131 protein-coding genes, 2 tRNA genes and 2 riboswitches (2 of these 135 running past the window's edge) are annotated in these 110,415 nt (G+C 55.1%); of the genes, 23 read left to right on the forward strand and 110 right to left on the reverse strand.

All coding sequences use genetic code 11. The features are described 5' to 3' along the window. The 6 genes from AV656_RS12080 to AV656_RS12105 form a co-directional block, all read right to left on the reverse strand. A protein-coding gene (locus tag AV656_RS12080; RefSeq protein ID WP_063182293.1) for a MetQ/NlpA family ABC transporter substrate-binding protein crosses the window boundary here: on the reverse strand, window positions 1-55 show its start. Its footprint begins 761 nt before the window's first position; only the first 55 of its 816 coding nucleotides appear in the window; its start codon is at window positions 53-55; its stop codon lies off the left edge, out of view. Between the two features lie 133 nt (window positions 56-188). After that, entirely contained in the window at window positions 189-1,883 is a 1,695-nt protein-coding gene (acsA, locus tag AV656_RS12085) for an acetate--CoA ligase (RefSeq protein ID WP_063182294.1), read from the reverse strand. Between the two features lie 15 nt (window positions 1,884-1,898). Next, window positions 1,899-2,627: an ABC transporter ATP-binding protein gene (locus AV656_RS12090; protein WP_063182297.1), complete on the reverse strand. Its 729-nt coding sequence runs from the start codon at window positions 2,625-2,627 to the stop codon at window positions 1,899-1,901. 25 nt (window positions 2,628-2,652) lie between these two features. Continuing rightward, on the reverse strand, window positions 2,653-3,486 hold the full coding sequence (locus AV656_RS12095) for an ABC transporter permease (RefSeq protein ID WP_063182299.1): 834 nt from the start codon (window positions 3,484-3,486) through the stop codon (window positions 2,653-2,655). Window positions 3,487-3,492: 6 nt separating this feature from the next. Next, window positions 3,493-4,485, reverse strand: a complete 993-nt coding sequence (locus tag AV656_RS12100; RefSeq protein ID WP_063182301.1) for an aliphatic sulfonate ABC transporter substrate-binding protein — start codon at window positions 4,483-4,485, stop codon at window positions 3,493-3,495. A gap of 95 nt (window positions 4,486-4,580) precedes the next feature. Further along, window positions 4,581-4,689: riboswitch (SAM riboswitch) on the reverse strand. 70 nt (window positions 4,690-4,759) lie between these two features. After that, window positions 4,760-4,871, reverse strand: a riboswitch (SAM riboswitch). A 98-nt stretch (window positions 4,872-4,969) separates the two neighbouring features. After that, complete coding sequence (locus AV656_RS12105) at window positions 4,970-6,076, reverse strand: D-TA family PLP-dependent enzyme (RefSeq protein ID WP_063182303.1); 1,107 nt, start codon at window positions 6,074-6,076, stop codon at window positions 4,970-4,972. A gap of 131 nt (window positions 6,077-6,207) precedes the next feature. Here AV656_RS12105 and AV656_RS12110 point away from each other — a divergent pair, with 131 nt between their 5' ends. Together AV656_RS12110 and AV656_RS12115 are read left to right on the forward strand one after the other, a co-directional pair. Next, window positions 6,208-6,618: an FAS1-like dehydratase domain-containing protein gene (locus tag AV656_RS12110; RefSeq protein ID WP_419865558.1), complete on the forward strand. Its 411-nt coding sequence runs from the start codon at window positions 6,208-6,210 to the stop codon at window positions 6,616-6,618. Between the two features lie 161 nt (window positions 6,619-6,779). Beyond that, complete coding sequence (locus AV656_RS12115) at window positions 6,780-7,619, forward strand: restriction endonuclease (RefSeq protein ID WP_063182305.1); 840 nt, start codon at window positions 6,780-6,782, stop codon at window positions 7,617-7,619. Between the two features lie 185 nt (window positions 7,620-7,804). Here the strand turns inward: AV656_RS12115 and AV656_RS12120 are convergent, their stop codons facing one another. The 3 genes from AV656_RS12120 to AV656_RS12130 all read right to left on the reverse strand — a co-directional run bounded on the left by AV656_RS12120 (window position 7,805) and on the right by AV656_RS12130 (window position 10,896). Next, window positions 7,805-8,239 carry a YugN family protein gene (locus AV656_RS12120; RefSeq protein WP_063182307.1) on the reverse strand — a complete coding sequence of 145 codons (435 nt, stop codon included), beginning with the start codon at window positions 8,237-8,239 and terminating at the stop codon, window positions 7,805-7,807. A gap of 81 nt (window positions 8,240-8,320) precedes the next feature. Beyond that, a complete protein-coding gene (locus AV656_RS12125) occupies window positions 8,321-9,727 on the reverse strand; it encodes a VWA domain-containing protein (protein WP_063182309.1) in 1,407 nt (468 codons plus the stop codon). An 11-nt stretch (window positions 9,728-9,738) separates the two neighbouring features. Beyond that, complete coding sequence (locus tag AV656_RS12130) at window positions 9,739-10,896, reverse strand: AAA family ATPase (RefSeq protein ID WP_063182311.1); 1,158 nt, start codon at window positions 10,894-10,896, stop codon at window positions 9,739-9,741. Window positions 10,897-11,099: 203 nt separating this feature from the next. On the opposite strand from AV656_RS12130, the gene AV656_RS12135 reads away from it, so the two are divergent. Then, window positions 11,100-11,501, forward strand: a complete 402-nt coding sequence (locus AV656_RS12135; protein WP_063182313.1) for a hypothetical protein — start codon at window positions 11,100-11,102, stop codon at window positions 11,499-11,501. A 56-nt stretch (window positions 11,502-11,557) separates the two neighbouring features. Here the strand turns inward: AV656_RS12135 and AV656_RS12140 are convergent, their stop codons facing one another. The 4 genes from AV656_RS12140 to AV656_RS12160 all read right to left on the reverse strand — a co-directional run bounded on the left by AV656_RS12140 (window position 11,558) and on the right by AV656_RS12160 (window position 13,036). Continuing rightward, entirely contained in the window at window positions 11,558-12,031 is a 474-nt protein-coding gene (locus tag AV656_RS12140) for a RidA family protein (RefSeq protein ID WP_063182315.1), read from the reverse strand. A 47-nt stretch (window positions 12,032-12,078) separates the two neighbouring features. After that, window positions 12,079-12,432 carry a VOC family protein gene (locus tag AV656_RS12145; RefSeq protein ID WP_063182318.1) on the reverse strand — a complete coding sequence of 118 codons (354 nt, stop codon included), beginning with the start codon at window positions 12,430-12,432 and terminating at the stop codon, window positions 12,079-12,081. 434 nt (window positions 12,433-12,866) lie between these two features. Continuing rightward, window positions 12,867-12,939 (reverse strand) — tRNA-Thr (locus AV656_RS12155). 22 nt (window positions 12,940-12,961) lie between these two features. Further along, window positions 12,962-13,036 (reverse strand) — tRNA-Asn (locus AV656_RS12160). 207 nt (window positions 13,037-13,243) lie between these two features. Between AV656_RS12160 and AV656_RS12165 the strand changes: the two genes are divergently transcribed. Beyond that, on the forward strand, window positions 13,244-13,900 hold the full coding sequence (locus AV656_RS12165; protein ID WP_063182322.1) for a hypothetical protein: 657 nt from the start codon (window positions 13,244-13,246) through the stop codon (window positions 13,898-13,900). Window positions 13,901-13,945: 45 nt separating this feature from the next. On the opposite strand, the gene AV656_RS12170 is transcribed toward AV656_RS12165, so the two are convergent. Continuing rightward, window positions 13,946-14,659, reverse strand: coding sequence for a KinB-signaling pathway activation protein (locus AV656_RS12170; protein WP_063182324.1), 714 nt, complete (start codon window positions 14,657-14,659; stop codon window positions 13,946-13,948). A 137-nt stretch (window positions 14,660-14,796) separates the two neighbouring features. On the opposite strand from AV656_RS12170, the gene gerD reads away from it, so the two are divergent. Next, window positions 14,797-15,414, forward strand: coding sequence for a spore germination lipoprotein GerD (gerD, locus tag AV656_RS12175; RefSeq protein ID WP_063182999.1), 618 nt, complete (start codon window positions 14,797-14,799; stop codon window positions 15,412-15,414). Window positions 15,415-15,499: 85 nt separating this feature from the next. After that, on the forward strand, window positions 15,500-15,961 hold the full coding sequence (locus AV656_RS12180; protein WP_063182326.1) for a DinB family protein: 462 nt from the start codon (window positions 15,500-15,502) through the stop codon (window positions 15,959-15,961). A gap of 35 nt (window positions 15,962-15,996) precedes the next feature. On the opposite strand, the gene AV656_RS12185 is transcribed toward AV656_RS12180, so the two are convergent. From AV656_RS12185 to AV656_RS12330, 29 genes are all read right to left on the reverse strand, one after another. Then, a complete protein-coding gene (locus AV656_RS12185; RefSeq protein ID WP_063182328.1) occupies window positions 15,997-16,458 on the reverse strand; it encodes a GNAT family N-acetyltransferase in 462 nt (153 codons plus the stop codon). Window positions 16,459-16,676: 218 nt separating this feature from the next. Next, the gene (locus AV656_RS12190; RefSeq protein WP_063182330.1) at window positions 16,677-17,789 is read right to left on the reverse strand and encodes a P-loop NTPase; all 1,113 of its coding nucleotides are present in this window, start codon (window positions 17,787-17,789) and stop codon (window positions 16,677-16,679) included. A gap of 72 nt (window positions 17,790-17,861) precedes the next feature. Beyond that, the gene (locus AV656_RS12195; RefSeq protein WP_063182332.1) at window positions 17,862-18,587 is read right to left on the reverse strand and encodes an N-acetylmuramoyl-L-alanine amidase; all 726 of its coding nucleotides are present in this window, start codon (window positions 18,585-18,587) and stop codon (window positions 17,862-17,864) included. A gap of 27 nt (window positions 18,588-18,614) precedes the next feature. After that, a complete protein-coding gene (locus tag AV656_RS12200) occupies window positions 18,615-18,842 on the reverse strand; it encodes a hypothetical protein (RefSeq protein WP_063182334.1) in 228 nt (75 codons plus the stop codon). A gap of 58 nt (window positions 18,843-18,900) precedes the next feature. Further along, a complete protein-coding gene (locus AV656_RS12205; protein WP_063182336.1) occupies window positions 18,901-19,200 on the reverse strand; it encodes a rhodanese-like domain-containing protein in 300 nt (99 codons plus the stop codon). 31 nt (window positions 19,201-19,231) lie between these two features. After that, complete coding sequence (gene glnA / locus AV656_RS12210) at window positions 19,232-20,566, reverse strand: type I glutamate--ammonia ligase (protein ID WP_063182338.1); 1,335 nt, start codon at window positions 20,564-20,566, stop codon at window positions 19,232-19,234. A 395-nt stretch (window positions 20,567-20,961) separates the two neighbouring features. Then, complete coding sequence (locus AV656_RS12215; protein ID WP_063182340.1) at window positions 20,962-21,465, reverse strand: methylated-DNA--[protein]-cysteine S-methyltransferase; 504 nt, start codon at window positions 21,463-21,465, stop codon at window positions 20,962-20,964. A 145-nt stretch (window positions 21,466-21,610) separates the two neighbouring features. Next, entirely contained in the window at window positions 21,611-22,462 is an 852-nt protein-coding gene (locus AV656_RS12220) for an ABC transporter permease subunit (protein ID WP_063182342.1), read from the reverse strand. After that, window positions 22,463-23,248, reverse strand: coding sequence for a phosphate/phosphonate ABC transporter permease (locus AV656_RS12225; protein WP_063182344.1), 786 nt, complete (start codon window positions 23,246-23,248; stop codon window positions 22,463-22,465). Between the two features lie 14 nt (window positions 23,249-23,262). After that, on the reverse strand, window positions 23,263-24,039 hold the full coding sequence (phnC, locus tag AV656_RS12230; RefSeq protein ID WP_063182346.1) for a phosphonate ABC transporter ATP-binding protein: 777 nt from the start codon (window positions 24,037-24,039) through the stop codon (window positions 23,263-23,265). Window positions 24,040-24,130: 91 nt separating this feature from the next. Next, window positions 24,131-25,156, reverse strand: a complete 1,026-nt coding sequence (locus AV656_RS12235) for a PhnD/SsuA/transferrin family substrate-binding protein (protein ID WP_063182348.1) — start codon at window positions 25,154-25,156, stop codon at window positions 24,131-24,133. A gap of 122 nt (window positions 25,157-25,278) precedes the next feature. After that, window positions 25,279-26,100: a PHP domain-containing protein gene (locus AV656_RS12240; RefSeq protein WP_063182350.1), complete on the reverse strand. Its 822-nt coding sequence runs from the start codon at window positions 26,098-26,100 to the stop codon at window positions 25,279-25,281. After that, window positions 26,097-26,810: a phosphonate C-P lyase system protein PhnL gene (locus AV656_RS12245; protein ID WP_063182352.1), complete on the reverse strand. Its 714-nt coding sequence runs from the start codon at window positions 26,808-26,810 to the stop codon at window positions 26,097-26,099. The genes AV656_RS12240 and AV656_RS12245 overlap by 4 nt, the downstream gene beginning before the upstream one ends. 15 nt (window positions 26,811-26,825) lie before the next feature. Next, window positions 26,826-28,007 carry a phosphonate metabolism protein PhnM gene (gene phnM, locus AV656_RS12250; protein ID WP_063182354.1) on the reverse strand — a complete coding sequence of 394 codons (1,182 nt, stop codon included), beginning with the start codon at window positions 28,005-28,007 and terminating at the stop codon, window positions 26,826-26,828. A 14-nt stretch (window positions 28,008-28,021) separates the two neighbouring features. Further along, a complete protein-coding gene (locus AV656_RS12255) occupies window positions 28,022-28,870 on the reverse strand; it encodes an ATP-binding cassette domain-containing protein (RefSeq protein WP_063182356.1) in 849 nt (282 codons plus the stop codon). After that, window positions 28,857-29,723, reverse strand: coding sequence for an alpha-D-ribose 1-methylphosphonate 5-phosphate C-P-lyase PhnJ (locus AV656_RS12260; protein ID WP_063182359.1), 867 nt, complete (start codon window positions 29,721-29,723; stop codon window positions 28,857-28,859). Before AV656_RS12260 ends, AV656_RS12255 begins: the two co-directional genes overlap by 14 nt. Next, on the reverse strand, window positions 29,713-30,822 hold the full coding sequence (locus AV656_RS12265; RefSeq protein ID WP_063182361.1) for a carbon-phosphorus lyase complex subunit PhnI: 1,110 nt from the start codon (window positions 30,820-30,822) through the stop codon (window positions 29,713-29,715). The genes AV656_RS12260 and AV656_RS12265 overlap by 11 nt, the downstream gene beginning before the upstream one ends. Next, on the reverse strand, window positions 30,810-31,418 hold the full coding sequence (gene phnH / locus AV656_RS12270; RefSeq protein WP_063182363.1) for a phosphonate C-P lyase system protein PhnH: 609 nt from the start codon (window positions 31,416-31,418) through the stop codon (window positions 30,810-30,812). Before phnH ends, AV656_RS12265 begins: the two co-directional genes overlap by 13 nt. A gap of 12 nt (window positions 31,419-31,430) precedes the next feature. Continuing rightward, window positions 31,431-31,853: a phosphonate C-P lyase system protein PhnG gene (gene phnG, locus AV656_RS12275; protein WP_063182365.1), complete on the reverse strand. Its 423-nt coding sequence runs from the start codon at window positions 31,851-31,853 to the stop codon at window positions 31,431-31,433. Between the two features lie 145 nt (window positions 31,854-31,998). Then, window positions 31,999-32,553 carry a dihydrofolate reductase family protein gene (locus AV656_RS12280; RefSeq protein WP_063182367.1) on the reverse strand — a complete coding sequence of 185 codons (555 nt, stop codon included), beginning with the start codon at window positions 32,551-32,553 and terminating at the stop codon, window positions 31,999-32,001. Window positions 32,554-32,581: 28 nt separating this feature from the next. After that, the gene (locus AV656_RS12285; RefSeq protein ID WP_063182369.1) at window positions 32,582-33,301 is read right to left on the reverse strand and encodes a GntR family transcriptional regulator; all 720 of its coding nucleotides are present in this window, start codon (window positions 33,299-33,301) and stop codon (window positions 32,582-32,584) included. 219 nt (window positions 33,302-33,520) lie between these two features. Next, window positions 33,521-34,321, reverse strand: coding sequence for an alpha/beta fold hydrolase (locus AV656_RS12295; RefSeq protein WP_063182373.1), 801 nt, complete (start codon window positions 34,319-34,321; stop codon window positions 33,521-33,523). 26 nt (window positions 34,322-34,347) lie between these two features. Next, window positions 34,348-34,719, reverse strand: coding sequence for a PaaI family thioesterase (locus AV656_RS12300; RefSeq protein ID WP_063182375.1), 372 nt, complete (start codon window positions 34,717-34,719; stop codon window positions 34,348-34,350). 105 nt (window positions 34,720-34,824) lie between these two features. Then, complete coding sequence (locus AV656_RS12305) at window positions 34,825-35,097, reverse strand: HPr family phosphocarrier protein (RefSeq protein ID WP_063182377.1); 273 nt, start codon at window positions 35,095-35,097, stop codon at window positions 34,825-34,827. A 27-nt stretch (window positions 35,098-35,124) separates the two neighbouring features. Beyond that, window positions 35,125-36,576 (reverse strand): N-acetylglucosamine-specific PTS transporter subunit IIBC, encoded by a 1,452-nt coding sequence (gene nagE, locus AV656_RS12310; RefSeq protein ID WP_063182379.1) that lies wholly within the window; start codon window positions 36,574-36,576, stop codon window positions 35,125-35,127. A gap of 19 nt (window positions 36,577-36,595) precedes the next feature. Beyond that, the gene (locus AV656_RS12315) at window positions 36,596-37,429 is read right to left on the reverse strand and encodes a PRD domain-containing protein (RefSeq protein WP_063182381.1); all 834 of its coding nucleotides are present in this window, start codon (window positions 37,427-37,429) and stop codon (window positions 36,596-36,598) included. 29 nt (window positions 37,430-37,458) lie between these two features. After that, window positions 37,459-37,947, reverse strand: coding sequence for a PTS sugar transporter subunit IIA (locus AV656_RS12320; RefSeq protein ID WP_063182384.1), 489 nt, complete (start codon window positions 37,945-37,947; stop codon window positions 37,459-37,461). Window positions 37,948-38,301: 354 nt separating this feature from the next. After that, window positions 38,302-39,336 (reverse strand): type 2 isopentenyl-diphosphate Delta-isomerase, encoded by a 1,035-nt coding sequence (gene fni / locus AV656_RS12325; RefSeq protein ID WP_063182386.1) that lies wholly within the window; start codon window positions 39,334-39,336, stop codon window positions 38,302-38,304. A gap of 44 nt (window positions 39,337-39,380) precedes the next feature. Beyond that, a complete protein-coding gene (locus tag AV656_RS12330) occupies window positions 39,381-40,193 on the reverse strand; it encodes a squalene/phytoene synthase family protein (RefSeq protein WP_063182388.1) in 813 nt (270 codons plus the stop codon). Window positions 40,194-40,347: 154 nt separating this feature from the next. Here AV656_RS12330 and AV656_RS12335 point away from each other — a divergent pair, with 154 nt between their 5' ends. Together AV656_RS12335 and AV656_RS12340 are read left to right on the forward strand one after the other, a co-directional pair. Further along, window positions 40,348-41,367, forward strand: coding sequence for an LLM class flavin-dependent oxidoreductase (locus AV656_RS12335; protein ID WP_063182390.1), 1,020 nt, complete (start codon window positions 40,348-40,350; stop codon window positions 41,365-41,367). A gap of 151 nt (window positions 41,368-41,518) precedes the next feature. Then, the gene (locus AV656_RS12340) at window positions 41,519-41,953 is read left to right on the forward strand and encodes a YugN family protein (protein ID WP_063182392.1); all 435 of its coding nucleotides are present in this window, start codon (window positions 41,519-41,521) and stop codon (window positions 41,951-41,953) included. Window positions 41,954-42,029: 76 nt separating this feature from the next. On the opposite strand, the gene AV656_RS12345 is transcribed toward AV656_RS12340, so the two are convergent. Further along, window positions 42,030-42,929, reverse strand: a complete 900-nt coding sequence (locus AV656_RS12345; protein ID WP_063182394.1) for a MerR family transcriptional regulator — start codon at window positions 42,927-42,929, stop codon at window positions 42,030-42,032. Between the two features lie 216 nt (window positions 42,930-43,145). Here AV656_RS12345 and AV656_RS12350 point away from each other — a divergent pair, with 216 nt between their 5' ends. From AV656_RS12350 to AV656_RS12375, 6 genes are read left to right on the forward strand one after another with little or no spacing between them, the layout of a single operon-like run. Beyond that, complete coding sequence (locus AV656_RS12350) at window positions 43,146-44,714, forward strand: phytoene desaturase family protein (protein WP_082818738.1); 1,569 nt, start codon at window positions 43,146-43,148, stop codon at window positions 44,712-44,714. 23 nt (window positions 44,715-44,737) lie between these two features. After that, window positions 44,738-45,655: a phytoene/squalene synthase family protein gene (locus tag AV656_RS12355; protein WP_063182396.1), complete on the forward strand. Its 918-nt coding sequence runs from the start codon at window positions 44,738-44,740 to the stop codon at window positions 45,653-45,655. Between the two features lie 32 nt (window positions 45,656-45,687). Next, the gene (locus tag AV656_RS12360; RefSeq protein ID WP_063182398.1) at window positions 45,688-47,193 is read left to right on the forward strand and encodes a phytoene desaturase family protein; all 1,506 of its coding nucleotides are present in this window, start codon (window positions 45,688-45,690) and stop codon (window positions 47,191-47,193) included. Between the two features lie 28 nt (window positions 47,194-47,221). Next, complete coding sequence (locus tag AV656_RS12365; RefSeq protein WP_063182400.1) at window positions 47,222-48,340, forward strand: glycosyltransferase; 1,119 nt, start codon at window positions 47,222-47,224, stop codon at window positions 48,338-48,340. Window positions 48,341-48,352: 12 nt separating this feature from the next. Continuing rightward, complete coding sequence (locus AV656_RS12370) at window positions 48,353-48,856, forward strand: hypothetical protein (RefSeq protein ID WP_063182402.1); 504 nt, start codon at window positions 48,353-48,355, stop codon at window positions 48,854-48,856. After that, complete coding sequence (locus AV656_RS12375) at window positions 48,853-49,233, forward strand: YbgA family protein (RefSeq protein WP_063182404.1); 381 nt, start codon at window positions 48,853-48,855, stop codon at window positions 49,231-49,233. The genes AV656_RS12370 and AV656_RS12375 overlap by 4 nt, the downstream gene beginning before the upstream one ends. Before the next feature lie 69 nt (window positions 49,234-49,302). Here AV656_RS12375 and AV656_RS12380 read toward each other — a convergent pair whose 3' ends face one another. From AV656_RS12380 to AV656_RS12390, 3 genes are read right to left on the reverse strand one after another with little or no spacing between them, the layout of a single operon-like run. Next, on the reverse strand, window positions 49,303-51,246 hold the full coding sequence (locus AV656_RS12380; protein WP_063182406.1) for a PTS fructose transporter subunit IIABC: 1,944 nt from the start codon (window positions 51,244-51,246) through the stop codon (window positions 49,303-49,305). Then, window positions 51,243-52,172, reverse strand: a complete 930-nt coding sequence (pfkB, locus tag AV656_RS12385; protein WP_063182408.1) for a 1-phosphofructokinase — start codon at window positions 52,170-52,172, stop codon at window positions 51,243-51,245. The genes AV656_RS12380 and pfkB overlap by 4 nt, the downstream gene beginning before the upstream one ends. Then, entirely contained in the window at window positions 52,169-52,921 is a 753-nt protein-coding gene (locus tag AV656_RS12390; RefSeq protein WP_063182410.1) for a DeoR/GlpR family DNA-binding transcription regulator, read from the reverse strand. The genes pfkB and AV656_RS12390 overlap by 4 nt, the downstream gene beginning before the upstream one ends. Window positions 52,922-53,052: 131 nt before the next feature. Here AV656_RS12390 and AV656_RS12395 point away from each other — a divergent pair, with 131 nt between their 5' ends. From AV656_RS12395 to AV656_RS12405, 3 genes are all read left to right on the forward strand, one after another. Continuing rightward, entirely contained in the window at window positions 53,053-53,319 is a 267-nt protein-coding gene (locus AV656_RS12395) for a phosphocarrier protein HPr (RefSeq protein ID WP_063182412.1), read from the forward strand. After that, window positions 53,320-55,032 carry a phosphoenolpyruvate--protein phosphotransferase gene (ptsP, locus tag AV656_RS12400; protein WP_063182414.1) on the forward strand — a complete coding sequence of 571 codons (1,713 nt, stop codon included), beginning with the start codon at window positions 53,320-53,322 and terminating at the stop codon, window positions 55,030-55,032. Window positions 55,033-55,177: 145 nt separating this feature from the next. Further along, window positions 55,178-55,711 carry a YceI family protein gene (locus AV656_RS12405; protein WP_063182416.1) on the forward strand — a complete coding sequence of 178 codons (534 nt, stop codon included), beginning with the start codon at window positions 55,178-55,180 and terminating at the stop codon, window positions 55,709-55,711. Between the two features lie 68 nt (window positions 55,712-55,779). Here AV656_RS12405 and AV656_RS12410 read toward each other — a convergent pair whose 3' ends face one another. Beyond that, window positions 55,780-56,976, reverse strand: a complete 1,197-nt coding sequence (locus AV656_RS12410; protein ID WP_063182417.1) for an MFS transporter — start codon at window positions 56,974-56,976, stop codon at window positions 55,780-55,782. Further along, window positions 56,966-57,400: a MarR family winged helix-turn-helix transcriptional regulator gene (locus tag AV656_RS12415; RefSeq protein ID WP_063182418.1), complete on the reverse strand. Its 435-nt coding sequence runs from the start codon at window positions 57,398-57,400 to the stop codon at window positions 56,966-56,968. The genes AV656_RS12410 and AV656_RS12415 overlap by 11 nt, the downstream gene beginning before the upstream one ends. A 241-nt stretch (window positions 57,401-57,641) precedes the next feature. On the opposite strand from AV656_RS12415, the gene AV656_RS12420 reads away from it, so the two are divergent. Both AV656_RS12420 and AV656_RS12425 read left to right on the forward strand, forming a co-directional pair. Then, complete coding sequence (locus AV656_RS12420; protein ID WP_063182419.1) at window positions 57,642-58,850, forward strand: Bcr/CflA family efflux MFS transporter; 1,209 nt, start codon at window positions 57,642-57,644, stop codon at window positions 58,848-58,850. 208 nt (window positions 58,851-59,058) lie between these two features. Continuing rightward, window positions 59,059-59,451 (forward strand): SET domain-containing protein, encoded by a 393-nt coding sequence (locus tag AV656_RS12425; protein ID WP_063182420.1) that lies wholly within the window; start codon window positions 59,059-59,061, stop codon window positions 59,449-59,451. 118 nt (window positions 59,452-59,569) lie between these two features. On the opposite strand, the gene AV656_RS12430 is transcribed toward AV656_RS12425, so the two are convergent. The 3 genes from AV656_RS12430 to AV656_RS12440 form a co-directional block, all read right to left on the reverse strand. After that, complete coding sequence (locus tag AV656_RS12430) at window positions 59,570-60,886, reverse strand: CitMHS family transporter (protein ID WP_063182421.1); 1,317 nt, start codon at window positions 60,884-60,886, stop codon at window positions 59,570-59,572. A 223-nt stretch (window positions 60,887-61,109) separates the two neighbouring features. After that, window positions 61,110-61,814 (reverse strand): response regulator, encoded by a 705-nt coding sequence (locus AV656_RS12435; protein ID WP_063182423.1) that lies wholly within the window; start codon window positions 61,812-61,814, stop codon window positions 61,110-61,112. Between the two features lie 15 nt (window positions 61,815-61,829). Continuing rightward, window positions 61,830-63,425 (reverse strand): ATP-binding protein, encoded by a 1,596-nt coding sequence (locus AV656_RS12440; protein ID WP_063182431.1) that lies wholly within the window; start codon window positions 63,423-63,425, stop codon window positions 61,830-61,832. A gap of 212 nt (window positions 63,426-63,637) precedes the next feature. Here AV656_RS12440 and AV656_RS12445 point away from each other — a divergent pair, with 212 nt between their 5' ends. The 4 genes from AV656_RS12445 to AV656_RS12460 all read left to right on the forward strand — a co-directional run bounded on the left by AV656_RS12445 (window position 63,638) and on the right by AV656_RS12460 (window position 66,217). Continuing rightward, a complete protein-coding gene (locus tag AV656_RS12445) occupies window positions 63,638-64,738 on the forward strand; it encodes a nitric oxide synthase oxygenase (protein WP_063182433.1) in 1,101 nt (366 codons plus the stop codon). Between the two features lie 257 nt (window positions 64,739-64,995). Then, window positions 64,996-65,343, forward strand: a complete 348-nt coding sequence (locus AV656_RS12450) for a hypothetical protein (protein WP_156484860.1) — start codon at window positions 64,996-64,998, stop codon at window positions 65,341-65,343. 17 nt (window positions 65,344-65,360) lie between these two features. Next, window positions 65,361-65,663 carry a hypothetical protein gene (locus tag AV656_RS16405; RefSeq protein WP_156484861.1) on the forward strand — a complete coding sequence of 101 codons (303 nt, stop codon included), beginning with the start codon at window positions 65,361-65,363 and terminating at the stop codon, window positions 65,661-65,663. Between the two features lie 77 nt (window positions 65,664-65,740). Continuing rightward, window positions 65,741-66,217, forward strand: a complete 477-nt coding sequence (locus AV656_RS12460; protein WP_063182439.1) for a hypothetical protein — start codon at window positions 65,741-65,743, stop codon at window positions 66,215-66,217. Between the two features lie 116 nt (window positions 66,218-66,333). Here AV656_RS12460 and AV656_RS12465 read toward each other — a convergent pair whose 3' ends face one another. From AV656_RS12465 to fusA, 58 genes are all read right to left on the reverse strand, one after another. Continuing rightward, entirely contained in the window at window positions 66,334-67,050 is a 717-nt protein-coding gene (locus tag AV656_RS12465) for a hypothetical protein (protein WP_063182441.1), read from the reverse strand. A gap of 79 nt (window positions 67,051-67,129) precedes the next feature. Then, window positions 67,130-70,768, reverse strand: a complete 3,639-nt coding sequence (locus AV656_RS12470) for a multicopper oxidase domain-containing protein (protein WP_063182443.1) — start codon at window positions 70,766-70,768, stop codon at window positions 67,130-67,132. Between the two features lie 3 nt (window positions 70,769-70,771). After that, complete coding sequence (locus tag AV656_RS12475; RefSeq protein ID WP_063182445.1) at window positions 70,772-71,071, reverse strand: hypothetical protein; 300 nt, start codon at window positions 71,069-71,071, stop codon at window positions 70,772-70,774. A gap of 36 nt (window positions 71,072-71,107) precedes the next feature. Next, the gene (locus AV656_RS12480) at window positions 71,108-71,422 is read right to left on the reverse strand and encodes a hypothetical protein (RefSeq protein WP_063182447.1); all 315 of its coding nucleotides are present in this window, start codon (window positions 71,420-71,422) and stop codon (window positions 71,108-71,110) included. A 55-nt stretch (window positions 71,423-71,477) separates the two neighbouring features. Next, entirely contained in the window at window positions 71,478-72,155 is a 678-nt protein-coding gene (locus AV656_RS12485) for a hypothetical protein (protein ID WP_063182449.1), read from the reverse strand. A gap of 172 nt (window positions 72,156-72,327) precedes the next feature. Further along, the gene (locus tag AV656_RS16515) at window positions 72,328-72,912 is read right to left on the reverse strand and encodes an SCO family protein (protein WP_197462253.1); all 585 of its coding nucleotides are present in this window, start codon (window positions 72,910-72,912) and stop codon (window positions 72,328-72,330) included. Between the two features lie 11 nt (window positions 72,913-72,923). Then, a complete protein-coding gene (locus tag AV656_RS16520) occupies window positions 72,924-73,385 on the reverse strand; it encodes a hypothetical protein (RefSeq protein ID WP_063182453.1) in 462 nt (153 codons plus the stop codon). A gap of 10 nt (window positions 73,386-73,395) precedes the next feature. Beyond that, window positions 73,396-73,815: a hypothetical protein gene (locus AV656_RS12500; RefSeq protein ID WP_063182455.1), complete on the reverse strand. Its 420-nt coding sequence runs from the start codon at window positions 73,813-73,815 to the stop codon at window positions 73,396-73,398. A gap of 177 nt (window positions 73,816-73,992) precedes the next feature. Continuing rightward, complete coding sequence (locus AV656_RS12505) at window positions 73,993-74,397, reverse strand: hypothetical protein (RefSeq protein ID WP_063182457.1); 405 nt, start codon at window positions 74,395-74,397, stop codon at window positions 73,993-73,995. 77 nt (window positions 74,398-74,474) lie between these two features. Beyond that, complete coding sequence (locus AV656_RS12510) at window positions 74,475-74,912, reverse strand: DMT family transporter (protein ID WP_063182460.1); 438 nt, start codon at window positions 74,910-74,912, stop codon at window positions 74,475-74,477. Window positions 74,913-75,040: 128 nt separating this feature from the next. After that, window positions 75,041-75,661, reverse strand: a complete 621-nt coding sequence (locus AV656_RS12515) for an NAD(P)-dependent oxidoreductase (protein ID WP_063182462.1) — start codon at window positions 75,659-75,661, stop codon at window positions 75,041-75,043. 134 nt (window positions 75,662-75,795) lie between these two features. After that, entirely contained in the window at window positions 75,796-76,419 is a 624-nt protein-coding gene (locus AV656_RS12520; RefSeq protein WP_063182464.1) for a flavodoxin family protein, read from the reverse strand. 475 nt (window positions 76,420-76,894) lie between these two features. Further along, window positions 76,895-77,287: a 30S ribosomal protein S9 gene (gene rpsI / locus AV656_RS12525; protein WP_063182465.1), complete on the reverse strand. Its 393-nt coding sequence runs from the start codon at window positions 77,285-77,287 to the stop codon at window positions 76,895-76,897. Between the two features lie 19 nt (window positions 77,288-77,306). Next, a complete protein-coding gene (rplM, locus tag AV656_RS12530; protein WP_063182467.1) occupies window positions 77,307-77,744 on the reverse strand; it encodes a 50S ribosomal protein L13 in 438 nt (145 codons plus the stop codon). A 184-nt stretch (window positions 77,745-77,928) separates the two neighbouring features. Beyond that, window positions 77,929-78,675: a tRNA pseudouridine(38-40) synthase TruA gene (gene truA / locus AV656_RS12535; RefSeq protein WP_063182469.1), complete on the reverse strand. Its 747-nt coding sequence runs from the start codon at window positions 78,673-78,675 to the stop codon at window positions 77,929-77,931. 198 nt (window positions 78,676-78,873) lie between these two features. Beyond that, on the reverse strand, window positions 78,874-79,671 hold the full coding sequence (locus AV656_RS12540) for an energy-coupling factor transporter transmembrane component T family protein (RefSeq protein WP_063182471.1): 798 nt from the start codon (window positions 79,669-79,671) through the stop codon (window positions 78,874-78,876). Then, on the reverse strand, window positions 79,668-80,540 hold the full coding sequence (locus AV656_RS12545; RefSeq protein WP_063182473.1) for an energy-coupling factor ABC transporter ATP-binding protein: 873 nt from the start codon (window positions 80,538-80,540) through the stop codon (window positions 79,668-79,670). The genes AV656_RS12540 and AV656_RS12545 overlap by 4 nt, the downstream gene beginning before the upstream one ends. Then, window positions 80,516-81,361 (reverse strand): energy-coupling factor ABC transporter ATP-binding protein, encoded by an 846-nt coding sequence (locus AV656_RS12550; RefSeq protein ID WP_063182475.1) that lies wholly within the window; start codon window positions 81,359-81,361, stop codon window positions 80,516-80,518. Before AV656_RS12550 ends, AV656_RS12545 begins: the two co-directional genes overlap by 25 nt. A 387-nt stretch (window positions 81,362-81,748) precedes the next feature. Beyond that, complete coding sequence (rplQ, locus tag AV656_RS12555) at window positions 81,749-82,129, reverse strand: 50S ribosomal protein L17 (RefSeq protein WP_008298846.1); 381 nt, start codon at window positions 82,127-82,129, stop codon at window positions 81,749-81,751. Window positions 82,130-82,176: 47 nt separating this feature from the next. Beyond that, window positions 82,177-83,118: a DNA-directed RNA polymerase subunit alpha gene (locus tag AV656_RS12560; protein ID WP_063182477.1), complete on the reverse strand. Its 942-nt coding sequence runs from the start codon at window positions 83,116-83,118 to the stop codon at window positions 82,177-82,179. A 132-nt stretch (window positions 83,119-83,250) separates the two neighbouring features. Beyond that, window positions 83,251-83,640: a 30S ribosomal protein S11 gene (gene rpsK, locus AV656_RS12565; protein WP_008298848.1), complete on the reverse strand. Its 390-nt coding sequence runs from the start codon at window positions 83,638-83,640 to the stop codon at window positions 83,251-83,253. A gap of 25 nt (window positions 83,641-83,665) precedes the next feature. Further along, entirely contained in the window at window positions 83,666-84,031 is a 366-nt protein-coding gene (rpsM, locus tag AV656_RS12570) for a 30S ribosomal protein S13 (RefSeq protein ID WP_063182479.1), read from the reverse strand. A gap of 23 nt (window positions 84,032-84,054) precedes the next feature. After that, a complete protein-coding gene (gene rpmJ / locus AV656_RS16175) occupies window positions 84,055-84,168 on the reverse strand; it encodes a 50S ribosomal protein L36 (RefSeq protein WP_076758849.1) in 114 nt (37 codons plus the stop codon). A 35-nt stretch (window positions 84,169-84,203) separates the two neighbouring features. Further along, window positions 84,204-84,422, reverse strand: coding sequence for a translation initiation factor IF-1 (gene infA / locus AV656_RS12575; protein ID WP_008298852.1), 219 nt, complete (start codon window positions 84,420-84,422; stop codon window positions 84,204-84,206). 298 nt (window positions 84,423-84,720) lie between these two features. Continuing rightward, window positions 84,721-85,368: an adenylate kinase gene (locus AV656_RS12580; protein ID WP_063182481.1), complete on the reverse strand. Its 648-nt coding sequence runs from the start codon at window positions 85,366-85,368 to the stop codon at window positions 84,721-84,723. Between the two features lie 52 nt (window positions 85,369-85,420). After that, window positions 85,421-86,716, reverse strand: a complete 1,296-nt coding sequence (gene secY / locus AV656_RS12585) for a preprotein translocase subunit SecY (RefSeq protein WP_063182483.1) — start codon at window positions 86,714-86,716, stop codon at window positions 85,421-85,423. Further along, the gene (gene rplO / locus AV656_RS12590) at window positions 86,716-87,156 is read right to left on the reverse strand and encodes a 50S ribosomal protein L15 (protein WP_063182485.1); all 441 of its coding nucleotides are present in this window, start codon (window positions 87,154-87,156) and stop codon (window positions 86,716-86,718) included. The genes secY and rplO overlap by 1 nt, the downstream gene beginning before the upstream one ends. A 33-nt stretch (window positions 87,157-87,189) precedes the next feature. Continuing rightward, window positions 87,190-87,369, reverse strand: a complete 180-nt coding sequence (gene rpmD / locus AV656_RS12595; protein ID WP_063182487.1) for a 50S ribosomal protein L30 — start codon at window positions 87,367-87,369, stop codon at window positions 87,190-87,192. Between the two features lie 13 nt (window positions 87,370-87,382). Beyond that, window positions 87,383-87,880, reverse strand: coding sequence for a 30S ribosomal protein S5 (gene rpsE / locus AV656_RS12600; RefSeq protein WP_063182488.1), 498 nt, complete (start codon window positions 87,878-87,880; stop codon window positions 87,383-87,385). 22 nt (window positions 87,881-87,902) lie between these two features. Continuing rightward, entirely contained in the window at window positions 87,903-88,262 is a 360-nt protein-coding gene (rplR, locus tag AV656_RS12605) for a 50S ribosomal protein L18 (RefSeq protein ID WP_063182490.1), read from the reverse strand. A 31-nt stretch (window positions 88,263-88,293) separates the two neighbouring features. Continuing rightward, a complete protein-coding gene (gene rplF, locus AV656_RS12610) occupies window positions 88,294-88,833 on the reverse strand; it encodes a 50S ribosomal protein L6 (protein ID WP_063182492.1) in 540 nt (179 codons plus the stop codon). A 30-nt stretch (window positions 88,834-88,863) separates the two neighbouring features. Continuing rightward, a complete protein-coding gene (gene rpsH, locus AV656_RS12615; RefSeq protein WP_063182494.1) occupies window positions 88,864-89,262 on the reverse strand; it encodes a 30S ribosomal protein S8 in 399 nt (132 codons plus the stop codon). 30 nt (window positions 89,263-89,292) lie between these two features. After that, window positions 89,293-89,478, reverse strand: a complete 186-nt coding sequence (locus AV656_RS16180) for a type Z 30S ribosomal protein S14 (protein ID WP_076758835.1) — start codon at window positions 89,476-89,478, stop codon at window positions 89,293-89,295. A 19-nt stretch (window positions 89,479-89,497) separates the two neighbouring features. Further along, entirely contained in the window at window positions 89,498-90,037 is a 540-nt protein-coding gene (gene rplE, locus AV656_RS12620; protein ID WP_063182496.1) for a 50S ribosomal protein L5, read from the reverse strand. 27 nt (window positions 90,038-90,064) lie between these two features. After that, entirely contained in the window at window positions 90,065-90,400 is a 336-nt protein-coding gene (gene rplX / locus AV656_RS12625; RefSeq protein ID WP_063182498.1) for a 50S ribosomal protein L24, read from the reverse strand. A gap of 36 nt (window positions 90,401-90,436) precedes the next feature. Further along, window positions 90,437-90,805 carry a 50S ribosomal protein L14 gene (rplN, locus tag AV656_RS12630; protein WP_063182500.1) on the reverse strand — a complete coding sequence of 123 codons (369 nt, stop codon included), beginning with the start codon at window positions 90,803-90,805 and terminating at the stop codon, window positions 90,437-90,439. 31 nt (window positions 90,806-90,836) lie between these two features. After that, complete coding sequence (gene rpsQ / locus AV656_RS12635) at window positions 90,837-91,100, reverse strand: 30S ribosomal protein S17 (RefSeq protein ID WP_063182502.1); 264 nt, start codon at window positions 91,098-91,100, stop codon at window positions 90,837-90,839. An 18-nt stretch (window positions 91,101-91,118) separates the two neighbouring features. Next, window positions 91,119-91,319, reverse strand: coding sequence for a 50S ribosomal protein L29 (rpmC, locus tag AV656_RS12640; RefSeq protein ID WP_063182504.1), 201 nt, complete (start codon window positions 91,317-91,319; stop codon window positions 91,119-91,121). Beyond that, on the reverse strand, window positions 91,309-91,743 hold the full coding sequence (rplP, locus tag AV656_RS12645) for a 50S ribosomal protein L16 (protein ID WP_063182506.1): 435 nt from the start codon (window positions 91,741-91,743) through the stop codon (window positions 91,309-91,311). Before rplP ends, rpmC begins: the two co-directional genes overlap by 11 nt. Before the next feature lie 2 nt (window positions 91,744-91,745). Beyond that, entirely contained in the window at window positions 91,746-92,402 is a 657-nt protein-coding gene (gene rpsC, locus AV656_RS12650; RefSeq protein ID WP_063182508.1) for a 30S ribosomal protein S3, read from the reverse strand. A 3-nt stretch (window positions 92,403-92,405) separates the two neighbouring features. Then, window positions 92,406-92,750 (reverse strand): 50S ribosomal protein L22, encoded by a 345-nt coding sequence (gene rplV, locus AV656_RS12655; protein WP_063182510.1) that lies wholly within the window; start codon window positions 92,748-92,750, stop codon window positions 92,406-92,408. Between the two features lie 19 nt (window positions 92,751-92,769). Next, window positions 92,770-93,048, reverse strand: a complete 279-nt coding sequence (rpsS, locus tag AV656_RS12660) for a 30S ribosomal protein S19 (protein ID WP_063182512.1) — start codon at window positions 93,046-93,048, stop codon at window positions 92,770-92,772. Window positions 93,049-93,108: 60 nt separating this feature from the next. After that, complete coding sequence (gene rplB / locus AV656_RS12665; protein ID WP_063182514.1) at window positions 93,109-93,939, reverse strand: 50S ribosomal protein L2; 831 nt, start codon at window positions 93,937-93,939, stop codon at window positions 93,109-93,111. Window positions 93,940-93,980: 41 nt separating this feature from the next. Next, a complete protein-coding gene (gene rplW / locus AV656_RS12670) occupies window positions 93,981-94,265 on the reverse strand; it encodes a 50S ribosomal protein L23 (protein ID WP_063182516.1) in 285 nt (94 codons plus the stop codon). After that, window positions 94,265-94,888, reverse strand: coding sequence for a 50S ribosomal protein L4 (gene rplD, locus AV656_RS12675; RefSeq protein WP_063182518.1), 624 nt, complete (start codon window positions 94,886-94,888; stop codon window positions 94,265-94,267). Before rplD ends, rplW begins: the two co-directional genes overlap by 1 nt. An 18-nt stretch (window positions 94,889-94,906) precedes the next feature. Beyond that, complete coding sequence (rplC, locus tag AV656_RS12680; protein WP_008298887.1) at window positions 94,907-95,533, reverse strand: 50S ribosomal protein L3; 627 nt, start codon at window positions 95,531-95,533, stop codon at window positions 94,907-94,909. A gap of 45 nt (window positions 95,534-95,578) precedes the next feature. Further along, on the reverse strand, window positions 95,579-95,887 hold the full coding sequence (gene rpsJ, locus AV656_RS12685) for a 30S ribosomal protein S10 (protein WP_008298888.1): 309 nt from the start codon (window positions 95,885-95,887) through the stop codon (window positions 95,579-95,581). Window positions 95,888-96,478: 591 nt separating this feature from the next. Beyond that, window positions 96,479-97,795 carry a Na+/H+ antiporter family protein gene (locus AV656_RS12690; RefSeq protein ID WP_063182520.1) on the reverse strand — a complete coding sequence of 439 codons (1,317 nt, stop codon included), beginning with the start codon at window positions 97,793-97,795 and terminating at the stop codon, window positions 96,479-96,481. Window positions 97,796-98,153: 358 nt separating this feature from the next. After that, on the reverse strand, window positions 98,154-98,744 hold the full coding sequence (gene leuD, locus AV656_RS12695) for a 3-isopropylmalate dehydratase small subunit (RefSeq protein ID WP_063182522.1): 591 nt from the start codon (window positions 98,742-98,744) through the stop codon (window positions 98,154-98,156). A gap of 28 nt (window positions 98,745-98,772) precedes the next feature. Next, window positions 98,773-100,182, reverse strand: a complete 1,410-nt coding sequence (gene leuC, locus AV656_RS12700; RefSeq protein WP_063182524.1) for a 3-isopropylmalate dehydratase large subunit — start codon at window positions 100,180-100,182, stop codon at window positions 98,773-98,775. A gap of 18 nt (window positions 100,183-100,200) precedes the next feature. Beyond that, window positions 100,201-101,298: a 3-isopropylmalate dehydrogenase gene (leuB, locus tag AV656_RS12705; protein WP_063182526.1), complete on the reverse strand. Its 1,098-nt coding sequence runs from the start codon at window positions 101,296-101,298 to the stop codon at window positions 100,201-100,203. A gap of 52 nt (window positions 101,299-101,350) precedes the next feature. Continuing rightward, the gene (locus tag AV656_RS12710; RefSeq protein WP_063182532.1) at window positions 101,351-102,895 is read right to left on the reverse strand and encodes a 2-isopropylmalate synthase; all 1,545 of its coding nucleotides are present in this window, start codon (window positions 102,893-102,895) and stop codon (window positions 101,351-101,353) included. Next, window positions 102,882-103,913: a ketol-acid reductoisomerase gene (gene ilvC, locus AV656_RS12715; protein WP_063182533.1), complete on the reverse strand. Its 1,032-nt coding sequence runs from the start codon at window positions 103,911-103,913 to the stop codon at window positions 102,882-102,884. The genes AV656_RS12710 and ilvC overlap by 14 nt, the downstream gene beginning before the upstream one ends. 93 nt (window positions 103,914-104,006) lie before the next feature. Next, on the reverse strand, window positions 104,007-104,522 hold the full coding sequence (gene ilvN, locus AV656_RS12720; protein WP_063182534.1) for an acetolactate synthase small subunit: 516 nt from the start codon (window positions 104,520-104,522) through the stop codon (window positions 104,007-104,009). Continuing rightward, window positions 104,519-106,258 (reverse strand): biosynthetic-type acetolactate synthase large subunit, encoded by a 1,740-nt coding sequence (gene ilvB / locus AV656_RS12725; protein WP_063182535.1) that lies wholly within the window; start codon window positions 106,256-106,258, stop codon window positions 104,519-104,521. The genes ilvN and ilvB overlap by 4 nt, the downstream gene beginning before the upstream one ends. A 357-nt stretch (window positions 106,259-106,615) precedes the next feature. After that, complete coding sequence (ilvD, locus tag AV656_RS12730) at window positions 106,616-108,283, reverse strand: dihydroxy-acid dehydratase (protein ID WP_063182536.1); 1,668 nt, start codon at window positions 108,281-108,283, stop codon at window positions 106,616-106,618. A 460-nt stretch (window positions 108,284-108,743) separates the two neighbouring features. After that, window positions 108,744-109,931, reverse strand: coding sequence for an elongation factor Tu (gene tuf, locus AV656_RS12735; RefSeq protein WP_063182538.1), 1,188 nt, complete (start codon window positions 109,929-109,931; stop codon window positions 108,744-108,746). Between the two features lie 115 nt (window positions 109,932-110,046). Continuing rightward, window positions 110,047-110,415, reverse strand: the 3' end of a protein-coding gene (fusA, locus tag AV656_RS12740) for an elongation factor G (protein ID WP_063182540.1). The gene runs 1,710 nt beyond the window's last position; the window shows 369 of its 2,079 coding nt (coding positions 1,711-2,079); its start codon lies off the right edge, out of view; its stop codon occupies window positions 110,047-110,049.

Genomic DNA, 110,415 nt, shown 5'->3' on the forward strand with positions numbered 1-110,415 from the left:
AACATCCGGCAAGGAATAGTGAAACTGCAAGAACTGCCCACCATTTTTTACTCATGATCTGTCCCCCCTCTTTTCCAGTCGCCCATCGTGAACCTTCAATATTGTTCCTTCATCTTTCCTTCTGAACTATCCCTGTCTAAGAAATAGTGGCATCTACAGTACCCCATCCAGGCACTTAGATTGGCCCTTCAGTTCCCAGTCGGAACCGACGCTTCCTCCGCCCTCTTCACTTCCAGCGCCTTCAGCTCCCGGCGGAGGATCTTGCCTGAGATCACCGTTTTCGGCAGGTCGTCCATGACCTCAATCTCGCGCGGAGCGGCGTGGGCGGCGAGGCCCCGCTTCACAAACTGCCGGATGTCCTCCAACAGCTCAGCTGACTCTTTAAAGCCAGGGCGGAGCGTAATGAAAGCCTTGACGATTTCTCCGCGGACCGGGTCGGGCTTGCCGATGACGCCGGCTTCAGCTACAGCCGGGTGCTCGATTAGCTTGCTTTCAACTTCGAACGGTCCGATGCGCTCACCCGAAGAGTTGATCATGTCGTCGTCCCGGCTCTGGAAGAAGACGTAGTCGTCTTCGTCCTGGTAGGCCAGGTCACCGGACAGGTACCAGCCTTCGTATTTGAAGTAGGCATCGAAGCGGTCTTTGTTCCCCCAGATTTCTTTCATGAGGCCGGCCCACGGGGTCTTGATCGCCAGCTGGCCGACTTCGCCGCGCGGCAGTTCCTGCCCGTTTTCATCAAGGATGCCGACGGTGATGCCCGGGAACGGGCGGCCCATCGAGCCGGGCTTGATCGGCTCGGCCGGCAGGTTCACGATCAGATGGCCGCCGGTTTCGGTCATCCACCACGTGTCATGGATGCGGACGCCGAGTTCGTTCCATGCCCAGTGGATGACTTCCGGATTGAGCGGCTCACCGACACTCAGGATGTGGCGGAGCGAGGACAGGTCGAATTGTTTGAGCGCATCGCCTTTTGACAGCAGCATCCGGAAGGCGGTCGGCGCGCTGTACCAGATCGTCACACCAAACTCTTCGATGAGACGGTACCAGTCTTCAGCCTTGAAGCGGCCGCCCTGGATGATGACCGTCGCGCGGTTGAGCCACGGCGCGAACAGGCCGTAGACGCTGCCGGTTACCCAGCCCGGGTGGGATGTGCACCAGTAGACGTCGTCGTCTTTCACATCAAGCACCCATTTGCCCGAGACATAGTGATGGGACACGGCGCGGTGCGCATGAAGGACGCCCTTCGGCTTGCCGGTCGATCCGCTCGTGTAGTGGATCAGCATGCCGTCTTCCGGCCCGACCCACTCGGTCAACTCCTCGCCCGGAGCGGCGTCCACTTTCTCCGCTTCGATTTCATCTTCGTATAGGACTGTCTTGAGAGATGGGATCTCTTCACGCGGGACGCGCTTGCCGAGCTCCCGGTCCGTAATGAGGAGGGTCCCGCTGCAGTCGTTGATCCGGTCCTTGACCGCTTCTTCCATGAAGGCCTCGAACAGAGGACCGGCGATGGCGCCAATCTTGATGACCGACAAAATGGCGATGTAGCATTCCGGTGTTTTCGGCAGGAAGACGAAGACCCGGTCGCCTTTTTTCACGCCGTGCTTTTTCAGCACCCGTGCATAGTGGTCCGTCTTCTCTTTCACTTCACGGAATGTCAGCGACCGGCGTTCGTCCCCGTTCGCATAGTGAAGAGCAATCTTGTCACCGTAGCCCTCATCGACATGGCGGTCGACCGTGGCATACGCCGCGTTCACTTTTCCGGCTTTCCAGAACAGCTCGCCCGATGCGTCCTCCCAGATGAATGTGTTCCGGATCTCGTCATAGTTTCCCAGGTTATAGTTGCCCGGCAGCGGTGCCAGGACTTTTTCTTTTACGATGGTCATGCTATCTCCTCCTCATCAGGACCGGCTCAGGTCCAGGTTTTCCAGTATGTCAGTCTTCAGTTCTGCAAGACGGGTGCTGCCGCGGGGTCTCGGCCGCGGCTCCCCGACGTTGATTTCGCTCACGACTTCACCCGGCCGTCCGCGCAGGATGACAATCCTGTCGCACAGATACAACGCTTCGTCGATGTCGTGGGTGACGAGCACCATCGTTGTGCCCGCCTCTTTCCAGATGTCGAGCAGGAGGTCCTGCAGCTGCATCTTCGTGAAGGCGTCCAGCGCACTGAACGGTTCATCCAGAAGCAGGACCTCTGGAGAAGTGACGAGTGCCCGGGCAATTGCGACGCGCTGCGCCATGCCGCCGGACAGCTCCTTCGGATACAGGTTTTCGCTGTCTCCAAGCCCGACCTTCCTGAGGATCTCGCGGCCTTTTTTCTCCTTGTCTCCGGCCTTGCTGGACAATCCGAATGTGACGTTTTCCAAGACGGTCAGCCACGGGAATAGCCTCGGCTCCTGGAAGATGAACCCCGCGGACTCCTGCACGCCGTCCACCATTTTGCCGTTCAGACGGATCTCTCCGTCATAGTTTCCGTCCAGTCCCGAAATCGCCCGGAGCAGCGTGCTTTTCCCGCAGCCGCTCGTGCCGAGAAGGCCGATGATCTCGCCCTCCCCCGCGGACAGATTGACGTTCCGGACCGCTGTCTGGCCGTCGAATGTGCGGCCGACGTTTTTCAGTTCAAGTGCCATGGCCGAGGCCCCCTTTACCTAACTTTTATGATTGAACCGCGCGGTCCTGATAATGCAGGGCGCGCTCTTCGATGATTTTCAGAATCCAGTCGGACAGTTTGCCGATGACGGCGAACAGAATGATGCTCGCAATGATCGTTTCCGGCGACAGCGTGTTTTGGCCGACGACCAGCAGATAGCCCAGTCCCTGGCTCGCGCCCATCAGTTCTGCTGCGACGACGAACATCCAGCCGAGGCCGAGGCCGCTGCGAAGCCCGGTCAAGAACGACGGGAGCGCCGCCGGCAAGATGACGCGCGTGACCAGCTGGTAGGCGTTCAGGCCGTACATGCGGCCAACCTCGATCAGCTTTCGGTCAACACCGGCGATACCGCTCACCGTGTTCAGGTAAACCGGGAAAAACACGCCGACCGCGATCATCGTCACCTTGGACGGTTCGCCGATCCCCATCCAGAGGATGAAGAGCGGAACCCATGCAAGGGACGGGATTGAGCGGAAAGCCTGGATCGTCGGATCAAGCACATGCTCTGCCTTTTTGTAAAACCCGACGACGGAACCGAGGACGACCGCAACAAGCGACCCGATCAGGAACCCTGCGAACACCCGGTAGACCGTGATGCCGACATGGCTCCAAAGGGAACCGTCCTGCGCCATCCCGGTGATGGTCGACAAAATCACGCTCGGTGCCGGCAGCTGGTAAGCCGGGAAAACCTCCGCCCGGCTGAGCGCCTCCCATATGATGATGAGGGCCAGCGGCAGGATGCCGCCGAGCAACACTTTCTGGGTGCCGCCCGATTTGGAATTCACTTTATCCTTTGCCTGCCGGCTTGCGCCGGGAATCGATATTGCCTGTTTTACCATTTAGGGTTACTCCTCTCCGATCGCCTTCTCCGCGAAGGCCGGGTCGATCAGTTCATCCGTCAGTTTCTCCACGTCTGCATCCGGCTTGATGACTTCACCTTCCTGCAAAATCCGTCCGGCTTCGATCAGCGCTTCTCGCTGCGCATCTCCCGGAACCGGTTGGGAGAAGTCGTTGCGCTCCATCTGGATTTCCGCGACTTCAAGCGGGATCTCCGCCTCTTCCGCAAGCAGCTCTGCTGCTTCTTCCGGGTTGTCGAGCACCCACTGGCGTGCCTTTTCGTAAGCTTCGATCACCCGTTCGACATGCTCTGGATACTTTTCTGCGAACTCTTCGCGGACGTTCAGGAAGCTGTAAGTGTTGAAGTCTTCGTTCCGGTAGAACAGGTTGGCTCCGGATTCCACTTCAAGCCGCGCCATATGTGGGTCAAGGCCCGCCCAGGCATCGACCGCGCCTGTCGTGAGGGAGCTTGCGCCATCGCCATGCTGCAGGTTCACAATTTCCACATCATCCGCTGACAGGCCGGCCTCATTCAACGCGCGCAGCAGAAAGATGTACGGGTCTGTACCGAGCGTCGCTGCAATCTTCTTGCCCTTCAAGTCTTCCACGCTCCCGATCCCGGAATCGGAATCTGTCACAAGTGCCGTCCATTCCGGCTTCGAGGCGATGTAGACGTTTTGGATCGGTGCGCCGTTCGCCTTTGACATGAGTGAAGCCGCCCCGGCTGCCGAGCCGAAGTCGACACTGTTGCTGTTCAGGAATTCCAGTGCCTTGTTGCTCCCCTGGCTGAACGTCCACTCTACCTTGATGCCATCCTCTTCAAATTCCTCTTCCAGCCAGCCGAATTTCTTCAGTACGAGACTGGTCGGCGAATAGTGCGCGTAGTCCACCCGGATCTTCTCCGGGTTACCGTCTTCTTCCGCGTTGGATGATGAGCATCCCGCCAAAGCCAATAGTGCCGCCGCTGCCAGTCCGAGCAGTTTGATTTTCGAGTTTTTCATGTTTTTTCTCCCCTTCATCTGTATGTAGTCCGCTCCGGGCCCTTTGCAATAAAAAACGCCCTCTTCTAAGAAGAGAGCGCGGGTTTCCCGTCCTCTTCTTATCTCTTGGGAATTGCTTCCCACAGGAATTAGCACCTTTCCAGACATCTGTCTGGTGGTTGCCGGGCATCGTCGGGCCAGTCCCTCCGCCGCTCTTGATAAGAATTTGGTTATTCAGTTTGATGGGATACGAAAAGCCTCCCTGAATGATCAGAGAGGCCGACTTTCCCGTTCTCTCTTATCTTCCCGGACAGATGGATGTCCGGCTGGATGTGGCACCTTTCAGGCATCGCCTGAAGGTTGCCGGGCTTCATCGGGCCAGTTCCCTCCGCCGCTCTGGATAAGATTATTTTGATTTGATTGCCATCTTACAGGAAGAATTTTCTTTGGTCAACACTAATTTTTCAAAATGGGTCAATAGTCGGAAACTTGGGTCTTTAGATGGTCAGCTCAGCTTTCCCCTAGCCTCGACCGGAATCTCGTCCACGACCTCGCCTCCGGAGACGAGCCAGGCCCGCTCGTGCAGGTTGCAGACCGGACAGATGTGGTTAGGGATAATTTGGACCTTGTCGCCGATCTCCACCTGTCGGCTGAAGGACTCGTTGTAGATGATCGCATGCTCATCGAACACGCCGTCAAGGTAGACCTCGTCGAACGCCTTGATCTTGCCGAGACCCTTGGTGGATGTGATGCCGACGTTCCGGGTCTGGGCAGTGATGCCCTTCGCCCCGACGTCTGTGATCACGCGCTCACGGGTCGGCTTGCTGATGACGGTCGTCAGGATCGTGGCGGCACAGCGGCCGTAGTCACCGAGCACATTCGACTGCGAGGCATCCATGAATACATACGTGCCGGGCCGGATCTCCGTGATGCCATCAGGGATGTCAAAGCCGAGCAGGAACGGCGGCGTCGAGCCAATGCTCACGGTTTCCGGCTCCATTCCTTCATCCCGGGCGATTTGTGCGAACTGCAGCGTCCGAGCCGATGCTTCCTCAAACAGTTCACGGCATTGTTCTCTGTTTTCCGCCTTGTACGTATGTCCGTCATGGGAGAAAACTCCGCGGAAATGCACGTGTTCACTTTTGCGGATTTCTTCAAGCAGCTCACGAAAATCACTTTCCTCAATGATCCCCGAACGCTTTTCACCGACTTCAATCTCGACTAGCACCTGCGCAGGCTTCTGTGCTTCTTGGAACACCTCTTCGATCTGTCTGATTTGGACGGGACTGTCCACCCCGAATGAGACATCAACGGATTCAGCCAGTTTTCGGACCCGCTCCAGCTTCGTCTTCCCGACGACTTGGTTGGCGATAAAAATATCTTTGAGGCCTCGCGCCGCCATCACCTCTGCTTCGCCGGTTTTGGCGACGGTGATGCCTGATGCACCGGCTTCCTTCTGCAGGTTGGCCACAACCGGCATCTTGTGCGTCTTCGTGTGTGGCCTCAGCTTTACGCCGTTCGCATCGGCATACTCTTGCATCGAGCGGATGTTTTCAAGAAGAATCTCCCGGTCGACCAGCAATGCGGGCGTGTCCAGCTCATTAATGTTCATATCCCCTTCCCCCTCTATGTTTGAATAGTCTATTAATATTGTCTCCCAAACATGTAGCTCTTGGCAATGGAACGGCCCGGACTGTTACAATTCCTGTAAGGTCGGCTCAGTAGATGAAGGGGGAATTACGAATGAGGAAAATTGGGGGAACCACTTTGGCTATCAAATCAGGAGATGTCATCCGCTTCGAGCGGACATTCACCAAGGAAGACGTACAGATGTTCACAAAACTCTCCAAGGACGAGGGCGATCATCACGTGCAGCCCGATGAACTCGACCGGCTTATCGTGCAGGGGCTACTGACGGCGACGCTGCCCACGAAAGTCGGCGGCGACAACAACGTGCTCGCCCGCACGATGAACTTCGAATTCTTCCGTCCCGTATTCACCGGAGACACCATCACCTGCGACGTCACCATCGAACAGCTGGAAAAGAAAGACGAACGGAAAACCGCCATCTACGCCACATTCCACTGTGACAACCAGCACGGGAAGCAGGTACTCGGTGGGAGTTTTGGTGGAGTGATTTTGACGATGGATTAAATTTTGGTATACGATATTATATCGACTCCGGAAATGTACCGGAGTTTTTTGATTTGCAATCGAGCACCTATCTCACCTGTTCATTTACCATAAATTCACTTGTAAAGTCGGCATTTCATTTTGGACACCCTATTTCCAACAGAGCCAAAAGGAGTCCACACATGAAAAAGAAATCCGGAAGAAGAAAGAGGACAGATACTTTTACATTACAAATACCTCCGAAACTCTATATTGCAGCTTTTGCTTTTTATATAGGAATGGAACTAGCATTAAAAATCCAACATAAAGAACTTGATTCCCCGGCTTCCTGGTTGATCCTATTATTTATAATTATTCTGTTGTTTTTTCTGCTGGGACTGTACAGACCCTTTTTCCAAACTAATCGTATCCGTCAATGGAAATTCAAGCAGAAATTATTGCTTGGTTTGCACCACATCTTAACGATAGCCCTCCTCGTGAGAACCGGTCTGTTTTTGACATTGGGATTTTTTATCTTTTCATGTGTATTGCTTTTGGTAGGTGTGTTTTGGATTTGCTTTAGGTTAAAGTCTGTAAATCAGCTGCCGATAAATGAGGGTAGTACGAAGATTGATCATGTTTCCCTTGAGGATATTGATCAAATGACGGGAAAAGAATTTGAAACATTTCTTTATAAACTCTACATCGCTAGGGGATACGACGCCAAAATCACCCCACACACGGATTATGGAATTGATTTAGTTGCTGTAAAAGATGGGATTAGAACAGGAATTCAAGCAAAGTGCTATGGCGAAGGCCGAACTGTGGGTGTTGCAGCTGTAAATGAGGTTTGTGGAGGGGCAGGTTATTGGAACGTTCAAAATAAAGTAGTCATCACAAATCGTGTTTTTACTAAGAAGGCGATGATCACTGCACGCTCAAATAACGTTATAATGATTGACCGTAATGACTTACAAAAGATGATTGACAACTACAACAAGACGTTGAACTCAAAAGAATATATTCCTCCTCCTTCAGCTTAGATTGGGTTATGAATGAGTGTTTGCATTGAAATCGTGAAAGTATTCAATGAGCACGTGAGAGTACACCATCGCTACACGAAAGTACACTATGGCTGCTTGAAAGTACACCATTCTCCCCCGAAAGTACACAACCGCGGTGCCAACAAGAAAAAACGCCTGTCCTCTCGGGACAGGCGTTTTCAGTATCAGCTCGTTTTCAGCAATCCCTGCGAATGCATGCAGTCCAGGAGATCTTCCACGGCCAGTTCTCCCGCATGGATCCATCTGTTTTTATTGATAATGTTTCCGTCTTTGTCCACCGGTTTCTGGAACTGGCTAAAGCCGGTTGCATCCAAAAGTGAGTCACCGCCATGATCCAGGCCGATATGCACGACGTGCTTGATCACGTATGGCGTGCCGAATCGGATCGTTGCAAAAGGATGGTCAAGCTGGCCGTCGACGACGACGAAAGGAAGCCGGACATAGATGGTTTCGCCGCCTTCCTGGCACAGGATGTGATCAAAGCAGCCGTGGTCATAGTCCCAGTTTCCGCCCATATGATAACCGAGATCCCGAATGCAGTCGCTCACAATCCCGTAAGATGCCATTTGTCCCTCAAGCTGTGTCTGAAGCTTCAGCATGCTGTCTCCTCCTCTAAGTTGGTCCTTTTCAGCATTTACCAAAGGAGGGGAGAGCATACCCGAGCGCACGACTCGTTCTGCTTACAATTCAAAGGCGACAAAGCTGCCTTCTTCATTGAAGTCGCTGATCCGGACCATCCGGTCGGTGAACGGTTCGACCGATTCCGGGTTGGTGCCGATCAGAAGAGAAAGCACCTGGAAGGCTTTCTCGCGTTTTAATTGATTGAACCGCTCCAGGAATTCATCCGTTACTTCATCTTCGCCGTCGGTGACAAACACGAGGTCGGCCTCTTTAAAGCGGCTTTCACCGATCACTTGCAGGGCTTCCTCAAGGGCGAGTTCGAACTTCGTCCCGCCTCCCAGAAAGGCCTCGGCAAGCCTGACGATCTGGGAAGCCCCTATGTCCCCTTTGCTGAATTCAAACTGCCGGACCTGAGAAGAAAACAAAATCAGGCACAGGTCCCGTTTCTGTTTTTTCGCGATCGACATCAGGGCGAGCACAAAGCCTTTTGACTGGGTATCCAGCTCCCTCATGCTGTCAGACTGGTCCAGGCAAAGGACGATCGGGCCCTTGTTCAGATGTTCGGGGCCTTTCAGTTCAAATTGCATCGTCTGCCTTTCTGAGAAGCGCCGGAGAAAGTCCATTTTGGTCATCGGATGCGTATACAGGCTGAGCTCGACCGGCAGCAGATTCTCGACGTCAATTCCGGTCGTGACACCCTGCCTGGCCACCGACTCGGTCTGCTTCGCCTTTTGCTTTTTCCGTGCGGTCTGTTTGAACCGTCCCGCCCAATCCGCGATTTCCTTCATCTTGCGGTCCGTGGAGATTTTTTCTGCAAGGTAAATCTTGTCTCGCAAAGGGACTTTTCTCAGTTCCGCATCGCCGCTTCCTGCACGGCTTCCGCCCAGGAGTGATTTCAGCCCTTCTCCCGCCTGCTGGGCTTCCTCCCGCGCCTGTCCCATCGACTGCCGGAAACTTTCAAGATTGAATTCGATGGTCTGCTGCAGCTTCTTATTGAATTCATCCAGGCTTTCCTCAAGGGCTTTCGGATCCGGCTGATTTTGCTGCTGGCTTAGTTGTTCCCGTACATTCCGCAACTGATCCCGCAGGCTTCGGTCTTTTTCGGTCTGCCTTGCCAGCCACTGATGCGTCTTCTCACCGGCTTTGACCGTGCCGATCGCGGAGGCCCAGTCATTTAACCTGGTAAAATGCCGGAACGTTTCAAAGGACGGATCCGCCATGATGGCTGTCATGATCTGTTTGTTGGCCACAAGGGATCCGTCTACTTCCCCTTCCGTGACCGACGGTTTCATCTTGTACAAGGATGCCCAGATGTCTCCGAGAAGCGGTTCAAAAGTCGGCATGACGGCCCCGTCCCTGAGCTCCCGGAGTCCTTTAGACATTTCCAGGATTTCTTTAAACCGCCTTTTGTCGAACGCGTCTGTGTTCAGGACTGAGGTATTCTCTTCCGGTTCAATCTTCCTCATCCGGCATCGCCTCACATTCTGTAGTAGATCCCGGACGTATCCTGGCCAGATTCCGCGTCATACATCGAGTTCACGGCAAGTTCCTGCTGCATCGATTTGACTTTAAGGAGGACGGCATCAATTTCTTCGCCGCGGCCTTCATGGCGCGCTTTCAGCCCATCCAAGTCAGCCGCCAGCTTTTTCAGCTTTTGGGACGCTTCCGCTCCATATTCCGCCGATGGGTCTTTTCTGACTCGCTCAAAAATGTCCTTGGCCTCATGTTTGAGAGAATCCAGCGTCCTGACCAGTGCGTCCTGGGCATGTCTGCGTACGATCACACAAACGGCCTCTTTCTGGTCAGTCGTTTCCCAGAGGGAATGCTCCAGGATGATCAGGTCTTCCGGCAGCACCGTTTGCCGTTTGTTGATGAGCGCCCTCGCCTGCAGCAGATGCAATGACTGCTTGAACCGGCGGTCGGAAGGGCGGATCCCTTCATCCTTCAGCTCGTTCCGTATTTTCAACAGCGCCGTATACACGTCATCCTGGATGTTAACCTGATCCGTCAGGTGCTGAAGATCGATCAGTTCCTCCATGGTCATCGTCGGCATCTGCTGATGCTGCCCCGAGTCTTTCATCATCGCAATGAAATTCTCTTCATGTGCAATATAATCCACTTCAAACCGAAGGAGGAAACGGTCAAAAAGTGCTTCAAGTCCTTCCCCGTCTTCCGGAAATTCATTGGACGCCCCGATGACGGACATCAGCGGCACCTGCACCGGCATGCCGTCATTGTAAAAGACCCGCTCATTCAGCAGGGTCAGCAGACTGTTCAGGATCGCGCTGTTCGCTTTGAAAATCTCATCCAGAAACGCCACATGCGCCTCGGGCATCTTGTTTTTCGTATTCCGCTTGTAGACACCCTGCTCCAGGTCCTTAAGCGACAAAGGGCCAAACAATTCCTCCGGCGTACTGAACCTTGTTAGCAGCCACTGGAAGTATTTCGTGCCCTTGATCATCTTGGAAAGTTCCATGACCAGCGCGGATTTCGCCGTGCCGGCAGGACCGATCATGAGGATATGCTGCCGGGACAACGCCGCGACCAGAATCGCTTCAATCTCGGCTTCGCGTTCCTGGAACCTCGCATTCAACGCATCTTTGATTTCATCTATTCTTGTAAGGTTGTTCTCCATCTCACCACTGCTCCCGTCTCATGCTGTCTATGTGCAATCAGCGTTTCCACCTTTTTCATTCCCTAATCGTGGAAACCGTAAGCCCATGGACGCTTCCCCACACTAGTTACAAATAAAAGGAAATCAGGTAAAATAAATCACACGACATCGCAACACCCTGTAGGAACTTAGCCAAACAGTTGGGATAGAGGGGAAGTTTATATGTGGGGATTTCACAGAAAGAGTCACTGAAGGATTGGTTGAAATATTGGATGAAATTCTTATTAGTAGTTTTCTTAATCCTTGGCTATGCAACCTACTACATGGTATTCCATACACCTAAAAATTCATTGGAACTCTATCAATCAATAGCAACAGCAGACGATTTTGAAGAGGCAACAAAGTTAATGTCAGAGGGGTTTGAAGGTAATTTTAAAGAAGAAGACTTTGAGTTTATATCGAAATCGAATGCGTCACCAAATCGGGTAGGACAATTTGCGATCTTTGAATATGACGAAAAAACTTTTGTGGTTATGACTACCGCCGGTACAAATAAGCTAGAAATCCTTGCGGTAGATGATTTGCCAAAAGATCTTAGGGATTACTTTCTGCAATTGGGACCGTAATGAAGCCAAAGAAAAACGCTTCATCCCTTATGGGACAAGCGTTTTTTAGCCTTAAATTACTCTGCCGGCAGATCCACCGCAAAAATAAACTCAATCTCAACCGGCGTATTGTCAGGCAACTCAGCCGCTCCAATGGCAGAGCGGGCATGACGCCCTTTCTCGCCGAAAATCTTCTCCAGCAGCTCGGAAGCCGCATCGATGACTTTCGACGGCTCATAAAATCCGGGGGCCGTCTGGACAAAGCCGGTCACCTTCAATACCTGCTCCATCCGGTCCAGGCTTCCGATTTTTGCTTTCAGTGCACTGAGCCCTTTCAGCACGCAGTACTCAGCCAGCTCACGGGCCTGTTCAACAGTCACATCTTTTCCGACCTTTCCCCGATACGGCACACTCCCATTGATCCGCGGAACCTGGCCGCTCACGTATGCCGTCCCCCGGTGGATCGTGACCGGCACATAACTGTACAAAGGCGCCACCGCCTCCGGAAGCTCCAGGTCCAGTTCCTTCAGGCGACGTTCAATCGTATCCATGTCCGACACTCCTTTTGACCAAACAATCCTACTATCCATCGCTCATTTTAACACTTGCATACCATCAAAACATTTCCGTCCGGATCTTTGAAATTAAAGTAATGACCATGTTCGATCGGCGTGACCATTTCCACGTTTTTGTTGCTCATATAGCTGAATGCTTCTTCAATGTCTTCAGTAAGGATATGAAAGGGAGGTGTCTGAAACACCCGATCCTCCGCAAAGATTTTGCTGTCCAGCACCATCCCTGTACCTTCCATCGGAATAACGTAGATGTGCCCAAACTGAATCTCATCGTCAGCTTGCAGGCCTAAAATGTCGCAGTACCAATCTCTCGCTTTCTCGATGTTGCTCACCGGGATAAATACAGTTCCGATTCGTTTTAAAATGGGGCTCTCCATTAAGACCTCCGCTAAAATAGGATATTTAATCTATTTCGTTGTTGGGATGGAAATCCCTTGTAAGCTTCCGCCCAGGCTCATTTCTTCTCGATGCTTCTGACAAGCCTCACCAGCCAATATAAGATGATCCAAGGCAAAATGTATTTTGTGGCCCATTCAACCAATAAAGGAAATACAGCCATCACATTGAGATTAAACAGGTCAGAAACAATCGCGAGTAATAGGATGATCGCGATAATGTAGAATGTTATAGAAAATCGTGACTTCTCCATGAATGCCCCCCTCCCCATTACTGTAAGGCAAAACCCAGTTTAATATCAATAATATTCCAAAAACATTACCGGAGATGAATCGCCTTTCAATTGAACAGCAGCGGCCAACCAAAATAGCAATAACAAAAAACGCCTGCCCCCATGGGACAAGCGTTTCGCGTAAGCTTCCAGCCGGGCTCGAACCGGCGACCTCTTCCTTACCATGGAAGCACTCTGCCTACTGAGCTATGGAAGCGTAATATGGGTGAAAATAAAAATGGCTCCGCAGGTAGGACTCGAACCTACGACCGATCGGTTAACAGCCGATTGCTCTACCACTGAGCTACTGCGGAATATTGAAATATCGTACCGACAGATTTCATTATACACAGGACGCCGATACGTTTCAACCCTATTTTGTTGTTTTGAGGAACCTGTTTCAGTCTGTCCGGATGACCCGGTTTCCATTCACTTTTTTCTGATCCTGCCCTCTTCTCATGCCCGTCCCCTGCCCCGCATAAGCTGATAAGAGCGAGTTTCACGGAAAGGGGCGCCCCCGATTGAAGAAGTTGCTGCTGTTTACGCTGTTTTTCCTGTTTACCGCATTTGTGCTCGTCCGGTCTTCGGGCGGCGGGCCGCTCATTCCCGTCTTCAACATCACCCAGGAGCCGGACGTGATCGTGCAGGGGAGCCAAGGTACCGCGCTTACGGTTGACCTGTCGTTCGGCGATTCGGAAGTGAAGGCTTGGCTTGAGGGACTGCAGGCCCCGTATCCGCTCATCTTCACCGATTCTGCCTGGATGGAGCGCTCCCCGGAGCTGGTCAAACTGATGATTGACCGGAACATCCCCGTCGGTCTGCTCGGGACGGAAGGCAAACGCTATGAAGAGGAGCCGAAGCTGCTTGATGAGCAGATTGGCGTGTATGAGGCCCACTTCGGCCGGAAGCCGCTTTATTTCCGGACGTCCGACGAGGAGTTCCCAAAAGCGCTCCAAAAACAACTGTTTGAGGCCGAGGTGAACGCGCTCGGGTCAACATTGCGGTGGGACGGCGGCAAGCTGCCGAAAAAGCGGGAAGGTCTGATTTTGTCCGTCCAGCATCACCAGGAAGAACGGACTGACCTCAAAAAGGTTTCGGAACTTCTGTCCTCCAATGAATTCCTGGCGATTGAAGACGTGCTTTTCGGTGTGGAGACAAAGGAAAGGAAGTTCCCTTAAACGGAAAACACCCGGCTCAGGCCGGGTGTCTGATGCGGTCCCCCATTACTGGGCGGTCCGTTTTTTCTTTTGTTTCGGATTGCCGGTTGCACCTTCCGCACGTTTGCGGGCTTCACGGCGCTCCTGGCGTTTCTTTATGTCTTCTTCCGATTTGGCATTGTACTTCGGCAGCACAAGCAACTGGTACATATTCACGGCCAGAAGCGGGAACAACAGGATCGTGACCCACTGGTCGATATTGCCGCTGCGAACCATCAGTGCCGGAAGCCATTCCAGCGTTGTAATGACGATCATAAAGAAAAGCGCCGAGATGAGGACGTGCTTTTTGCCGGTCATCTTCACTTTCAGCCATGCGGTCAGGGCAGGCACCGCGATGAGGAAGAAGAGAAGGGTCAGGTAAAGGGCAGTCCTTTTTCCATCACCTTGCGTCAGATCAAACCGGAAGTATACAAGATCGAACAGGACGATCGCGATGATGAGCATCTGCACCCAATTCCACAGTGTGAGCGAGCGGAAGATGTTTACGCCGAACTGGTGGACTGTCAGATAAGCGAAAAAGCCCATCTGCGCCACGACGCTCATCGTAAATCCGAGAAAGACCATCCAGAGGAAAGCCGCAAAGAACTCACCAAACTCTCCTGCCTGGATAAATGGCGAAAACGTATCGTTCCAGCGCACGATCAGACCGACGAGGCCGGTGATGCCGCCCCCGATCAAAAGTGCGTTGAGGAAAAATTTAAACCAATTGCGTATTGTCACGTCAGATTAAGCCTCCGTTTTTCATTTCCATTCATCAGTGTATCAACGATGGGCCGAAAAATCTATTTTGCGCGTGCATAGTCTGCACCAAAATGTGAACAATAATTGAAACAATGGCGGGAAAGGATTTGATGCGTGTGAAGCGGTTCCTCCCGGCCGGACTCGCTCTTCTCCTGCTTGCGGGATGCGGAGGCGGGCAGGCCGCCCCGAACTATGAAGAGACGAAAAAAATGGTGACCGATGCACTCCAGACCGAGGACGGCAAAAAAGCGATCCGCGACCTTCTCTCCGACCCGGAGTTCAAGGACATGGTCGCCCTTGAGCAAAAGGAAGTGAAAACTTCAATCGAAGAGACGATGCTGTCAGACAAGGGGAAAGAGTTCTGGAAAAAGCAGTTCGAGGACCCGAAGTTCAAGGAAACCATCGCCAAATCGATGCAGGAACAGCAGCAGGAAGTCATGAAACAGCTCATGAAGGATCCGGAATTCCAGAAGGACCTGGAGTCTCTGTTTGGTCAGGCGGAGATGCAGAAGACGCTCGGTGAAGTCATGAAATCCTCCGACATGCGCAAAGAGATGCAGAAAGTTGCCGAGGAAACGATCAATTCCCCGCTCCTCGCCTCGAAATGGAAGAAGCTCATCGAGGAGGCCGGCAAGCAAGAAGGCGGCGGGGGCGGAGGAAGCAGTGGCAGTGGCGGCGGCAGTTCAGGCGGCGACAAAAAAGATAAAGGTAGCGGCATGGGAGGCGGCGGCTGACCGTGAAGAAAAGGACGTTCCGGAGAATTTCGGAATCGTCCTTTTTTGGCGTTTTATTTATAATTAAGGCAAAGGGGGAAGCATCATGCAGGCATCAGAAATCGTGTGGCATAACGAAGAATCCGTCCGCTTTATGCAGTCTCTCAGCCAATTAAACGAGGAAGAATGGCGGCTGCCGATTGGTCCTGACAAGTGGACCATTGCGGAAGTCGCCGGCCACTTTGCGTCCTGGGACCGGTTTATCCTGGAGCACCGGCTTCCGTATTTTCTCGGTGATGCGCCGTTTCCTGCGGGACCGGATGCGGACGAACTGAATGCACATTCAGCGCGGGAAAGCCGGAGGCGGAGCCGGGATGAAACGATTGATGAGTTCGTCTCGGTCCGCCGGCAGCTGATCGGCGCACTCCGCGATTTACCGGCCGGCGATTGGAGCCGCGAGTTCCAAATCGGGGATTCCCGGATAACGCTCGGGCAGTATTTCGGGGGAATGATTGAACACGACCTGCACCACTTCCGGCAGATCCGGCAGGTGCTGCAGGCCAATTAAAGAAGGAGTTCCGGCCGTTCCGGAACTCCCCATTTTTATGTTTCTTCCTTTGCCATCACGAGAAAGCGTGTCCCTTCCCGCCTGAAGGAACCGGTCTCCCGGAAACCCGCTTTCCGGTAAAGACGGATAGCGCGCTTATTAAAGTCCGCCACGGTGAGCCGAAAGGCCAAGGGTGACCGGGTCAACCTCAGATGGTCGAGGATGAGCTTGAAAAACTCTGGCCCTTTCCCTTGCCCCGTCCGCTCAGGCTTCATCCCCAGGCCGATATCGATGATCTCGTCTCCTTCCGGATAGGCGCCTGCGCCGTATCCTGCCGGCACCCGCGCCTCCGCTCCCGTGCAGAAAAAGCCGATCAGACGATTGTCCTCAAAGACGGCTTGATACCCCATGAGCTCATCTGCCCCTTCACCATTTAGGTTATATAAATCATACGGCGGCGGATACGCCCATTCTGTGATCTCCTGCGCTTCCCGTTCACTCATTGGCCGGATTTCCATGTCAGTCACCCTTTCATGACGATTCATTCGACGATGGGCGTCTCCGCTCCTCTTTCAGTAAGGGCCTCAGCAGTCGAAAGTGACGAATCGGGCCGTGAAAGTGACGAAAGAGCTCCCGAAAGTGACGAAACGCTCCCTGAATGTGACGATTCGGGCGAGAGTCGCTCCAAATGAGAAAACCGCCGTACCCGGGTGGGTGCAGCGGCTGCTGAATTCGATCAGTTATTCCTTGGGTCAAATGGGCTGACCGGGCCTTCGTTTTGCGCTGGCTTGTCGCCCTTGTCGAGTTTCGCCACGATCTTCGAGGCCATTTCGCCGTAGAGCTTTCCTGTCGGATGGTCTTCGGCATAGACGGACGGGGCGAAGTCGTTTTCGTCCCAGTCCGGCTGACCAAGCGGAATCTGGCCGAGCAGTTCGGTACGGAGCTCTTCGGCCAGTTTCGGGCCGCCGCCCTTGCCGAAGACGTATTCCTTCTCGCCCGACTTGGACTCGAACCACGACATGTTCTCGACGACGCCAAGAATTTCGTGTTCCGTCTTCAGCGCCATCGCGCCCGCACGCGCAGCGACAAATGCAGCCGTCGGGTGAGGCGTTGTGACGATCAGTTCCTTCGACGTCGGAAGCATCTGGTGAACGTCGAGTGCAACGTCGCCCGTGCCAGGAGGCAGGTCGAGGAGGAGGAAGTCCAGGTCGCCCCACTCCACATCGCGGAAGAACTGGTCAAGCACCTTGCCGAGCATCGGACCACGCCAAACGACGGGCGCGTTCTGGTCGACGAAGAAGTCCATCGAGATGACCTTTACACCGAAGCGCTCTACAGGGATGATCGAGTTGCCGCGGACGACAGGGTTCTGTTCGATGCCCATCATGTTCGGTACGCTGAAGCCGTAGATATCAGCATCAACCAGGCCGACTTTCTTGCCCTGGCGTGCGAGCGCGACGGCGAGGTTGACGGAAACCGTCGACTTGCCGACGCCGCCCTTGCCCGATGCGACCGAGATGATCTGAACTTTGTTCAGCGGGGACAGGATGTCCTGTGCCTCGGAAACGTCCGCAGTGCCGCGGAACTGCTCGAGCTTCTCAGGCGACAGTTCCTCGAAGCGGATGCCGACTGTCTTTACACCCGCTTTCTTCAGTGTGTCGACGACTTTCATCTGAAGCTGCATTTGCTCGGCGTTATTGATTTTTGCAATCGCCAGCTTTACGCTCACGTGTTCTTTTTCCTCTTTGATCGAGACTTCGACGATGCCGCCGGTCTCGTCCAATGTACGGTGAAGGAACGGGTCCTGAAGCGCTCCGACCAGTTCCCGGATTTGTTGTTCATTGATCAATTTCAGACACTCCCAATCCGGTCATTTCTCCCTACAGTATACCACAGGGAAATGCCGAATCGAGCAGACCGCTCACTGGACGTCCTGCGACAGATAGTCCGATACGCCGTCCGCGATTGCAGAGGCCATTTTCTTCTGGTAGCCCGTGTCTGTCAGCAGGTCGCGCTCCTCCGGGTTGCTCAGGAAACCGGTCTCGATCAGCACGGCCGGCGTCGGTACTTTTTTCAGCAAATACACCTGACGGACGGCGAGTGCCTCCCGCTCCGTGTTCTTCACGTTCTCGACAATCGAGCCCTGCACAGCCTTTGCCAGCAGTTCGCTTCTCGGATGCCCTTCATGATGATAAAACACCTGTGCTCCGCGCCACTTTGCCTCCGGAACCGCATTCCCGTGGATACTCAGGAACATATCCGGCTCCTCATCAAGCGCAATCTGTTCCCTCAGCTTCAGGTCTGCCATCTTTCGTGCGCGGATGGACGGGAAATCCTTCCCCGGCTCCCGCTCTGCGAGTGCATCCCCGCTCTTCGTGCGAGTCATGATGACTGTAGCGCCCTTTTTCTTCAGCTGTTTCTCCAGTTCCTTTGCGATCGCCAGGTTGATGTCGCCCTCGATGACGTCTCCCGAAGACGCGCCTCCGTCCGGTCCGCCGTGCCCCGGATCGATCACGACCTTCACCCCGCCCATCGGCTCCGGCAGGAAAAAGTCGCGATCCGACGCCAATGTCTCATACGCCAGGAACGCCGCTGACGCGATCAGGATAAATGCAAGAACCACTACCCGCTTTTTAAACTTCCCCATGCGTAACGGTCACCGCCTTTTTCACCATCATACGCCCGTGGTGGACCGGCTATGCTTGGACCTGGAGACAAGGTTGCGAACCACTGGGGTGCCGGCGCGGATTGTTTGGTTGCCGGCGTGAAATTTCAGGTTGCGGTCGCGAATCTCCAAGGTGCCGGCGCGAATCCCACTGTTGCGGTCGCGAAACTCCGGCTTGCCGACGCGAATCTTATTGTTGCTGTCGCGAATCACCTCATTGCCGGTGCGAACGCCCATCCAACTCCCATCCATAAGAAAAACCGGCGCACCCAAAAAGGTGCGCCGGTCCAGCCGGTCAGGCGATGGTTTCGCCTTCCCATGCCAGCATGCCACCGGTCATATTCGTGACGTTGTAGCCGTTTCCGCCAAGGAAGTTGCATGCCATCGAGCTGCGGTTTCCGGAGCGGCAGATGATGATGTATTCCTTGTCCTCATCCAGTTCTCCGAGCCGCTCGGGCAGTTCCATGAGCGGGATGTGGACCGCTCCAGGGATCATGCCGGCGGCGACTTCTTCGTGCTCACGGACGTCGATCATGTCCGGCTGCTCGCCTGCTTCAAGGCGGGCTTCCAGGTCTTTGGTCGAAATTTCGTTCATAGCAATCCCTCCTGCGGTTTATTGTAGCGTATCAGTACATCTTCATGTACTGTTCGCGCTCCCACGGGTGGACGGTCATACGGTATTGTTCCCACTCCATGCGCTTGGCGTCCATGTAATTCTTGTAGATATGGCTGCCGAGTGCCTCGCGGATCGTCTCGTCGGATTCGAGCGCGTTGAGCGCGTGGTCGAGGTCGGTCGGCAGTGTGCCGATGCCGGCCTCTTCCAATTCCTCCGGTGTCATCTCATAGAGGTTGCGGTCGACCGGCGCCGGGACGTCGAGGTCCCGCTTGATGCCGTCAAGGCCAGCCTTCAGGATGACCGCGAGCGCCAGGTACGGGTTCGCGGACGGGTCGACGGAGCGTACTTCGATCCGTGTGGAGAGGCCGCGCGATGCCGGAATCCGGACAAGCGGGCTGCGGTTCTGAGCGCTCCATGCAACGTAGCTCGGCGCCTCGTAGCCCGGCACGAGCCGCTTGTACGAGTTGACGGTCGGGTTGGTTACCGCCGTGAAGCTGCGCACATGTTCGAGGACACCTGCCATGAATTTGTAGGCAGTCTCGCTCAGCTTCATCTGGCCAGATTCGTCGAAGAACGCGTTTTCGTCGCCCTTGAACAGCGAGATGTTGCAGTGCATGCCGGAGCCCGCGACACCAAACAGCGGTTTCGGCATGAACGTCGCATGCAGGCCGTGCTTTCGTGCGATCGTCTTGACGACGAGTTTGAACGTCTGGATATTGTCACATGCGGCCAGTGCGTCCGCATACTTGAAGTCGATCTCATGCTGGCCCGGTGCCACTTCGTGGTGGGACGCCTCAATCTCGAAGCCCATCTCCTCCAGCTCGAGCACGATGTCCCGGCGGCAGTTTTCGCCAAGGTCGGTCGGTGCCAGGTCGAAGTAGCCGCCGTTGTCGTTCAGCTCAAGCGTCGGCTGCAGGTTATGATCCAGCTTGAACAGGAAAAACTCCGGCTCCGGGCCGAGGTTGAAGTGGGTGAAGCCCATTTCCTCCATCTCTTTCAGGACGCGCTTCAGGTTGTTCCGCGGATCTCCCTCGAACGGCGTGCCGTCCGCCTTGGAAATGTCACAGATCAGCCGCGCGACCTTGCCTTTGCCCGTCGTCCACGGGAACACCATCCACGTGTCAAGGTCCGGAATCAGATACATATCGGACTCTTCGATCCGTACAAAGCCTTCGATCGAAGAGCCGTCGAACATCATCTTGTTGTCGAGCGCCTTGTCGAGCTGGCTGACCGGGATCTCCACATTTTTGATCGTGCCGAGCACGTCCGTGAATTGGAGACGGATGAAATTCACATTGTCTTCCTCAACAAACTTCCAGATATCATCGCGTGTGTACTTGCCCATATTCAGCCACTCTCCTTTTTCAGTGTTGCAACGGCGCCCGGCCATCACATTTTTTTATCATACTGTCGGAAAACGGCATAAGCAAGAAAAATTTGAGGAATTTTATTGAAGAAATGAGATAATTTCTTCCAGATGATAGGTAAAATAAAATCCCTTCCCCATAATTGGGAAAAGGATGAAAATGGAAGCGTTTTATTTCCCTGATTCTGCCTGAAGGCGGAAAGGGAGCGGGCAATCAGAATAGCACAGAGATGGAGTCCGGACAAGCGTCCATTAAAGAAATCACCTGGTCTTTCGTAGTCTCCGCTTGGACTCTCAGCGGAGTCGCCTGATCTTTCGTGATCTCCGCCTGTACTCTAGACTGCTTTGCCTGGTCTTTCGCTGTCTTTGTCCGCTTACTCCCCCGCTTCCAGCGCGAGCAGCCGCTCCTTCATCGCCAGTCCTCCACGGAATCCGGTAAGCTTGCCGTTTTTGCCGATGACCCGGTGGCACGGGACGAGCATGAGCACCGGGTTGGCTCCGATGGCTGCGGCGACGGCGCGGACGGCGGTCGGGCGCCCGATGCGCTCCGCGATGTCGGAGTATGTCACGGTGTTGCCGCACGGAATGTCCCGGAGTGCCTGCCAGACTTTCTGCTGGAACGGGGTGCCGCCGAGGTCGACGGGCAGATCGAATTCGGTCCGCGAGCCATCAAAGTATTCCCCAAGCTGTTTCCTGTACGGATCTAGTGCCCCGTCGTCGCGGACCAGTTCGGCTCCGGGGCGGCGCGCGCCTGCCCACTCCTCGAGCTCATCGAAGCCGCGCCCTTCCGAACCGATCCAGCAGAGACCCTTGTCCGTCGCGGCGATGATGAGGTCCCAGTCCCCCTGCTGAAGCTGTGACCAGCGGATTGTTTCCATGGTTCATCCTCCCCTTTTGCTGTTGGTGAACCCATTATACCTTCTCAACCGGCACCCCTCGACATATTTCCCGGGAAATGAATCAAAGACTGTCGAAGTCACAAGAAAAAATCCCCTCTCCATAAAGAGAAGGGATGGCACGGCATCAGCCGGCCGAATAAACGCGGCTTTTGAGGCGAGTCGAGAACACCTCAAGAACGATGGCGACTGCCAGGATCATATACGTGATCATGCCGACTTCGCGCAGGTCGAAGTAGAAACCGGAAGCCATGAAGAGCTCAAATCCGATACCGCCGGCGCCGGCTGCCGCGCCCATCGCAACGGCCACCGAGAAGTTGATCTCGAAGCGGAGGAAGGTCCAGGACAGGAGATAAGTGAACGTGGACGGCAGTACGCCGTGGACGACGGTCTGCCACCAGCCGGCACCAGTCGCCCGGAGCGCCTCAAGAATCTTCGGGTCTACCTCTTCAAACGCCTCGGAAAATGCCTTCACGAGATAAGCGACCGAGTGGAACAGCATCCCGAGAACGGCCGCCTCGCTGCCGAGCCCTGCTGCGATGGCGAAGATCAGCACCCAGAGGACCGTCGGCACCGCGCGCACGAATGCGACAACGACACGGATCGACCTGGACAGCCAGGGGACGCTCAGGTTTTCCGCAGCGCCCAGTGCGAGGAAAAAGGCGAAGACTGCGCCGAATACTGTGGCAAGTGCACCGAGTCCGAGCGTGATGGCGACCTGCATGGCCGCCTCGCCCCAGCCGAAGTGGCTGAGCTTCGGCTCAAGGAACATGGCTTTCAGATTATAGAGGGTCTCCGGGATCGCCTGGAGCGGCCGGAAGCCGGTGTAGTCAAAGAAGAAGAAGGCGAGGACCGTCAGTGCGCCGAGCGTCCAGAGTGTCGAACTGAGGACCAGGCTGACCCGGTTGCCGGAGCGGATATTGATTTTGCCGGTCCTTGTGCGTCGGATGACGGTTGGTTGTTGGGTTATCTGCTGCATTTACAGGATCACCTTCCGGATTCTCGTCGAGAGGAGTTCGATCAGAATGACCGCCAGCACGATTGTGATCGTGATCAGTGCGACCACCTCATAGTTCATCGTCTTGTAGTACATGTCGAACATATAGCCGATTCCGGTGCCTGTCAGGATGCCGACAAGCGTGGCGCTGCGGATGTTCGTCTCGATCATGAACAGCACCCAGCTGACCATCTGCGGGAGGCCCTGCGGCACGACGGCCTTGCTGACAATCTGCCAGTACGTGGCGCCGGTCGCCCGGAGCGCCTCGACCGAGCCCAGCGATGCTTCGTCGATCGTCTCCATAAAGGCCCGGGTCAGAAACCCGAGGGTGCCTACAAAAAGGGCGAGGAAGCCGGTTACCGAGTTCTGGCCAAAGGACAGCAGGAGTATGAGCGACCAGGCCACGACCGGAATGTTCCTCGACAGCGAGGCGACAAAGCGGGAGACCGCACCGAGCGCACGGTTCACCATTGTCGTCTTGGATCCCATGATTGCGAGGAACAGCGACAGAACCGCTGCAATCGTTGTGGCGGCAATTGACATGAACACAGTCTCGATCAGCTTCTCCATGATGGCCGGAAGCTTGCCGAGTGCCTCTCCGTCCACAAGAAGGTTGGAGAAGATCCATGCCATCGCCCCGGGAACTGCCTCCAGACTGCTGACGAAGCCATAGTCTGTGATCCATGCAGACAGATAGGTGAGGACGATGACCCCCAGAAAGAGCATTGTCATTTGGAATTTTCGTTTTTTCAGTACGGTTTCATTCATGTGGGGCAGGCTCCTCAGACAGTGATCAGTTCGCGGGTCTCTACGGCGGTTTTCATGCCGTAGATTTCATCGGTGAAGCGCTGGTTGAGCAGCGGGCTCGGGCCGTCAAACACCACTTCGCCCTTTTTCAGCCCGATAATCCGGTTGGCATAGTCCTTCGCCACGTCCACCTGGTGAAGGTTGACGATGCACGTAATGCCGAACTCGATGGAAATGGATTTCAGGTGGTCCATGATCACCTTGGACGAGTTCGGGTCGAGCGAGGCGATCGGTTCATCACAGAGGATGATTTTCGGGTCCTGGATGAGCGCCCGGCAAATGCCGACGCGCTGCTGCTGGCCGCCGCTCAGCTGGTCGCAACGCTTGTAGGCGTGTTCGGCGATGCCGAGCTTTTCCAGAAGTTCGAACGCCTTTCGCTTTTCCGCTTCCGTGAACAGCCCGAGAACTCCCTGAAGGGTCGACTTGTATCCGAAGCGCCCGTGCAGGACGTTTTCGATGACGGTCAGTCTCGGGACCAGGTTGTAGTGCTGGAACACCATGCCGATGTTCGTACGGACTTCCCTGAGGCCCTTCTTGTTTTGCGCTCCGACATCATTGCCGTCGAAGAACACCTGGCCTTCCCCGATGTCGACCATCCGGTTCAGGCAGCGCAGCATGGTGGATTTCCCTGCCCCCGAAGGGCCGATCACCGCTACAAACTCTCCTGCTTCAACGGAAAACGTGACATCCTTCAGTATCGGATTGCCCGGCTGGTATGACTTGGTCAGACCGTTCACTTCCAGTAATGGCACAGAAAAAACCCCTTTGCTGTTTAAGATGGCCTTGGCAGAATGGCCCGCCGGCCGGCAACTTGCCGTTCCGGCGGGCCGGGAACCCATCAACTCAGTTGGAAAGCTCGCGGATCGGATCGAACCAGCTGTCTTCCACTTCTGCAAAACGTTCGCCGTCGGACTTCTTGAAGAGACCGGATGCTTCCGAGTCTTCCGGAACGAAGATTTCTTCATTATCGGCTATTGCATCAGAAGTAAAGGCATCACGGATCTTATTGAAGTCTTCCTCGCTCAGTACTTCCGTGTTGGCGACAAACGGTGCGTTCAGAACAGGCGTCACGCTGACGAGCACAAACTCTTCTCCCGGTACAGTGTGGAACGGTTCTGCCGCGCCATCCTTGACCCGGTAGACCGAACCAGGCGTGTTTTCCTCACCCTCGGCCACTTCCACGTAGTTGTCCACGCAAGTGTCGCAGAATGCGGCTGCTTCAACAGTCCCCTTAAGGAGATTCACTGCCGAACCCTGGTGGGAGCCGCCGAACTGGACCTGTTCAAAGAACGGGCCGCCTTCCATCAGGTCTTCCTCGCTCAGCCCCTTGTCGGAAAAGTGATTCAGAATCGAGGAGGAAGGAACGACAAAGCCGGAAGTCGAGCTGTTCGAGACGAAGGAGAAGGACTTTCCTTCAATCGGGTCGATCGTGTATGCATCTCCGTCCTTGTAGTCATCCGCATTTTCCTTCTCGACCGCGATCCAGGAATGGTACTTGGCGTCATCCAGCGTACCGGACGGGCCGGTCGGAACAGCCAGCGGTTCGATGGCGTCATTGGCTTCCCTGGCTTCGATATAGCCCTGCGCCCCCATGAAGGCGAGCTCGGCGTTGTTGTTGACGATCGTTTCGATGGCGATGGCATAGTCGGTCGTCAGGTGGTGTTTGACTTCTTTTCCGGTGGCTTCGCCGACCGCTTCACCGATGGCATCACGGGCGCCCTTCAGGTCGTTGCCGGATTCATTCGGATACCAGACGATGTCGACCACGTCGTCTCCCTTGCCAGTGCTTTCTGCATCGCTTTCAGAACAGGCTCCCAACAGTGCGGCAGTTGCTGCGGCAGCAAGCAGCAGCCCGAATCGTTTTTTCATCATTCGATCCCCTTTTCCTGGTGTTTTGGCTTTTTCATTCTGCATGTCCTGCGTGGTTCAGTTACATTGAAGCACGTAACCTGACCCCAGGGCTATGGGTTGTCCCGCTTCTTTAGACTGTTTTAAGAATGTTTACAAGACATTAACAGCGCGTTGTCCGGGCTGGTGAATTCCCCCAGATTCACAGGGGTGCCGTACCGGCCGTGGTAGTCGGATCCGCCTGTTATGAACAGGCCGTATTCAGCGGCCAGTCCGTAGACCCGTTCATGGTCCTCCGCAGTATGATCCGGATGATGGCGCTCGATGCCGTCCAGACCGACCGCTGCAAGTTCAGGAATCAGCTCATAGGAGTCCAGCTGTCCGGGATGGGCAATAACTGCGAATCCGCCATCTTCTTTGATGGCACGAACGGCATCGAACGCGTCGATGTATCGGATATCTCCCGAGGCCGGCCCTCCGTCCTTGAACAGGGAGCGGTACAGCTGTTGGTAGTCTGCCGACTCAAACGGCGCATCCGTCAGCAGGTCCATCAGGTGCTGCTTGTACACAATGCCGCCCTCCGGAACCATGGCGAGCACCTGCTCCTCATCGAGCAAGAGGCCGGTTTCACGGATTTTCCCGGCCTGCCCGAGCGTGTGCCGGTGGCGCCGTTCCTGCAACGGACGGCAGAGGGCACTGATGTGCCGCGCTTCGCGGTTGTAGTTGTATCCCAGCACGTGAACTTTCCTGTTGCGTTTGAAGTCATAGGCAGAAATCTCGATGCCCGGGATGACCGTCACCCCGTACTCCCCGCCCAGGGCGAGCGCCTCATCCAGGCCGTCTGTTGTGTCATGGTCGACGAAGCTGATGTGGGTTATGCCTGCGTCCACCGCACGCTCCAACACCTCCCGTACCGTGTCGGCTCCGTCGGAATACCGGCTGTGGACATGAAGGTCCGCTTTCATCGCTGCACCTCCGGCATCCCGCGAAGGGCTTTTTCGTTCATGTCATACACGCAGTCGCACAGTCCTTCCATGAACTCCAGGTCGTGGAAGATGCCGACGAGCGTCGTGCCGTCCGCCTTCAGCTTTTCGATGACTTCCCGGACCTTCAGCTTGGACTGGTAATCCAGGCTTGCGGTCGGCTCATCCAGGAGCAGGAGACGCGGCTTCTTCACTGTTGCGATGGCGATATTCAGCCGCAGTTTTTCCCCGCCCGAGAAGGTGTTAGGGAATGTGTCCCACAGTCGCTCGTCAAGGTCAAAATGGCGGAGCGAATGCTCGGCCTGGACCTTTGCGGCCTCGGGCGACTCGCCCATCCCGAGAAGCGCCTGCTCAACGAGTTCCCTCGCCGTCGTGCGCGGCATGACGTTCAGGAACTGCGAGACGTAGCCGATCTCATGCTTTCTCAGCCAGATGATCTGCCGCTCTTCCGCCTTCAGCAGGTCGATCCTCCCGAACCGCTCTGAGTCGAACCATATCTCCCCCTCATCGGGCAGATAGGTGCGGTAGATGCTTTTCAGGATCGTCGACTTGCCGCTTCCGCTTTTGCCCACGATGCCGATAAATCCGCCCTGTCCCAGGCTGAAGCCGATGCCTTCCACTGCCTTCCGTGTCGTGTTCAGATGATGGCTTGTAAACCGCTTGCCGAAATCTTTCACTTCGAGCATGACCAATTTGTCCCCCTCCTCTCAGCTTTTCCGGTAATTCGTCCGTGTGACGACCACGCCGTTGACCATCGTCGCGCACAGCATCGGATAGCCGTCTTCCATCCGCTCGATAACGAGCAGATCCGCTTTTTTCCCCGGACAGACCGACCCGATTTCCTGTTCCATGTTGACGGCCTGCGCCGGCCGGATTGTCACCTTGGCGAATCCTTCGTGGAGCGGCAGGCCGCAGTCGTCGTGCAGCTTGAAGATCGAATGCAGGAGTGCCGCCGGATAGTAGTCGCTGCACAGGATGTCCGCGCAGCCTTCCCGGATCGCTTCCGCGGCGGACAGATTGCCCGAATGCGAGCCGCCCATCAGCACGTTCGGCGCGCCGACGATCGTGGCCATTCCCATTTCATTCGCTTTTTTGGCGACGTCCAGGGTGATCGGAAACTCGCTGATGGTCGTGCCGTACGAACGGACAAGCTCCAGCTTTTCCTCGTGGTCGTCATCATGGGAGGCGACCGCGATGCCCCGGTCGATTGCGATTTCGGCCACTTCCTGGATTCGTTCGATTGTCATCTGCTCGCGGCTCGTCCGCTCGGCGATCAGGACACCCACTTCATCATCCGAGATGTCCCGGTATCCCTTCAGGGTGTTCCGGTACACCTCGAGGTCCCGGTACTGGCCCTGCCCCGGCGTATGGTCCATGAACGACAGGAGATGCACCTTCCCGTCCCGGATGTTTTGGATCAGCGTGTCCACTTCCCCGATGTTGTCGACCTCGAACCGGGCGTGAAGACGGTGACGGATCAGATGAAGCCCATCACGAAGCGAACTGATCGCATCGACAAGCCGCTGAACGTTTTCCGGCTGCCGGATGGGTTTATGGCTGAACATGTCTTCCTTATAGAAGGACAGGGAATGAAACATTGTTGTGATCCCATGGTTGATCAGGATCTTCTCGGCCTCCCGCAGGGCCATGTTAAAGTCCATTATGCTTGTCGGACGCGGTGAAGCGATCGTCTCGATATAGTCGGAATGGATGTCCACAAAACCTGGCGTGATGTACCCGCCGTTTGCATCGAGCCGTTCCGCGTCCGGCCAGTGCCCGATTTCCTCCTCCGGGATGATGTCGGCGATGCGGTCGCCATCGACGAGCACTGCCATCCCCTCAAGAATCCGGTCTTCCAGAATAATCTTTCCGTTATGCAGAATGTGCATATTCTTCGTCCTCCCTACAGCAGCGAGTAAACCAGCTGCTGGGTATATGCGTGATTGGGATCTTCAAGGATCTGGTCGGTCAGGCCGGATTCAATCACCCTGCCGTTCAGCATGACGAGTGTCCGGTCGGCGAGCATCCGGATGACGGCCAAGTCGTGTGACACGACAATCATCGAGATGCCAAGGTCGCGCTGGATTTGCTTGATCAGGTCGATGACAGCCGCCTGAACTGACAGGTCAAGTCCTGTCGTCACCTCATCGAGGAACAGGATCGGCGGGTCGTTTGAGAGGGCCTTGGCAATCTGGACCCGCTGCTGCATGCCGCCGGAGAAATTCCGCGGCTCTTCCTTCATCCTGAACAGCGGGATGCTCACGACATCGAGAAGCCGTTCCCCGGCGGACTGCATGTTCCCGACATGCCGGCCGCCCGCGGCGATCTGTTTTTCCGCGATGTTGCTGATGGAGGAAAAGTCCATCCGGAGGCCCCTGACCGGGTTCTGGTAGACCATGCCGTATTTGTGGTTGCGGATGTACCGCTTGCGCTGGGAAGAGACGTCGAACAGGTTCTCCCCGGCCAGCTCCGGGTCGTCGATCGTCAGCGTGCCGGATGTGACATCCTGGTCAAAATACAGACACTGCATCAGGGTCGACTTGCCGCTGCCGCTCTCGCCGACAATCCCGAGAATCTCACCCGGGTACACGTCGAGCGAGACGTCGCTGCAGGCGTAGACCGTGCCGCAGGACGGGCAGTAGTTCTTGTTTAGTCCGGGCCTTCCTGGCCGGCTGCATTCAACGCATCCTGGGCCGTATTGTTTGGTCAGGTGTTCCACTTTCAGGAGGGGGCGCTCTTCAAATTGTTGCATGCTGCACCTCTTTTTCCCCCTGGCGTTCCAGCCGGTCCGCGCAGTGGCTCGTGTCGTTGCACTGGTACTCTGTTACGTCGGTTTCTTCACTGTACAATTCATCCAGGAAGACACCGGTCGCGCCGCAGAAGCGGCAGGACTTTCCGGAAAAGTCCTCTCCCTCGAACGGATGGTCCTCAAAGGCGAGGGAGCGGATCTCGGTATATGGCGGGACGGCGTAGATTTTCTTCTCTCTCCCGGCTCCGAGCAAGATCAGCGCCTCGGAATGGTCCATCTTCTGGTTATCGAACCGGGGAATCGGGCTCGGCGCCATGACGTACCGGCCGTTGACGAGGACCGGATGGTCGGCGCCCGTGGTCGTCCGTCCGTATTTCATGATCTGCTCGAACAGCATGAGCCACGCGCCGCTGTATTCGCTCTCGGCATGAAGCCGCTTCGTGATCGATTCTTTTTTCTCATACTTGCGGAGCGGTTCCGGCATCGGAACCTGAAGGACGAGGATCTGGTCTTTGGTCATCGGAACCTCGGGGATCCGGTGGCGGGACTGGATGAGTGTCGCTTCCTCGGTCCGCTCGGTCACCGGGATGCCCGTCGTCGCCCGGATCAGCTTCTTGATGCTGACGGCATTGACCGATTCATCGGCCCCCTGGTCGATTACTTTCAGCACGTCGTCTTTACCGACGAGCGAGCAGGTGAGCTGCAGGCCGCCCGTCCCCCAGCCCCGCGCCATCGGCATCTCGCGCGAGGCGAACGGCACCTGGTAGCCCGGGATGGCGACCGCCTTCAGCGTCGCTCTGCGGATCTCTTTTTTCGAGCCTTCATCCAGAAAGGCGAATTGCGGTTCAGCTTTCATGTCCGTCCCTTCCTTTCCTCGTATTCCGCACACTGTCCAGCTTGGACTGGAATGTGACATAGTGCGGCATCTTCAGGTGGGAGATGAATCCGGTCGATTCCACCGTATCTACATGGAGGAGAACAAACTCCTCGTCATGGGACGGGGCATCGCTTCCCGGGTGCTCCAGGCACTGATCCAGGATGCTCATGGCGATCGCCTTCGTCTCGTTCTGTCCATAGCAGATGCCGTAGCCGATTTCGAACCGGAGCTCCTGCTTGCCGTCCGGCCCTTTGGCAGGCATCGGTACAAACGACTCCACTTCGGTCGCACGGACCGATCCGATATAGTACGAATCGTCCCCGTCCTCGCTGCCGTGCGCCGGGACCGTGATGGGCAGTTGGCCCACGCGGACTTCGCCGACCGTCGGGTGGACCTGGCCGTAACCCCTGAGCGACGCATAGCCAAGTGCCGTCACCGCTCCGGTCTGCCCGCGCGTCAGGATCTGCAGGCGCTCGCTGCGCGACGCGGGGAACTGGAAGACATTCTTCGTGACATCATCCGGCTCGGCGTTGTCAGGCTCGAACGTCTCGAACAGCCCCTCGTCCCTCAGGTACTCCACCACTTTCGGATACGTGCCGTCGCCCGCCGCGTCTTCCAGGGCGGACAGTTCCGCTTCATATTGCTCCAGCCACTGCTTCCGCTCTTCTTCCTCTTCTTCAAGAAGAGAATAGTCGATCAGGCGGTGCGTGTAGTCATGGGTCGCGCCGAGCAGCTGCCCGCCCGGGATGTCCTTGAAGCTGGCCGAAATCCGTCGCTCCACCGCCATCCGCTCCGGTTCCACCGTCTCGCTGTAATACAGCCGAGGCAGTGTCGAGCGGTGTGCCCGAAGAAGGAACACCGCTTCTTCCATGCTGCCTTCCGCCTGCTTGATGGCCAGTGCTGCAAGTTCCGGAGAATAGAGGCTCGCTTCGGACATGACCTGGTCGATCAGCAGTCTCATCGAGGACAGGATGGCGGACACATCCACCTGCTCGCCGCCCTTGAGACGCTCATATTTGAGGCGGTCGATGGAGGCTTCAATCGCTTCCGTCCCGCCTTTGACCGCTACATAACCCATGCCGATTCCTCCTTCGCTGTGATGGCCGTCGTGCGCGGGATGCAGGAGATGCACCCGTCGCTGTCCGTAAAGATGAGGTCGATACCCGTCGGAAACTCCTGAGTTTTCGCGTTTCGCGTGCTGACCAACGCTTCACTGAGGGTAATGGGGGCTTCCTCTTCATCCCGGATGCCGGGGCCGGACAGCTTCCATTCTGAAGTTCCGTCTATTGCCCCGGTTTCGATGATCCACGTGGCCGACTGATGCGGGTTCTCAAGCGTGCCCGTCTTGCAGCCGCTCATTGCTTCAAGCAAGTCCGTCTCACTCGTGTCTTTCGGAGCGATGATATAGTCCGCTTCTTCAGCAGAAGTGTGTACGGCAAACGTATAATCCGCAATTTTGCGGCGAACAGCGTCAGTACGATCCCCGAGCACATGGAACGTGACTTCCGCGTCCAGAAGCGTCTGGATCACGAGGAACGTCGCCGGATGGCACTCCCGGACAAAGTCCGCCTTCGCCGCCGATTCCCGGATGTCAGCGATCTTCCCGGGTCTTGCCATGCACTGCAGCAGTTCACGGTAAACTTTCTGGATGTCATGCACTGAATCGAGTTGCATTGCGATCTCCCCTCACTCTTCCATCGTGTCGAATTGGACTTTTGTCTTTTCCAGCGCGGCCAGCTCCCTGCGATTCCTGTCGGCCAGACGGATTTCCTCCGCCTCCAGCATTGCGCTCCAACCGGCCGTCTCAGAAAGCCCGGCGCGGCAGGCCGCGTCAATCACCGCCAGATCCCCGGCCAGCTTTTCGCGGACGCCTGCGACGATGCCGACGCCGATATGGTCGCCGATCTCGACCTTAGCTTCCGTCACCAGCACTTCGCCCAGATAAAACAGGGACTGTTTGGCGGTCTCCCTCATTTTGATCATCGTCAGGCCCTGCCGGGGGGCAACCAGTTCACGTACGGGATAGTGATGCCTGATTTCAGATGCGAGCCGGTCCGCCAGCTCCGGGTTCCCTTCGATCAGGATTTCAGTCATGCGTCTCCGCTTCATTTCGGACTCTCCTCCTCTGCTGACTTCATCCTAACTTGGCGACAACTTAGCGCGGGTTAAGGCTGTGTTAAGAAATGTAAAGATGTGAGGGCAATAAAAAAGACAGACCTCCGGTTTTTCCGGAAATCCGTCTTGCATGTATTGGTCAATTCCGATGATAGATCAGCTGGACCACGCCCGACGGGAACGAGCGGGTCCCTGCCAGTCTCAGGTCCAGCCGCTCTCTGATGTCCGTGAACAGCGGCTTGCCTTCGCCGAGTACTACGGGATGGACGGAAAGCCTGAACTCGTCCACGAGCCCTTCGTTGACAAAGGTGGTAATCAGACCCGCTCCGCCGTACAGCCAGATGTCCCCGCCCGGCGTTACCTTCAGCCGTTCGACCGTGCCCGGGATGTCATCATGGACGTAAACCGCCTCATCGCCGTTTTTGGTTCTAGAGAATACGATCTTTTCCTTGCTGTTGATCTGCTTCCAGAAGTCGTTTTCTTCTTTGGGGGCGTCTTCTTCAGGGGCATACTGCCCCCACATGTCATAGCTCTTCCTTCCATAGAGGATCGTATCGACCCCGTCGAGGAATTCATCAAATTTCATCTCGGGCTCCATGATGCACCAGTCAGTTTCGCCGTTCTTTCCTTCGATGAATCCGTCGAGTGAGACGGCCAGATCCAAGAGGACCCTTCTCGTTCCGTGTTCGGGCATCGGCCAGCTCTCCTTTCCTTGCGCTCAATTACTCCTGTGTATCGGAAATATCGTATTTGAACGTGTCGCTCCGGTACAGGATCCGGGTGTATTCCAGCGTATCGCCGGAACGCCCGTCCAGGCAGCTGCTCTCCAGGGCGAGGAGAGGGACGAGACGGCTGCAGCGGAGCAGCTCCTGTTCCCTTGAAGAGGGAAACACGACGCTCAGGAGGGCCTCGCCGCTTCCGAAATCCCCATAGCCCCGTTCCCGGTAGTACTCGAACATCGAGCGGATGCCCGGCCCGTCGTCGCCGATTTCGGGAAACCGGGACTCGAGAACATGGGAGTAATGGATCGCAATCGGTTCCCCGTCCACTACGCGCAGCCGGCCGATCCGCCAGACTGTATCGTCCCGGGAGGCAGCAAGAACCCGTGCCGCTTCCCCGTTATCACTGGGTTCACATGAAACGACCGTCGTCTCCAGCGAATGGCCGAGTTCCTCTATTTTCTCCGTGAAGCTCGTCCTGCCGTTAAGCGGAATCCGGATCCGTGCCGGTCCGGGCTTAAGAAATCGCCCCTTCCCCTGTACGGATTCAATCAGCCCCCGCTCCTCCAGATGGTTCAGTGCATTCCGGACCGTATAGCGCGGCACCCGATACTGCTCGGCCAGCTTGTTTTCGGACGGGAGCTTCCCACCCGGCCGGATGTTTCCGCTTTCCAGCAATTCGATCAGTTCATCTATGATCAATGCGTCTTTCTCAATTTCCATCGTGTTTCGCTCCCCGTGCAGACAATCCTGTTTTTCATCATCATACCTGAACCGTCCGCTTTTCAGAAACCAGAAAAGACGTTACGGAGCCGGAGGGGCTTCGTAACGTCTTTTTCCGAAAGGACCGGCTGCAATCTTCAAACTCAGGACTGTTTTCTTCAAACTCAGGGGTGTAATCTTCAAACTCAGAAGCTTTTTCTTCAAACTCACATCCGCCGGTCACCATCCCTTAGGCGGATTGCCTCCGTCATCGTCCAGGAACTCCTTCACGACAGAGTAAAACAGCCGTGGCTCCTCGATGTTCGGCAGATGGCCGGACTCCCGGAATTCCATGAACACGGCATCTGGTATGAGCGCCGCCGTCTCACGGCCGTCCTTAGGCGGGTTAAGCCCGTCATGGCTTCCCGCGATCACGAGCGTCTTTGCTTGAATTTTGCGGAGTTCCGGCCTGAAGTCAAATCCATTCAGCGCCTCGTTCGCCGCTTTTTGCTGCTCTCGGGTCAGCCGCACGTTCAGATCTTCATTTTGCATGGTGTCGGCGACTTCCAGCAGGTTGCGGAACATGTACTTCGAGGCGGCGTTCATCTTTTCCTGGAAGTCCAGTCCCTCCAGTTCCTCCGCGTGGCGCTCGAACAGTGCCTGTGAGGAAGATGTGGTCCCGTGGGATTTGGTGGATACCAGAATCAGACGGTCCACCCGCTCCGGTACCCTGATTGCGACACCCTGCGCAATATAGCTTCCCATCGACACACCGACCAGATCCGTTTTATCAAGTTCCAGATGGTCCATCAGCGCAAGCACATCTCCGATATGGTCATCGATTGTATAGGCTTCCGGCTTGTCCGATTTCCCGTGGCCGCGTGCATCCATGGCGATCACATGAAAGTGCCGGCGGAGCCGCGCCATGTCCACGCTGAAGTGAAGATGATTCATCGTAAGACCGTGCAGCAGGATCAGCGGTTCACCGCTTCCTTGCTCTTCATAATAAAGAGAAATGTCTCCGTTTTTGAATGTGGGCATGCCATCACCTCACGACTCCTTTTCCCTCAAATCCTGCAGAATATCCCCTTGGCCGAGGCGACAGAGCGCCCCTGCTCGTCATAGACCGTGCATACCGCATGGACGAGTGTACGGCCGTCCTTTTCGAGGCGCGCGACCGCGCGCAGTGTATTACCTCTGGCCGCCCTCAGGAATGACACGTTCAAATCGACTGTGACCATCTGCTGGACGCCATTTTCATCGGCAGGTACCAGGTTGGACATCGCCACGTCGGCAAGCGACGAAATGATGCCGCCATGAATCACGCCGGCACTGTTCACGTACAGTTCCTTCACTTCAAGCCGGACCTCGACTTCCCCTTCTGACAATCGGTTGTATGTATAGCCCAGAAACTCATCAAAACGCTGCCGGATCCACATCTTGCTGTCCCCCTTTCGTCATCTGTCCCCCTTCCATTTCGGGAAGTGTGCGGACATTCCCTTCTAAAAAAAAGCGCCGCGGCAGTTGCCGCAGCGCTTTCGTTCTTATTCTGTTTCTTCGCCGAGCGACTGGGAGACGAAAACCTCTGTCACCTTTTCAATCGCCTTTTTTGCTTCCGCGCCTTCCGCGGTGACCGTTACGACCGCGCCGTGCGGGACGGCCTGTGCCATGACGCCCATGATGGACTTCAGGTTGGCCGACTTGCTGCCGTGGATCAGCTGGATGTCCGCGTCCAGCGAATTGACCGCCGAGACAAGCTGAGTGGCGGGACGGGCATGAAGCCCTTCGGGTGCTGTGATCTTGAATGACTTTTGCATCTTGAAACGCCTCCGTTGGTTCGTGTATTATCCGTTCTTTTTGTATAGTTTCTTAACTTCATCGGCTACAAACTGCACGCTCGTACCGACGATTACTTGTATGTTGTGCTTGCCGACGACATTGATGCCCGGGACGCCGGTGGATTTGATTTTCTGCTGGTCGACTTTGTCCATGTCGGCCACTTCGACCCGTAGCCTGGTCGCACAGTTGTCGACACTGCGGATGTTGTCATTGCCGCCGAGGCCATTGTAGATTTTAGCGGCCATCGACTTGAACTTGTCATCACCTGTTACGGTTTCAGCTTCCTCTTCGACGATTTCATCGTCTTCCCGCCCAGGAGTTTTCAGATCATACTTCTGGATCAGGAAGCGGAACAGGAAGTAATAGATCAGGGCGAAGAACAGACCCTGCACCAGGAGCATGAGCGGCATGTTGGCGATCGGAATGCGCAGGCTGAGCACAAAGTCGATAAGCCCGGCACTGAATCCGAAGCCGGCCGTCCACTGGAACGAGGCCGCGATAAAGAGCGACAGCCCCGTGAGCGCTGCGTGTACGACGTACAGTGCAGGCGCGAGGAACATGAACGAGAACTCAAGCGGCTCGGTAACGCCGGTGAAGAACGAAGCAAACCCTGCTGCCAGCATAAGCGAGGCCGCCTGCTTGCGGCGTTTTGTCTTTGCCGTGTGGTACATCGCGAGCGCCGCTGCCGGGAGTCCGAACATCATGATCGGGAAGAATCCGGCCTGATAGCGGCCTGTGATGCCCTGTTCGCCTGTACTGCTCCAGAAGTTGCCGATGTCGTTGATGCCGACCGTGTCAAACCAGAACACGGCGTTGAGCGCGTGGTGAAGCCCCGTCGGAATCAGGAGGCGGTTAAAGAAGCCGTAGATTCCGGCACCTGCCGCTCCGAGGTCCAGAATCGACTGGCCAAACGCAACAAGTCCGCCGTAGACGATCGGCCAGACGAAGAACAGGATGGCTGAAGCGAAGAGCATCGCGACAGCGGACATGATCGGCACGAGCCGCTTGCCGCTGAAGAACGCCAGGAAGTCCGGCAGCTTCACCTGGCTGAACCGGTTGTACATGATGGATGCGATGATCCCTGAAAGAATACCGATAAATGCGTTTCCGATCTGGCCAAATGCCATATCCACGTTTTCCGGGTCAGTCTGCGTCAGAAGCCCTACGGAATTGGTCGACAGCATGGTGGTGACCACGAGATAGGCGACCAGGCCGCTCAGTGCTGCCGCACCGTCCTTTTCCCTGGAAAGCCCGATTGCGGCACCGACCGCGAACAAAATCGGGATGTTTTTTAGGATCGAGTCCCCCGCCGTGATCAGGAACGCCGCGAAGACGTTTCCGGATCCCCAGCCGCTAGGGTCGATCCAGTAGCCGATCCCCATCAGGATGGCCGCAGCCGGCAAGACCGCGACCGGAAGCATGAGGGAGCCCCCCAGCCTCTGCAAATACTTTTTCATGTGAATTTTCCCCCTTTCGTCATGTCCCCTGATTGCCCGGATTCCTGAGCCTTTCGATATGCAGTGCAATATATGCCAACTCCGGCTCCGGTATTTCTATTTCGTGCAGCCGCCTGCTTTCCGCCGCCATCACTTTTGCACACTGGTAGGATTCCGAGTAACGGGAGCGGATCAGCTCCGCCATCTCTTTGTCCAGTGTATGGGCATCATACCGGCCGAGGTTGGCGACGGAGTGCTGAAGATGCGTTACGAGCCTTTGGTAGGAGATGTCGTCCTCTTCGATCTCCGTCTGCAGGCAGCCCCGGATCGAGCGCAGCATGTCACGGACGATCGTCGCCTGGCGGATTGTGTCGTTCAGGTTGCCGCCGTGCGGCTTCATCGTATGAAGATGAAGCGCAATAAACCCTGCCTCGTCGACGGGCATCTCCACGCCGAGCGTATCGCGGATATGGCCGATCCCCCACAGCCCGATGCCGTACTCCTTCGGGTACAGGAGGCGGATCTCCCCGAGCAGCTTGTTGTGCACGTGGATGCCGTCCTTCGTCCGTTCGATGGCGAACGACAGGTGGTCTGTCAAAACGAGATGGATGTGCTCGTTCAGCTTGGTTCCAAGCGTTTTCTCCGCCCGCGAGATGATCGCTTCCGACACCGTGAAATGCTCCTCCGGAATCCGCCCGAGCAGCTGGCCGAGCTGCTCGTTCTCCGTCATGACGAACACCTTCTCGATCTTGTCGGCCGGGACGGGATCATTGCGCTTCTTGCCGAAGGCGACTCCAGCCCCGACCACGACCTTTTCCCGGTCTCTGTCACGGACAATGACCGCATTGTTATTGAGGATTTTGCTGATTTTCATCGGACTCCTCCTCCCTTCGGGCAGCCGGGTCAGCCGGCGGTCACCGTCAGGACCAATGTCTCCCCTGCCGTGCAGGTGCCTTCGGCTTCCGGCCGGACCGTCTTTCCTTCCCCGTTCGTCACGACAATCGGCGTAACCGTGCTTTTGGCGTTTTCTCCAAGATACGTCCAGTCCGCTTCAATCAATGGCTGTCCGGCTGTCACTTTGTCATCCTGCCGTACCAGGACATTGAACCCTTCCCCTTTGAGCGCGACCGTATCCAATCCGATATGGATCAGGTATTCGGTTCCCTGGGCCGAACGAATGCCAATCGCATGGCCCGTGTCTGCGACCATCACGACCGTTCCGTCGACCGGCGCCACAACGCTCCCCGAATCCGGCATGACAGCGATTCCCTCGCCCATCATCTTGCCGCTGAATACCGGGTCAGGCACTTGGTCAATCGGCATGAGCTGACCCGAAACCGGAGCCACGACTTTTTCTTCCTTGTCTTTTTTCTTGAACAGATTGGATAGCATCCGCACATTCCACCTTTCGGGTTTTTGTCACTGGCGCGGTCCGGTTGATGCAAAAAGGCATGGGAGCATAGCGAAAGCCCGCAGGCTCCGCTCTTGCCCCCATGCCTGATCGGATCAGTCACATGAGACCGCTGTGAATTTATGGGTTCAGAATACCATAGATAAGTAGACATATCAATAAAGCGTTTACATTTTTTGTGGAAATTCGCCTCATTGCGCGGCGGCTTTGAGTAAATATTGACGATGTTAAATGAGATGGTTGACCATCTCCATTGAAACGTAGATTAGCTTCAACAAAACGTTGATGATCCGCCGGCAAACAAAACACGCCCCGGCCGTAGCCGGGACGTGAAGTCATAAGCCTTTTCTCACCAGGCGAGTCGTATCCTTCAGTTCGCGCAGATTCGACGCGCCGATACCGAACATCGCCATGCGCAGTTCCATCTCCCGCACGGCCATCGACTCCAGCACGTCTTCTGTGCTTTGTGTCGCTTCCTTCAGGATCGAGCGGCCGAACCCGACAAAGTCCGCGCCGAGCGCCAGCGCTTTTGCGGCGTCAAGGCCCGTCCTCATGCCGCCGCTTGCGACAAGCGGCCGGCCGCCGATTTCCGGACGAACCATCCGGACCGAGTCGGCAGTCGGAATGCCCCAGTCACTGAACGCCTCTGCCGCAGCACGGCGCACCGGATCCTTGGACCGGAACTTTTCCACCTGGCTCCAAGACGTGCCGCCGGCGCCCGCAACGTCGACGAACGCGATGCCAGCATCCGTCAGCCGCCGGGCTGTTTCCCCGTCGATGCCCCAGCCGACTTCCTTGACCCCGACCGGAACACCGAGCTCCGCGCAGAGCGACTCGATTTTCCAAAGGAGTTCCCTGAAGTTCGTGTCGCCCCCGTCCTGGATCACTTCCTGGATGCTGTTCAGGTGAAGGACGAGCATGTCGGCCTCTGTGAGCTCGACGATTCGCCTGCATTCATCGACGCCGTATCCGTAGTTGAACTGGACGGCGCCGATGTTCGCGATAATCGGCACGCTTGGTGCGTACCGGCGCATAAGAAACGAGGGCGGATGACCGTCACTGTCGAGGAGCGCCCTTGTCGATCCCAGCGCCAGCGCCCAGCCGCGTTCCTCGGCCGCCTCTGCCAGATTCCGGTTGATGGTCTCGGCGAGCGCCGTCCCGCCCGTCATCGAACTGATCAGAAACGGCGTCCTGCAGGAGTGCCCGAGAAACTCGGTCTGTGTTGAAATCTCTTCAAAGTCGATTTCGGGAAGGGCATTATGGATGAAGGTGTACGACTCAAAACCGGTCGTAATCGCATCACCCGTGACTTTTTCATTTAGTGTGATCTGGATATGTTCGGACTTTCTCTGTTCAATCGAGCCGGCCATCGCCAACACCGCCTTCTGTCTTTGCTGTACCGGTTCCGGAGGTGTCAGTCTACGCTGACCTCTTCGACCGTCCGGACCACTTCGTCCCGTGACATCTTCTCGCGCCCGTCCTTCAGCGCGCCGAGTGTCTTGTGGGCAAGGGCCAGCGGCAGGCGGCAGAACAGGATGACGCTCTTCGTGCTGAGCGCTTTCATATATTGGTCCGCCTTCGCGAGATTGTCTTCCGCGTAGCCGAACAGGTCATCGCGCGTCCATCCGTCCGGCACGAAACGGACACCGCGCTCGTCCATGTCTTCCTTTTCATTGCGCAGGATGTTGACCGCCTGGAGGCCCCGGCCATAGCCGATCGCGAGCTCGCGGTCCGTTTTCTCACCCGCATAATGTCCCCAGAGATCAGACAGCAGTACCCCGACGAGCCCTGCCACGTAGTACGTGTAATCATCCAAGTCTTCCCGGGTACGGATTCTCCAGCCTGCCTTTGCCCACTTTGCCATGCCCTCGGACATTTCCCGCGCCGCATCCGCAATACGCGGCCGCACATCATCCGGGCAGGCCTCCATCCAGTCGGCTAGCCTGAGCGTCACTTCGGGCATCCGTTCCCTGACCGGACTGAGGATTCCGAGGTAGCGCTCGTTGTCGAACGGCTGTGTGAACAGCTCGCTCACCTGCATGAGGAGAGAGTGCTTGAGGTCGTTGCCCAGCTCCTCGTGATCCTCGATCTCATCGATCGCCCGGAAGACGAGATAGGCGGAGGCGACGGAAGCCTTGAGCTCTTTCTGCAGAAAAGTAATCGGAATATAAAATGTCCGGCTTGTTTCTTTCAGTACTCGCATCGCATCTTTTGGAAACCCACTCATTTTGATCCCGATCCTTCCTCATAAAGTGAACTATATACCTTTCATCGTAACTCAATTTTTTCGATAAATACAGCCCGCACTCCTCCCCTCCGGTGTACATTCATTGAAAACTTGGTATCAGGCCGATAGCATTTGCAGAAAGGAGGCGGCACAGATGGAAGTAAGCATGCTGGACCAGACACAACTTGTGGAAGCGCAGACCCCGGAGGAGGGGTTCGCCGGTACGGTGGAGGCCGCGCGCCTTGCAGAACAACTCGGTTTCCGGCGGTTCTGGGTGTCGGAGCATCACAGTTCCGACACAATTGCCGGATCTTCTCCCGAGATTCTTGCAGCACACCTGCTGGCGGCGACAAAGACGATCCGCGTCGGAACGGGAGGGGTCATGCTGACACACTATGCACCGTATAAAGTGGCGGAAAATTTCCGGGTGATGAGCGCGCTTGCCCCCGGCCGTGTCGACCTTGGCGTCGGCAAGGCACCCGGCGGTACGCACCTGCCGACCATCGCGCTCCAGGGCGGCAGGGCGCTTACGGACGCAAAGCCCCGCAACAAGGAACGGTTCTCGGAGATGGTCGATGAACTGATTGAATATCTGGAAGACCATCTTCCGGAAAGCCATCCGATGAGCGGCTATCTGAAGGCCTCCCCCGCTGTCTCCCAAAAACCGCTTCCCTGGATCCTCGGAACCGGCCCATCCTCCGCCCGGCTTGCCGCCGAGCGCGGCCTGCCGTATGCCTTTGCCCGTTTCATCAATTCTGAACGGGAGGAGATGCGGGAAACGATCCGCCTATACCGGGAAAGTTTCCGCCCTTCCGCCTTTTCAGAGGAGCCGTACGCCCTTGTCGCCTCCCGGGTATTTGCAGCCGATACTGACGATGAAGCGGCATGGATTGCACGGAGTGCGGCCCATGTCCAGTTCGGCTTCCACCGCGGTCTCCAAGGTCGCCTGCCGGACCCCTCAAAAGCGCTCACCGAGATTGTGACGGAAAAGGAAATTCAGGAGGTCCGGGACATCTACGCCACATATATGATCGGTTCTAAAGAAACTCTCAGCCGCCAAATGGATGAATTATCCACGTACGGGGCAGATGAAATCATGGCAATCACCCCTGTGTTCAGTCCGGAAAGCAAAGAAAATTCGATGGCCGTACTTAAGAAAGCTGCGCAGCGCTGACCGTAGCATCCGACAAATTTCCCGGGAAATAGACCGGGCCGTGGTGAGAAAATTGGCGGATTCCGGACCCTTTCTCATTTTCATTCAGGTTATTTCCTGCGATACGGGGAATAGAGTACAAACCCAATGAATGGAAAAGGAGTGTGGAATCATGCTGAAACTGGAAACGGACCTTCAGGGAAAACAGGCCCGGTTTGGCGATATTTATCCGATCCTGCAAGAAAAAAATCTTACGCTCGGCGGGAACTGGGATTATGACGAGGCGATTTTCGACGGGATCCTATACAAGGAAGGCCCTGAGACCATTTATCTCCGAATCCCGTTTGACGTCACCTCCGGCATGCTGGAAGATCCCGACACACAGATCGTGTTCGGCCAGCCGTTTGTCCTAAAACATGTAGCCAATGTCGGCCTCGACCACGAAGGGGATGATCTGCTTGCAACAACGGGCCTCAACCAGTTTCAGAGCCCCGAAGAAAAGGATGGCCCGATCCGCCGCAAGTCCCATTGGGAAGAAGAAGGCGAGCGGGTCGTACAGGGCATTGTCGAAAGTTTTCCGCTCCTGGACGAACGGAATATCGGCTGACGCCAAAAAACAAAAGAAACCGGCATGGGTACAACCCGTGCCGGTTCTTTTTTATAAGTGTAAGATGATTCCGTTGTCACGCCGGGGCATTGGTACCCAGGTCGCGCATCACCTGCCCGATATCATCAGTCACGCGGATATGATGCGGCTTTCCGGCTGCCGCAGCAAGCAAGGCCCCCGTCCCGCCGGCATAAAAGCGGGTCTCCGGATGTTTGCCCGCAAAGCGGTCGAGCTGTTCCAGCAGATCCGGATGACGGAGGAATGGTGCCGTGGTGGATGCAGACAAAAGGACCGCATCAGGCGTCAGTTGCTGCACAATCGACTCGATTGCGCCTGGCGCGGGTGAAGCTCCGACCAGATGCGTCCTGTATCCCTTCATCATCGCCTTCAGCAAAATGAGATGGACCGGCAGTTCATGCCGCTCCTCCGGGAAACAGGCGCCGATGATAAGCGGAGCACCGGGAGCGGGGCTGACATTCCGCCGGATATTGACGAGCAGGTCACGGACAATGAGGCTGGAAACAGACTCTTGGTACTCTCCCCATTCTCCCTGCTCCCACAAGCCGCCGACCTGTTTCAGGAACGGGATGACCACTTTATCCAGAAAACGTGCCAGCCCGAGTTCGCTGTGCGCCTGCCGGAGAACCCTCTCCAGTTCGGCCTCCTTGCACTGCTCTCCATGACCGATCAGTTGCCGGACATACAGGCCGGCTCCGCTTTCCCGCTCCTGCGGCACGTCGGTCCGCTCTTCAGCAATTGCCAGTTCCGCAGCCCGCTTCAGCGGATGCCCCTCTTTTCGCAAGGCCTGCACCTTCAGCAGCCGGCGGATCTCTTCCTCACCGTATACGCGGTATCCGTTTCCCTTCCTGACCGGGCGGACGACGCCGTACCGGTCTTCCCATTTCCGGATGACCTGTTCGGAAAGGCCGGTGATCCGTGCAACGTCCTTAATGTAATAGCCCTCCGTTTCCTTCATTGCGCCGCCTCCTTCACTGTCAGAATTCCTCATCTACATTATACATCACCCCAGCTAAACCTTATACAAGTTTAGGCCTTTTACTCCAAGGGAAGACAACACAAAACGCCAATTCGTTGATTTTTTTATATTATTTCGCTTTAGTTGTACATAGTTTAAACCAAAACATTGTACAACTATCCAAACTCTGACCTTTTACCTGAGAGGAGCAAGACCATGAGCAAACATGTCATCGTCATCGGCGCCGGAGTGGCCGGCCTGGCCAGCGCCATCCGCCTGCAGCACGCCGGCTACCAGGTCGAAATCTATGAGAAGGAAGCCCTTCCCGGCGGCAAGATGCACAAAGTCGAACAGGACGGGTTCTCCTTCGACCTGGGCCCCACCATCGTCATGATGCCCGAACTGTACAGAGAAATTTTCGAGCTGGCAGGCAGGGATCCGGATGATTACATCCCGATGGAACGGCTTGATCCGATGTATTCCGTCTTTTTCGGAAATGGACCGGAAGACCGTTACGATATCTCTTCCGATCTTGTCGAGCTGACGAAGACACTTGAATCCATCAGCGAAGAAGATGCGGAAGGTTTCCTTACCTACCTGAAAGAGATCTATGAGCGGTTCACGGTGGCAAAAAACCACTTTATTCAGCGCCCGTTCCGCAATGCTTCCGACTTCTACAACCCGTCCACCCTGCGCCAGGCGCTCAAGCTGAAAACCTTCGACAGCGCAGACAAGTTCATCGGAAAGTATATCAAGAATGAGCGGCTCAAGCAGATGATCAGCTTCCAAACATTATACATAGGTGTGTCCCCCTATAACGGACCTTCCCTTTATACGATGATTCCGATGATTGAATTCCTGTACGGTGTCTGGTTCATCAAAGGGGGCATGTACACGATGGCATCCGCCATGGAGCGCCTTTTCCTGGAGCTCGGCGGCAAGATCCATTATGAATCCCCCGCGGAAGACATTCTGATCCGCAACGGCCGCGCCGTGGGCATCCGGACAGGCGGCCGGGAGATGCGTGCGGATTTTGTCGTCTGCAACGCGGATTTCCCTTATGCCATGAAGCATCTGGTGCTCGACCCGGCAGCCAAAGGCAAATATACCGACAAGAAAATCGACAAGATGAAATACTCCTGTTCCTGCTTCCTCATGTATCTCGGGATGGACCGGAAATATGACGAAGTCGACAACGTCCACAATTTCGTCTTTAGCCAGGACCTGAACGCCAATCTCGAGGCCATCTTCTCCGGCGACCGGATGGACGACCCCTCCTTCTACGTCTATATCGGGTCGAAGCTGGACCCTTCGATGGCACCGGAAGGAAAGGACGGGTTGTATATCCTCGTACCCGTGTCCGACCGTTCCGCCTCCAGCTATGAGTGGGACCGGGGAACGATCGATCATTACCGCAGCCGCGTCTTTGAAAAACTGAAGGAAATCCCGGAGTTCGGCGACATCGAAACCCACATCGTTTCCGAATCCTACATGACCCCTCCTGATTTCGAGAAACGGTTTAACGCCTATAATGGGGCCTGTTTCGGGCTGCGGCCGAATCTCGCGCAGAGCAACCATCTCCGACCGCAGAGCAAGGCCAAACACTGTGAAAACCTTTACTTCACGGGAAGCAGCACGCATCCCGGCGCCGGAGTTCCGATCGTCCTGCTGTCGGCCAAAATCGCCACGGAGGAACTGATGCTTGATGACCCGGGCACCGTCCCTGAAGCCGCGCGGGAATCCCCGCATCCGGCGGAAGCCGGAACGGATGTGCCGTCCATATGACCACCCACAAGGAGGAGATCGACATGACCCTGTCCTTAAGCCGCAGCACACAAGAGGATTACCGCTACTGTGAGGCCATCATCAAGCGTCACTCAAAAAGCTTCTATTATGCCTTCAGCAAGCTTCCAGCGGAAAAGGCCAGGGCCGTGTATGCCATCTACGCATTCTGCAGGACCGCAGACGACAGTGTCGACGGATCAGGCAGCCGGGAAGAGCGGATGGCCGCACTCGGCAGGCTGGCGGAAGATCTGGACCGCTTCCGTTACGGCCAGGATCCGGATACCCCGCTCTGGCGCGCGCTCCGGGACGTATTCAGCCGCTTCGACATGGACTTCCAGCCATTCTATGACCAGTTGACCGGCCAGCGGATGGACATCGATTTCAGCCAGCCCGCCGATCTCCGGCAGCTCGAGGAATATAGCTACTATGTCGCGGGTTCAGTCGGTATGATGCTGTTGCCGATCATCGCGCCGGACGCCGGCCCGGAAACCCGGCGGCGCGCTGCCGATCTCGGCATTGCCATGCAGCTCACCAACATCCTCCGGGATGTCGGCGAAGACCTGCGGGACAACGGCCGGATCTACCTGCCCCTGGACGATATGAATGCGCACGGTTATCAGGAGGAAGATCTGCAGTTTGGCGTGATCGACATCCGGTTCACGAGCCTTTGGGAGGCCGTTGCCGTACGGGCGGAAGAACTGTACGACCGCTTCGGTGCTACTCTTGGCGACTATTCTGCCGACAGCAGAATCCCTGTGGCCCTTTCAGCCGGCGTGTACCGCGGAATTTTAAATGCTGTCCGGAACAATGGATACGACTGCTTCAGCAGGCGCGCTGTCGTCGGCCAGATTGAAAAAGGAAGGATCGCGCTGTCAGTGAAAGCAGGACTGCGCGGGAAAACCGATTCGGCACAGCCAGTGGCGGCGGATGTGGCACCCTGACCGGGGGCACTTCAGAGGAGGAACAGGAATTCATGGATGCACAACAGCAGAAAACAGCAATGGTCATCGGAGGCGGGCTCGGCGGGCTGTCTGCGGCCATCTCGCTCGCACAGGCAGGCTATCGTGTCTCCCTCTATGAACAGAATCAACATCTCGGGGGCAAACTGAACCGTCTTGAACAGGACGGCTTCGGCTTTGACCTCGGTCCGTCCATTTTGACGATGCCGCATATTTTCGAGCGGCTGTTCCATGGCGCCGGGAAACAAATGGCCGATTACATCCCCACCGTCCGGCTGGACCGGGAATGGCGCTCTTTCTTCCCCGACGGCACGGTAATCGACCTTTACGGGGATCTGGAGAAGATGCTCCATGAGAATGATGCGCTGGATGAAAAGGACATACAGGACTACCGCAACCTGCTCCACTACTCCAAGGGACTCTATGACATCACGGAAGCGGGCTATCTGGGCGAGGAAGGGCTCGATACGGCAAAAGAGGTGTTCAGCCACCATGGCCCGGTCACTGCGCTCAGGCAGTTCGACCTGTTTTCATCCATGTACGGCGCCATCGAAAAGCGGATCAGCCAACCTCACTTCCGGACGATGCTGTCCTACTTCATCAAGTATGTCGGCTCGTCCCCCTATGACGCGCCGGCCGTCCTGAATATGATGATTTACATGCAGCATGCCCAGGGCGTGTGGTACGTGCCGGGGGGCATGGACCGGATCGCACAGGGGCTGACCAGGCTGGCCGAAGAATGCGGTGTGGAACTCCATACCGGGAAGAAAATTATCAGGCTGACGGATGATGGCAGCGGGACCATCACCGGAGCGGAGCTGGAGGACGGCACAAAGCTTCAGGCGGACCACTATATCTCCAATATGGAAGTGATCCCGCTCTACGAGAAACTGCTTAATGTCGGACCGGAGAAAATCCGGAAGCTCGAGAAAAAGTTCGAGCCGGCAAGTTCCGGGCTGGTCCTTCACCTTGGGCTGAATCGGACCTATCCCCAACTGTCCCACCATAACTTCTTTTTCTCCGATAACCTGAAAGAACAGATGGACCTCGTCTTCAGGGAACACCGGCTGCCCGATGACCCGACGATCTACCTGGTCAATGCCAACAAGACAGATCCTGCACAGGCGCCGGAAGGACACGAAAACCTTAAAGTCCTGCCGCATATTCCGTATATCCAGGACAAGCCGTTCACCACCCAGGATTACCTTGATTTCAGGGAGCGTGTCCTGGACAAGCTGGAGCGCATGGGGCTCGAGGGGCTCCGCAGCCATATCGTGACGGAAGACATGTGGACGCCGGAAGATATCCGCCGCGTTTACGGCTCCCACCGCGGCGCGATCTACGGGACGGTTTCCGACCGCAAGAAAAACCTCGGATTCAAGCACCCGAAGGAAAGCGGCCTTTTTGACAACCTTTACTTTGTCGGCGGCACCGCGAACCCCGGAGGCGGGATGCCGATGGTGACATTAAGCGGACAGCAGGCTGCGACAAAAATCATCCGGAAGGACCGGGAATCGTAATGGATCATTGCGAGGAGGCGAAACGTCCATGCTGACTGTACTCATGGCCGCGGGAACCGTGATCGCGGCATTTGGCCTCCTGTCAGGGACACTCATGATACGGCGATTTCCCGTGCCGGAAATCCATCCCGGAACATCACGCCCTTCCCTTTCTGTCATCATCCCTGCCCGCAACGAAGAACACCGGATCGGCCCTCTTCTGGAATCACTCAGGAACCAGTCCTACCCGGACTCAGAAGTGATTGTAGCGGACGATGACTCCTCGGACAGGACAGCTGAGGCCGCAAGCGCCGCCGGAGCCCGCGTCCTCCGGTCCATCCCCGCCCCTGACGGAAGCGCTGGGAAGTCGGCCGCCTGCTGGCAGGGGGCAACAGTGGCCCGCGGCAAACTGCTGGTCTTTCTGGATGCAGACACCCGCCTTACTGCTGCGGACAGCCTGGACAAGCTGGTTTCCGAGTACATGAAGCGGGGAGGAAACGGACTCTTGTCTGTCCAGCCCTATCATACGATCAGACGCCCGTACGAAAACCTGTCCGCCGTCTTTAACCTGATCGTCACGGCCGGCATGAACACCTTTACTCCGGAAAGCTGGAAGCTGCCCCCGGCGGGTGCATTCGGAGGGTGCATCCTCTGCAGCAGGGAGGAATATATGGGGACCGGGGGCCACCATGCGATCCGCGATGAGCTGATGGACGACCTTGCGCTCGGCTCATTGTTCCGGGACAGCGGCCTCCCGGTCCACTGCCTTGGCGGACGGAATGTCGTCTCTCTCCGGATGTACCCGGATGGAATCGGGAGCCTCGTGGAAGGCTGGACAAAAAGCATAGCCTCGGGAGTCCGCTCCACCCACCCGGCGGTCACAGGACTCGTCAGCGTCTGGATTGCAGGCGCCTTCATGCCTGCCTCCGTCCTTATGGCTGCCCTCTGGAGCAGTACGGCCGGATGGGTAACTGCCGGTGCGGCCCTTTATCTTTTCTATGGCCTGCAGGTTTTCCGGATGATCAGGAAAATCGGAAACTTCCGGTTCACCGCGGTGCTTTTCTATCCTCTTCACTTTCTTTTTTTCACAGCGGTCTTTCTCTGGTCTGTCTATGCCGTCAACGTCCGGAAGCGCGTCACCTGGAGAGGACGCCAGGTTGACGTTTGAAGGAGGAGAGTCATGCAGGTTATTGAACTCCCGATGATTTGGACGATCGTTGCGGATATCGCCGTCTGGGCGCTGTTTCACCTGGCAATTTCCTATGCCCTGTACCGGCTGCCGCTCCGCCTGTTTGAAAAAGAGACCGCACTTACCCGCATCCGCAGCCTGGAGCAGAACGGCCGGATCTGGCAGCGGCTGTCCCGGGTCAGACAGTGGAAAGACCGCCTGCCGGATGGCGATTCCGTGATTGGCAGAGGCTTTCCGAAAAAGCGTCTTGGCAATGGGTCGAAGGATTACCTGCGGCAGTTTGCCGCAGAATCCAGGCGCGCCGAGTGGACGCACTGGCTGCTTATCCCGCCGGCGTTCCTGTTTTTCCTGTGGAATCCCCCGTGGGCCGGCTGGGTCATGGTGGCCTATGCCCTCGCGGCAAACCTGCCGTTTATCCTCATCCAGCGGTTTAACCGCCCCCGTCTTTTGCGCCTGTCGGACAGAATGGCCATACATAAGGAGGAGGCCCCATGAATGAACGCCGCCTGATGGAGCAGCTGTGGAGCCGCGAAAAATACCGGGTCATGTACCACAGCCAGGCCCATTATGACCGGATCCGGGAAACCCTGAAGGAGAATCCGGCTCTCTCAGACATCGAGACGCTGATCGGCGAAGCGGTCCGGATTCCGCCCACGCCCGGGTCCGTCCGGAATGCCGTCCAGCATATGTGGGGCTATTTCAAAAAGGAGGCGGATGACAGTGAAAAGCAGGAATACCTGCGACTGGTTGAAGGGGCCTCCTCAGGCACCATTCGAGAAAAGGAGCTCCTCCAATTTCTCGGGGAACTTGCGGTAAAGTATAGCGCGGAATACTTGCTGAACAGCACAATCCTCAAGCAGCCGCCACATTGAAAAAGGGCTGTCCGTTTGAACGGACAGCCCTTTTTGGGGATGCAAATATGTGATTGAGTATGTCAACGTTTACGCTGCTTTCACCACAGGCTTTTTCAGCATGCCGGCGAGGAATGCGGTGACGATGGCGCCGGCAATGATTGCTGCCGCATAGAGGAGCACTTTCATAAGGCCGCCGTCTACAAGGCCCATGACGAAGATTCCGCCGTGCGGAGCGCGCAGGCTGATGTCGAACAGCATCGTGAGCGCGCCCGTCACGGCAGCGCCGCCGATCGATGCCGGAATGACCCGTGCCGGGTCGGCCGCCGCGAACGGGATGACGCCTTCCGTGATAAAGCAGGCGCCCAGCACGTACGCCGTCTTGCCCGCTTCTTGCTCCTGTTTCGAGAATCGCTTCTTGAACAGGGTCGTGGCGAGCGCCATGCCGAGCGGCGGCACCATGCCCGCGGCCATGACCGCTGCGATGAAGTTGAAGTTGCCCGCATCCAGCATGGCGATGCCGAATGTGTAAGCCGCCTTGTTGACCGGGCCGCCCATGTCGACCGCCATCATGGCGCCGATGATCAGGCCGACCAGCACCTGGTTGGTGCCGCCTAGCCCTTCAAGGAACGAAGACAGGCCTGTATACAGCTTCGTCAGCTGCGGGTTGATCAGCATCATGATGAGGCCGGTGATGGCGATGCTGAACAGCGGATAGAAGAGGACCGGCTTCAGCCCTTCAAGCGCATCCGGCAGTTTGGCGAACATCCTTTTGACAAAGAGCGTCACATAACCGGCCAGGAAACCGGCGATGATACCGCCGAGGAAGCCGGACCCGCCGTCGGCCCCTTCCACCCCGGATATGGTGACCGCGATCAGGCCGCCGACCATACCGGGCGCGAAGCCGGGACGTTCGGCGATGCTTGATGCAATAAAGCCTGCCAGGACCGGGACCATGAGGAAGAATGCCATGCCGCCGCCGATTGTATTCAGCATGGCGGCGAATGCATTGTACTCGGGGCTATCCGGATTGCTGGAGTTGATGCCCCAGAAGAAGGACAGGGCGATTAGGATCCCGCCCCCGACGACAAACGGAAGCATGTTCGATACGCCGTTCATCAGGTGCTTGTAGAAGCCGCTTTTCGGCTCTGCCGAATCCCCCTTGTCCGTACTGCGTTCGGCGTGGTAGATTGGGGCGTCTTTTGTTGCGGCGCGGTCCAGCAGCGCATCCGTTTCATGGATCGCCTTGCCGACCTTTGTCTGGATGACGGGCTTGCCGTCAAAGCGCGCCATCTCCACTTTCGTATCGGCGGCGACGATGATGATATCCGCCTCGGCAATCTCTTCAGGAGTCAGCCGGTTTTTCACGCCGGACGAGCCGTTCGTCTCGACCTTGATCGGGATGCCCCGTTCCTTCGCCCGTTCATTCAGCTTCTCGGCTGCCATGTACGTATGTGCGATGCCGGTCGGGCATGCAGTGACTGCGAGCACCTTTCCAAGTGCAGGGGCCGCATCCGCCGGCGTTGGCGAAGGTTCAGCCGGCGCTTCGGATTCAGCCGGGGCCTCCGGCTCATCCAGTTCCCGCTCCTTGTCGTTGACAGCGGCAAGCACTTCATCGGCAGATGCCGCATTCAGAACACGCTCCCGGAACTTGCCGTCCATAAGGAACGTTGCGAGCCGGGACAGCGCCTCAAGATGGTCATTGTTCGCTCCTTCGCTTGCAGCGATCATGAAGAACAGGTGGGCCGGCTGGCCGTCGAGCGACGCGTAGTCGATTCCTCCGGCGGAGCGGCCGAACGCAATTGCCGGCTCACGGACCGCAGCTGACTTGGCATGGGGGATGGCAATTCCATCACCGATGCCGGTCGTGCTCTGCTGCTCGCGCGCGAGGATGTCATTCATGAAAGCTTCCCGGTCGGACAGCTTGCCCGCCTCATCGAGCTTGCCGACGAGTTCCGAGAGTGCGGCTTCCTTGGTTGAAGCCGCCAGGTCGAGAAGCACTGTATCTTTAGTCAACAAAGAAGTAATGTTCATCGGTTATTCCCTCCGTTCAATCGGGTGACCGTTACCTGTTCAGCCAGTGCATCCACATCTTCTTTCCGGCACAGGTCCGAACGGGAGACGGTCGCACTGCCTGCCGCGACTCCGTACCGGAAAGCGTGTTCCGCCTCCTTGCCGGACTCAATCGCTGCGATGAAGCCGGAGACGAGTGAGTCGCCGGCACCGACGGTATTGACCACCCTTACTTTGGGCGCCTGCGCCTCGGCTTCCATGGCCTCAGAAACGTAGAGCGCGCCTTCCCCGCCCATCGAAACGATGACGTGCCGGACCCCCTGCCCTACGAGCAGACGGGCATAATGCAGGGCCTCTTCCTTCGTTTTGATCTCTGCTCCGAACAGTTCGCCGAGCTCATGTTCGTTCGGTTTCATCAGTTCGGGCTTCATGCCGGCGAGCTCCTTCAGGACGGGTCCGGACGTATCGACGGCAAGCCGGATGCCGCTGTCCCGGCAGATGCCTGCCAGTTCCGCGGCAAAGTCCGCTCCTGCCGAATCGGGAATCCTTCCCGCCAGTACGAGCCAGTCGCCCCGCTCCATCCGTCTCACACGGTCCAGCAGCTGCCGGAGCTCCTGCTCCGTGATTTCAGGGCCGGGGCCGTTCAGTTCCGTCTCCTGTTCCGACTTGATCTTCACATTGATGCGGGTGATGCTGTCCGTCCGGATCATCTCTGTCCGGATGCCCTCCTCCCGAAGGAACTGCTCCAGATAATCGCCCGTAAAGCCCCCGGCAAGCCCGATTGCGGTGCTTCCTGTGCCAAGCCGTTTCAAAACGCGGGAGACATTGATTCCCTTGCCTCCCGGATAGTAGTAAACTTCTTCCGAACGGTTAAGTTTCCCGGGGGTGAAGCCGGGAAGGTAAACGGTATAGTCCAGAGAAGGTGTCAGTGTATACGTGTAGATCATTCCGTCACCACCTTGACAGTTGTCTCGTTCTCAACGGCATCCATCATGGCCCCATCCAGGGAGTCCGTGATCAGTGCGGCGCCGGCGAGCGGAAGGACTTTGGTAAAGCTGACCTTGCCGGCTTTGCTGTGGTCCGCGACGACGTAGGCGCGCCGGGCAAGGGAAGCGGCCAGTTTCTTGACGGCGGCCTCCTCGGGGTCAGGCGTCGTATAGCCGTACTCCGGGTCGAAACCGTTCGCCCCCAGAAAACACCGGTCAAAGCGGTACTCGGAAAGCGCTCCGGTCGCCTGCGGACCGACCAGCGCACGCGTCTTCCCCTTTATGCAGCCGCCGGTCAGATAAGTCGTGATTCCATGATCAATGAGGGCATCCACATGGGTCAGGCCGTTGGTCACGACGACGGTCTCCTTCCCTGCAAGAAACGGAATCATCCGGAAAGTCGTCGTGCCCGCGTCAAGGAAGATGAATTCCCCTTCCTCGACAAGCCCGGCGGCATGTGCCGCAATGCGCTGTTTTTCCTGCTCGTTTTTGACCGATTTGTCAGAAACGCTCAGTTCCTGGATATTTCGGTCACGGATTGTGGCACCCCCGTGAATGCGCTCCAGGAGATTCATCGCCTCAAGTTCCGTCAAATCCCTGCGAATGGTCGACTCCGAGGCCCCTGTGCCTTCCATGAGCTCGGCGATTTTCACAGTCTGCCGTTGTTTCAGCAGACCCATGATCCATTCATGGCGTTCAGTTGTCAGCATGTTCAATCACCCATCCGTCGTTGATTAAAGCCCATTTTACTTGAAATCGGTTCCAAAATCTATCATAATCGTTCACAAACAATCAAAAACAGTCATCCATTCTGACTGTCTTCATTTAGGAGGAATTACTCATGGTCGAAAAACAATATACAATCAGTGCTTCCGAAGGCCTCCACGCGCGGCCGACTTCCCTGCTCGTCGGTTCGCTTGCGCCGTTTTCTTCCGATATCACCCTGATCTACAACGACAAATCCGTAAACATGAAGTCCATCCTCGGCGTCATGTCGCTCGGAGTGGCATCGGGAGCGACCATAACAGTCAAGGCGGAAGGCGCGGATGAAAATGAAGCGATCGCCAAAATCGATGAAGTCATGAAATCCGAAGGGCTGGCCGGCTGAATGGAGCAGCGGATCACAGGCATCGCAGCATCCGGAGGCATCGCGATTGCAAAGGCCTTCCGGCTGGAACATCCGGACCTCGAGACAGAACAAGTCACCGTGGCAGACGCGGAAGCGGAAAGCGCCCGCCTGGACAGGGCAATCGCCGACGCGCGCGGGGAACTTGAAACCATCCGAAAGCATGCGTCCGAACAGCTGAGCCAAAGCGAAGCAGAGATCTTCAGCGCCCACCTGCTCGTTCTTGATGACCCGGAACTGATCGGGCCGATCAAGGAGAAGATCCGCTCCAAACAGGTGAATGCGGAGCATGCACTGAAACAGACAGCGGACGGCTTTGTCGCCCTGTTCGAGTCAATGGACAATGAATACATGAAAGAGCGTGCAGCCGACGTTCGGGATGTCACCAAGCGGATCCTTGCCCATCTGCTCGGCGTGACGCTCCAGAGTCCCGCGATGATCCGCGAACAGACGATCATCATCGCGGAGGACCTGACCCCTTCCGACACCGTGCAGCTGAACCCCGAATACATCCAGGGATTTGTCACAGACATCGGCGGCCGCACGTCACACTCCGCAATCCTGGCAAGAACGCTTGAGATCCCGGCGGTCGTCGGCAGCCGCTCCGCGATGGCACAGGTCGAAAACGGCGTAACGGTCATTGTCGACGGAACAGCCGGCGAGGTGATTATCAGCCCGTCTGACGCCACGCTCAAGGCCTATCAAGAAAAGCGCCGGCTGTATGCGGAAGAACAGGCACAGCTCACCCGGCTCGTCCATGAGCCCACCCGCTCCAAAGACGGCCACCAGGTTGAACTGGCGGGCAACATCGGATCCCCGTCCGATGTCGCCAAAATCCTCGAGAACGGCGGAGAAGGCATCGGCCTGTTCCGCACAGAGTTCCTTTATATGGGCCGCGACCAGTTTCCTACGGAAGACGAGCAGTACGAAGCTTACAAGAGCGTACTGGAACAGATGAAAGGACGCCCGACGATCGTCCGCACACTCGACATCGGCGGCGACAAGGAACTGCCTTACCTGAACCTGCCGGAAGAGGCGAACCCGTTCCTCGGCATCCGCGCCATCCGGCTGTGCCTCCAGGAAGAAGACATGTTCCGCGTCCAGCTCCGGGCGCTGCTTCGGGCAAGCGTACACGGGCACCTGAAAATCATGTTCCCGATGATCGCGACACTGGATGAATTCCGGCGCGCCAAGGCGGTCTTCCTCGATGAGAAGGAAAAGTTGGAACAAAGCGGGGTGCCTGTCAGCGACCGGATCGAACTCGGCATGATGGTCGAGATCCCGTCCGCCGCGCTCATGGCCGATCAGTTTGCCAAGGAAGTCGACTTCTTCTCGATCGGCACGAACGACCTGATCCAGTACACGATGGCCGCCGACCGGATGAACGAACAGCTGTCGTACCTGTACCAGCCGTTCAGCCCGGCAGTTCTCCGGCTGATCAAGATGGTCATTGATGCCGCCCACCGGGAAGGCAAGCATGCCGGCATGTGCGGCGAGATGGCAGGAGACGAAGCCGCCATCCCGGTCCTGCTCGGCATGGGCCTCGATGAATTCTCGATGAGCGCTTCCTCCATCCTGAAAGCCCGCGCAAAGATCGCCGGCCTTTCCAAGTCGGAGATGGAAGCGAAGATCGACCATATCCTATCCCTCTCCTCCGGTGAGGAAGTCCGTTCATACGTTGAACAGTCTCTATAAAAAAGCGCATCGCCCTAGTGAGGGTGATGCGTTTTCTCTTTATAATTATCTAGAATTCGAGATAAAAGTGTTGACTTGCCCCTTCCTCCCTTTCATAATTCTAATCAAATACCTCGAATTCGAGATAATTAAGGAGATATAAAGCATGACAAACTGGACAATCGATACAGCACACTCGAACATCAGCTTTTCGGTCAAACACATGATGGTATCCAAAGTACGCGGATCATTTGGCGACTATTCGGCAGTCATCCATGCAACGGATCTGACAGACCTTTCCGGTGCCGGCGTGGAATTCACCATCCGAACCGCTTCCATCGATACAGGCAACGAAGACAGGGACAACCACCTTCGTTCCGCAGATTTCTTCGATGCAGAGACATTCCCGGAAATCAAGTTCCGCTCAACGCATATTGAAAAAGACGGTGATGACTACAAAATCACCGGCGACATGACAATCAAGGATGTCACAAAGCCTGTCACTTTCAATGCGGAATACAATGGCAAGGGAACAAACCCTTGGGGCGTGGACGTGTATGCATTCGAAGCGGAGTCGAAACTGTACCGTGAAGACTTCGGACTGACATGGAACGCTGCCCTTGAAACGGGCGGCGTCCTGGTCGGCAAAGAGATCAAGATCAACCTCGATCTCCAGATCAATCCTGCATCTGCCGAATAATCCAAGGCCCGATACAAGAACGCCCTTCCGGAAATTCCGGAAGGGCGTTTTCGATTTCATTCTATGCATTAAAGCCCGGCCTGCACCTGCAGGCCCGCCTTTTCCTTTTTACCGTGCATCGAGAAGTACAGCAGCGCCGATACGAGCACGACCGCAGCCAGGATCAGGTAAAGCGTACTGAAGCTCATGTGTGCAATCAGGAACCCGATCAGGAACGGGCCAAATCCGAGTCCCACATCCAGTGCAATGAAAAACGTCGATGTGGCAAGGCCCATCCGGTGCGATGGCGTGAGCTTGACCGCGACCGCCTGCGTGCAGGACTGCATGTTGCCGAACCCCAGTCCGATCAAAACGCCGGAAACGAGCAGCATCAGCCCGTTCTGGGCAGTCCCCAGCAGCACTAGGCCGGCCGCAAACAGGACAAATGCAGGATACATCACGGCGTTCGCCCCTTTAACATCCATCAGCCGGCCGGTAAACGGACGCGACAGCAGGACCGATACGGAATACACGAGAAAGAAGAAACTTGCCGCGCTCACCAGGTCGATCTCGATGGCATAGCTCCCGATAAACGACAAGACGCCGGAATAACAGAACGCGACGACCATGGTCACGAGCGCGATCGGAATAGCGCGCGGTTCAACAATCCGGGAGAGGCTGAACCTCCTCTCTTCCGCCGGTTCCGCCACATCCTCCGCTTCAGGAACCCGCAGGAACAGCGCAACCGCCAGGCCGACGACACTGACGGCGAGGCAAAGGCCGAAGATGGCCGTCATTCCGGTTTTGCCGCTCATGTAAAGTCCGATGAACGGCCCGATCGCGGTGGCGAGCGTCGAGCTCATGCTGTAGTAGCCGATCCCCTCCCCCTTACGCGCCCTCGGGATAATCTGGGCCACAATTGTCCCGGTCGCTGTACTGGCGATTCCCAGCGCCACTCCGTGAAGAAATCGAGTCAGCATGAGAAAGGGGATTCCCAGCTGGATGAAATACAGGGCAGTTGTCAAAGCAAACAGGGTCAGTCCGATGAACAGGGTTTTCCTCCGTCCCACTGATTCAATACTGTGCCCGGTAAACAGCCGTCCGGCCAGCGCCCCCACAATGAAGAGGCCGGTGACCAGCCCTGCCTCAATGGCAGTCGCCCCGTATTCGTCAGCTGCATAAATACCGATGATGACCACCAGTAGGTAAAAGACCAGCGTCATGAGGAAGTTGACACCGGATACGATCATGAAGTCCCTTGTCCAGAGCTTACCCTCAGGCTTCATCTCCGGTCCCCCCTTCCCGCAGGAGATTCTTTTTGATTTCAGGAAGGAGACGGTTCAGCAGCACCTGCTCCTCGTACCCGACCCCTTCCAGGAGTTTACGCTCCAGCCGTGAAATCTTCTCCCGGCAATCCCGGTATACGGTCTCTCCTGATTCCGTCAATCGGATGACCTTGACCCGCCTGTCATTCCCCGGAATCTGTTCGACCACGCCCTGCTCTTCCAAGCGGTGGACCCTTCTCGTAATCGAGGGCTTTTCGACCTCGTAATAGTTCGAAATCTCCACAAGCGTAGACGGTCCTTCCCGCTCAATATAGAAAATGACCTGCCACAACGAATACGACAGCCCGTGCGGCTCCAACAATTGATTCAGCCTGGTGATCAGCGGACGATATACGGCCAGATACTGGCGAAAAATCCCTTCCATCATTCCGTCCTCCTATGTTACTCAAATTAACTATTGACTAAGGTAACTATAGGGGAGGCGAAATGAATTGTCAATAACTTACGCTCGCTGAACACTGATAATCTGAAGCTGACTATTTGGTGATGGCAAGTCTGTCCTGACTTAAGTTCACACAAAAGGGAATGATTCTTTTATAATGGGCCAAGACGAGGAGTGGTGACCTATAAAACTTAATACGCAACAAGACAAACATCAAGAGACATTGCTACATAATCCGACCGGGAAAACCCGGCTCGGGCTGGCGCTCGTCCTCGGACTTCTTGCAATTCTCGGACCTCTTAATATTGATATGTATCTGCCGAGCTTTCCGGAAATCTCCAGGGAGTTGGGGACCGGTGCCTCACAGGTGCAGCTCAGTCTGACCGCCTGTCTGATCGGGCTTGCACTGGGGCAAATCGTTGTCGGCCCGATCAGTGATGCCCAGGGCAGGAAAAAGCCGTTGATCATCGGCACTTCACTGTTTGCCCTGTCATCCATTTTCTGCGCGCTCGCCCCCAATATTACGGTGCTCATCATTGCACGGTTCCTGCAGGGATTCACCGCTGCGGCGGGGGTTGTCCTTTCCCGTGCCGTTGTGCGGGATGTCTTCAGTGGACGGGAAATGACGAAATTTTTCTCGCTGCTGATGGTCATTAATGCCGTCGCCCCTGTCCTGGCCCCGATGCTCGGCGGAGCGATTCTGGCACTGCCTTCGGCAAATTGGGAGACCATTTTCTATGCATTGGCTCTGATCGGCGTCCTGATCGTTGCCATCGTAGCCGCAAAGCTGAAGGAAACCTTACCGCCGGAAAAGCGGATTCCAAGCTCCATCGGTTCCTCGGTGAAAACGATGGGCAGTTTATTGAAGGACCGCTCCTTTATCGGCTACGCGCTCGTTGTCGGGTTTGTCCATGGCGGGAGTTTTGCCTATGTTTCGGGCACGCCTTTTGTTTACCAGCAGATCTACGGTGTGTCCCCGCAGGTATTCAGCATCCTGTTCGGGATCAACGGAATAGCCATCATCACCGGAAGCTTCATCATCGGGCGGTTCGGCGGAATCGTATCTGAGAAGAAGCTGCTGCAGGCAGCCGTCACCATCGCTGCGGCTTCAACGTTCTTCCTGCTGATCATGACCATCGTCAAAGGCCCGCTGGCGTCGCTGGTGATCCTGATTTTCATCTACATGACCACGATGGGCATGATCATCACCAGCACCTTCACCCTCGGAATGGCCAAGCAAGGGGGCCGTGCCGGCAGTGCCAGTGCTGTTCTCGGCATGCTTCCTAGCCTGCTCGGAGCGGCCTTCACCCCGCTTTCCGGCATCGCTGGCGCCACTGCCGTCCCGATGGGTGCGACCCTTTTCGGCACTTCCCTCATCGGCCTGATCGCCTTTTTCACACTGGTCAGGAAAGGCAGTGAAGAGGAGTACTAAATGCAATCATCCCTCTCCAGATGATAACGGAGAGGGATTTTTTTCTTATCGGGCACGATCCGCAAGACTCCGGTTCCCTCTCCCCGGTCATTCTGCTGTATACTGATGGAATACCGAAGACCATTCTTTACTTTATATAGACCATCCTTCGGAAAGGACGTTTCCTTGACCGGATGAATCTTAAATCAGAAATGAGCAGGTGAATTATTTGATCGAAATCAAAACATCCACACTAAGCGACGGGGAATTCAACAGAGGGGTTTTTGCCACGTGTGATATCAGCAAAGGCACGCTGATCCATCAGGCCCCGGTGATTGCCTACCCGAATGACCAGCATGAACATATCGAGCAGACGCTTCTGGCTGACTATGCGTTTGAATACGGCCTCAATCATACCGCCATCCTTCTCGGTTACGGGATGCTGTTCAACCACTCGTATCAGCCAAATGCGACCTATGAAATCAGCTTCGAGAATCATACGTTCGACTTCTATGCCCACACGCCCATCAAAATGGGTGAGGAGATCCTCATCAACTACAACGGAGACGAGGATGACCAGGAGCTACTGTGGTTTGACCGGGAGGAAGAACCCGAAGCCTGAAGGGGTCAAAAAACCACTCATAAAACCTGAATACAGAGTCCGGCATGGTTTCAATTAACGAATTTTCATAAACAAAAGAAAGGACGATGAACCAATGGGGTTCATCGTCCTTTCATATTTATCCGATTGTAATGACGCCAAGCAGAACTGCAGCAATTGTCATGACTGTGACTGTTCCGAACGCCCATTTCATGGCAAAGCGCTGCAAGTCACCGAATTCCGTCCCGACTAAGCCGATCAGCAAGTGCGCAGCAGCCACCAAGGGGCTCAGAACGTGGACCGGCTGGCCGATCAATGACGCCCTTCCAATTTCCACTGCGCTGACGCCATAGGCTTCACCGGCTTGAGCAAGAATTGGCAGAACCCCAAAGTAGAAGGCATTATTGGACATGAAGAACGTGAATGGTGCACTAATGAATGCTACTAAGACTGCCAAATAAGGACCCAATGCATCCGGGATTATCACGACCAATGTTTGTGCCATGGCGTCGATCATCTCAGTGCCTGACATGATCCCCGAGAAGATACCAGCTGCAATAACAATCGATACTACAGCCAACGCGTTTCTCGAATGAGCTGCAATACGCTCTTGTTGCAGCTTCAATTCCGGATAGTTCACAAGCAAAGCGATTCCAAAGAAGATCATGAAGAGAATGGCCAATGACATAAAGTCGATAATCAGGCATGCCATTAAGACAACTGTCAATAACAGGTTAAACCAAACCAATTTTGGGCGCTTATAATCTGCGTTCCCAACTGTGTCCATTGCAGCCGCCAGCTGAAGATCCGCCTCTCTCTTGGACACGGGTTCAAGCTCCACGACACCCAATCTTTTTTGTTCCATCCTGCCCAAGAGGAATGCCGCAATCAGCACCCAGATCAGACCGAAGCCCATGACAGGAATCATCGGGATAAACAATTCAGAGGAGTCCAGACCCAGTGATGCCATGGCCATTGCAGAAGCACCACCCCATGGGGTCATGTTCATGACGCCCATCGAGAGCATAGCTACGGTCGCCAGGACGAGCCGGTTCATGCCAAGCCGTTTATACAGAGGCAGTAATGCGGAACAAGTGATGATGTAAGTAGTTGTCCCGTCCCCATCCAATGCAACCATCATCGAAAGGACAGCTGTTCCAAGAACAATCTTTAACGGATCCCCTTTTACAATTTGAAGGATTTTAGCAATTAGTGGATCAAAGAGGCCTGTGTCGATCATGATTCCGAAGTATAGAATGGCAAACAAAATCATGATTGCCGTCATTGCAACGTTTTCTACACCGGCCTTCATCATTGGCCCCAGCTCGGTAAGGAAGCCGCCTATGATACCAAACACAATCGGCACAATCATAATCGCGACTAAAGCCGACATCCGCTTTGACATGATCAGATACATAAAGACTGCAACCATCGAGAAACCTAGTAGTGCTAGCATTTATTCCCTTCCCCCTTTGTATATGAATGTTGTTTGAAAGTCTGAAGCGCTAAATTAGTGCCAGCTTGGTAACGCTTTCAGTAATGTGATTATTTTATCAAGGGGTTTTTGGGGTGGATATATATAATTCTTAATGGGTATATAAATCCTTTTTCTCATTGTTTTCATATTTTCCACGATTAAAAAATGAATCCCCGCGCTGCTGCAACAGCTGCGCAGGGATTCATTTTGCTACTCGCTTATATTTCCTTTCAGGTCGGCCAACACTTCCGTAAATGATTTCTACTTCAATCTCTTCAAGGGATACTAAATACTCAAGATACCTTCTCATGGTTGAATAGCTGATCCCCACCATACGGCTGAGTTCATCCGCACTCTGACTTCCTTGCATTTTCTGAGTTGCGGTCCTGACCAACTTCAGAGTATGTTTGTCGATGCCTTTTGGATAGGCCACTTTTGGGCTTTCTGAAACAACCGATGATTGCTGGTTTTTCCGAAAATACACATCGATTTTTTCCTGGTTCACAACTGGTTCCTGATGCAATTGTCCTCTAAAGACTTCATATTCCCTCAAAGTCGCAATCAGCTTATCAACAATTACCGGTTTCACCAAATAACCAAAAGCCCCTCCGTGAATGGCTTCACTGACTGTTTTTGTATCATTTGCAGCTGTGATGAGTATGACATCGATACCCCGGTACTGTTTCCTGATTTCCCTCAACAGGTCAATCCCGTTCATATCCGGCAGAAAGACATCCAGCAGCAAGAGTTGAGGTTGAATGACTTTCAATATCTGCAAAGCCTGTTCACCCGTGCTGGCCGTTGCAACCACATGAAAGCGCTCCATCTGATCCGTAAACTGCTTGTAAATATTTGCCGCATCTTCATCGTCTTCTATAATGATGACATTGATTTTTTCTTCAGCCATGTGATCATCACCTCTTTACTCCTGCGGAATCACGATTGTGAACCTCGCACCGCCCAACTCGCTTTTAGCCACATAAATCTGACCGTTGAGCGAATTAAGTGCACTTTTGGCAATGGCGAGGCCGATGCCATGATCTCCTTCGCTTTTTGTCGTGAATCCTTCTTGAAAAATCTCTTCTGCCATCTTTTCCGGCACGCCCGCACCGTTATCTTCAATATCAAAAACAATCTCTTTTCCTAAATCCGTAAAAGATACATTCACCCTGCCCTCACTCCGGTTCTTTTTACGGGCAGCTTCCATCGCATTGTCAATCACATTGCCGATGATCGGAACAAACTGATTAGACTTTGACATCTCCAGTTCACTGCTCATATGGCTTCCGGGATCAATCACCAATTGGACCTGCAGTTCTTTGGCCCGATTCACCTTTCCGAGCAGACATGCCGCTATCAACGGGTCTCTGACAGATGACATTAGAAATGAAATGACATCTTGCCGATCGCTCACCTCTGAAGAGACGATGTTGATTGCACGATCATACTCTTGCAGGACGAGCAGCCCATAGATGGTGTTGAGCTTATTTAGAAATTCATGGTTTTGTGCTCTCATATTCTCAGAGAAATTCTTGATCTTCGAGAATTCTTCGGTTAACTGTTCAATTTCCGAAACGGAACGGATTGTCAGGACCACGCCGCCGACTTCATCCTGCTTAAGGATCGGCGATGCATCCAGCACATAGAATTGCTGGTCCAGCAGCAGCTTTTTGTTATTGGCGCTTTGCTTTGTCGAGATGACCTGATCGATATATGTTGTCAACTGATGCTGATTGATGATTGTTTCCACAGACAGTTGGTGATCACCCAACAGTTCTCTGGCCCGCCTATTCATTGATGTAATTTTCTTTTCATTGTTTACAGTAATCGTAGCATCAAGAATCGATTCAAGCGTCGCTTCCTTCTCTTGAAAAAGATAAGATATCTCTTCCGGTTCCAATCCAAAGGTAAGCTTTTTCATCCGCCTGGCAATCATGACCGCACCGGCGATTCCCAAGAAAAGTGGAATTATTGATAATTGGATGATGTGTCTTCGGTAATCAAATACTTGCGCCTCAATCCGGTTGATCAGAAAACCAACGGAGGAAACGCCAATCAGATCCCCTTCTTCGTTCCAGATCGGCGTCTTAGCCTTGATGGCTGGACCGGAAACCCCTTCCCCCCGATAAATGATCGAACGGTGTTCCTTGAAGACCGCGTCGTTGCTCGTCGCAGTGGGTTCACCAATATTCTCGGGATTGGGATTCGAGTAACGCAAACCCTTTTCATTGGCGACGACCACATAGTCCGCGCCCGATATATGCCGGATTTCTTCTGCAATGGGCTGGATGGCGACAGACGGCTGTTTATCTTCGAATGCCTTTATGATGTCCTCATTTTGTGCCGTCAATTTGGCGACAGTCATCGCCTGTTCCCCCATATAGCTTTCCACGATATCGTCAAGCATGGTTGAAAACAAAACGATGATCAGCAACGCACTGGTGCAGATGACGATGACGATAAGAATGGTGAGTTGTGTCAGTAACGTGATGTGCTTTCTTTTTCGTGTAACGCCCATTTGCTCAGTGTCGCTCCTGTCTTGAATATAAACCGCTTACAAGTCGTATCCAATCATTATATCCCGACAATACAGATTGTTCAATGTACGGTTGGATCAGCGGGAAGTGCGGTGAATTTTGAGTCCAAAGAAGAGTTCACCAAACCTCCACGGCCTCTTCTCAGTTTGGCCAGATGCACATGCTACACTTTGGGTAATGGAGGTTGAATCGAATGAAACAGGCAATTACCGACAATCCGCTCATGACGAAAGCCGAACAGTTTATCAGAGAATGCTACGGGGAGCTTGGCATCCCGGAGGACCGGCAGGAGGATCGGATCCGGGAAATCCGTTCGGAAGTGGAAGCCACCGGAACGTATGTCCACACGTCCTTTGAACTTACACACGGGGCCAGGATGGCGTGGCGCAACAGTAACCGATGCATCGGGCGGCTGCTCTGGCACACCCTGCATGTTGTCGATGCCCGCCATGTGAGCACTGCAGAAGATGCGTATGAACAACTGCTGGACCATATCCGCTTTGCCACGAATAGCGGGAAGGTCCGCTCCACGATCACCGTTTTCCCGCCGCGAAAAGACGGAATTGACCCGCTCCGGGTCCTCAACCATCAGCTGATCCGCTACGCAGGGTATGAGGCTGGCGAACAGGTGACCGGCGATCCGGCATCCCTCCGATTTACCCGCCTGTGCGAAAAGCTCGGCTGGCAGGGAGAAGGCACGCCATTCGACGTCCTCCCCCTCGTCGTCCGGGAAAACGGGAAAGACCCCGAACTTTTCAGAATTCCGGACGACGTCGTCATGGAAGTGCCGATCACCCATCCGGATAACGGCAGATTCCGCGAGCTTGGCCTGAAATGGTATGCCGTCCCGATGATCTCGGATATGCTGCTGGAAATCGGCGGAATCGAGTATCCGATGGCGCCGTTCAACGGCTGGTACATGGGCACGGAAATCGGCGCGAGGAACTTCGCGGATGAGGACCGCTATCACCTCCTGCCGGCCGTGGCGGATGTGTTAGGGCTCGATACGTCGTCCAACCGGTCGCTCTGGGTCGACCGTTCCCTCGTCGAGCTGAACGTCGCTGTGCTGCATTCCTATCAGCAGGCCGGTGTCACGCTTGTCGACCATCATACGGCGGCCGAGCAGTTCCGGAAGTTCGAGGAAAACGAGCGGAAAAACGGCCGCGCCGTCACCGGAAACTGGTCCTGGCTCATTCCCCCGCTGTCCCCTGCGTCGACCCACATTTTCCACAAGCCATATCATAATGAAAAGCTGACTCCGAATTACTTTTATCAGGAGCCGCCTGAAATCTGAAAGGGACCCATCCGCCGATGGGTCCCTTGCTTATTCCGTCTTCCTGACTACGATCCGATTTTTCCTCTAGCAAACAATCTGATCCCTCAACAAAGACACTGTATAAGATTTCCATTCATTGGTCGGTTTGACCACGGGGAACAAAAATCCGTTCATATGATATAAAGACTGAAATTGTTACAATTTCGGTCCTATGACAATACTTTAGAAAGGAGGAGCTAAGATGAGCACATACTCTAGTTCCGAATGGTATAAAGATGACGATTACCACAAGGAATACAACTGCCATGGGCATGATGGATGCAAGGGCAACTGCCATGGATATGGCGGATGCAAAGGCTACTGCCACGGACAAGGCGGATGCAAGGGCAGCTGCCACGGACAAGGCGGATGCAAAGGCAACTGCCACGGACAGGGCGGATGCAAAGGCAGCTGTCACGGACAGGGCGGATGCAAAGGCAACTGCCACGGACAGGGCGGATGCAAGGGCAACTGCCACGGACAACATGGAAAATGCCATTGCAGCGGCAAGGGGCACTGCGATGATTGCCATCACGGATCCTGCAGAAGGTTTATCTGCGACGATGATTTCAGACTGCGCTTAGGCGGCCTGCAAAATGGATTGGGCTTCCGTCTCAGGCAGCTGATCGGCTGCTATGCAGAATTCACCCTGGAAGACGACAAGGTCGTCCACGGAAAAATATGTCATGTCGGATCCAACTTTGTTGAAATGCTGGTGGATGAGTCCGCTCCCCAAACCGAAGACCCACCCAAGGCGGCTGCTGAAGACAAGAATGATGATCCGGATCCAAAAGAAAAAGAACCGTATCCTAAGAAGAAAACCCACACCATGATCTTCTCATTGGAAAAGATCAATCATTTAAAACATCGATGCGGATGCACTGGTCCTTGCGGATGCAAGTAACCGATTGATTCAGAAAGCATGACTGAGGGGGATGGATTTGATCCTCCCCTCATTTGAGATGAGGAGGATACCATGCCATGACAGATGTTTTCAAGAAGATCCTTGCCGAGAGCAGCGGACATTCTGTTATAAAACGCATGCATTTATTTCTTATGCTCCATTTAAATAATGGGACCGCCTTTTCCGTTTCGGCGGAAGATGATTCGGGAGAACTTTTCAACACTCATCTGTTCAGGTTTGAGCATCACATTCCACACCGCCGTTGTGTGACCTTGATACCGGTTCATCCGCTTACCCATATTGCTTCCCCCAAGTCCTCCGTCACGGTGGACCTTCACTCGTTCTGCGGCTTTCAATGGGTGGATCCGAAAAGGCTGACGAAGATACCGGATCACCGCTCTGATCCGGCTCAAGGTCATTTGAGTGTGCGAAAAGATGATCCGATAGACGTTTCAAATGTCTTATCCAAACACCCGAAAGTCTCCCGGTCCACAACCGTCATTCCGTTTGATAAGATCAAGAAGATTACGATCAGACCAAATAAAGGGAAATAGAGCTGCAGCGATGAGAGGTTACCATCGCTTCGGCTCTTTTGTTGTGGCACCAACCTTACAGTCCTGCCGCCAACTAAAAGGGAACCATCCGGACAGCGGACGGCTCCCTTTTGATATCAAACTGCTTCCTTCACTATTTTGATCATCGTGATTCTTCCCATCGGGATGATCTCAACGTCTTTCTTGACCTTCAGGACAACCGATTCCTCGTTGACATCCGTTACGAATCCCACAATCGTCTCATCACCGAGTGTAAGTTCAACCGTTTTGGCCTCCAGGAACAACAGGTAAATATTGAATCTCATCCTGAAGAACAGATGCAGCAATTGTGGAGACGAAGCCACGGTTGCGCCGAAATTGAACGTCAGGTCCCGGCGGAGACAAGGGTCGATCTCCCGCAGTTCCGCTTCATGGTCAGGTTCAGCAAACCTTCCGCATGGTTCCACTTTTGCAATGGTCCGGTAAGGCAGGATGACTTCCGTCTGTTCATCCAGGAGAACCGCAAAGTCATGTCCGGCTGTGTGGACTTTTCCCATTACCGTCCGTCCGCCCCCGATTTCCACTTTTACCTGTAACCCCATCAGCCCGGAGAACACCTTCAGGAACGTTTCTTCCGGCGGTCTTTCATCATCCAAAGCAAGATCCAGGAGCAGGTTATTGGCGGCATCGATTCTATCGATCAGCTCTGCAAGTTCCCTATCCGGAAGACAGCCCGTAGGTGATGGAAATTCAGGAGATTGGAGTCTTTCCGGACAGCAGCTGTCGTCGATGCAAAAGTCTTCTATGGTGTCCTGAGCCACGAGCGGCAGCTGATCACCGGCAGCAAACTTCATGCTATTCACCTCCTTTCCCCGATGCTCCCATAAGACAGGGAGAGGCCGGATCGCACCTCTCCCCTTCTTTGGAATTCTTCTATTCCCGAAGCGGTGGCAGGTGCTTTTGAAGGGTCTTATGAACCCTCATGATGCCCCACATGCCCTGCTCGATATCCCAGCGGATGTTTCCGGAGCGGTACATATAGTCACCCGGATTCCCCGCCAGCGAGCCAGCTCCGCCGTTTAACAGCAAGTTGCGGACAGCTCCGGCAACGCTAAATCCGACGAACGATTCAACCCGTGAATTGGCATCTTTTGCATCAAAGTGCCAGCGGTGGCCATGCAGGTGGAATGTGTGTGACCTGCGCCTTTCTGCCGGCGTCACCAGCCGGATGGTGACCGGATCCCTCACATAGCTCTCAAACACCGGCGTGGCCGGGTCTTCGAACACGTTGGAGGAAAACAGTTCATGGAGCACCGGGTGCTCACGGTAGCGGTTGATGAGACGCTCGGAGCGGTAGTTGAATCCCCGTGACCCCTGATCGTAAGTGTCCACCAGGTCTGCATCAGCTTCCGGCGGAGCCAGTAGAATGCCGTCGACCGGGTCAACGATCAGCTGGTCGTCATTATCCAGAAGACGAACGCCGTCATGCATGACCAGTACAAACTCTCTGATATCCGGAAGCAGCGGATTCTTCAGGATCACATTGGCTCCGGAGCGTACGGGCTTCAGCGAATACGGATCGACATATTCCGTAAATCTGGGCTCGGCAATGAATGCTCCGAAGGCACCGTGGCCTTTGTGGTTGCGGATGTCCGCCATATCCCACAAACCGCAGGCGCCAACCTGGGAATCCACAAACCATCGATAGGTCCTGCTTTCGCCCGGCCCGACTGTCTGGTCACCGTTGAATCCGACCGTTTCTCCGGAAGAGGTTTTGACATCATAGTCAATCAGCTGCGGGTGCAGCGAAATCCTGAGGGACGGCGGATAGAACGCCTGCTCCTTGACCTGCGGATACGGGTAGATGCCGTCCTTGAACGGGAACAGGTCGAGTTTCAGCATGCTGGTCAGGGTCACATCGACTGTATCCCCCACGTTTGCCCGGAGAATCAGCGGCTCCGGGGTCTTCTTCCCAGCCAGCAGATCCTTCATGTCTGCACGGTGGGCAAATACGATTCCATGGGGATCATGGTCTCCGTACCGGTTGTACTGCAGCGGAATCTGGAAAGCGACGATGTCAAATTTCCGGACCGGACCTTTAACCGGCCGGCAGGTCGGGTCATCGGCGGGCGGTGCATGTCCTGTGCATTCCGGCAGCGGCTTGCTCTGTTTCGGCGGCAATGGCCGGTCCGACAGAGGAATCAGGTCCGGCACCCGCTCGGCATATGCACGGATCAGCCCCCACAGACCGTTCCACAGATCCTCCTCTGTTTCAAAGGCCCATAAATAATCTCCGGCTCTTGGAATAAAGGTCTCCAGCGTGAACGACTCCGATATTCCGGTGTGCTGCTGGCTGTCCAGCCGGGAATAGAGGTCGCCGCGTTCCTTTAGCCACCTGAGCCCGTGGACGTTAAAGCTATGGGACTCTTCCTGCGCCCCCTGGAGCAGCCGGATACGGATCGGGTCACCCTCATAGGCCCGAAGAATCGGCGTCACCGGATCACCGTGGACGTGTGAGCTGAAGCTATAGGCCGGATCGCAATCCGGACCCAGCCGGAACTGCAGCGGCTCGTTTTTATAGTTCACTCCGAACAGACCGGGATCATCCTGCGAACCCGGGAATTTCGGGGGGTTCAGCGGTTTTCCGTCATTGTCAAACAAAAGCGTGAAGTCCTGTGAAAACAGGGCGAAATCCCGGTAGTTCGGAATGAGCGGATTCTCTACGGTCACTTGCGTTCCATGGTCCACTTCGTCGCCCGTCCTCGGATCAAGGAAAGTGGAAAAGCGGGGATGGATCACGCCAGAACCGAATACACCGTGCTGCTGGTGGGACAGCGGGAACAGGTGATCATGGAAGAACCACGCCTTCAGCTCAACGTCCGCAAAATAGGAATATTGGGCCGTTTCCCCCGGCAGGACGGATGAATCGTAATTCCATCCCACATTCGCCCCGTCACAGACAAGCACATCGAATTTGACGAAGTGAATGTGGAATCCGTTCTCATACGTCCTTGTGACGAGCTGGAACGCGTCGCCGTCCAAAATATGCGGCAGCCTGTTCGTGTAATTGATCTTGATGCATGTATTGGCATTTGCGTGAATGACAAGCGGTTCCGGCTCTTTCTTACCTGAACAGACATCCTCCAGGTCTTCGTCCAGGACATACATCCGGCCCTTTGGATCGTGCCAGCCTTGCTTGTTATACGTGATGGGGAGTTCAATGACCGAAATATTAAATTCCTTGACCTCGACCCCCGGCGGACACGGCTCGGTGAAGACTGCACCCGGCCGCGGATTCGGAACGGCCGCGTGCCGCTCCAGTTCAGTCAATCCCCTGCCGCCGACAATGCCGAGCGGCGGACGGGGCGCTTTGTTCCCGACCTTGCCCGGAATGAAGTTTGGAAATCCGGGTCTCAGCTTGGTCGGTTTTGGCGGCGGATCCCGGTCCGGAAGGGGCTGCAGTGCCTTGATCGGCACCCCGTTCGGGTAACACTGGCTTCCATCCTGCAGGGTATTGAAGATCCGGTTCATCCCCCACATGCCGGCTGCAAAATGGGGATACAGGTGACAGTGAACGATTGCGTCACCGAAAGCCCCCTGTAAACTGCCCAGACCGTAGAGCGGCTCAATCGTATAGTGAGACTGAGGGCTGATTGCCTGGGCATCAAAGATTTCGGATGCCAGATCTCCCGGATCACTGAACCATTGATGGACATGATAGTGGAACACGTGGGTTTCCTTGGAACCTCCGTGGAAGAGGCGGATTTTCGCGGGATCCCCCACATAGCCCCTCAGGATGGGCGCAGACGGATCTCCGAACACCCACGAATCATGGTGGACTTCCTCCCCCGCAGCATTTGGGGCGACGACGCCTTCCGAAAGCAGCTGGGACCGCCGGTTTTCCGGTTCATAGCGGTAGTTGGCCCCATGAAACGATTCTTCATCCTGGTTGGTGATATGGTTGATCGGCCGGTTCCCGGTGATATCGTCCACTTCCATTTCATCATGAAACATCCAGACATATTCCCGGAATGACGGCAGAAACGGATGATGGATATCTGCATACACCCCGCTGTTGCTTGGTTTCCCGGTCACCGGGTCTGTCCACCAGGAAAAACGGTTTTGCACCACCAGCGCGCCGAAAAGGCCGTTTGTACTTGAGCCGTTTTCCGTGCTTGACGGATTGCCCAAGTCCGAGAAGAAGTAATTTCCCCCCTGAACGGCATGGATTTTGTAAAGCACACATTCACCGGGTGCTGCGGTGCTGTCTTTGTTGAAGCCCACCATGGCACCATCGGAATCACAGACATCGTAATCCGCTTCCTGGAAATGGATTCCGGTATTAAACGGCAGCTTGTTCTCGAACAACACTTCTACGAAATCGCCCTCATTGGCCCGGATAACAAGGGGCTCAACGAGATCGACCGGTGTAAACGGGTTTTTCCTGACAAGATCCTTCACTTTCTGCTCATTTTCTTTTAGTACGTACATCATGCCATTTGGGTTGTGGTCTCCGAATGTATTGACCACAATCCGGATCGGAATGGCCACCACGTGGTACCTGCGTATCATGGTTTATCCTCCTTTCTGTTGATTTTTCAGATCCGGAATCTTCTCACCCATCCCGGTCTCTATATAAAACACATCAATGGAATGGACATGGACATGCCATTCCTTCTCTTCCAGTGCAGGAACATGGGAGACCTCTACATCCAAGACCGCCATATCATCAACCACATCTTTGAGAATCCCGATGTACAAGAATGGAAAAGACTCGGTCAATATGAACACCTTTCGTCCGATGTTGCTCCTGAAATGCTCGATAATCGCCCCATCCCGTCTCACATTGACCATATGCATCTCTTGAAAATCCATAAGTGACACCTCCCTGTCAGGTTTTGGGGTGAAGAATTACGTTAACGGAAATACGAGGTCACACGGCACCTCAGTTGAAAAAGCAGTGATCCTCTCCAGCGGGATGCTCAGCGGAAACGGAAATCTGTAGAACGGCGCGTTCACCATTTTCACGTTCACCGGCGTCAATGTAATATGGCCTCCGCTGACCTCATCGACCGTTCCGCAGAAAATCGGGCGGAATACCTGCCCCAGCAGGTTCAGCTGGACAGCATTCGTAATGATCAGCACTTGCCTGCCCTTCAGTTTCCGGAATTTCTCCAGCAGCTCCTCATCTTCCCCGCAATTATGATCTGGCTTGTATTTGCTCATATCCTCTCACCCCCCCTCCAAGCCCTCATGCTTCAAAACCCTGACACTGCGAACATCAGAAAACTGCGCGGATCCATTCCTTCCACACGGTCATCAGTCGGATGGTAGAGACAGACTGGATCTCTTCCAGAGGAATCACATGGTTTTTGCGCAAGAGTTTCAAGTAGAGATTTTTCTTGTCTGTCCTTTCAATTCTTCCGGTGAACCTCCGGCCGGCCACCAGAACTTCGACCCACGTCTTCTGCCAGGTGTGCAAGTTGGTTCTAAGCGATTCTTCAAAGAACTGTTGAACGAGCGCATCTCTTTTGGAGACTGTTTCACCGAATTTGAGGATGATTTTCTGGCGCAGCTGATTGTCATAGATAAAATTTTGGTGGGGGTTGGAATACGTGGGGGTGCCAAACGGGATCTCTGCGGATTCGATGGCGGTATACGGGATCCAGATCCGTTGCTTCAGGTTGGTGAGCATGACAAAATCCCTGCCGATCGCCGTCACTTTTCCGGAAATCGTACCTGCCTCTTCCTTTGCGAACTTGGGGGTAATCACGACTTCCTGATGACGCTTCATTTTAAAGAACTTTTTTAGGACCAGCGTCTTGCGGTGGGGCTCATACTGATTGATCAGCTTGAACAGGTTCATCTGGCTGATCTGCTCCTCCAGAATCCGCGTTTCCTCTGCTGACACTGCGCTTGCCGGTGATGAAAAGGATGGCTTCTTGCTTGATGGATCCATTGCAATCCCTGCCTTTCCTGCGGTTCTCCCCTTTGCCGTTTAACCGCTAATATATGGAATGGAAATATTTTGAATTAGTCCTTTTACCCGTCAATGCAGAATGTGCAAAGAGGCACCAAAAGAGAAAAGCCCTCAGGCAGGAGGCAATTACACCGGCCGCCTTGCCTGAGGGCTATTTGATAAGAGCTTCAATATGCTCGGCGATCTGCTGCACGTTGACGGCAGCCTGCCCCGTGTTCATGTCATGGACGGCCCGGATCTGATTTCTGGTATCCAATACATACATTGTCGTGCCATGAACAATCTGTCCGTCCTGGTCTTTCTGGAAAGCCATCTTGAACTGGTTCGTGACCCCCTTCGTCTGCTCAGCGGTTCCCCGGAGGAACACCCAGTTCCCGGCAGTGATTTCAAACTGTTGTTTGTATTTTTCAATCCTGTCCGGAGTATCCACTTCAGGGTCGAGTGTGATGAGAATGACGTCGTAGTCTTTTTCTTGAACGCCCTTTTCCTCCAATGTTTCCTGGAGCCTCAACAGGTCCATGACGGTCATCGGGCAAACATCCGGGCACTGGGTGTAATAAAACGCCACGAGCTTCGGCTTTCCTGAAGAGAAGGCATCCGTTTCGCCCGTGATTGAAGGCACCTTTGGATCGTCGACTGCGGCAAGCTTGGGGAGGTCTACAGTCCGGGGCCATAAAAAGTAGACTGCTGCAAATCCGAGAAGAGCGATCAAACCAATCACTAAAATTCTTTTCAAACGGTTCACCCTCAAACTTTCATTGAATATAAAACGAGGCCCACGATCATAGTAAGCAGCAGTGTGGCGAATCCGCACAGCTGATACATATTCAGCAAGAGCTGGGTATGGTCGGAGATGGGGATGCTGCAGATCTGCGGGTTCTTCAGAACCTCCCCGATCATCACACCCATCGAGATGCCGATCAGTCCGTTGTAGAGACCGGCCAGAACCGAATGGTATTTGACGAGCGCTCCGAAAAGAGTCCCGATCACTGCTCCGAGAAGAAGATTCAGAAGAAAAACCAGGGAGAGACCGGCTGACATCAACACAGTCACATGCATTCCGAGAACGAGTGTGGTACACAATGTTGCCGTGCTCGTAATAGTGGTGGCGTACCGGTCGTCAAACAACTGCTTTCTTCTGCGCAAGCCAAAATAGCAGAAACATGCTGCCGCAACATTCCAGATCAGCAGTCCAATAATACCCAGCATTTCCTCACCCTCATGACCTCTTGACCGCGGCGGACAGGACTCCGATGATCAGGAATATGAACACTTCCAGAACCACCGTGAAAAAAATTGGGTCTGTCAGAATGGCCCCCAGCATGGGCGCCATCATGCCCATCATCAGGCCGTTGACCAGCCCGGTCAGCATCGTCTGGTAGTCGAACAGCGCACCAAATAACGCACCGGCTCCCATCCCACCCAAAGTGGCCACCATCGTGATGGCCGTGAAGTGGAACGGATATTGAAAGATCAAGAATATCCCCGTCGACAGGGCGACCAGCCCGCCCAAAGCCATGGCAATATTCATTCCCAGATGAAAACCGACCAACTTCCGGTAACGGTGCACATACACATACAGCAAGGCAAACATCACCAGATTGATATACAGGATCAAGACAAATGAAAGCTCGCGCATCCAACCACCTCCCGACAGAATATGCGGTGCTGACGGTTTAGGGGCCGGCCTATGTCCGGATATGGCCGGAAGTGTGTAATTGCTTCAATTTAAAAGACCTCCCCTGATCCTGTTAACAGAATCAGGGGAGGTCTATTGTTCACACCGTAATAGCCCATCCGGATAGTGAGGCTCTAATCAGCGGAACTGTTCAGGAAAGCGATCGCGGTTCATGGAATAAAGGACTTCTCCGACCATATCCTCAAAATCGCTTGCGACATTTGTCTGTTTGACGAAGATGGCATTCAAATCGTCTTTCCGGTCTTCAAAGACGATGTAGTGGCTCTGGGCATCGACCTCCACACGGTAATAACCGACGCTGTTCCGAAAACCTGCAGCAGTCTGGCTGATTTCGTACGCCTTTTCCTGGCCCTCTTCATCCGAGATGGTCATTGTCTTGTCACCCGAGAAGTGGATCTTCACCTGGGAACCGTCCTGTGCCACCGCGTACCATTCACCCAAATACTTGTCCGACGGCTTGCACCCAGCCAGCAGGACAAAAACCAGGGCCAGCAGGACTCCTGTCACGATTTTTTTGTTCATATGTATGTCTCCTTCCTTCCGCGCTACCTTCACTATGCCAGAATTGACATTGGCAGACAATGGATTGAATGGAAACCCTATTTATGATTGAACAAGTAAAGGGACGCAAACAACAGCACAATCGCGATCACCTTTTTCGCATCAATCGGGAAGCGTACCCCTCCGAACAGTCCGAAGTGGTCAATCACTGCCCCCATGATGACCTGCCCTCCGATGATTCCGGCAAGCGTCGCCGCCACACCAATTTTCGGCACGGAGAAAACAAGAATGATGACATAAATCGCACCCATCAGCCCCCCGATCAACTGCCATCTGGGAACCGTCGCCATGGCCAGCAGGTTGCCGTTCCCGAAAAAGATCACAGCAAAGAACAATGCGAGCGTGCCGATCAGGAATGAAATAAACGATGCTTCAATCACGCCGTCGCCATCCAGAGCCAGGTTTCCATTCACCTGGCTCTGGATGGCGACGGCGATGCCGCCGATCAATGCAAGTAACGGAAAAAGCAGCTTCATTCAACATACTCCCCTTGTGAACAAGTCATCTTTAAGTCTTTTGAATATTGTATCAGATTAGCCTGTTCTACTCCGAATTCCCGGTATAAAAATGCCCCTTCCGATTGTTTCCGGGAAGGGGTTCAGCTTTAATAGGCAATTCCTACACGTTTTCTCGTGTGCTCGCTGCTTTCTATCTGGCTATATGCGAATTCTGCGGTGTCCGGCACTGAGATCTTGCTGCCGCCTTCCGGCAGGAAATCTGTTTCTGTCCGGTAGTTGCCCAATCGCTCTCCGTCCGGCAAGTATGTCGGGCAGACGATGGTCCAGTCGAGATTGGATTGCTTGAGCAAATTGTAGACTTTTTCATGCTCTTCGGCCGCACGGGTCGTTTTGCGCTTGGATTCGCTTGACTGATAGCGCAAGACTTCCGGAGTGACCCGGCTCTGCAGAATTCCGGCCGTCCCTATCGTGATGATCCGCTCAATCCCTGCCGTTTCCATGGCTTCGATGATCAGCGGCATGCTTTCCGAGAGCGTTGTGCCTCCGTCCGTATTCAGGGCGCTGATCACCACGTCCATTCCGTGCATAGCGCGTGCGACCGCTTCTTGGCTTAATACATCACCCTGTATGACCGTCAGGTGTTCATCGTTGATGTGAACCTTTTCCGGAGAGCGGGCAAGGACTGTGACATGATGTCCGTCTCGAAGCGCATGCCTGATGATATGGCTGCCAACCCTTCCGGTCCCGCCTAATATTATGATTCTCAAGAATGGGCCTCCTCTAGCGTCCTTATCCTCTTAAAGATAACAAAAAAGCCCCCAACCAAAAGTATGAAGCGTTATTAAAGCGCAACAAGACGTTCACGATGCTTTTCCTTTATAACATAGTGGGATTAAATATATTAGGACTCCACCACATTCCCCTCAGCAGGAATCGGATGTAACTGAAGCATTTTAGAGAAATGGATGAGATTGTAAGCCATAATCTTTGCGTGCTGCATTGTGAACTCATTCTTGTTCCCTTCAGCTTCTATATAGGACGGACCAGGACCTGCTTCCCCGACCCAGTATGTATCGACGTTCGGTGGAATGGTGAAGCCGATATGAGATAACCCATACAGAATTGAGGCAGATGCGTGCTTTGCCCCATCTTCATTCCCCGTAACGATTACTCCCCCCACTTTGTTGTAGTAGATATACTGTCCCTTATCATTCGTTAATCCGCTTCCTCCATAGAGCCTTTCCACCACTTGTGTCGCGATACTGCTTTTCTCTCCAAGCCATAAAGGAGTTCCTATAATCAGGATATCTGCGGCCTTCACTTTTTCAAAGATGGCTGGCCACTCATCTCCTTCCCCCTCATCCTCTGTCACACCAAATGCAATCTGATGATCCACTACCCGCACGATTTCACTTTCAATTCGATGTTCTTCAAAGATACTGATGACTTCCTCCATTAATGCCTCCGTGTTTGATGGCTGCTCTGATGATTTCAAGCTGCAGTTTAAAAACAAAGCTTTAGTCATAATTTCTATCGCCCCTTCTGTATTCATAAAATATTCTGTCAGATATCCTTACCCTTGCTCCTGTACTCATTAAACAGACCGGCTTTCAACAGCAAGCTCCTTACTCAGTTTACAAAGACTCTGATTCACACAAACGGCAAAAAGCAGCTTCAGACATCCAAAACAAAGTCCTCTAGACGCGTTGTTAGTGTGGATGATGAAGCTCTTGTAATTTTAATGAAATGGCGTAGCAAGCATATACAGCGCTAGTTTAAATTAGATCTTTCCGCTCCTTTCAATCTGATGATAAGCAACCCATCTTCACGGTCTATAACCAGTTAAGTTGAAGCGAAGGAAAAAACAGCCTAGATGTTCCAGCAGTACATAAATTTTTAGCTAGGGGTATTCAAGGGGTATTTAATACCATATTCAGACACAAAAATACCCTCCTTGCCCAATAAGAGCAAAGAGGGAAAACCCTTGTATATAAGGTTTATTAGCGCTTCGAGAACTGAGGTGCACGACGCGCGCCTTTGAGACCGTACTTCTTACGTTCCTTCATGCGTGGGTCACGCGTGAGGAGACCTGCAGTTTTGAGTGCAGGACGGAAGTCAGGGTCTACCTGAAGCAGGGCACGGGCAACGCCGTGGCGGATTGCGCCGGCTTGTCCAGTGTAGCCGCCGCCGTTGACGTTTACGAGAACGTCGTAGCTGCCGAGTGTTTCAGTCGCTACAAGCGGTTGCTTGATGACTTCACGGAGTGTTTCGAATGGAATGTAATCTTCTGCGTCACGGCCGTTGATTACGACTTTGCCTTCGCCGGGTACGAGGCGTACGCGGGCAACGGAAGTCTTGCGGCGGCCAGTGCCGATGTATTGAACTTGTGCCAAAGTGGTTTCCTCCTCTTAATTACCCGCGAAGTTCGTAGACTTCCGGTTGTTGTGCTGCGTGTGGGTGTTCAGCGCCCGCGTAAACGTGAAGTTTGCGGTACATCTGACGGCCGAGCGGGCCTTTTGGAAGCATGCCCTTGATGGACGTTTCGAGAAGCTTTGTAGGATACTTCTCGCGCATTTCGCCTGCAGTACGCTGACGGATGCCGCCCGGGTGGCCTGTGTGACGGTAGTAGATCTTGTCCTGGAGCTTGTTTCCAGTCATTTCGATCTTTTCTGCATTAATGATGATGACGTGGTCACCTGTGTCCACGTTTGGAGTGTACGTTGGTTTATGCTTGCCGCGCAGGATTGCTGCGACTTCGGACGATAGACGGCCGAGCGTCTTGCCCTCTGCGTCGACAACGAGCCACTTGCGCTCGACTTCTTGGGCTTTCGCCATGTACGTTGTACGCATTTGTTAGTCCTCCTAAATTTCACTCAATCAAAAGTTCCGAGTTCCAAGTTCCGATTCTCTATCCCAAACACAAAGAAACCTTACCGGGGCATTCTTAGTGGGGTTATCGAAATACCGTTTATCATCATACCTTGAATTGGCATTGAAGTCAACCATTTTTGTGTGTACACCAGGAAAAGTTGTTTCATTCCCCGTAGCGCACGTTTTCGAGGTATAAACCCTGTGACTGCGCGGTTTTACCGGCTTTGGACCGGTCCTTTGCGGCGAGGATCCCCGGGATGTCCCCGGGGTCCAGTTCTCCGTTGCCGCACATCCAGAGTGTGCCGGCGATGATGCGGACCATGTTGTACAGGAAGCCGCTTCCGGTAATCACCATATGGAGCTCCTCGCCCTGCCGCTCGAACCGGATGGATTCAACGGTACGGACCTTGTCCTCCACATCGGTCTTCGCCGAGCAGAAGCTTGTGAAATTGTGCGTGCCGATCAGGTGCCGGGCTCCCTCTTCCATCCGGGAAACATCCGGATTCACGCCGAGCGACGGTGTCGTGAAATACCGCCTGAACGGGCTGATGACGTCGGACAGATGCCATATGTACCGGTAGGTCTTCCCCGTCGCCGAGAAGCGCGCGTGGAAACTGTCAGGCACCTTCTCAGCCGAGAGGATGCGGATCGCCCCCGGCAACCGTGTATTGAGGGCCATAGCCCAGCGGTCGTCCGGAATGCCGAGCGGCGTATCAAAGTGCACGACCTGCCCGCTCGCATGCACGCCGGCATCGGTGCGGCCGGATGCATGCACACGGACCGCCTCCCCCTTATGGAACACGGAGAGCGCCTGCTCCAGATCGCCCTGCACGGTGCGACCCTTCGGCTGGATCTGATAGCCTTCAAAGCCGCTCCCGTCATAGGCGATAATCAGTTTGATGCGCGGCATGGAATCTCTCCTTTCAGGTGTTGGAGTCCGGTTTTAAGTGAATCGGGCTGTTGAGTCCGGAAATGGTACTCTAAGTCCGAAACCGGGAATGTAAGTCCGAATCGAGGCGGCTAAGTCCGGAAATGACAGTTTAAGTCCGAACTCTAGAATGTAAGTCCGGAATCGCTGTGCTAAGTCCGGAGTCGATATCCCGAGGCCTTATCCCCTCAGGAACCACAGGGCGACAATTACCGCAAGCAGGATCAGCAGCGCCGTGGTATCCCGCCAGTCCCATTTCAGCTGGCGGTAGCGGGTCCGCCCTTCTCCCCCGCGGTAGCCGCGGACTTCCATCGCGACGGCAAGGTCTTCGGCGCGCTTGAAGGCGCTCACGAAGAGCGGGACAAGCAGCGGGACAACCGCCTGGATGCGTTCCTTCATCGTGCCCGACGAGATGTCGGAGCCCCGTGCAAGCTGGGCCTTCAGGATCTTGTCGGTCTCGTCCATCAGGGTCGGGATAAAACGGAGCGAGATCGACATCATAAGGGCAAGCTCGTGGACCGGGAATTTCACTTTCTTCAGCGGGTTCAGCAGGACCTCGAGCCCGTCCGTAATCGAGATCGGCGACGTCGTGAGTGTAAGGAGAGACGTCATCAATACGAGCACGAGGAAGCGGATCGAGATATAGATCCCCTGCCGCAGCCCTTCTTCATAAATTTTCAGGAAACCGAGCTGGAACAGCAGGTCGCCTTCTTTTGTAAAGAAGATGTGCAGAAGGAACGTAAACGCGATCAGGAACATGACCGGCTTCAGGCCGCCGATGAGAAACCCGATCCTCACTTTCGATGCGAGGATCGAAAACAGCGTGAAGGCGAGCAGGAGCGCATAGCTCACGGTATTGTTCGCAAGGAACACGGCCGCAATGAAAATGAAGACGAAGATCAGCTTCGATCGGGGATCGAGCCGGTGGACGAATGAATCGCCCGGGATGTAGCGGCCGAACACCATTTTCTCCATCATGATGCGCCGCCCCCTTTCGCGAAGTCCGCCGCGAGATAGGCCGCGAGCTGCTCTTCCGTTAGTGCCGGAGGGCCCTTTGGCAGGCCTGCGCCTTCCTCATATAGCCGCTGGAAGCTGACGGTGCGCGGAACGCCGAGGCGCCACCTGGCGAGGCGCTCCGCATCCGCGAACACTTCTTCAGGCGGCCCCTGCAGGACGTCCGTGCCGTCATGCATGACGATCATATGGTCCGCATAGCGCGCGGCGTCCTCCATGCTGTGGGTGACGAGGATCGTTGTCATGTCCCGCTGTTCATGGAGTTCATAGAACAGGTCCATGATCTCCTTGCGTCCTGCCGGGTCCAGCCCTGCGGTCGGTTCGTCCAGGACAAGCACATCCGGCTCCATCGCCAGAACGCCGGCAATCGCGACGCGGCGCATCTGGCCGCCCGACAAATCAAACGGCGACTTTTCCGCCGTCCCTTCCGGCAACCCGAGACGTTCGATCCATCTGAGCGCCCTGGCCTTCGCCTCTTCTTCCTTCACGCCGAAGTTCAGCGGGCCGAACATGACGTCCTTCAGCACGGTCTCCTCGAACAGCTGGTGTTCGGGGAACTGGAAGACGATGCCGACTTTGCGGCGGATCGGCTTCAGCTGCTTGCCCTTCGTCTCCTTGGTGACTTGGGTGTCCCCGATGCGGACGATTCCCGTCGTGGGCTTCAGGAGGCCGTTCAGGTGCTGCAGGAGCGTCGATTTGCCGGAGCCTGTGTGGCCGATGATGGCCGAGTAGGAGCCGGATGGGATGCGGACGTTCACATCAAAGAGCGCCTTCTTCTGGAACGGCGTGCCCGCCGCGTATGTGTAGCCTACCTGTTCGAGCGCAATGTCCATAGCTGCTCCACCAACTTCCGTTCCGTCATCGTTCCGGGCTCTGTATGGATGCCCTGCTCCCCGAGAAGCGAAGATAGCCGCATGGCGAACGGCAGATCAAGCCCGAGCGCCGTCAGCGCCTCTCCCTTCAGGAAGACTTCCTGCGGCGTTCCTTCCGCAAACTTCCGGCCGCCGTTCATGACCACGACCCGGTCCGCAAGAAGGGCCTCCTCCAGGTCATGGGTGATCGAGATGACAGACAGTCCCGTCCTCTCCCTCAAGTCGAGGATGACCCGGATCACTTCCTCACGCCCCTGCGGGTCAAGCATCGAGGTCGCCTCGTCCAGGATCAGGAGCCTCGGCCGGAGCGCCAGGGCCCCGGCGATTGCGACACGCTGCTTCTGGCCGCCCGACAGATGCTGAGGCTCATGGTCAAGGAAGCTGTCCATCTTGACCTGCTTCAGCGCCCCCTGAACACGTAGAGTCATCTCCTCGAACGGGATGCCGTTGTTCTCAAGGGCGAAGGCGACATCGTCCTGAACGGTGGCGCCGACAAACTGGTTATCCGGGTTCTGGAACACCATGCCCATCTGCGAGCGCTTTTCCCAGAGGTTGTCCTCCGTGAGCGGGTCGCCGAACAGCCCCACCGTCCCCTCCTGCGGGAACAGGAGGCCGATCATGAGCCGGGCAAGCGTCGACTTCCCGGAGCCGTTATGCCCGACGACAGCGATCCACTCGCCCGCCTGCATATCGAACGATACGCCGTCGACCGCGTAGCGGCCGTCCGGATCATCCGGTGTATAGGTAAAACGGACATCCTGAAGGGACAGGATCCGTTCCATAGTCATTCCTCCTCTGCTTCACTCAACTCTGCTGTCTATTGTAACGGAATCTGCAGGCCGTGTCGTCCGGTCCCGGCGGGTTTTGGCGGCCCTGAAACGGTGCTACAGCAACATCTCACAACCCGCCGCTCGCACCGTCTCCCTGATTCCGTCCGTATGTAAAAAAAAAGCGCGCACCCCATCTGGTGACTGCGCTTTTGTCGTATGGCATGACCGGCGGCTGCTCACACCGCCGGGACCATGATGGGGTGCGGAGAGCTAGACGGGACGCAAGCAGTTGCTCCGCCCATCATAACGCTCAGCTTTTTCATTTGCCGTATAAATCATTATAGAAAGAAAAGGGTGCCGTCCATACTCGGTAACCGCACACCCTTTTCCGTACCGCAATTAAACGAGTTCGATGATGACGACCGGTGCGCCGTCACCGCGACGAGGGCCGACCTTCATGATGCGGGTATAGCCGCCTTGACGCTCAGCGTAGCGAGGTGCCACATCGTCGAACAGTTTCTGCAGTGCATAGACCGTTTGTTCGTTGCCTTCTTCGTCAGTCGTCGTAACGAGTTCGCGACGGATGAATTCGGCAGCCTGACGGCGTGCATGGAGATCACCGCGTTTTCCGAGAGTGATCATTTTCTCAACGACGGAACGGAGCTCTTTCGCGCGCGTTTCAGTCGTCTGCAGGCGTTCGTTGATGATGAGATCGGTTGCGAGGTCACGAAGCATCGCCTTACGCTGGGAGCTTGTACGACCTAACTTTCTGTAGCCCATCTAGTTTCCCTCCTTTTGGGTGAATTGGATGGTCCGCTATGGACGATTTATTCTTCCGTACGCAGGCCGAGTCCGAGGTCTGTCAGTTTCGCCTTGACCTCTTCGAGGGACTTGCGGCCCAGGTTGCGCACTTTCATCATTTCATCTTCGCTCTTGTTCGCGAGCTCAAGCACCGTGTTGATGCCGGCACGCTTCAGGCAGTTGTAGGAACGGACGCTCAGGTCAAGTTCCTCGATCGTCATCTCGAGGACTTTCTCCTTCTGGTCTTCTTCCTTCTCCACCATGATCTCGACGGACTGTGCTTCATCCGTGAGGCCGACGAAGATGTTGAGGTGCTCGGTCAGGATTCTGGAGCCGAGCGAGATTGCCTCTTGCGGCCCGATGCTGCCATCGGTCCAGACGTCGAGGGTCAATTTATCGTAATCGGACAATTGCCCGACACGTGTGTTTTCCACCTGGAAATTGACGCGTGAGACTGGGGTGTAAATGGAGTCGATCGGGATCACGCCGATTGGCAGATCTTCACGCTTGTTGCGGTCAGCCGGAACATAACCGCGCCCGCGCTGTGCGTACATGCGCATGCGGAGGTGGCCGTTCTTGCCGACAGTTGCAATGTGGAGATCCGGGTTGAGGATTTCAACGTCGCTGTCGTGCGTGATGTCCGCGGCCGTTACCTCGTTCTCGCCCTTCACATCGATCTCGATGACTTTTTCGTCGTCCGAGTAAATTTTCAGGGCCAGCTGCTTCACGTTCACGATAATCGATGCCACATCTTCCACAACGCCGTCCACCGTCGAAAACTCGTGGAGGACTCCGTCAATCTGGATGGATGTAACAGCGGCGCCCGGCAGTGAAGAAAGAAGAATCCGGCGCAGGGAATTGCCCAGGGTGGTTCCGTAGCCCCGCTCAAGCGGCTCCACGATGAACTTTCCATAGGTGTTCTCCACAGTCTGTACAGCTTCAATCCTCGGTTTTTCTATTTCGATCATTCAAATTCACCCTCCCTCAAAACGTCCATGAATGGCAGTTCCTATTGGAAATCGATATACAAGACAACTATTGCACTCTCACAAACCAGTTTATCCGTAAATCGTGTTTCTCAATCAATGGACGGACAGCCATTATACACGGCGGCGTTTTGGAGGACGGCAACCGTTGTGAGGAACCGGTGTTACGTCGCGGATCGCAGTGACTTCGAGGCCGGCAGCCTGCAGTGCGCGGATTGCCGCTTCACGGCCTGCACCAGGTCCTTTAACCGTTACTTCGAGAGTCTTCATGCCGTGCTCCATCGATGTGCGTGCAGCAGTTTCTGCAGCCATCTGTGCAGCGAATGGCGTGGACTTACGGGAGCCCTTGAATCCGAGTGCACCTGCGCTTGACCAGGATACTGCGTTACCTTGCGTGTCCGTGATCGTAACGATTGTGTTATTGAAAGTGGAACGGATGTGTGCGATGCCGGATTCAATATTCTTTTTGACGCGGCGTTTACGCGTTTGTTGTCTACGTGCCATAGTGTGAAGTTACCTCCTTTACTGATTATTTCTTCTTGTTTGCGACTGTCTTGCGCGGGCCCTTACGGGTACGTGCGTTGTTCTTCGTGTGCTGACCGCGTACAGGAAGGCCGCGGCGGTGGCGGATTCCACGGTTGCTGCCGATTTCCATCAGACGCTTGATGTTGAGGTTCGTTTCACGACGAAGGTCACCTTCAACTTTCAGGCTGTCGATTTGTTCACGGATCTTGTCGAGTTCAGCGTCAGTGAGGTCGCGGACGCGAGTCTCTTCTGAAACGCCTGCATCGGCGAGAACCTTTTGGGAAGTCGTTTTACCGATTCCGAAGATGTAAGTGAGAGCAATGACGACGCGCTTCTCGCGCGGTACGTCTACACCAGCAATACGTGCCATATATTCGTGCACCTCCTTAGGGTTTAGCCTTGGCGTTGTTTATGTTTCGGGTTTTCACAGATTACCATAACCCGACCGCGACGGCGGATGACTTTGCACTTTTCGCAGATCGGCTTAACAGATGGTCTTACTTTCATCGCATGGAACCTCCTTATCGTCCGGAGTGCTTAGATCATTTGTAACGGTATGTGATACGGCCACGGGTCAGATCGTAGGGGGAAAGTTCCACTGTCACACGGTCACCCGGCAGGATCCGGATATAGTGCATCCGCATCTTTCCGGAAACGTGCGCAAGGATCGTATGGCCGTTTTCGAGTTCTACTTGAAAGTTAGCTCCTGGCAGAGTCTCGACGACCTTGCCTTCCACTTCGATTAAATCATCTTTCGCCATCCATCATCATCCCTTCATGTTAGAATCAGGTCTCTCTTCGTCCCGCTGCGCCCTACCTTCAAACATATGAACGGTCTGCATGAGAGATGTCCGAAAGACTACCAATGGATTCCGCTTCCCTGTCCGAAAAGCGGACAAATCCACGGTCCCCATTATACCTTGTTCCGGACTGCATTGCATGGCTAAGGTCCCGCCACGCCTGCATTTCCGCGCCATGCCCGCTGTTCGCAGCGGCCGGCGGACATGGTCTGCCGTCACATGCCATAAAACAGGATCGTCTCGCCTCCCCGGCACGGGTTCAGTTGCCCCGGAGCAGCCGGTCGATGTCCTCAAATACGACTTCGATGTCCTGCTGCCCGTCGATGTGGGTCAGAACGCCTTTATCGCCGTAGTAGGCGAGGAGCGGTTCACTCTGTTTCATATTCACTTCCAGGCGGTTATTGACGGTCTCCGGGTTGTCGTCGGCGCGCTGGTAGAGCTCCCCGCCGTCCTTGTCGCAGACACCTTCCTGTTTGGGAGGGTTGAAGACGAGGTGGTAGGAAGTTCCGCATTCTTTGCAGATGCGGCGGCCGGTCAGCCGTTTGACGAGTTCGTCATGCTCCACCCGGATATTGATGACATGGTCGATCTTACGGCCGAGCCCGGACATAATTTCGTCCAGTGCTTCCGCCTGTGCGACCGTCCGCGGGAAGCCGTCCAAAAGGACGCCTTGCTCGCAGTCCTGTTTCGACAGGCGTTCACGGACGATGCCCACGGTCACTTCATCAGGGACGAGTGCCCCTTCATCCATGAACTGCTTTGCCTTCAGACCGAGTTCCGTTCCTTCTGAGATCGCGGAACGGAACATGTCGCCTGTAGAGATATGAGGGATTTCGTACTTCTCGACAATCCTGTCCGCCTGGGTGCCTTTACCGGCACCCGGCAGGCCCATCAATACGATGTTCATACGTCGTGCCCTCCTACAGTGTTTTGTGCCGCCGGCCGGAACCGGCAGCAGATCACTTCATAAAGCCTTTGTAGTGCCGCTTGACGAGCTGGGATTCCAGCTGTTTCATCGTCTGAAGCGCAACCCCGGCAACGATCAGAAGGCTGGTGCCGCCGATCTGCACGGACTGCGGGAGGCCTGCCAGGTTGATGAAGAAGATCGGCAGGACCGAGATCACCGCAAGGAAGAGTGCTCCAACGAAGGTCAGGCGGTTCAGGACACGGGTCAGATAGTTCTGGGTGTCCTGACCCGGGCGGATGCCCGGGATGTAGGCGCCCTGTTTCTTCAGATTATCCGACACGTTCTCAGGGTTGACCTGGATGAACGCATAGAAGTAGGTGAAGGCGATAATGAGCGCTACATAGATGATCATCCCCACAGGCTTCGTATAGTCGAAGATTTCGATGATCGCCGCCGTCCAGCGGTTCTGGCCGAAGAACGATGCAATCGACTGAGGGGTTATGATGAACGCGACGGCGAAGATAACAGGAATAACGCCGGCCGCGTTTACTTTCAATGGCAGGTGGGTCTGCTGGCCGCCCTGCTGGCGGCCGCGGCCCGTGACACGCTTGGCATACTGCACCGGAATTTTCCGGAGCGCCTCCTGGAAATACACGACGCCTACCGTGATGGCGACGACCGCGAGTGCCAGGAGGATCAGAATGAGGATGTTCAGGAACAGCTGGTCCCCTGCATCCTGGATCTGCTGCGCATAGATCTGATTCACCGCATTCGGAATCGCCGCAACGATCCCCGCAAAGATGATGATCGAGATCCCGTTCCCCACACCGTTCTCGGTGATTTGCTCACCGAGCCAGAGGAGGAACGCCGTGCCTGCTGTCAGGACAACTGCAATGACGAGGTAAGTCGCAATGCTGTCGTTCTGAATCAGCGTGCCGCCGTACATGCGGTTAAAGCCGTACGACATGGCGATCGACTGGATAAATGCCAGAACGATCGTAAAGTATCTGGTGAACTGGGCCAGCTTCCTCCGGCCGACCTCGCCCTGTTTCGCCCACTCGGCGAATTTTGGAACGACGTCCATCTGAAGGAGCTGGACGATGATCGATGCCGTGATGTACGGCATGATCCCCATCGCCAGAATGGAGAAGTTCGCGAGCGCGCCGCCCCCGAACGTGTTCAGAAAGCCGATCAGGCTGAATTGATCGGCTGCCTGGAGTGCCGACGCATCCACGTTCGGCACCGGGATGAACGTCCCGAGCCGGAAGATGATGAGCAGCGCCAGCGTAAATAGGATTTTTTTCCGGATTTCCGGAACACGCATAAAGTTGGAGATGGTCTCAAACATTAGATCACCTCGACAGAGCCGCCTGCGTTCTCGATGGCCTCTTTAGCGGAAGCAGAGAATTTGTGAGCCTGTACAGTAAGCTTTTTCTCAAGCTGACCGTTGCCGAGGATCTTGATGCCGGATTTCTCCTTGCTCACGACGCCCGTTTCGAGCAGGAGCGCTGGAGTAACTTCCGTACCTTCTTCGAAGCGGTTAAGCGTTTCGAGGTTCACGATGGCATATTCCTTGCGGTTAATGTTCGTGAAGCCACGCTTAGGCAGGCTCTGGAAAAGAGGCATCTGGCCACCTTCGAAGCCGAGGCGTACACCGCCGCCGGAACGCGAGTTTTGACCGTTTGCACCGCGGCCGGACGTCTTGCCGTTGCCCGAACCTGGGCCACGACCAACACGGTTGCGCTCTTTGCGGGATCCTGTTGCAGGTTTCAGTTCATGCAGTTTCATTTGACTGGCACCTCCTTATATGTTGATAAAAGATTAATTTTCTTTAACTTCGACGAGATGGCCGACTTTGTTCAGCATGCCGCGGATGGCAGCATTGTCTTCGTGTTCGACCGTTTGGTTCGTCTTGCGCAGACCGAGAGCCTCAACCGTTTTGCGTTGGTCCGGTTTCGACCCGATCACGCTTTTCTTAAGGGTGATTACGAGCTTAGCCATTAGTTTTCCCCCCTCAACCGAGCAGTTCTTCTACGGATTTGCCACGGAGTTTTGCAACTTCCTCGGCACGCTTAAGGTCCTGGAGACCTGCGATCGTAGCACGGATGACGTTGATCGGCGTGTTGGAACCGAGGGATTTCGAAAGGATGTCCGTGATGCCTGCAAGTTCAAGTACTGCACGGACAGGGCCGCCGGCGATTACACCGGTACCAGGTGCTGCAGGTTTGATGAAGACAGAGCCTGCACCGTAACGTCCGGTCACTTCGTGAGGCGTTGTGCCGTTGACCATAGGAACGTTGATGAGGTTCTTTTTCGCATCCTCGACTGCCTTGCGGATCGCATCCGGAACTTCTTGTGCCTTACCTGTACCAAAACCGACACGGCCATTCTTGTCGCCGACGACGACGAGTGCCGTGAAGCGGAAACGACGTCCGCCCTTTACGACTTTCGCTACGCGGTTGATCGTTACTACGCGTTCTTCGAACTCACTTTTCACTTCATTGCGACGCATGTGTATGGGTCCCTCCTTTTGATTAGAATTCGAGTCCGTTTTCACGGGCTGCATCTGCCAGAGCCTTCACACGGCCGTGATAGAGGTAACCCCCACGGTCGAAGACGACAGATTTGATGTTCTTTTCAACAGCTGCCTTAGCGATTGTTTCGCCGATTTTAACTGCTGCTTCAGTGTTCGAAGTGGAACCTTCGAAACCTTTGTCCATTGTGGATGCACTTGCGAGTGTCACACCGTTTGCATCATCGATCAGCTGAGCATAGATATGCTTGTTGGACCGGAAGATGTTCAGGCGCGGACGCTCGGCAGTGCCACTGATCTTGGAACGCACACGTGCATGGCGCTTTTTGCGGACCTGGTTCTTGTCCTGTTTCGTAATCATCGTGGTCACTCCTTTCGATGCCTATGCGGCATTATTTACCTGTCTTACCTTCTTTGCGGCGGACGTGTTCGCCTTCGTAGCGGATCCCTTTGCCTTTGTATGGCTCAGGCGGGCGTACGGCACGGATGTTGGAAGCGAGCGCGCCGACGTGCTCTTTGTTGTAACCGCGGACGATGACTTTCGTGTTCGAAGGAACTTCGATTTCCACGCCTTCTTCAGGAGTGAACTCGACCGGGTGGGAGTAACCGACGTTCAGGACAAGTTTGTTGCCCTGTTTTTGCGCACGGTAACCGACACCAACGAGCTCGAGGGACTTTTCGAAGCCTTTCGAGACGCCTTCGACCATGTTGTTCAGGAGCGAACGGGTCGTTCCGTGGATCGCGCGGTGTTCTTTGTGGTCGGACGGGCGAGTCAGGGTGATGACGTTGCCGTCCTGGTTGATCGTGATGTCACTGCTCAGTTTGCGAGTGAGTTCGCCTTTCGGGCCTTTGACCGTGACCGTGTTGTCATCCGCAATGGTGACTGTCACGCTTTCAGGCACTTCGATCAGCTTATTGCCAATACGGGACATGTGTGTGCACCTCCATTCGTTTGTAGCAGATTACCAGACGTATGCGACGACTTCGCCGCCGACTTTCTTCGCACGCGCTTCTTTGTCAGTCACTACACCGTGAGATGTCGAGACGAGGGCGATGCCAAGGCCGTTCAGGACTCTAGGGATTTCGTTTGTCTTTGCGTATACGCGCAGACCCGGCTTCGAAATACGCTTCAGGCCCGTGATAACACGTTCGTTGTCCTGACCGTACTTGAGGAAGATCCGGATGATCCCCTGCTTATCATCTTCGATATATTCAACATCGCGGACAAATCCTTCGCGTTTCAGGATTTCGGCGATCTCTTTTTTCATGTTGGAAGCAGGAACTTCCAGTTTTTCATGGCGTACCATGTTGGCGTTACGGATACGCGTAAGCATATCTGCGATCGGATCACTCATAGTCATTGTGTTGTACCTCCTTCCCAGGTATAGGGATTACCAGCTGGCCTTCTTGACGCCAGGCAGTTGCCCTTTGTATGCAAGTTCACGGAAACAAATACGGCAAAGCTTAAATTTACGATACACGGAATGAGGACGGCCACAACGCTCGCAGCGTGTGTATTCCTGCACTTTGTGTTTCGGTGTGCGTTTTTGCTTCGCGATCATCGATTTCTTAGCCACAATTTCGCCTCCCTTTCGTTTACTTTTGGAATGGCATGCCGAGCTGCTTCAGGAGCTCACGGGCTTCTTCGTCCGTGTTAGCAGTCGTGACGATGACGATGTCCATGCCACGGACTTTGGATACTTTATCGTAATCGATTTCCGGGAAGATCAGCTGTTCTTTGACGCCGAGCGTGTAGTTGCCGCGGCCGTCAAACGCGTTCTTCGATACACCGCGGAAGTCGCGGACACGCGGAAGTGCGATCGAAACCAGCTTGTCGAGGAAATCATACATGCGCTCGCCACGGAGGGTTACTTTCGTACCGATCGGCATTCCTTCACGGAGGCGGAAGCCGGCGATCGATTTCTTCGCTTTTGTGACAACCGGTTTTTGGCCGGAGATGATTTCAAGGTCTTCTACAGCAGTGTCGAGGGACTTGCTGTTCTGGACAGCGTCGCCGACACCCATGTTGATGACGATCTTTTCGACTTTCGGCACTTGCATGACCGAGCTGTATTCAAACTTGCTCATGAGAGCAGGTGTGATGTCTGTTTTAAATTTCTCTTTTAGGCGGTTCATCAGGAGTACCTCCTTCCTCTATGTCGCTTATTTCTTGTATGGGTCAGCAATGATCTCGCCGGATTTCTTGGAAACGCGGACTGTGACCATTTTGCCGTCTTGTTCTATTTCTTTATGGCCGATACGAGTCGGTTCGCCCGATTTCGGATCAAGCAGCATAACGTTGGAAACGTGGATTGGGGCTTCTTTGCTCACGATGCCGCCCTGTGGGCTTTCCTGGTTCGGCTTCGTGTGCTTCTTGATGATGTTGACGCCTTCCACGATCACACGGTCTTTCTTAGGGAATGCAGCAAGGATGACGCCGGTTTTCCCTTTGTCTTTTCCTGTGATCACCTGGACTTTATCACCTTTTTTAACGTGCATTCTCTTGCACCTCCTTGGTTGGCACTACCCTATGGATTAAAGTACTTCCGGAGCGAGGGAAATGATTTTCATGAAGTTGTTGTCGCGCAGCTCACGTGCGACAGGTCCGAAGATCCGCGTACCGCGTGGGCCTTTGTCGTCACGGATGATGACGCATGCGTTCTCGTCGAACTTGATGTACGTACCGTCATTGCGGCGGACTCCACTCTTCGTGCGGACGACAACCGCCTTCACGACGTCACCTTTCTTAACAACGCCACCTGGTGTTGCTTTCTTCACGGTGCAGACGACGATGTCGCCGATGTTCGCTGTCTTACGGCCGGAACCGCCGAGCACTTTGATCGTGAGGACTTCACGCGCGCCGGAGTTGTCAGCGACTTTCATACGACTCTCTTGTTGGATCATCGAGGGTACCTCCTCTCAAGTTAAATTCCGATCAGATGATAACCGCTTTTTCAACGACCTCTACAAGGCGGAAACGCTTCGTAGCGGAAAGCGGGCGAGTTTCCATGATGCGGACGATGTCGCCTGTTTTTGCAACATTGTTTTCATCATGTGCTTTATATTTTTTCGAGTATTTTACACGTTTGCCGATGACCGGGTGTTTCTTGTAAGTCTCGACAACAACCGTGACCGTCTTGTCCATTTTGTCGGAAACGACGCGGCCTGTGTAAACTTTGCGTTGGTTACGCTCAGACATGCTTGCAGCCTCCTTTTATCAGTTGTTGGCGCTGAGTTCGCGTTGGCGAATGACTGTCTTCATGCGCGCGATCGACTTGCGCACCTCACGAATGCGAGCTGTGTTTTCGAGTTGGCCGGTAGCAAGCTGGAAACGCAGGTTGAAGAGCTCTTCTTTCAGCGACTTCACTTTTTGTTCGATTTCAGCAGTGGTCAATTCACGGATATCATTAGCCTTCATTCGATTCACCACCAATTTCTTCGCGTTTTACAAACTTGCTCTTAACCGGCAGTTTGTGCGATGCGAGACGCAGCGCTTCACGGGCAACCTCTTCGGAGACGCCTGCGATTTCAAACATGACACGGCCTGGCTTCACGACAGCCACCCATCCTTCAACGGCACCTTTACCGGAACCCATCCGGACTTCAAGAGGCTTTTTCGTATATGGCTTATGAGGGAAGATCTTGATCCAGACCTTACCGCCACGCTTCATGTAACGAGTCATGGCGATACGGGCTGATTCGATCTGACGGTTGGTGATCCAGCCGGCTTCAACAGCCTGGAGGCCGTACTCACCGAAATTCACTGTGCCGCCGCCTTTTGTTTCTCCGCGCATTTTGCCGCGGTGTACACGACGGTGCTTAACACGTTTAGGCATCAACATGATCAGTTGCCTCCTTCCTCGGATTTCTTCTTCTCAGGAAGGACTTCACCGCGGTAGATCCATACTTTTACGCCGAGTTTGCCGTAAGTTGTATCGGCTTCCGCGTGAGCGTAGTCGATGTCGGCACGGAGTGTATGGAGCGGTACAGTACCTTCGCTGTAGTGTTCGGCACGGGCGATGTCGGCGCCGCCGAGGCGTCCCGATACCATTGTGCGGATCCCTTTAGCGCCTGCACGCATTGTGCGCTGGATCGCTTGTTTTTGTGCGCGGCGGAACGATGCACGCTGTTCAAGCTGGCGGGCGATGTTTTCTGCGACGAGTTTCGCATCAAGATCTGCACGCTTCACTTCAACGATGTTGATGTGCACACGCTTGCCGGATAGTGCGTTGAGTTCTTTACGGAGCGCTTCAACTTCGGAACCGCCCTTCCCGATCACCATGCCGGGCTTCGCTGTATGGATCGTGATATTTACACGGTTCGCGGCACGCTCGATTTCAACCTGCGACAGGGAAGCGTCTTTCAGGCGTCCGTCGATGTACTCGCGAATCTTAAGGTCTTCATGGAGAAGAGTTGCATAGTCTTTTTCTGCATACCATTTCGACTCCCAGTCACGGATGACTCCGAGTCGCATACCGTTTGGATGTACTTTTTGACCCACGAATTATCCCTCCTTCTTCTCGGATACCACTACTGTGATGTGGCTAGTGCGTTTGTTGATGGCAGTTGCACGGCCTTGCGCGCGAGGGCGGAAACGCTTGAGCGTCGGGCCTTCGTCTACGAAGACTTCACTGACGACGAGGTTGTTGATGTCCAGGTCGTAGTTGTGTTCTGCGTTTGCAATCGCGGATTTCAATACTTTCTCGACAACCGGCGATGCGGCTTTCGGTGTAAGTCGCAGGATTGCGACCGCTTCGCCCACTTGCTTGCCCCGGATCAGGTCGACGACCAAACGGACTTTGCGAGGAGCGATCCGGATTGTACGGGCTACGGCTTTAGCTTGTTGCATCAGGAGTACCTCCTCTCAATTAGCGTTTCGTTTTCTTATCGTCGGCTCCATGACCGCGGTAAGTGCGTGTAGGTGCGAATTCACCCAGTTTATGGCCGACCATGTCTTCCGTTACGTAGACCGGTACGTGTTTGCGTCCATCATAGACAGCAATTGTGTTGCCGATGAAGTTCGGGAAGATTGTAGAGCGGCGGGACCATGTTTTAATGACCTGCTTTTTCTCGTTAGCGTTCTGTGCTTCGACCTTTTTCATGAGATGATCATCCACAAAAGGTCCTTTTTTCAAGCTGCGACCCATTTTGGTACCTCCCTCCGTGATTGCCCGGCGGCCCACCCCGTGAACCGCTGAGAAACCACATTATTTTTTGCGGCGACGAATGATGTAGTCGTCCGATTTGTTTTTCTTCTTGCGGGTTTTGAGACCAAGTGCAGGCTTGCCCCAAGGAGTGACTGGAGACGGGCGTCCGATTGGCGCGCGGCCTTCACCACCACCGTGCGGGTGATCGTTCGGGTTCATGACGGAACCGCGTACTGTCGGGCGCTTGCCGAGCCAGCGGGAACGTCCTGCTTTACCGATGTTGATCAGTTCGTGCTGCTCGTTGCCGACCTGGCCGATAGTCGCGCGGCATGTGCCGAGGATCATGCGGACTTCGCCGGACTGGAGACGGACGATGACGTATTTGCCTTCTTTACCGAGAACCTGAGCGGATGTACCCGCGGAACGGACAAGCTGTCCGCCTTTGCCAGGCTTCAGTTCGATGTTGTGGATGGTTGCACCCATCGGAATGTTTTCCAGCGGGAGTGCGTTCCCCACTTTGATGTCTGCTTCAGGACCGGACATGATTTCCATGCCGACCTTGAGGCCTTTAGGAGCGAGGATGTAACGCTTTTCCCCGTCCACGTAGTTGATCAGTGCGATGTTCGCAGAACGGTTCGGATCGTATTCGATCGTAGCAACGCGTCCCGGAATGCCATCTTTCCGGCGTTGGAAGTCGATGACACGGTATTGGCGCTTGTGTCCGCCGCCTTGGTGGCGGACAGTCGTACGGCCTTGGTTGTTACGGCCGCCCTTGCGGTGTTTAGGCGCGAGGAGCGATTTTTCCGGCTTGTCAGTTGTGATCTCTGCGAAGTCGGAAGCCGTCATGTTACGTCGGCCGTTGGAAGTCGGTTTGTACTTCTTGATCGCCATTGTTTTCCCTCCTCTTGTTTTTTGGATTCAGAGCGTAAGTCTTACGCTTCGAAAAGTTCGATGTCTTTAGAGTCAGCCGTCAGTTTGACGATGGCTTTGCGGCGTTTGTTCGTGTATCCGCCGAAACGGCCCATACGCTTGAACTTGCCTTTGACGTTCATGATGTTGACTTTCTCGACCTTGACACCGAAGACTTCTTCGACGGCCTGTTTGACCTGTGTCTTGTTGGCGCGGACGTCTACATCGAACGTGTACTTTTTGTCTTCCATCGCCTGCGCGGAACGCTCGGTAATGACCGGACGCTTCAATACATCACGTGCATCCATTAACCAAGCACCTCCTGTACTTTTTCGACCGCGGATTTTGTCATGACAAGCTTGTCATGGCCTACCAGGTCGAGGACGTTGATGCCGTTTGCGGAGACGACCGTGACGCCCGGGATGTTGCGAGCGGACAGTGCCACGTTTTCGTCGAGCTCTGCAGTGACGAACAATGCTTTTTTGTCGACGGAAAGATCTTTCAGGACCTGAATGAATGCTTTCGTCTTAGGTGCGTCGAAAGTGAGTGCGTCGAGTACGACGAGGCTTTCTTCGCGGACTTTCGCGGAAAGTGCCGAACGGAGTGCCAGACGGCGGACTTTCCTAGGAAGCTTGTAGCTGTAGCTGCGTGGAACCGGACCGAATACGGTACCGCCTCCGCGCCATTGCGGGGAACGGGTAGAGCCTTGGCGTGCACGGCCTGTGCCTTTTTGGCGCCATGGTTTGCGGCCTCCACCTGCTACTTCTCCGCGCTGCTTCGTTTTGTGGTTACCCTGGCGCAGCGATGCGCGCTGGGAGATGATCGCTTCAAAAAGAACAGCTTCGTTTGGTTCGATTCCGAATACGGATTCGTTCAGTTCGAATTCGCCGACCGAAGCGCCTGTTTGATTAAGTACGGATACTTTTGGCATTGTGTTGTCCTCCTTTCCTTATTTCTTGAGGGATGCGCGTACTTTTACGAGCGACTTGCGAGCGCCCGGCACATTCCCTTTGACGAGGAGCAGGTTGCGCTCTGCGTCAACTTTTACAATTTCGAGGTTTTGGATCGTTACGGTGTCGCTGCCCATGCGGCCTGGGGACTTCATTCCCTTGAAGACGCGTGCCGGGTCAACCGGACCGAGCGAACCAGGTGCGCGGTGGAAGTGGGAACCGTGGCTCATCGGTCCGCGGGCGTGCCCGTGGCGCTTGATGACACCTTGGAATCCTTTACCTTTTGTGACACCTGTAATATCGACGAAATCGCCAGCTGCGAAAATTTCTACGTTGACTTCCTGACCAACTTCATAATCGGCCGTGTCCTCTCCGCGGAATTCGCGAACGAAGCGCTTAGGCGCAGTTTCTGCTTTAGCTGCATGGCCTTTTTCCGGTTTGTTCGCGAGCTTTTCGCGCTTGTCTTCGAAGCCGATCTGGACTGCTTCGTAGCCGTCCGTTTCAGCTGTCTTCTTTTGAAGGACAACGTTTGGTGCCGCTTCGATGACAGTTACCGGGATGAGATCGCCGTTTTCAGCGAAGACTTGTGTCATGCCGATCTTTCTACCCAAGATTCCTTTGGTCATTCGTCACACCTCCTGCATTCTGTGTGTTTTTTTATTTTGTGTTGATTAAAGTTTGATTTCGATGTCTACGCCGGATGGCAGATCAAGCTTCATGAGCGCATCAACCGTTTTTGGTGTCGGGTTGACGATGTCAATCAGACGCTTGTGTGTGCGCATCTCGAACTGTTCACGCGAGTCCTTGTATTTGTGGACCGCACGAAGAATGGTGTAAACCGAGCGCTCTGTCGGAAGCGGGATCGGACCCGAAACACTTGCACCAGAACGTTTTGCCGTTTCAACAATCTTCTCAGCTGATTGATCGAGGATACGGTGGTCGTACGCTTTCAAACGGATACGGATTTTTTGTTTTGCCATTACTTTCCCTCCCTTTCGCCTTTTTTCAAGACAATTCTCCACGGAAATCTCCTGCACACCGCCATGGCAAAGCGGCCGGGTGTGTCAGCAACCTCCCGCTTCATCGCAGTCAAATGACCAACATTCCGTATTATACACAAAACGGAAGAGCCTCGCAAGCATTACGCGCGAGATTCTTTGCTGGACCCTAGAATTATATAACGGTTTGGCTCAGGATGCAATCGGTAAGGGAAGAGTCGGAATATTAGGTTGCTGTGAGTGGAGATTGTTATATGGAAGGAAGTCATCTTTCGGCTGTCTACTAATCAAAGTGGTTGATTTCCGTTATGGGCGAACGCTTTCCGCGGGGAAGGCTAAGAGCCGGCGCCCATACGAAGATGGGCGTCTGCGCCCAAAAGCGAAGCGTTGGGCAGCACCTACTTGCAGGGTCTCTCCGCGCTTCCTTTCCCGCAGGAGTCGCCGCCCTTCACTTCAATCAGCAGATCAAAGTTGAAGCAACCCATCTCTTTTCTCTTTTCTATAGAAGAAATTAATTTCGTTCTTCTTCGGAATATGAAAAAGCTCCGGCTGCCCGGAGCTTTTTCTTTTCCCTCAGAGAATCATGGCGGCGATCCAGCCGAAGATGATGAGAGGGATGTTGTAGTGGATGAAGGTCGGGACGCAGGTGTCCCAGATGTGGTTGTGCTTGCCGTCGGCGTCGAGTCCGGCGGTTGGTCCGAGTGTGGAGTCGGATGCCGGGGAGCCGGCGTCGCCGAGGGCTCCGGCCGTGCCGATTAATGAGATGATGGCGAGCGTGCTGAAGCCGAACTCCATGCTGAGCGGTACAAAGATGGCGGCGATGATCGGAATTGTCGCGAACGAGGAGCCGATTCCCATCGTGACAAGCAGGCCGACGAGGAGCATGATAAATGCAGCCATGCTCTTGTTGTCGCCGAGCATGCCGCTTGCAGATTCGACGAGCGTCCCGACGTGGCCTGTTGCCTGGATGACGCCGGCAAAACCATTAGCCGCAATCATGACAAAGCCGACGAAGGCCATCATCTTCATTCCGTCATTCAGGAGTTCGTCTGCTTCTTTCCAGCGGACCGCGCCTGTCACATACAGAACTGCAATGCCGGAGATGGCGCCGATGATCATCGAGTCAGTCGTGATCTGTCCGGCAAGAGCCGCCACGAGCGCGATGACCGTGAAAACGATGTTACGTGTCCGGACTGCACGTTCCGGCCCGGATGCGATCGCCTGGCTTTCCCCGTAATCACGCGGTTTTCTGTAGGAGATGAAAATCGCGATGATGAGGCCGAGTGCCATGCCGGCAACCGGGAGAGCCATGGCCGACGGGATATCCGCCATGTTGATCTCGAGTCCGGCCAGTGCCATCTGGTTGGCGATCACTTCGTGGAAGAGGAGACCGAAGCCGAACGGCAGCAGGATATACGGAGCGGTCAGGCCAAATGCCAGCACACAGGCGATCAGCCGCCGGTCGATCTTCAGCATATCGAGAATATGAAGAATCGGCGGTACGAGCAGCGGAACAAATGCTATGTGGATCGGAATCAGGTTCTGCGACGAAATGGCGACCATAAGCAGGATCAGGACGATCAGCGCCTTGGCAAGTCCTCTGCGCTCCCCTTCCCCCTCATTGCCGACAACTTTCAGAATCAGTTTAACGAGCACCTCCGGGATGCCGGTCCGTGAGATCGCGACCGCAAATCCGCCGAGAAGCGCGTAACTAAGTGCGATGGTCGCACCGCCTCCGAGGCCTTCTGTGAACGCCCCGATTGTATCATTTATGGAAAGGCCGCCTGCCAGGCCGCCGGCAAGTGCACCGACCGCCAGCGCCAAAACCACATTGACCCGGAGAAGACTCAGGATCAGCATGACCGCGACCGCAAGAATAACTGCATTCATGGCTGGTACTCCTTTACGCTTCATCACTTTACTATGATAAAGTGTTAAATTGAATGTTATTAGATTACCATGGCTGCTTTAGACTGTCAACCTTCGGAATAAACTCATATTGGCAGGCTGGCAGACGGCGTTCACTACCATTTCGGAAGTGTGTTAAGTGTAATCCGAACTGCCGCAACCGCGCATAGAACCGGTGCAAGCGCTCATAGAACAGCAACTACCGCTCATAGAACCCGCTTAAGCGCTCATAGAACGGCAACAAGCGCTCATAGAAATCTGTGAGCGCTCACCCCTGCCGCAGAACAAATGCACCAACCAAAAAACCGGCAGACCCCCAAAAGGGCCTGCCGGTTATGGCTTATGCGCGCTGCATGACTTCTTCATATTTGGTGATCTGATCTTCGTATTTGAAGGTCAGGGCGATTTCGTCCCAGCCGTTCAGGAGCATTTCCTTCCAGTACGGGTCGATATCGAATCGGTGGACGGTGCCGTCCGGCTGCGTGACGGTTTGCTCTGCAAGATTGACGGCGAGGCTGACCGGTTCGGCCTTGCCCTTGGCGAGGAGCTCTTCCACTTCCTCTTCCGGCAGCCTGATCGGCAGGATGCCGTTTTTCATGCAGTTATTATAGAAGATATCGGCGTAGCTCGGCGAGATGACAACGCGGAATCCGTAGTCGAGGATCGCCCACGGTGCGTGTTCGCGGGACGAACCGCAGCCGAAGTTCTCACGTGCGACAAGGATCTCGGATCCGTCAAACCGCGGATCGTTCAGGACAAATCCGTCCCTCTTGTTGCCTTCTGCATCAAAACGCCAGTGATAGAACAGGTACTTGCCGAAGCCGGTCCGTTCGATACGCTTCAGGAATTCCTTGGAGATGATCTGGTCTGTGTCGACGTTGCTCCGGTCGAGCGGCGTCAGGACACTGGTCACTTCATTGATCGGTTTCATGGATGCATCCTCCTTTCATCGTCACGCGTCAGGCGTGGACGGCAAATTCTTCGCGGACGTCGGTGAATCGGCCGTTGACGGCTGCGGCTGCAGCCATGGCCGGGCTCATGAGGTGCGTACGGGCACCCGTCCCCTGCCGTCCTTCGAAGTTCCGGTTGGATGTGGATGCACAGCGTTCGCCTGCAGGGACGACATCGTCGTTCATGGCGAGGCACATGCTGCATCCCGATTCGCGCCATTCAAAGCCTGCTTCGGTGAAGACCTTGTCGAGGCCTTGCTCTTCCGCCTGCTTCTTGACTGTACGGGAACCCGGTACGACGATGGCGCGGACCCCATCACGGACTTTCTTGCCTTCAATCACGCGGGCCGCTTCGCGAAGGTCGCTCAGGCGGGCGTTCGTGCACGATCCGATGAAGACGTGCTGAATCTCAATATCGGTAAACTTCTGGCCTTCTTCAAGTCCCATGTATTCAATGGCACGGAGGAAGGAATCGCGCTCAAGTTCGTTTTCGAAATCCGACGCATAAGGGACATGGCCGGAGATCCCGTCGCCCATGCCGGGGTTCGTGCCCCAGGTAATGAACGGTTCGATCTCGTCGGAATGGATCGATACGGACTTGTCGTACTCCGCCCCTTCATCGGAAGCGAGGGAAAGCCAGTCCTCTGCAGCTTTTTCGAATGCCTCGCCCTGCGGTGCATACTTGCGTCCCCGCAGGTATTCGACCGTCGTTTCATCCGGGCTGATGAGGCCTGCACGGGCACCTGCTTCAATTGACATGTTGCAGATGGTCATCCGCTCTTCCATCGAGAGCTTGCGGATCGCTTCTCCCGTATATTCCACGATATGGCCCGTGCCCATGTCGGTACCGAACTTCGCGATGATTGCGAGGATAATGTCCTTGGCGGCAACGCCCGGGGCAATCTCACCATCGATGCGGATCTCCAGGGTCTTCGGGCGGGACTGCCAGAGCGTCTGTGTGGACAGCACGTGCTCGACCTCACTCGTTCCGATACCGAAAGCGAGTGCGCCGAATGCGCCGTGCGTCGAAGTATGGGAGTCGCCGCAGACGATCGTCTTGCCCGGCTGTGTGAGCCCGAGCTCCGGTCCGATGACATGAACGATCCCCTGGTCGGGGTGGTCGACGTCCGCGAGCGGCACGCCGAACTCCTCGCAGTTTTCCGCCAGTGTCCGGATCTGCTTGCGCGCGATCGGGTCTTTGATCACCTTGCGGTTGACTGTCGGCACGTTGTGGTCCATCGTCGCGAAACAGAGGTCGGGGCGACGGACTTTGCGCCCGTTCAGGCGCAGCCCTTCAAACGCCTGAGGAGATGTGACTTCGTGAAGAAGATGGAGGTCGATGTAGAGGAGGTCCGGTTTGCCCGGTTCCCCGACGACGATATGCCGGTCCCAGATTTTATCGATGATTGTTTTTGCCATTGCGTTCCGCCTCCTGTTTTACATATACGAAAACATGATATCTTCCGACACAGCTTCCGCGTCGAGCTGTTCGATGACTTTGTCGGTCCATTCTTCCGTCGTGAGTGACCGGACTCCCGCCTCGGCAAGATCCGACGTGCGGTAGCCGTCCACAAGCACGGTCTGGACCGCTTCTTCGATTGCAGCCGCCTCGGTGTCCATGCCAAACGAGTAGCGGAGCATCATCGCGGCCGACAGGATGGCCGCCGCCGGGTTTGCGATTCCCTTGCCGGCGATGTCCGGGCCTGAGCCGTGTACCGGTTCATACAGGCCGAAACCGTCGGTACGGATGCTCGCGGACGGCAACATGCCGAGGGAGCCGGTGATGACCGATGCTTCATCGCTCAGGATATCCCCGAACATGTTCTCCGTCACCACGACATCGAATGCGGACGGATCTGTAATCAGCTTCATCGCGCACGAGTCGACAAGCTGGTGCTCTACCGTGACATCCGGATAGGCTGCTTTTTTCTCCTCGACGACTTCCCGCCAGAGCCGGCTGGACTCCAGAACGTTGGCTTTGTCGACGGAAGTCACTTTGCCCCTTCTTACACGGGCAAGCTCGAATGCCTGCTCGACGATCCGGGAGATTTCACCCCGCGAGTAGACGAGCGTATCGTATGCATCGTCTGCTGTGCGGGCCTTTTCACCGAAGTAGAGGCCCCCGGTCAGTTCACGGACGATCATGAGATCGACACCGGCCGCCTTTTCCTCTTTTAGAGGAGACGCGGACAGAAGTGCCGGAACCGCCTTGACGGGACGGAGGTTTGCGAACAGGCCGAAATGTTTGCGGATGGCAAGCAGCCCCTTCTCCGGGCGGAGTTCGGACGGATTGTTATCCCATTTCGGACCCCCGACGGCGCCCAGGAGAATGGCATCTGCCGTCTTGCAGGCGTCGGCCGTCTCCTTCGGAAACGGATTGTCGAGGGCGTCAATTGCCGCTCCGCCGATGAGGCCGTAGGAGAAATTGAATTCGTGCTGGTAGCGGCGTGCAATAATCTTCAGGACCTTGACGGCAGCCCTTGTCACTTCGGGACCGATTCCGTCTCCGGGCAATACGGCAATTGTCTTTTCCATGTTCATTTCCTCCTTTATGATGGCCGGCCCGGCTGTGCGGGCCGCTTGGTAGTTAAGTTAAGGGTACGGTCTCTGACGGCTGCGCATTTTTGACCAGTTTCCGGTTGATGGCGTTCAGATACGCATTGGCTGTTGCTTCAAGGACGTCCTGCGCGGCATCCCGGCCCGTGATCTCGTCTTCCCCGATCTGGACTTTGACGACCGCCTCGCCGAGTGCGTCGCGGCCCTTGCCGACGGACGAAACCCGGTAGTCGAGGATGTGGACTTTTTCGCTTACGATGCGCTCGAGTGCGTTGAAGATCGACTCGACAGAACCGGTGCCGGTCGCTGCCTCGGTGACGGTCTCGCCGTCAGGCAGGACAACGGTGATGGTCGCCGTCGGGATATTCGCCGTGCCGCTGGACAGCTGGACACCCTGCAGTTCGTAGATCGGCGCATCCGCTTCCTGGATCTGCTGGTCAGTAAGGATGACCATCAGGTCTGCTTCTGTGATCACTTTTTTGCGGTCTGCCAACTTTTTGAACTCCGCGAATGCTTCGTTCAGACGCTCCGCCTCCAGGGCGAAGCCCAGCTCTTCGGCACGGGTCTTGAACGCGTGACGGCCGGAGTGCTTACCGAGAACCAGTTCTGTCTGGGCATCACCGATCAGTGCCGGTGTGATGATTTCATAGGTGTTCGGGTTCTTCAGCATGCCGTCCTGATGGATGCCGGACTCATGGGCGAAGGCGTTCTTGCCGGTCACCGCTTTGTTCGGCTGGATCGCGACACCGGTCAGCTGGCTGACCAGCTGGCTCGTGCGCTTGATTTCCTTCAGGTTGATGCCGGTCTCGACATTGTAGTGATCCTTCCGGATATGGAGGGCGACCGCGACTTCTTCGAGGCCGACGTTGCCGGCACGCTCGCCGATCGCATTGATGGTGCCTTCCACCTGGTCTGCTCCGTTCTCGATGGCTGCGAGTGTATTCGCCGTCGCCATGCCGAGGTCGTCATGGCAGTGTGCGGACAGCTTCACCCGGTCGATGTTCGGAACGGTTTCCTTCAGGAACTTGAAGATGGCGCCGTAGTCATGCGGTGTCGCATAGCCTACGGTGTCAGGAATGTTGACTGTCGTGGCGCCGGCCTTGACGACTTCGGTCACGATGCGGGCGAGGAAGTCCGGCTCGGTGCGCGAACCGTCTTCTGCTGACCACTGGACAAGCGGGAAGAATTTCTTCGCATACTTGACTGCCTCGACCGATGCTTCGATCACTTCCTCCGGAGTCTTCTTTAGCTTATAGGCCATGTGGATCGGTGACGTCGCAAGGAAGATATGGATATGGGGCTGCTCCGCAACGCGGAGCGCTTCCCATGCGGCATCAATATCCTTCTGATTGCAGCGGGCAAGGCCCGTTACGATCGAGTTCTTGACCGTGCCTGCGATTTTCCGGACGGCGTCCTGGTCGCCGGGAGAGGCTGCCGGGAAACCGGCCTCCATGACCGTCACGCCGAGGCGTTCCAGCTGGCGCGCGATCTCGAGCTTCTCGGCGGTGTTCAGGTTGATCCCCGCCGACTGCTCCCCGTCCCTCAGGGTCGTGTCGAAAATATCAATTTTGCGCACTGCCGACCACTTCCTTCTTAATTTTCTTCCCTTCGTTGACAAATGGCATCATTGCGCGGAGTTCACGGCCGACCGATTCGATCTGGTGCTCGGACTCGCGGCGGTTGATGGCGTTGTATTCAGGACGGCCAAGCTGGTTCTCAAGCAGCCAGCCTTTTGCAAACTTGCCGTTTTGGATATCTTCCAGCACTTCCTTCATGCGGGCTTTTGTTTCATCAGTGATGACGCGCGGTCCGGAGACGAAGTCGCCCCACTGTGCCGTGTCGGAGATGGAGTAGCGCATGTTTTCGATTCCGCCCTCGTACATGAGGTCGACGATCAGCTTCAGTTCATGGAGAACCTCGAAGTAAGCGACTTCCGGCTGGTAACCTGCTTCGACCAGTGTTTCGAATCCGGCCTTCACAAGTGCTGTTGTACCGCCGCAGAGCACAGCCTGTTCGCCGAAGAGGTCTGTTTCGGTCTCTTCCTGGAAAGTTGTCTCAAGAACGCCTGCACGCGCAGCGCCGATTCCTTTCGCATAAGCAAGTGCAAGATCCTTCGCCTGGCCGGTTGCGTCCTGCTGGATCGCGATCAGCGCCGGTACGCCTGCGCCACTTTCATATGTGCGGCGGACAAGGTGACCAGGGCCCTTCGGTGCGACCATGAATACGTCGACATCAGCCGGAGGAACGATCTGTCCGAAGTGGATGTTGAACCCGTGTGCGAAGACGAGCGCCTTGCCTGCTGTGAGGGCCGGCTTGATCTCTTCGTTGTAGACTTGTGTCTGGCGCTCATCCGGGAGGAGAACCATGATGACATCTGCAGCTTCGGCAGCTTCTGCAACCGTGCCGACCTGAAGGCCGTCTTCCTTCGCCATTTCGAACGATTTGCCCGGGCGTACGCCGACGATGACATCGAAGCCGGATTCTTTCAGGTTCTGAGCGTGGGCATGGCCCTGGGAACCGTAGCCGATGACCGCGATTTTACGTCCTTCAAGAACTGCCTCGTTAACATCCTGGTTATAGTACATTTTTGCCATTTTCAATTTCCTCCCTGTGGGTTCTGTTTTTTTGGTTGGCCGGTCTTGAAAGCGGGCCGGCCTGCCGCGGGAATTACTGATTATGGTTGCGCCTTACTGAAGGATCAGATCAGGCACGGTTTCCGTGCGCTGGGTCTCGCGGGTAAAGGCGGTGACGCCGGTGCGCGAGATCTCCTTGATGCCGTACGGGCGGAGCAGGTCGATAAATGCCTCGATCTTCTCCGGGTCCCCCGTCACCTGGTATGTCGTGACGTTCTTGCTCATGTCGATGACCTGGGCGCGGAACGGCTCGACAATGCTCCGGACTTCCTGGCGGAGCTGGGGCGGGGTGACGACTTTGACAAGCGCCAGCTCCCGCATGACGATCGCCTTGTCGGAGATGTCATTCACCTTGATGACATCAATCTGCTTGGACAGCTGCTTGACAAGCTGCTCCACCTTCGAGGGATCCTCGACGTGGACGACAAAGGTCATCTTGGACATGCCCGGCGTCTCGGTGTGCCCGACGGTGATGCTCTCGATGTTGAACTGCCGCTTCATGAGGAGTCCCGTCACCCGGTTCAGGACGCCGCTTTGATTGAGGACTGTTGTCGTTATGATCCGTTTCACCGTTCCATCACTCCGATCATTTCACTGAGGCTCTTGCCCGGCGCGACCATCGGGTAGACGTTTTCCGTCGCGAGCACCCGGCAGTCGACCAGTGCCGGTCCGTCCGACTCGATCGCTTCGCGGATCACCCGGTCCGCATCGGCAAGCGTCTCGACTTTGTATCCCTGGATCTCATACGCTTCTGCCAGCTTCACAAAGTCCGGCTGTACCGGAACGAGCGAAGAGGAGTAGCGCTCACCGTGGAAGGTCTCCTGCCACTGGCGCACCATGCCGAGGGCTGCGTTATTCAGGATGATGACCTTCACCGGGAGTTTGAATTCCTGAAGGATGGACAGCTCCTGAAGCGTCATCTGGAAGCCGGCGTCGCCGACGACCGCGACGACTTTCTCACCCGGGAAGGCGAGCTGGGCACCGATTGCCGCCGGGAATCCGAAGCCCATTGTCCCTAGGCCTCCCGATGTCACCCAGTGATGCGGGTGGTTCGGCTCATAATACTGGGCTGCGAACATCTGGTGCTGGCCGACGTCAGTCGTGACGATCGCGTCGCCTCCGGTGTACTTGTGGATGAGCCGTACTGCGTCCTGTGGCATGATCTTTCCTTCCGGTGCCGTCTCGTAGCCGAATGGGCGGGTCTCCCGGGATTCTCCCAGGCGGGCGAGCCAGGCTTCCGTGTCCGGTGCTTCAAAGCCTTTTTTGTTCAGCTCGGCGAGGGCCGCCTTGGCGTCCGCGACAATCGGGATATCGGTCGGGACGTTCTTGCCGATTTCGGCCGGATCAATGTCGATATGAATCACCTTTGCATTCGGCGCGAACCCGGCAAGATTACCGGTGAGCCGGTCGTCGAAACGGGCACCGATGTTCAGAAGAACATCACATTCCTGGATCGCCGTGTTTGCCGTATAGGATCCGTGCATTCCCGCCATGCCGAGTCCGAGCTCGTGTCCGCCCGGGACGGTGCCGATGCCCAGCAGTGTTGTGGTCACCGGAATGCGGTACCGCTCGATAAAGCTTCTGAGTTCCCCTGTGGCTTCGGCAGCAAGGATTCCTGCACCTGCCAGGATCAGTGGACGCTGCGCCTCTGAAAGGGCCTGTGCGGCTTTCTGGATCTGGAGGAAGTTCGGCTTGACCGTGGGCTGATAGCCCGGCAGATGAACGTCTTCCGGATGAGGAATGTCCGCGGCGAGTTCTGCCAGCGACACATCCTTCGGAATGTCGACGACGACCGGGCCTTTCCGTCCGGTGGAGGCGATATGGAAAGCTTCCTTGATGATCCGCGGGATGTCTTTTGCATCCTTCACCTGGTAGTTGTGCTTCGTGATGGGTTGTGTGATGCCGATGACGTCCGCTTCCTGGAAGGCATCTGTGCCGATTACCTGCTGGGCCACCTGCCCGGTCAGGACGACGAGCGGGAGCGAGTCCAACATGGCATCCGCGATGCCGGTCACAAGGTTTGTCGCCCCCGGACCGGAAGTGGCGATCACCACGCCGGTCCTTCCTGTCGTGCGTGCAAACCCTTCGGCTGCGTGGATGGCACCTTGCTCATGACGGGCCAGGATATGCCGGATCGGATTCTTATACAGTGCATCGTAGATCGGGAGCACCGCCCCGCCCGGGTAGCCGAAAATAATGTCCACGCCCTCGTTTTTCAAAGACCGGACCAGCAGGTCGGCTCCGTTGCCGGCCTCTGCCGGCGTGACGGCTTGTTTTGTTTCCCTTACCTTGACGCTCGCTTCCATCTGCGCCTTCCTCCTTCACTTGTGAGTTTTGAGTATAAAAAAACAAAAGACCCCTCCACTCCCTGCACGGAACACAGTCGTATTCCGTAGCAAGGGATGAAAGAGCCTTTCATGGTACCACCCTTGTTCGCGGCATTGCCGCCTCGGCAGCCGGGCACAGTGCCCGGCCGGTTGGTAACGGGGCGGCGCGATGCCTGCCCCGGGAACACCTTGGGAATCATCCGTTCAGTGTTCCGCTCGGAGGTGATGTCGGTCAGGGCTGCATTGCCGGGTTCCAGCGGTTCCGGCTCTCTGGTAAATGCAGGGGTCCTTCCCTTTTGCCTCTTCTGCGCTTTGGTTCGATTTAAGCGGTCACCGTCAGATTTTCATGACGCCGCCGGTGTTGGCGGATGTGACCAATTTTGAGTAGCGGGCGAGATAGCCCGTCTTGATTTTCGGTTCAAACGGCTTCACATTCTTGCGCCGCTCTTCCAGTACGTCTTCCGGGACCTTGAGTTCAATCTTGCGGTTAACGAGGTCGATTTCAATGACGTCGCCGTTTTCCACCAGGCCGATTGGCCCGCCTTCCGCCGCTTCCGGCGAAATATGGCCGACAGCGATGCCGCGGGATGCTCCCGAGAACCGTCCGTCTGTGATGAGTGCGACTTTTGTGCCGAGTCCCCGTCCGACAATTGCGGATGTCGGTGCGAGCATTTCAGGCATCCCCGGTCCGCCTTTCGGACCCTCGTACCGGATGACGACCACATGCCCCTCTTGGACCGTGCCGTCATCGATACCCTGGAGGGCGTCTTCCTGAGATTCAAAGACGATTGCGTCGCCTTCAAATACCTTGATCGAAGGATCGACTGCACCGACCTTGATGACGCCGCCATCCGGTGCCACATTCCCGTATAAGACGGATAGGCCGCCCACCGGACTATACGGGTTTTCTTTTGGCCGGATGACCTGGTCATTCAGGATTTTGCTGTCTTTCACGTTTTCAAATAGTGTTTTGCCGGTGACCGTCATCCGGTTCGGGTGAATAGCACCCGGGATGTCACACAGTTCACGGATGATCGCACTGACGCCCCCGGCAAGGTGCACATCATGCATCGAGTAGTCCGATGCAGGCATGAGCTTGGACAGATAAGGGACTCGCTCAGCAATCTCATTGACCTTTTTCAGGTCGTAGTCGATGCCTGCCTCATGTGCGATGGCGAGTGTATGAAGGACGGTGTTCGTCGATCCGCCCATCGCCATGTCCAGGGCGAATGCGTCGTCGATGGTTTCTTCTGTGACGAGGTCGCGCGGCTTTACGTCTTCCTCGACCATGCGGATCAGCTGCTTGGCTGCTTCATAGATCAGATCCTTACGATGATCCGAAGTCGCCACGATCGTTCCGTTCTGAGGAAGAGCGACGCCCATCATCTCCATGAGGGTGTTCATCGAGTTGGCGGTGAACATCCCCGAACAGGAGCCGCACGTCGGGCAGGCACTCTGCTCGATCTCGAGAAGCTGTGTCTCCGACATCGTGCCTTGCTTGTAGGCGCCCACGCCTTCAAACACGGATGTGAGGGAAAGCTGATTGCCGTTAGAATCGACTCCGGCTTCCATCGGACCGCCCGATACGAAGATCGACGGGACGTTGGTCCGGACAGCTGCCATCAGCATCCCGGGTGTGATCTTGTCACAGTTCGGGATGTAGAACACTCCGTCGAACCAGTGTGCATTCACGACCGTCTCGGCTGCATCCGCGATGATTTCCCGGCTCGGAAGCGAGTAGCGCATCCCGATGTGGCCCATTGCAATCCCGTCGTCAACGCCGATCGTGTTGAACTCGAACGGGACGCCGCCTGCTTCGCGGATCGCATCTTTTACGACCTCTGCGAATTTGTTCAGGTGCATATGCCCCGGGATGATGTCGACGTAGGAGTTGCACACGCCGATGAACGGCTTGCCCATGTCTTTCGCCTTGACGCCCGCTGCATACAGAAGGCTCCTGTGCGGTGCCCGATCTATTCCTACTTTTATCATGTCGCTTCGCATAAAATATCTCTCCTCTTAATGGAGGCGGAGCGGCTGCTGGCCGAACTCTTTTGCCGTCTCTCAAAATGAATTGAACACATCATAACTTGCTTGAAATATTGCGTCAAGTCGCTTTTTCCAAGTTTTTGTGCAATTTAGAATAAGTTTTGGTCTGTAACCGTTTGCAAACGTTGATATATCGCATTCTGCGCTTTTAAAAATTTAATTTAAATTTTTTTATCAACTGCGTCCTATTCAGATGAACAGAGGCAACCCATGCAGGAGACGCACCGATTTCATTCACTGAAGGCCCGCAAGAGGGCCTATTCATCATTGCAGCATATGGCCGAATACTCCCTGAAATAAAAAAAAGACCCCCGCCCACGTCTGGGCGGAGGTCCATGTCCACGTCTGGACATAGGAAGCGGAGCGGCTGATCAGGCCGGCCCGTTTCCGGTATTCGATTTACATCATTTCAAAATTACTTCTGGATAGAAGCTACGACGCCAGCACCAACTGTGCGGCCACCTTCACGGATCGAGAATTTAGTACCTTCTTCGATCGCGATTGGGGAGATCAGTTCTACTGTCATTTCAATGTTGTCGCCAGGCATAACCATTTCAACGCCTTCTGGAAGCGTGATGATGCCAGTTACGTCAGTTGTACGGAAGTAGAACTGTGGGCGGTAGTTGGAGAAGAATGGCGTGTGACGGCCACCTTCTTCTTTGGACAGAACGTAAACTTCGGATTTGAAGCTAGTGTGTGGAGTGATCGAGCCTGGCTTTGCAAGAACTTGGCCACGCTGGATGTCTTCACGTGCAACACCACGGAGAAGCGCACCGATGTTGTCGCCTGCTTCTGCATAGTCAAGAAGCTTACGGAACATTTCAACGCCTGTTACTGTAGTCGATTTTGCTTCTTCAGCAAGACCGATGATTTCAACAGTGTCGCCGACTTTAACCTGGCCACGTTCTACACGGCCGGTTGCAACTGTACCACGGCCTGTGATCGAGAAGACGTCCTCGACAGGCATCATGAATGGCTTTTCAGTGTCGCGCTCTGGAGTTGGGATGTAGCTGTCAACTGCGTCCATGAGCTCAACGATTTTATCTTCCCACTCAGCTTCGCCTTCGAGGGCTTTCAGAGCAGAACCTTTGATGACAGGAACGTCATCGCCAGGGAAGTCGTACTCGGAAAGGAGGTCACGGACTTCCATTTCAACGAGCTCGAGGAGTTCTTCGTCGTCAACCATGTCGCACTTGTTAAGGAATACGACGAGGTAAGGAACACCAACCTGACGGGACAGGAGGATGTGCTCACGAGTTTGTGGCATTGGGCCGTCAGCTGCGGATACAACGAGGATTCCGCCGTCCATCTGAGCTGCACCAGTGATCATGTTCTTGACATAGTCAGCGTGACCTGGGCAGTCAACGTGAGCGTAGTGGCGGCTATCTGTTTCATATTCGATGTGGGATGTGTTGATTGTGATTCCGCGCTCTTTTTCTTCAGGAGCGTTGTCAACGTCCGCGTACGAACGTGCTTCACCGCCGCCTTTTTTCGCGAGAACTGTCGCGATTGCAGCAGTCAGAGTTGTTTTACCATGGTCAACGTGACCGATTGTACCGATGTTAGCATGCGTTTTGGAGCGATCGAATTTTTCTTTACCCATTAGGAAAATCCTCCTTAAATGTAAGAGATAGTTGGTATGGTCCGCGGGGAAGTCACACTTCCCCACCCTCCATATCTTATACGTTAGTTATACTTGAAACAAAGGGGAATTTCAATTATTCACCTTTAACTTTTTTAACGATTTCTTCTCTTATGGACTTTGGAACTTCTTCGTAGTGATCGAACACCATCGAGAATGTACCGCGGCCCTGAGTGTTCGAGCGGAGCGATGTCGCATAGCCGAACATTTCGGAAAGAGGAACCATCGCGCGAACGACTTGAGCGTTTCCGCGAGCTTCCATACCTTCGACGCGTCCGCGGCGGGAAGTGATGTCGCCCATGATGTCGCCCATGTACTCTTCAGGGATGACGACTTCAACTTTCATCATCGGCTCAAGAAGTACAGCGTTGACCTTCGATACTGCGTTCTTGACTGCCATGGAAGCGGCGATCTTGAACGCCATCTCGCTGGAGTCGACATCGTG

The organism is Bhargavaea cecembensis (assembly GCF_001619585.1).
GTDB classification, from domain to species: domain Bacteria; phylum Bacillota; class Bacilli; order Bacillales_A; family Planococcaceae; genus Bhargavaea; species Bhargavaea cecembensis_A.

What these genes read in the sequence shown, in the direction of transcription:
- acsA (WP_063182294.1), bottom strand. Translation starts at nt 1,883, where the DNA reads ATGACCATCGTAAAAGAAAAAGTCCTGGCACCGCTGCCGGGCAACTAT.
- AV656_RS12090 (WP_063182297.1), bottom strand. Translation starts at nt 2,627, where the DNA reads ATGGCACTTGAACTGAAAAACGTCGGCCGCACATTCGACGGCCAGACA.
- AV656_RS12095 (WP_063182299.1), bottom strand. Translation starts at nt 3,486, where the DNA reads ATGGTAAAACAGGCAATATCGATTCCCGGCGCAAGCCGGCAGGCAAAG.
- AV656_RS12100 (WP_063182301.1), bottom strand. Translation starts at nt 4,485, where the DNA reads ATGAAAAACTCGAAAATCAAACTGCTCGGACTGGCAGCGGCGGCACTA.
- AV656_RS12105 (WP_063182303.1), bottom strand. Translation starts at nt 6,076, where the DNA reads ATGAACATTAATGAGCTGGACACGCCCGCATTGCTGGTCGACCGGGAG.
- AV656_RS12110 (WP_419865558.1), top strand. Translation starts at nt 6,208, where the DNA reads ATGAGGAAAATTGGGGGAACCACTTTGGCTATCAAATCAGGAGATGTC.
- AV656_RS12115 (WP_063182305.1), top strand. Translation starts at nt 6,780, where the DNA reads ATGAAAAAGAAATCCGGAAGAAGAAAGAGGACAGATACTTTTACATTA.
- AV656_RS12120 (WP_063182307.1), bottom strand. Translation starts at nt 8,239, where the DNA reads ATGCTGAAGCTTCAGACACAGCTTGAGGGACAAATGGCATCTTACGGG.
- AV656_RS12125 (WP_063182309.1), bottom strand. Translation starts at nt 9,727, where the DNA reads ATGAGGAAGATTGAACCGGAAGAGAATACCTCAGTCCTGAACACAGAC.
- AV656_RS12130 (WP_063182311.1), bottom strand. Translation starts at nt 10,896, where the DNA reads ATGGAGAACAACCTTACAAGAATAGATGAAATCAAAGATGCGTTGAAT.
- AV656_RS12140 (WP_063182315.1), bottom strand. Translation starts at nt 12,031, where the DNA reads ATGGATACGATTGAACGTCGCCTGAAGGAACTGGACCTGGAGCTTCCG.
- AV656_RS12145 (WP_063182318.1), bottom strand. Translation starts at nt 12,432, where the DNA reads ATGGAGAGCCCCATTTTAAAACGAATCGGAACTGTATTTATCCCGGTG.
- AV656_RS12180 (WP_063182326.1), top strand. Translation starts at nt 15,500, where the DNA reads ATGCAGGCATCAGAAATCGTGTGGCATAACGAAGAATCCGTCCGCTTT.
- AV656_RS12185 (WP_063182328.1), bottom strand. Translation starts at nt 16,458, where the DNA reads ATGGAAATCCGGCCAATGAGTGAACGGGAAGCGCAGGAGATCACAGAA.
- AV656_RS12195 (WP_063182332.1), bottom strand. Translation starts at nt 18,587, where the DNA reads ATGGGGAAGTTTAAAAAGCGGGTAGTGGTTCTTGCATTTATCCTGATC.
- AV656_RS12200 (WP_063182334.1), bottom strand. Translation starts at nt 18,842, where the DNA reads ATGGGCGTTCGCACCGGCAATGAGGTGATTCGCGACAGCAACAATAAG.
- AV656_RS12205 (WP_063182336.1), bottom strand. Translation starts at nt 19,200, where the DNA reads ATGAACGAAATTTCGACCAAAGACCTGGAAGCCCGCCTTGAAGCAGGC.
- glnA (WP_063182338.1), bottom strand. Translation starts at nt 20,566, where the DNA reads ATGGGCAAGTACACACGCGATGATATCTGGAAGTTTGTTGAGGAAGAC.
- AV656_RS12215 (WP_063182340.1), bottom strand. Translation starts at nt 21,465, where the DNA reads ATGGAAACAATCCGCTGGTCACAGCTTCAGCAGGGGGACTGGGACCTC.
- AV656_RS12220 (WP_063182342.1), bottom strand. Translation starts at nt 22,462, where the DNA reads ATGCAGCAGATAACCCAACAACCAACCGTCATCCGACGCACAAGGACC.
- AV656_RS12225 (WP_063182344.1), bottom strand. Translation starts at nt 23,248, where the DNA reads ATGAATGAAACCGTACTGAAAAAACGAAAATTCCAAATGACAATGCTC.
- AV656_RS12235 (WP_063182348.1), bottom strand. Translation starts at nt 25,156, where the DNA reads ATGAAAAAACGATTCGGGCTGCTGCTTGCTGCCGCAGCAACTGCCGCA.
- AV656_RS12240 (WP_063182350.1), bottom strand. Translation starts at nt 26,100, where the DNA reads ATGAAAGCGGACCTTCATGTCCACAGCCGGTATTCCGACGGAGCCGAC.
- phnM (WP_063182354.1), bottom strand. Translation starts at nt 28,007, where the DNA reads ATGCACATTCTGCATAACGGAAAGATTATTCTGGAAGACCGGATTCTT.
- AV656_RS12255 (WP_063182356.1), bottom strand. Translation starts at nt 28,870, where the DNA reads ATGCAACAATTTGAAGAGCGCCCCCTCCTGAAAGTGGAACACCTGACC.
- AV656_RS12260 (WP_063182359.1), bottom strand. Translation starts at nt 29,723, where the DNA reads ATGAAAGCTGAACCGCAATTCGCCTTTCTGGATGAAGGCTCGAAAAAA.
- AV656_RS12265 (WP_063182361.1), bottom strand. Translation starts at nt 30,822, where the DNA reads ATGGGTTATGTAGCGGTCAAAGGCGGGACGGAAGCGATTGAAGCCTCC.
- phnH (WP_063182363.1), bottom strand. Translation starts at nt 31,418, where the DNA reads ATGCAACTCGATTCAGTGCATGACATCCAGAAAGTTTACCGTGAACTG.
- phnG (WP_063182365.1), bottom strand. Translation starts at nt 31,853, where the DNA reads ATGAAGCGGAGACGCATGACTGAAATCCTGATCGAAGGGAACCCGGAG.
- AV656_RS12280 (WP_063182367.1), bottom strand. Translation starts at nt 32,553, where the DNA reads ATGCCCGAACACGGAACGAGAAGGGTCCTCTTGGATCTGGCCGTCTCA.
- AV656_RS12285 (WP_063182369.1), bottom strand. Translation starts at nt 33,301, where the DNA reads ATGGAAATTGAGAAAGACGCATTGATCATAGATGAACTGATCGAATTG.
- AV656_RS12295 (WP_063182373.1), bottom strand. Translation starts at nt 34,321, where the DNA reads ATGCCCACATTCAAAAACGGAGACATTTCTCTTTATTATGAAGAGCAA.
- AV656_RS12300 (WP_063182375.1), bottom strand. Translation starts at nt 34,719, where the DNA reads ATGTGGATCCGGCAGCGTTTTGATGAGTTTCTGGGCTATACATACAAC.
- AV656_RS12305 (WP_063182377.1), bottom strand. Translation starts at nt 35,097, where the DNA reads ATGCAAAAGTCATTCAAGATCACAGCACCCGAAGGGCTTCATGCCCGT.
- nagE (WP_063182379.1), bottom strand. Translation starts at nt 36,576, where the DNA reads ATGAAAAAGTATTTGCAGAGGCTGGGGGGCTCCCTCATGCTTCCGGTC.
- AV656_RS12315 (WP_063182381.1), bottom strand. Translation starts at nt 37,429, where the DNA reads ATGAAAATCAGCAAAATCCTCAATAACAATGCGGTCATTGTCCGTGAC.
- AV656_RS12320 (WP_063182384.1), bottom strand. Translation starts at nt 37,947, where the DNA reads ATGCTATCCAATCTGTTCAAGAAAAAAGACAAGGAAGAAAAAGTCGTG.
- fni (WP_063182386.1), bottom strand. Translation starts at nt 39,336, where the DNA reads ATGGCCGGCTCGATTGAACAGAGAAAGTCCGAACATATCCAGATCACA.
- AV656_RS12330 (WP_063182388.1), bottom strand. Translation starts at nt 40,193, where the DNA reads ATGAGTGGGTTTCCAAAAGATGCGATGCGAGTACTGAAAGAAACAAGC.
- AV656_RS12335 (WP_063182390.1), top strand. Translation starts at nt 40,348, where the DNA reads ATGGAAGTAAGCATGCTGGACCAGACACAACTTGTGGAAGCGCAGACC.
- AV656_RS12340 (WP_063182392.1), top strand. Translation starts at nt 41,519, where the DNA reads ATGCTGAAACTGGAAACGGACCTTCAGGGAAAACAGGCCCGGTTTGGC.
- AV656_RS12345 (WP_063182394.1), bottom strand. Translation starts at nt 42,929, where the DNA reads ATGAAGGAAACGGAGGGCTATTACATTAAGGACGTTGCACGGATCACC.
- AV656_RS12350 (WP_082818738.1), top strand. Translation starts at nt 43,146, where the DNA reads ATGAGCAAACATGTCATCGTCATCGGCGCCGGAGTGGCCGGCCTGGCC.
- AV656_RS12355 (WP_063182396.1), top strand. Translation starts at nt 44,738, where the DNA reads ATGACCCTGTCCTTAAGCCGCAGCACACAAGAGGATTACCGCTACTGT.
- AV656_RS12360 (WP_063182398.1), top strand. Translation starts at nt 45,688, where the DNA reads ATGGATGCACAACAGCAGAAAACAGCAATGGTCATCGGAGGCGGGCTC.
- AV656_RS12365 (WP_063182400.1), top strand. Translation starts at nt 47,222, where the DNA reads ATGCTGACTGTACTCATGGCCGCGGGAACCGTGATCGCGGCATTTGGC.
- AV656_RS12370 (WP_063182402.1), top strand. Translation starts at nt 48,353, where the DNA reads ATGCAGGTTATTGAACTCCCGATGATTTGGACGATCGTTGCGGATATC.
- AV656_RS12375 (WP_063182404.1), top strand. Translation starts at nt 48,853, where the DNA reads ATGAATGAACGCCGCCTGATGGAGCAGCTGTGGAGCCGCGAAAAATAC.
- AV656_RS12380 (WP_063182406.1), bottom strand. Translation starts at nt 51,246, where the DNA reads ATGAACATTACTTCTTTGTTGACTAAAGATACAGTGCTTCTCGACCTG.
- pfkB (WP_063182408.1), bottom strand. Translation starts at nt 52,172, where the DNA reads ATGATCTACACGTATACACTGACACCTTCTCTGGACTATACCGTTTAC.
- AV656_RS12390 (WP_063182410.1), bottom strand. Translation starts at nt 52,921, where the DNA reads ATGCTGACAACTGAACGCCATGAATGGATCATGGGTCTGCTGAAACAA.
- AV656_RS12395 (WP_063182412.1), top strand. Translation starts at nt 53,053, where the DNA reads ATGGTCGAAAAACAATATACAATCAGTGCTTCCGAAGGCCTCCACGCG.
- ptsP (WP_063182414.1), top strand. Translation starts at nt 53,320, where the DNA reads ATGGAGCAGCGGATCACAGGCATCGCAGCATCCGGAGGCATCGCGATT.
- AV656_RS12405 (WP_063182416.1), top strand. Translation starts at nt 55,178, where the DNA reads ATGACAAACTGGACAATCGATACAGCACACTCGAACATCAGCTTTTCG.
- AV656_RS12410 (WP_063182417.1), bottom strand. Translation starts at nt 56,976, where the DNA reads ATGAAGCCTGAGGGTAAGCTCTGGACAAGGGACTTCATGATCGTATCC.
- AV656_RS12415 (WP_063182418.1), bottom strand. Translation starts at nt 57,400, where the DNA reads ATGGAAGGGATTTTTCGCCAGTATCTGGCCGTATATCGTCCGCTGATC.
- AV656_RS12430 (WP_063182421.1), bottom strand. Translation starts at nt 60,886, where the DNA reads ATGCTAGCACTACTAGGTTTCTCGATGGTTGCAGTCTTTATGTATCTG.
- AV656_RS12435 (WP_063182423.1), bottom strand. Translation starts at nt 61,814, where the DNA reads ATGGCTGAAGAAAAAATCAATGTCATCATTATAGAAGACGATGAAGAT.
- AV656_RS12440 (WP_063182431.1), bottom strand. Translation starts at nt 63,425, where the DNA reads ATGGGCGTTACACGAAAAAGAAAGCACATCACGTTACTGACACAACTC.
- AV656_RS12445 (WP_063182433.1), top strand. Translation starts at nt 63,638, where the DNA reads ATGAAACAGGCAATTACCGACAATCCGCTCATGACGAAAGCCGAACAG.
- AV656_RS12450 (WP_156484860.1), top strand. Translation starts at nt 64,996, where the DNA reads ATGACGATTACCACAAGGAATACAACTGCCATGGGCATGATGGATGCA.
- AV656_RS12460 (WP_063182439.1), top strand. Translation starts at nt 65,741, where the DNA reads ATGACAGATGTTTTCAAGAAGATCCTTGCCGAGAGCAGCGGACATTCT.
- AV656_RS12465 (WP_063182441.1), bottom strand. Translation starts at nt 67,050, where the DNA reads ATGAAGTTTGCTGCCGGTGATCAGCTGCCGCTCGTGGCTCAGGACACC.
- AV656_RS12470 (WP_063182443.1), bottom strand. Translation starts at nt 70,768, where the DNA reads ATGATACGCAGGTACCACGTGGTGGCCATTCCGATCCGGATTGTGGTC.
- AV656_RS12475 (WP_063182445.1), bottom strand. Translation starts at nt 71,071, where the DNA reads ATGGATTTTCAAGAGATGCATATGGTCAATGTGAGACGGGATGGGGCG.
- AV656_RS12480 (WP_063182447.1), bottom strand. Translation starts at nt 71,422, where the DNA reads ATGAGCAAATACAAGCCAGATCATAATTGCGGGGAAGATGAGGAGCTG.
- AV656_RS12485 (WP_063182449.1), bottom strand. Translation starts at nt 72,155, where the DNA reads ATGGATCCATCAAGCAAGAAGCCATCCTTTTCATCACCGGCAAGCGCA.
- AV656_RS16520 (WP_063182453.1), bottom strand. Translation starts at nt 73,385, where the DNA reads ATGCTGGGTATTATTGGACTGCTGATCTGGAATGTTGCGGCAGCATGT.
- AV656_RS12500 (WP_063182455.1), bottom strand. Translation starts at nt 73,815, where the DNA reads ATGCGCGAGCTTTCATTTGTCTTGATCCTGTATATCAATCTGGTGATG.
- AV656_RS12505 (WP_063182457.1), bottom strand. Translation starts at nt 74,397, where the DNA reads ATGAACAAAAAAATCGTGACAGGAGTCCTGCTGGCCCTGGTTTTTGTC.
- AV656_RS12510 (WP_063182460.1), bottom strand. Translation starts at nt 74,912, where the DNA reads ATGAAGCTGCTTTTTCCGTTACTTGCATTGATCGGCGGCATCGCCGTC.
- AV656_RS12520 (WP_063182464.1), bottom strand. Translation starts at nt 76,419, where the DNA reads ATGACTAAAGCTTTGTTTTTAAACTGCAGCTTGAAATCATCAGAGCAG.
- rplM (WP_063182467.1), bottom strand. Translation starts at nt 77,744, where the DNA reads ATGCGTACAACGTACATGGCGAAAGCCCAAGAAGTCGAGCGCAAGTGG.
- truA (WP_063182469.1), bottom strand. Translation starts at nt 78,675, where the DNA reads ATGCCGCGCATCAAACTGATTATCGCCTATGACGGGAGCGGCTTTGAA.
- AV656_RS12540 (WP_063182471.1), bottom strand. Translation starts at nt 79,671, where the DNA reads ATGATGGAGAAAATGGTGTTCGGCCGCTACATCCCGGGCGATTCATTC.
- AV656_RS12545 (WP_063182473.1), bottom strand. Translation starts at nt 80,540, where the DNA reads ATGGACATTGCGCTCGAACAGGTAGGCTACACATACGCGGCGGGCACG.
- AV656_RS12550 (WP_063182475.1), bottom strand. Translation starts at nt 81,361, where the DNA reads ATGGAACGGATCCTGTCCCTTCAGGATGTCCGTTTTACCTATACACCG.
- rplQ (WP_008298846.1), bottom strand. Translation starts at nt 82,129, where the DNA reads ATGGGCTACAGAAAGTTAGGTCGTACAAGCTCCCAGCGTAAGGCGATG.
- AV656_RS12560 (WP_063182477.1), bottom strand. Translation starts at nt 83,118, where the DNA reads ATGATCGAAATAGAAAAACCGAGGATTGAAGCTGTACAGACTGTGGAG.
- rpsK (WP_008298848.1), bottom strand. Translation starts at nt 83,640, where the DNA reads ATGGCACGTAGACAACAAACGCGTAAACGCCGCGTCAAAAAGAATATT.
- rpsM (WP_063182479.1), bottom strand. Translation starts at nt 84,031, where the DNA reads ATGGCACGTATTGCTGGTGTAGACGTACCGCGCGAGAAGCGCGTCGTC.
- rpmJ (WP_076758849.1), bottom strand. Translation starts at nt 84,168, where the DNA reads ATGAAAGTAAGACCATCTGTTAAGCCGATCTGCGAAAAGTGCAAAGTC.
- infA (WP_008298852.1), bottom strand. Translation starts at nt 84,422, where the DNA reads ATGGCGAAAGATGATTTAATCGAAGTGGAAGGCAAGGTCGTCGAGACT.
- AV656_RS12580 (WP_063182481.1), bottom strand. Translation starts at nt 85,368, where the DNA reads ATGAACATCGTATTGATGGGCCTGCCGGGTGCCGGTAAAGGCACCCAG.
- secY (WP_063182483.1), bottom strand. Translation starts at nt 86,716, where the DNA reads ATGTTTGAGACCATCTCCAACTTTATGCGTGTTCCGGAAATCCGGAAA.
- rplO (WP_063182485.1), bottom strand. Translation starts at nt 87,156, where the DNA reads ATGAAACTGCATGAACTGAAACCTGCAACAGGATCCCGCAAAGAGCGC.
- rpmD (WP_063182487.1), bottom strand. Translation starts at nt 87,369, where the DNA reads ATGGCTAAGCTCGTAATCACCCTTAAGAAAAGCGTGATCGGGTCGAAA.
- rpsE (WP_063182488.1), bottom strand. Translation starts at nt 87,880, where the DNA reads ATGCGTCGCAATGAAGTGAAAAGTGAGTTCGAAGAACGCGTAGTAACG.
- rplR (WP_063182490.1), bottom strand. Translation starts at nt 88,262, where the DNA reads ATGATTACGAAACAGGACAAGAACCAGGTCCGCAAAAAGCGCCATGCA.
- rplF (WP_063182492.1), bottom strand. Translation starts at nt 88,833, where the DNA reads ATGTCCCGTATTGGCAATAAGCTGATCGAAGTGCCTGAAAGCGTGACA.
- rpsH (WP_063182494.1), bottom strand. Translation starts at nt 89,262, where the DNA reads ATGACTATGAGTGATCCGATCGCAGATATGCTTACGCGTATCCGTAAC.
- rplE (WP_063182496.1), bottom strand. Translation starts at nt 90,037, where the DNA reads ATGAACCGCCTAAAAGAGAAATTTAAAACAGACATCACACCTGCTCTC.
- rplX (WP_063182498.1), bottom strand. Translation starts at nt 90,400, where the DNA reads ATGCACGTTAAAAAAGGTGATAAAGTCCAGGTGATCACAGGAAAAGAC.
- rplN (WP_063182500.1), bottom strand. Translation starts at nt 90,805, where the DNA reads ATGATCCAACAAGAGAGTCGTATGAAAGTCGCTGACAACTCCGGCGCG.
- rpsQ (WP_063182502.1), bottom strand. Translation starts at nt 91,100, where the DNA reads ATGTCTGAGCGTAACCAACGCAAAGTTTACACAGGCCGCGTCGTTTCC.
- rpmC (WP_063182504.1), bottom strand. Translation starts at nt 91,319, where the DNA reads ATGAAGGCTAATGATATCCGTGAATTGACCACTGCTGAAATCGAACAA.
- rplP (WP_063182506.1), bottom strand. Translation starts at nt 91,743, where the DNA reads ATGTTGATGCCTAAACGTGTTAAGCACCGTCGTGTACACCGCGGCAAA.
- rplV (WP_063182510.1), bottom strand. Translation starts at nt 92,750, where the DNA reads ATGCAACAAGCTAAAGCCGTAGCCCGTACAATCCGGATCGCTCCTCGC.
- rpsS (WP_063182512.1), bottom strand. Translation starts at nt 93,048, where the DNA reads ATGGGTCGCAGCTTGAAAAAAGGACCTTTTGTGGATGATCATCTCATG.
- rplB (WP_063182514.1), bottom strand. Translation starts at nt 93,939, where the DNA reads ATGGCGATCAAGAAGTACAAACCGACTTCCAACGGCCGACGTAACATG.
- rplW (WP_063182516.1), bottom strand. Translation starts at nt 94,265, where the DNA reads ATGGATGCACGTGATGTATTGAAGCGTCCGGTCATTACCGAGCGTTCC.
- rplD (WP_063182518.1), bottom strand. Translation starts at nt 94,888, where the DNA reads ATGCCAAAAGTATCCGTACTTAATCAAACAGGCGCTTCGGTCGGCGAA.
- rplC (WP_008298887.1), bottom strand. Translation starts at nt 95,533, where the DNA reads ATGACCAAAGGAATCTTGGGTAGAAAGATCGGCATGACACAAGTCTTC.
- rpsJ (WP_008298888.1), bottom strand. Translation starts at nt 95,887, where the DNA reads ATGGCAAAACAAAAAATCCGTATCCGTTTGAAAGCGTACGACCACCGT.
- AV656_RS12690 (WP_063182520.1), bottom strand. Translation starts at nt 97,795, where the DNA reads ATGAATGCAGTTATTCTTGCGGTCGCGGTCATGCTGATCCTGAGTCTT.
- leuD (WP_063182522.1), bottom strand. Translation starts at nt 98,744, where the DNA reads ATGAAACCGATCAATGAAGTGACCAGTGTCCTGACGCCGCTCGACCGG.
- leuC (WP_063182524.1), bottom strand. Translation starts at nt 100,182, where the DNA reads ATGGCAAAAACAATCATCGATAAAATCTGGGACCGGCATATCGTCGTC.
- leuB (WP_063182526.1), bottom strand. Translation starts at nt 101,298, where the DNA reads ATGGAAAAGACAATTGCCGTATTGCCCGGAGACGGAATCGGTCCCGAA.
- ilvC (WP_063182533.1), bottom strand. Translation starts at nt 103,913, where the DNA reads ATGGCAAAAATGTACTATAACCAGGATGTTAACGAGGCAGTTCTTGAA.
- ilvB (WP_063182535.1), bottom strand. Translation starts at nt 106,258, where the DNA reads ATGGAAGCGAGCGTCAAGGTAAGGGAAACAAAACAAGCCGTCACGCCG.
- ilvD (WP_063182536.1), bottom strand. Translation starts at nt 108,283, where the DNA reads ATGCGAAGCGACATGATAAAAGTAGGAATAGATCGGGCACCGCACAGG.
- tuf (WP_063182538.1), bottom strand. Translation starts at nt 109,931, where the DNA reads ATGGGTAAAGAAAAATTCGATCGCTCCAAAACGCATGCTAACATCGGT.